The 115,343-nt window shown below is 54.4% G+C and carries 96 protein-coding genes and 3 tRNA genes (2 of these 99 running past the window's edge); 51 read left to right on the top strand and 48 right to left on the bottom strand.

All coding sequences use genetic code 11. The features are described from left to right. Nucleotides 1–39: the final stretch of a transcription elongation factor GreA gene (greA, locus tag EDF78_RS14600; protein ID WP_095923663.1), read on the top strand. Its footprint begins 438 nt before the window's first position; the window shows 39 of its 477 coding nt (coding positions 439–477); its start codon lies off the left edge, out of view; its stop codon occupies nucleotides 37–39. A 180-nt stretch (nucleotides 40–219) separates the two neighbouring features. Here greA and yhbY read toward each other — a convergent pair whose 3' ends face one another. Further along, on the bottom strand, nucleotides 220–516 hold the full coding sequence (yhbY, locus tag EDF78_RS14595; RefSeq protein ID WP_095923662.1) for a ribosome assembly RNA-binding protein YhbY: 297 nt from the start codon (nucleotides 514–516) through the stop codon (nucleotides 220–222). A gap of 182 nt (nucleotides 517–698) precedes the next feature. Here yhbY and rlmE point away from each other — a divergent pair, with 182 nt between their 5' ends. The 16 genes from rlmE (at nucleotide 699) to EDF78_RS14510 (ending at nucleotide 18,793) form a co-directional block, all read left to right on the top strand. Beyond that, on the top strand, nucleotides 699–1,328 hold the full coding sequence (gene rlmE, locus EDF78_RS14590; protein WP_095923661.1) for a 23S rRNA (uridine(2552)-2'-O)-methyltransferase RlmE: 630 nt from the start codon (nucleotides 699–701) through the stop codon (nucleotides 1,326–1,328). Between the two features lie 56 nt (nucleotides 1,329–1,384). After that, nucleotides 1,385–3,328 (top strand): ATP-dependent zinc metalloprotease FtsH, encoded by a 1,944-nt coding sequence (ftsH, locus tag EDF78_RS14585; RefSeq protein ID WP_095923660.1) that lies wholly within the window; start codon nucleotides 1,385–1,387, stop codon nucleotides 3,326–3,328. 125 nt (nucleotides 3,329–3,453) lie between these two features. Continuing rightward, a complete protein-coding gene (gene folP / locus EDF78_RS14580) occupies nucleotides 3,454–4,293 on the top strand; it encodes a dihydropteroate synthase (protein ID WP_095923659.1) in 840 nt (279 codons plus the stop codon). A gap of 2 nt (nucleotides 4,294–4,295) precedes the next feature. Further along, complete coding sequence (glmM, locus tag EDF78_RS14575) at nucleotides 4,296–5,636, top strand: phosphoglucosamine mutase (RefSeq protein ID WP_095923658.1); 1,341 nt, start codon at nucleotides 4,296–4,298, stop codon at nucleotides 5,634–5,636. A 235-nt stretch (nucleotides 5,637–5,871) separates the two neighbouring features. Next, nucleotides 5,872–6,207: a preprotein translocase subunit SecG gene (gene secG / locus EDF78_RS14570; RefSeq protein ID WP_095923657.1), complete on the top strand. Its 336-nt coding sequence runs from the start codon at nucleotides 5,872–5,874 to the stop codon at nucleotides 6,205–6,207. Between the two features lie 84 nt (nucleotides 6,208–6,291). Beyond that, a tRNA-Leu gene (locus EDF78_RS14565) sits at nucleotides 6,292–6,378 on the top strand. A 59-nt stretch (nucleotides 6,379–6,437) separates the two neighbouring features. Continuing rightward, nucleotides 6,438–6,514: transfer RNA gene (locus tag EDF78_RS14560), tRNA-Met, on the top strand. Between the two features lie 228 nt (nucleotides 6,515–6,742). Beyond that, nucleotides 6,743–7,195, top strand: coding sequence for a ribosome maturation factor RimP (gene rimP / locus EDF78_RS14555; RefSeq protein ID WP_147243271.1), 453 nt, complete (start codon nucleotides 6,743–6,745; stop codon nucleotides 7,193–7,195). Between the two features lie 23 nt (nucleotides 7,196–7,218). Then, nucleotides 7,219–8,727 carry a transcription termination factor NusA gene (nusA, locus tag EDF78_RS14550; protein ID WP_119823399.1) on the top strand — a complete coding sequence of 503 codons (1,509 nt, stop codon included), beginning with the start codon at nucleotides 7,219–7,221 and terminating at the stop codon, nucleotides 8,725–8,727. Nucleotides 8,728–8,751: 24 nt separating this feature from the next. Beyond that, nucleotides 8,752–11,445, top strand: coding sequence for a translation initiation factor IF-2 (infB, locus tag EDF78_RS14545; protein WP_095923655.1), 2,694 nt, complete (start codon nucleotides 8,752–8,754; stop codon nucleotides 11,443–11,445). 79 nt (nucleotides 11,446–11,524) lie between these two features. After that, the gene (gene rbfA / locus EDF78_RS14540; protein ID WP_095923654.1) at nucleotides 11,525–11,938 is read left to right on the top strand and encodes a 30S ribosome-binding factor RbfA; all 414 of its coding nucleotides are present in this window, start codon (nucleotides 11,525–11,527) and stop codon (nucleotides 11,936–11,938) included. Next, a complete protein-coding gene (gene truB / locus EDF78_RS14535; protein WP_133823349.1) occupies nucleotides 11,938–12,882 on the top strand; it encodes a tRNA pseudouridine(55) synthase TruB in 945 nt (314 codons plus the stop codon). The genes rbfA and truB overlap by 1 nt, the downstream gene beginning before the upstream one ends. A 122-nt stretch (nucleotides 12,883–13,004) precedes the next feature. Beyond that, on the top strand, nucleotides 13,005–13,274 hold the full coding sequence (gene rpsO, locus EDF78_RS14530) for a 30S ribosomal protein S15 (RefSeq protein WP_014333706.1): 270 nt from the start codon (nucleotides 13,005–13,007) through the stop codon (nucleotides 13,272–13,274). Nucleotides 13,275–13,547: 273 nt separating this feature from the next. Then, nucleotides 13,548–15,671, top strand: a complete 2,124-nt coding sequence (pnp, locus tag EDF78_RS14525) for a polyribonucleotide nucleotidyltransferase (RefSeq protein WP_133823348.1) — start codon at nucleotides 13,548–13,550, stop codon at nucleotides 15,669–15,671. A gap of 129 nt (nucleotides 15,672–15,800) precedes the next feature. Further along, on the top strand, nucleotides 15,801–16,685 hold the full coding sequence (gene nlpI, locus EDF78_RS14520; RefSeq protein ID WP_014333708.1) for a lipoprotein NlpI: 885 nt from the start codon (nucleotides 15,801–15,803) through the stop codon (nucleotides 16,683–16,685). Between the two features lie 185 nt (nucleotides 16,686–16,870). Then, entirely contained in the window at nucleotides 16,871–18,793 is a 1,923-nt protein-coding gene (locus EDF78_RS14510; protein WP_095923651.1) for a DEAD/DEAH family ATP-dependent RNA helicase, read from the top strand. 85 nt (nucleotides 18,794–18,878) lie between these two features. On the opposite strand, the gene EDF78_RS14505 is transcribed toward EDF78_RS14510, so the two are convergent. Continuing rightward, nucleotides 18,879–19,904 (bottom strand): luciferase-like monooxygenase, encoded by a 1,026-nt coding sequence (locus EDF78_RS14505; RefSeq protein WP_095923650.1) that lies wholly within the window; start codon nucleotides 19,902–19,904, stop codon nucleotides 18,879–18,881. Between the two features lie 244 nt (nucleotides 19,905–20,148). Here EDF78_RS14505 and EDF78_RS14500 point away from each other — a divergent pair, with 244 nt between their 5' ends. The 3 genes from EDF78_RS14500 to EDF78_RS14490 are packed head-to-tail and all read left to right on the top strand — an operon-like array spanning nucleotide 20,149 to nucleotide 23,452. Beyond that, nucleotides 20,149–21,123: an efflux RND transporter periplasmic adaptor subunit gene (locus EDF78_RS14500; protein ID WP_095925225.1), complete on the top strand. Its 975-nt coding sequence runs from the start codon at nucleotides 20,149–20,151 to the stop codon at nucleotides 21,121–21,123. Continuing rightward, nucleotides 21,108–22,292, top strand: coding sequence for an ABC transporter permease (locus EDF78_RS14495; RefSeq protein WP_195818098.1), 1,185 nt, complete (start codon nucleotides 21,108–21,110; stop codon nucleotides 22,290–22,292). Before EDF78_RS14500 ends, EDF78_RS14495 begins: the two co-directional genes overlap by 16 nt. After that, nucleotides 22,289–23,452: an ABC transporter permease gene (locus EDF78_RS14490; protein ID WP_095923649.1), complete on the top strand. Its 1,164-nt coding sequence runs from the start codon at nucleotides 22,289–22,291 to the stop codon at nucleotides 23,450–23,452. Before EDF78_RS14495 ends, EDF78_RS14490 begins: the two co-directional genes overlap by 4 nt. 54 nt (nucleotides 23,453–23,506) lie before the next feature. Here EDF78_RS14490 and EDF78_RS14485 read toward each other — a convergent pair whose 3' ends face one another. Together EDF78_RS14485 and EDF78_RS14480 are read right to left on the bottom strand one after the other, a co-directional pair. Beyond that, nucleotides 23,507–24,385 (bottom strand): U32 family peptidase, encoded by an 879-nt coding sequence (locus EDF78_RS14485; RefSeq protein ID WP_119823394.1) that lies wholly within the window; start codon nucleotides 24,383–24,385, stop codon nucleotides 23,507–23,509. A gap of 13 nt (nucleotides 24,386–24,398) precedes the next feature. Continuing rightward, nucleotides 24,399–25,394: a peptidase U32 family protein gene (locus EDF78_RS14480; RefSeq protein ID WP_119823392.1), complete on the bottom strand. Its 996-nt coding sequence runs from the start codon at nucleotides 25,392–25,394 to the stop codon at nucleotides 24,399–24,401. Between the two features lie 315 nt (nucleotides 25,395–25,709). Between EDF78_RS14480 and EDF78_RS14475 the strand changes: the two genes are divergently transcribed. Both EDF78_RS14475 and EDF78_RS14470 read left to right on the top strand, forming a co-directional pair. Beyond that, nucleotides 25,710–26,231, top strand: coding sequence for an SCP2 domain-containing protein (locus EDF78_RS14475; RefSeq protein WP_095923646.1), 522 nt, complete (start codon nucleotides 25,710–25,712; stop codon nucleotides 26,229–26,231). Beyond that, nucleotides 26,225–26,728: an N-acetyltransferase gene (locus EDF78_RS14470; RefSeq protein WP_119823390.1), complete on the top strand. Its 504-nt coding sequence runs from the start codon at nucleotides 26,225–26,227 to the stop codon at nucleotides 26,726–26,728. Before EDF78_RS14475 ends, EDF78_RS14470 begins: the two co-directional genes overlap by 7 nt. A gap of 40 nt (nucleotides 26,729–26,768) precedes the next feature. On the opposite strand, the gene EDF78_RS14465 is transcribed toward EDF78_RS14470, so the two are convergent. Next, nucleotides 26,769–27,071, bottom strand: coding sequence for a GIY-YIG nuclease family protein (locus tag EDF78_RS14465; RefSeq protein WP_095923644.1), 303 nt, complete (start codon nucleotides 27,069–27,071; stop codon nucleotides 26,769–26,771). A gap of 115 nt (nucleotides 27,072–27,186) precedes the next feature. Here EDF78_RS14465 and EDF78_RS14460 point away from each other — a divergent pair, with 115 nt between their 5' ends. Continuing rightward, nucleotides 27,187–27,627: a YhbP family protein gene (locus EDF78_RS14460; protein WP_119823388.1), complete on the top strand. Its 441-nt coding sequence runs from the start codon at nucleotides 27,187–27,189 to the stop codon at nucleotides 27,625–27,627. Nucleotides 27,628–27,655: 28 nt separating this feature from the next. Here the strand turns inward: EDF78_RS14460 and EDF78_RS14455 are convergent, their stop codons facing one another. Beyond that, complete coding sequence (locus EDF78_RS14455) at nucleotides 27,656–28,174, bottom strand: type 1 glutamine amidotransferase domain-containing protein (RefSeq protein ID WP_095923642.1); 519 nt, start codon at nucleotides 28,172–28,174, stop codon at nucleotides 27,656–27,658. A 186-nt stretch (nucleotides 28,175–28,360) separates the two neighbouring features. Here EDF78_RS14455 and EDF78_RS14450 point away from each other — a divergent pair, with 186 nt between their 5' ends. Further along, nucleotides 28,361–29,002: a hypothetical protein gene (locus EDF78_RS14450; RefSeq protein ID WP_095923641.1), complete on the top strand. Its 642-nt coding sequence runs from the start codon at nucleotides 28,361–28,363 to the stop codon at nucleotides 29,000–29,002. A gap of 75 nt (nucleotides 29,003–29,077) precedes the next feature. Here EDF78_RS14450 and EDF78_RS14445 read toward each other — a convergent pair whose 3' ends face one another. The 16 genes from EDF78_RS14445 to treR all read right to left on the bottom strand — a co-directional run bounded on the left by EDF78_RS14445 (nucleotide 29,078) and on the right by treR (nucleotide 45,519). Next, complete coding sequence (locus EDF78_RS14445; RefSeq protein ID WP_095923640.1) at nucleotides 29,078–29,716, bottom strand: acetyltransferase; 639 nt, start codon at nucleotides 29,714–29,716, stop codon at nucleotides 29,078–29,080. A gap of 8 nt (nucleotides 29,717–29,724) precedes the next feature. Beyond that, complete coding sequence (gene phnN, locus EDF78_RS14440; protein WP_095923639.1) at nucleotides 29,725–30,300, bottom strand: ribose 1,5-bisphosphokinase; 576 nt, start codon at nucleotides 30,298–30,300, stop codon at nucleotides 29,725–29,727. A gap of 243 nt (nucleotides 30,301–30,543) precedes the next feature. Beyond that, on the bottom strand, nucleotides 30,544–31,680 hold the full coding sequence (gene phnM, locus EDF78_RS14435) for an alpha-D-ribose 1-methylphosphonate 5-triphosphate diphosphatase (RefSeq protein ID WP_133823347.1): 1,137 nt from the start codon (nucleotides 31,678–31,680) through the stop codon (nucleotides 30,544–30,546). Continuing rightward, nucleotides 31,677–32,384, bottom strand: coding sequence for a phosphonate C-P lyase system protein PhnL (phnL, locus tag EDF78_RS14430; protein WP_131694256.1), 708 nt, complete (start codon nucleotides 32,382–32,384; stop codon nucleotides 31,677–31,679). Before phnL ends, phnM begins: the two co-directional genes overlap by 4 nt. Before the next feature lie 25 nt (nucleotides 32,385–32,409). Next, a complete protein-coding gene (gene phnK, locus EDF78_RS14425) occupies nucleotides 32,410–33,201 on the bottom strand; it encodes a phosphonate C-P lyase system protein PhnK (RefSeq protein ID WP_133823346.1) in 792 nt (263 codons plus the stop codon). Beyond that, nucleotides 33,201–34,076 (bottom strand): alpha-D-ribose 1-methylphosphonate 5-phosphate C-P-lyase PhnJ, encoded by an 876-nt coding sequence (locus tag EDF78_RS14420; RefSeq protein WP_095923635.1) that lies wholly within the window; start codon nucleotides 34,074–34,076, stop codon nucleotides 33,201–33,203. Before EDF78_RS14420 ends, phnK begins: the two co-directional genes overlap by 1 nt. Next, nucleotides 34,066–35,148 (bottom strand): carbon-phosphorus lyase complex subunit PhnI, encoded by a 1,083-nt coding sequence (locus EDF78_RS14415; protein WP_133823345.1) that lies wholly within the window; start codon nucleotides 35,146–35,148, stop codon nucleotides 34,066–34,068. The genes EDF78_RS14420 and EDF78_RS14415 overlap by 11 nt, the downstream gene beginning before the upstream one ends. Next, nucleotides 35,148–35,729, bottom strand: coding sequence for a phosphonate C-P lyase system protein PhnH (gene phnH, locus EDF78_RS14410; protein ID WP_095923633.1), 582 nt, complete (start codon nucleotides 35,727–35,729; stop codon nucleotides 35,148–35,150). Before phnH ends, EDF78_RS14415 begins: the two co-directional genes overlap by 1 nt. Nucleotides 35,730–35,732: 3 nt before the next feature. Then, entirely contained in the window at nucleotides 35,733–36,176 is a 444-nt protein-coding gene (phnG, locus tag EDF78_RS14405; protein ID WP_133823344.1) for a phosphonate C-P lyase system protein PhnG, read from the bottom strand. Next, on the bottom strand, nucleotides 36,177–36,902 hold the full coding sequence (phnF, locus tag EDF78_RS14400; RefSeq protein ID WP_133823343.1) for a phosphonate metabolism transcriptional regulator PhnF: 726 nt from the start codon (nucleotides 36,900–36,902) through the stop codon (nucleotides 36,177–36,179). It abuts the gene before it with no gap. Between the two features lie 229 nt (nucleotides 36,903–37,131). Continuing rightward, complete coding sequence (locus EDF78_RS14395; protein WP_133823342.1) at nucleotides 37,132–38,247, bottom strand: glycosyltransferase family 9 protein; 1,116 nt, start codon at nucleotides 38,245–38,247, stop codon at nucleotides 37,132–37,134. A gap of 129 nt (nucleotides 38,248–38,376) precedes the next feature. Beyond that, nucleotides 38,377–38,841 carry an anaerobic ribonucleoside-triphosphate reductase-activating protein gene (gene nrdG / locus EDF78_RS14390; RefSeq protein WP_133823341.1) on the bottom strand — a complete coding sequence of 155 codons (465 nt, stop codon included), beginning with the start codon at nucleotides 38,839–38,841 and terminating at the stop codon, nucleotides 38,377–38,379. Between the two features lie 4 nt (nucleotides 38,842–38,845). Continuing rightward, a complete protein-coding gene (gene nrdD / locus EDF78_RS14385; protein ID WP_133823380.1) occupies nucleotides 38,846–40,984 on the bottom strand; it encodes an anaerobic ribonucleoside-triphosphate reductase in 2,139 nt (712 codons plus the stop codon). Nucleotides 40,985–41,327: 343 nt separating this feature from the next. Further along, the gene (gene treC, locus EDF78_RS14380; protein ID WP_133823340.1) at nucleotides 41,328–42,971 is read right to left on the bottom strand and encodes an alpha,alpha-phosphotrehalase; all 1,644 of its coding nucleotides are present in this window, start codon (nucleotides 42,969–42,971) and stop codon (nucleotides 41,328–41,330) included. A 21-nt stretch (nucleotides 42,972–42,992) separates the two neighbouring features. Beyond that, a complete protein-coding gene (gene treB, locus EDF78_RS14375; protein WP_119823366.1) occupies nucleotides 42,993–44,411 on the bottom strand; it encodes a PTS trehalose transporter subunit IIBC in 1,419 nt (472 codons plus the stop codon). A 151-nt stretch (nucleotides 44,412–44,562) separates the two neighbouring features. Then, nucleotides 44,563–45,519, bottom strand: a complete 957-nt coding sequence (gene treR / locus EDF78_RS14370; RefSeq protein WP_131694246.1) for a trehalose operon repressor TreR — start codon at nucleotides 45,517–45,519, stop codon at nucleotides 44,563–44,565. Nucleotides 45,520–45,862: 343 nt separating this feature from the next. Here treR and mgtA point away from each other — a divergent pair, with 343 nt between their 5' ends. Continuing rightward, the gene (gene mgtA / locus EDF78_RS14365) at nucleotides 45,863–48,565 is read left to right on the top strand and encodes a magnesium-translocating P-type ATPase (RefSeq protein WP_133823339.1); all 2,703 of its coding nucleotides are present in this window, start codon (nucleotides 45,863–45,865) and stop codon (nucleotides 48,563–48,565) included. Between the two features lie 132 nt (nucleotides 48,566–48,697). After that, nucleotides 48,698–51,094, top strand: a complete 2,397-nt coding sequence (locus EDF78_RS14360) for a family 20 glycosylhydrolase (protein ID WP_133823338.1) — start codon at nucleotides 48,698–48,700, stop codon at nucleotides 51,092–51,094. A 42-nt stretch (nucleotides 51,095–51,136) separates the two neighbouring features. Here the strand turns inward: EDF78_RS14360 and sstT are convergent, their stop codons facing one another. The 5 genes from sstT to EDF78_RS14335 all read right to left on the bottom strand — a co-directional run bounded on the left by sstT (nucleotide 51,137) and on the right by EDF78_RS14335 (nucleotide 56,041). Next, nucleotides 51,137–52,348 (bottom strand): serine/threonine transporter SstT, encoded by a 1,212-nt coding sequence (gene sstT / locus EDF78_RS14355; RefSeq protein ID WP_095923622.1) that lies wholly within the window; start codon nucleotides 52,346–52,348, stop codon nucleotides 51,137–51,139. A 135-nt stretch (nucleotides 52,349–52,483) separates the two neighbouring features. Continuing rightward, the gene (locus EDF78_RS14350) at nucleotides 52,484–53,452 is read right to left on the bottom strand and encodes a TerC family protein (protein ID WP_133823379.1); all 969 of its coding nucleotides are present in this window, start codon (nucleotides 53,450–53,452) and stop codon (nucleotides 52,484–52,486) included. A 300-nt stretch (nucleotides 53,453–53,752) separates the two neighbouring features. Continuing rightward, entirely contained in the window at nucleotides 53,753–54,499 is a 747-nt protein-coding gene (locus EDF78_RS14345; protein WP_133823337.1) for a glutamine amidotransferase, read from the bottom strand. A gap of 23 nt (nucleotides 54,500–54,522) precedes the next feature. Then, complete coding sequence (locus EDF78_RS14340; protein WP_119823354.1) at nucleotides 54,523–55,512, bottom strand: Gfo/Idh/MocA family oxidoreductase; 990 nt, start codon at nucleotides 55,510–55,512, stop codon at nucleotides 54,523–54,525. A 22-nt stretch (nucleotides 55,513–55,534) separates the two neighbouring features. Continuing rightward, a complete protein-coding gene (locus tag EDF78_RS14335; protein ID WP_013573860.1) occupies nucleotides 55,535–56,041 on the bottom strand; it encodes a M48 family metallopeptidase in 507 nt (168 codons plus the stop codon). Nucleotides 56,042–56,211: 170 nt separating this feature from the next. Between EDF78_RS14335 and rlmG the strand changes: the two genes are divergently transcribed. After that, nucleotides 56,212–57,363 (top strand): 23S rRNA (guanine(1835)-N(2))-methyltransferase RlmG, encoded by a 1,152-nt coding sequence (rlmG, locus tag EDF78_RS14330; protein WP_095923619.1) that lies wholly within the window; start codon nucleotides 56,212–56,214, stop codon nucleotides 57,361–57,363. A gap of 71 nt (nucleotides 57,364–57,434) precedes the next feature. Here rlmG and EDF78_RS14325 read toward each other — a convergent pair whose 3' ends face one another. Continuing rightward, on the bottom strand, nucleotides 57,435–59,471 hold the full coding sequence (locus tag EDF78_RS14325; RefSeq protein WP_133823336.1) for an NADPH-dependent 2,4-dienoyl-CoA reductase: 2,037 nt from the start codon (nucleotides 59,469–59,471) through the stop codon (nucleotides 57,435–57,437). A 396-nt stretch (nucleotides 59,472–59,867) separates the two neighbouring features. On the opposite strand from EDF78_RS14325, the gene EDF78_RS14320 reads away from it, so the two are divergent. Further along, nucleotides 59,868–60,734 (top strand): crotonase/enoyl-CoA hydratase family protein, encoded by an 867-nt coding sequence (locus EDF78_RS14320; RefSeq protein ID WP_113877142.1) that lies wholly within the window; start codon nucleotides 59,868–59,870, stop codon nucleotides 60,732–60,734. A gap of 29 nt (nucleotides 60,735–60,763) precedes the next feature. Here EDF78_RS14320 and pdeR read toward each other — a convergent pair whose 3' ends face one another. The 4 genes from pdeR to malT all read right to left on the bottom strand — a co-directional run bounded on the left by pdeR (nucleotide 60,764) and on the right by malT (nucleotide 69,003). Beyond that, nucleotides 60,764–62,782, bottom strand: coding sequence for a cyclic di-GMP phosphodiesterase (gene pdeR, locus EDF78_RS14315; RefSeq protein ID WP_119823347.1), 2,019 nt, complete (start codon nucleotides 62,780–62,782; stop codon nucleotides 60,764–60,766). Between the two features lie 281 nt (nucleotides 62,783–63,063). Further along, a complete protein-coding gene (gene bglX / locus EDF78_RS14310; RefSeq protein ID WP_347876871.1) occupies nucleotides 63,064–65,346 on the bottom strand; it encodes a beta-glucosidase BglX in 2,283 nt (760 codons plus the stop codon). A gap of 394 nt (nucleotides 65,347–65,740) precedes the next feature. Next, nucleotides 65,741–66,025 (bottom strand): YjcB family protein, encoded by a 285-nt coding sequence (locus EDF78_RS14305; RefSeq protein ID WP_119823343.1) that lies wholly within the window; start codon nucleotides 66,023–66,025, stop codon nucleotides 65,741–65,743. A 251-nt stretch (nucleotides 66,026–66,276) separates the two neighbouring features. Next, on the bottom strand, nucleotides 66,277–69,003 hold the full coding sequence (gene malT / locus EDF78_RS14300) for an HTH-type transcriptional regulator MalT (RefSeq protein WP_133823335.1): 2,727 nt from the start codon (nucleotides 69,001–69,003) through the stop codon (nucleotides 66,277–66,279). A 322-nt stretch (nucleotides 69,004–69,325) separates the two neighbouring features. Here malT and malP point away from each other — a divergent pair, with 322 nt between their 5' ends. The 4 genes from malP (at nucleotide 69,326) to EDF78_RS14280 (ending at nucleotide 74,949) form a co-directional block, all read left to right on the top strand. After that, nucleotides 69,326–71,728 (top strand): maltodextrin phosphorylase, encoded by a 2,403-nt coding sequence (gene malP, locus EDF78_RS14295; RefSeq protein ID WP_133823334.1) that lies wholly within the window; start codon nucleotides 69,326–69,328, stop codon nucleotides 71,726–71,728. Between the two features lie 9 nt (nucleotides 71,729–71,737). Beyond that, nucleotides 71,738–73,825: a 4-alpha-glucanotransferase gene (malQ, locus tag EDF78_RS14290; RefSeq protein WP_133823333.1), complete on the top strand. Its 2,088-nt coding sequence runs from the start codon at nucleotides 71,738–71,740 to the stop codon at nucleotides 73,823–73,825. Between the two features lie 200 nt (nucleotides 73,826–74,025). Then, the gene (locus tag EDF78_RS14285; protein ID WP_095923610.1) at nucleotides 74,026–74,367 is read left to right on the top strand and encodes a helix-turn-helix transcriptional regulator; all 342 of its coding nucleotides are present in this window, start codon (nucleotides 74,026–74,028) and stop codon (nucleotides 74,365–74,367) included. 21 nt (nucleotides 74,368–74,388) lie between these two features. Next, nucleotides 74,389–74,949, top strand: coding sequence for a HipA domain-containing protein (locus tag EDF78_RS14280; protein ID WP_268247585.1), 561 nt, complete (start codon nucleotides 74,389–74,391; stop codon nucleotides 74,947–74,949). 121 nt (nucleotides 74,950–75,070) lie between these two features. Here the strand turns inward: EDF78_RS14280 and malG are convergent, their stop codons facing one another. The 3 genes from malG to malE form a co-directional block, all read right to left on the bottom strand. Next, complete coding sequence (gene malG, locus EDF78_RS14275; RefSeq protein WP_095923608.1) at nucleotides 75,071–75,961, bottom strand: maltose ABC transporter permease MalG; 891 nt, start codon at nucleotides 75,959–75,961, stop codon at nucleotides 75,071–75,073. A 13-nt stretch (nucleotides 75,962–75,974) separates the two neighbouring features. Next, nucleotides 75,975–77,534 (bottom strand): maltose ABC transporter permease MalF, encoded by a 1,560-nt coding sequence (gene malF, locus EDF78_RS14270; RefSeq protein ID WP_133823332.1) that lies wholly within the window; start codon nucleotides 77,532–77,534, stop codon nucleotides 75,975–75,977. A gap of 71 nt (nucleotides 77,535–77,605) precedes the next feature. Next, on the bottom strand, nucleotides 77,606–78,805 hold the full coding sequence (gene malE, locus EDF78_RS14265) for a maltose/maltodextrin ABC transporter substrate-binding protein MalE (protein WP_095923606.1): 1,200 nt from the start codon (nucleotides 78,803–78,805) through the stop codon (nucleotides 77,606–77,608). Nucleotides 78,806–79,182: 377 nt separating this feature from the next. Between malE and malK the strand changes: the two genes are divergently transcribed. From malK to gdhA, 7 genes are all read left to right on the top strand, one after another. After that, the gene (gene malK / locus EDF78_RS14260; protein ID WP_095923605.1) at nucleotides 79,183–80,292 is read left to right on the top strand and encodes a maltose/maltodextrin ABC transporter ATP-binding protein MalK; all 1,110 of its coding nucleotides are present in this window, start codon (nucleotides 79,183–79,185) and stop codon (nucleotides 80,290–80,292) included. A gap of 29 nt (nucleotides 80,293–80,321) precedes the next feature. After that, nucleotides 80,322–81,617 (top strand): maltoporin, encoded by a 1,296-nt coding sequence (locus EDF78_RS14255; protein WP_095923604.1) that lies wholly within the window; start codon nucleotides 80,322–80,324, stop codon nucleotides 81,615–81,617. 225 nt (nucleotides 81,618–81,842) lie between these two features. Continuing rightward, entirely contained in the window at nucleotides 81,843–82,739 is an 897-nt protein-coding gene (malM, locus tag EDF78_RS14250; RefSeq protein ID WP_095923603.1) for a maltose operon protein MalM, read from the top strand. A 239-nt stretch (nucleotides 82,740–82,978) separates the two neighbouring features. Next, nucleotides 82,979–83,818, top strand: coding sequence for an AraC family transcriptional regulator (locus tag EDF78_RS14245; protein ID WP_133823331.1), 840 nt, complete (start codon nucleotides 82,979–82,981; stop codon nucleotides 83,816–83,818). A gap of 51 nt (nucleotides 83,819–83,869) precedes the next feature. Then, complete coding sequence (locus tag EDF78_RS14240; RefSeq protein ID WP_119823325.1) at nucleotides 83,870–84,307, top strand: DUF2000 domain-containing protein; 438 nt, start codon at nucleotides 83,870–83,872, stop codon at nucleotides 84,305–84,307. A gap of 96 nt (nucleotides 84,308–84,403) precedes the next feature. Then, entirely contained in the window at nucleotides 84,404–84,889 is a 486-nt protein-coding gene (locus tag EDF78_RS14235; RefSeq protein WP_095923599.1) for a methylated-DNA--[protein]-cysteine S-methyltransferase, read from the top strand. A 113-nt stretch (nucleotides 84,890–85,002) separates the two neighbouring features. Continuing rightward, entirely contained in the window at nucleotides 85,003–86,346 is a 1,344-nt protein-coding gene (gene gdhA / locus EDF78_RS14230; protein WP_095923598.1) for an NADP-specific glutamate dehydrogenase, read from the top strand. A 67-nt stretch (nucleotides 86,347–86,413) separates the two neighbouring features. On the opposite strand, the gene EDF78_RS14225 is transcribed toward gdhA, so the two are convergent. Then, nucleotides 86,414–88,684 (bottom strand): TonB-dependent siderophore receptor, encoded by a 2,271-nt coding sequence (locus EDF78_RS14225; protein WP_119823468.1) that lies wholly within the window; start codon nucleotides 88,682–88,684, stop codon nucleotides 86,414–86,416. A 232-nt stretch (nucleotides 88,685–88,916) separates the two neighbouring features. On the opposite strand from EDF78_RS14225, the gene fes reads away from it, so the two are divergent. Then, on the top strand, nucleotides 88,917–90,257 hold the full coding sequence (fes, locus tag EDF78_RS14220; RefSeq protein ID WP_133823378.1) for an enterochelin esterase: 1,341 nt from the start codon (nucleotides 88,917–88,919) through the stop codon (nucleotides 90,255–90,257). Here the strand turns inward: fes and EDF78_RS14215 are convergent. The 5 genes from EDF78_RS14215 to EDF78_RS14195 form a co-directional block, all read right to left on the bottom strand. Further along, on the bottom strand, nucleotides 90,231–91,028 hold the full coding sequence (locus EDF78_RS14215) for an ATP-binding cassette domain-containing protein (RefSeq protein WP_095923579.1): 798 nt from the start codon (nucleotides 91,026–91,028) through the stop codon (nucleotides 90,231–90,233). The two genes, fes and EDF78_RS14215, sit on opposite strands and share 27 nt — an antisense overlap. Continuing rightward, nucleotides 91,025–92,053 (bottom strand): iron-enterobactin ABC transporter permease, encoded by a 1,029-nt coding sequence (fepG, locus tag EDF78_RS14210; protein ID WP_133823330.1) that lies wholly within the window; start codon nucleotides 92,051–92,053, stop codon nucleotides 91,025–91,027. The genes EDF78_RS14215 and fepG overlap by 4 nt, the downstream gene beginning before the upstream one ends. A gap of 2 nt (nucleotides 92,054–92,055) precedes the next feature. Beyond that, nucleotides 92,056–93,057: a Fe(3+)-siderophore ABC transporter permease gene (fepD, locus tag EDF78_RS14205; RefSeq protein WP_133823329.1), complete on the bottom strand. Its 1,002-nt coding sequence runs from the start codon at nucleotides 93,055–93,057 to the stop codon at nucleotides 92,056–92,058. Next, on the bottom strand, nucleotides 93,057–93,968 hold the full coding sequence (gene fepB / locus EDF78_RS14200) for a Fe2+-enterobactin ABC transporter substrate-binding protein (RefSeq protein ID WP_243839456.1): 912 nt from the start codon (nucleotides 93,966–93,968) through the stop codon (nucleotides 93,057–93,059). The genes fepD and fepB overlap by 1 nt, the downstream gene beginning before the upstream one ends. A gap of 179 nt (nucleotides 93,969–94,147) precedes the next feature. Continuing rightward, nucleotides 94,148–96,253, bottom strand: coding sequence for a TonB-dependent siderophore receptor (locus EDF78_RS14195; RefSeq protein WP_095925219.1), 2,106 nt, complete (start codon nucleotides 96,251–96,253; stop codon nucleotides 94,148–94,150). A 238-nt stretch (nucleotides 96,254–96,491) separates the two neighbouring features. Between EDF78_RS14195 and EDF78_RS14190 the strand changes: the two genes are divergently transcribed. Continuing rightward, a complete protein-coding gene (locus tag EDF78_RS14190) occupies nucleotides 96,492–98,009 on the top strand; it encodes an alpha/beta hydrolase-fold protein (RefSeq protein WP_165497953.1) in 1,518 nt (505 codons plus the stop codon). A 414-nt stretch (nucleotides 98,010–98,423) separates the two neighbouring features. After that, nucleotides 98,424–98,816 carry a hypothetical protein gene (locus EDF78_RS14185; RefSeq protein ID WP_133823327.1) on the top strand — a complete coding sequence of 131 codons (393 nt, stop codon included), beginning with the start codon at nucleotides 98,424–98,426 and terminating at the stop codon, nucleotides 98,814–98,816. 736 nt (nucleotides 98,817–99,552) lie between these two features. Here EDF78_RS14185 and EDF78_RS14180 read toward each other — a convergent pair. Beyond that, a tRNA-Ile gene (locus EDF78_RS14180) sits at nucleotides 99,553–99,629 on the bottom strand. A gap of 143 nt (nucleotides 99,630–99,772) precedes the next feature. Between EDF78_RS14180 and mug the strand changes: the two genes are divergently transcribed. From mug to EDF78_RS14160, 4 genes are all read left to right on the top strand, one after another. Next, on the top strand, nucleotides 99,773–100,276 hold the full coding sequence (gene mug / locus EDF78_RS14175; protein WP_095923573.1) for a G/U mismatch-specific DNA glycosylase: 504 nt from the start codon (nucleotides 99,773–99,775) through the stop codon (nucleotides 100,274–100,276). A gap of 277 nt (nucleotides 100,277–100,553) precedes the next feature. Next, nucleotides 100,554–101,045, top strand: coding sequence for a hypothetical protein (locus EDF78_RS14170; protein WP_133823326.1), 492 nt, complete (start codon nucleotides 100,554–100,556; stop codon nucleotides 101,043–101,045). Nucleotides 101,046–101,125: 80 nt separating this feature from the next. Continuing rightward, nucleotides 101,126–101,728, top strand: a complete 603-nt coding sequence (locus EDF78_RS14165) for a protein rhiA (protein WP_095923571.1) — start codon at nucleotides 101,126–101,128, stop codon at nucleotides 101,726–101,728. A 33-nt stretch (nucleotides 101,729–101,761) separates the two neighbouring features. Beyond that, the gene (locus EDF78_RS14160; protein ID WP_095923570.1) at nucleotides 101,762–102,229 is read left to right on the top strand and encodes a hypothetical protein; all 468 of its coding nucleotides are present in this window, start codon (nucleotides 101,762–101,764) and stop codon (nucleotides 102,227–102,229) included. A 102-nt stretch (nucleotides 102,230–102,331) separates the two neighbouring features. Here EDF78_RS14160 and rpoD read toward each other — a convergent pair whose 3' ends face one another. From rpoD to rpsU, 3 genes are all read right to left on the bottom strand, one after another. Next, nucleotides 102,332–104,170: an RNA polymerase sigma factor RpoD gene (gene rpoD, locus EDF78_RS14155; RefSeq protein ID WP_095923569.1), complete on the bottom strand. Its 1,839-nt coding sequence runs from the start codon at nucleotides 104,168–104,170 to the stop codon at nucleotides 102,332–102,334. Between the two features lie 247 nt (nucleotides 104,171–104,417). Next, nucleotides 104,418–106,166 carry a DNA primase gene (gene dnaG / locus EDF78_RS14150; protein WP_119823298.1) on the bottom strand — a complete coding sequence of 583 codons (1,749 nt, stop codon included), beginning with the start codon at nucleotides 106,164–106,166 and terminating at the stop codon, nucleotides 104,418–104,420. 135 nt (nucleotides 106,167–106,301) lie between these two features. Next, nucleotides 106,302–106,517 (bottom strand): 30S ribosomal protein S21, encoded by a 216-nt coding sequence (rpsU, locus tag EDF78_RS14145; protein ID WP_001144069.1) that lies wholly within the window; start codon nucleotides 106,515–106,517, stop codon nucleotides 106,302–106,304. A gap of 316 nt (nucleotides 106,518–106,833) precedes the next feature. Here rpsU and tsaD point away from each other — a divergent pair, with 316 nt between their 5' ends. After that, nucleotides 106,834–107,847 carry a tRNA (adenosine(37)-N6)-threonylcarbamoyltransferase complex transferase subunit TsaD gene (gene tsaD, locus EDF78_RS14140; protein ID WP_095923567.1) on the top strand — a complete coding sequence of 338 codons (1,014 nt, stop codon included), beginning with the start codon at nucleotides 106,834–106,836 and terminating at the stop codon, nucleotides 107,845–107,847. A 194-nt stretch (nucleotides 107,848–108,041) separates the two neighbouring features. Here tsaD and plsY read toward each other — a convergent pair whose 3' ends face one another. Next, nucleotides 108,042–108,671, bottom strand: a complete 630-nt coding sequence (gene plsY / locus EDF78_RS14135; RefSeq protein WP_112152105.1) for a glycerol-3-phosphate 1-O-acyltransferase PlsY — start codon at nucleotides 108,669–108,671, stop codon at nucleotides 108,042–108,044. Nucleotides 108,672–108,778: 107 nt separating this feature from the next. Between plsY and folB the strand changes: the two genes are divergently transcribed. Then, nucleotides 108,779–109,135, top strand: coding sequence for a bifunctional dihydroneopterin aldolase/7,8-dihydroneopterin epimerase (folB, locus tag EDF78_RS14130; protein ID WP_095923565.1), 357 nt, complete (start codon nucleotides 108,779–108,781; stop codon nucleotides 109,133–109,135). A 187-nt stretch (nucleotides 109,136–109,322) separates the two neighbouring features. Next, on the top strand, nucleotides 109,323–110,147 hold the full coding sequence (bacA, locus tag EDF78_RS14125) for an undecaprenyl-diphosphate phosphatase (RefSeq protein ID WP_133823377.1): 825 nt from the start codon (nucleotides 109,323–109,325) through the stop codon (nucleotides 110,145–110,147). A 79-nt stretch (nucleotides 110,148–110,226) separates the two neighbouring features. Here the strand turns inward: bacA and EDF78_RS14120 are convergent, their stop codons facing one another. After that, nucleotides 110,227–111,462 carry a multifunctional CCA addition/repair protein gene (locus tag EDF78_RS14120; RefSeq protein ID WP_133823325.1) on the bottom strand — a complete coding sequence of 412 codons (1,236 nt, stop codon included), beginning with the start codon at nucleotides 111,460–111,462 and terminating at the stop codon, nucleotides 110,227–110,229. Between the two features lie 129 nt (nucleotides 111,463–111,591). Beyond that, nucleotides 111,592–112,212 carry a TIGR04211 family SH3 domain-containing protein gene (locus tag EDF78_RS14115; RefSeq protein ID WP_095923563.1) on the bottom strand — a complete coding sequence of 207 codons (621 nt, stop codon included), beginning with the start codon at nucleotides 112,210–112,212 and terminating at the stop codon, nucleotides 111,592–111,594. A 279-nt stretch (nucleotides 112,213–112,491) separates the two neighbouring features. Here EDF78_RS14115 and EDF78_RS14110 point away from each other — a divergent pair, with 279 nt between their 5' ends. Both EDF78_RS14110 and glnE read left to right on the top strand, forming a co-directional pair. Continuing rightward, nucleotides 112,492–113,799 carry an inorganic triphosphatase gene (locus EDF78_RS14110; protein WP_133823324.1) on the top strand — a complete coding sequence of 436 codons (1,308 nt, stop codon included), beginning with the start codon at nucleotides 112,492–112,494 and terminating at the stop codon, nucleotides 113,797–113,799. Between the two features lie 57 nt (nucleotides 113,800–113,856). After that, nucleotides 113,857–115,343 carry the 5' portion of a bifunctional [glutamate--ammonia ligase]-adenylyl-L-tyrosine phosphorylase/[glutamate--ammonia-ligase] adenylyltransferase gene (glnE, locus tag EDF78_RS14105; protein ID WP_119823290.1) on the top strand. It continues 1,351 nt past the right edge of the window, so only the first 1,487 of its 2,838 coding nucleotides appear in the window; the start codon lies at nucleotides 113,857–113,859; the stop codon falls past the right edge of the window.

The raw sequence follows: 115,343 nt of genomic DNA, 5'->3' as shown, positions 1-115,343 counted from the left end.
GATGTCGAGTTTGAAGTATTAAAAGTCGAATACCTCTAAAATCTGCATTAAAAAGGGCGAAACGTGATGTTTCGCCCTGTAATTCGCACATTCATGCAGTGAATCACTTCACAGTAAATTGAAAACTAAAGTAAAAAGGCCTGTTCAGACCTTTCCATGAACGTGATTTCGTGGCACCTTTCCGAAAATCTACAGCGCTTTTCGTTAAACCTTAACGCATTAACGCGGTAAGATAATTTTGCGGTCTTCGGTGGAAGGGCGATAAAGTACCAGCATATTGCCGATGACTTGCACATTACACGCCTTGGTTTCACGCACGATTGCGTCTACGATCAAGGTCTTCGTTTCGCGTTCTTCTGCCGCGACTTTAACTTTGATCAGTTCGTGATGTTGCAGCGCCTGTTCAATTTCGGCCAGCACACCTTCAGTCAGGCCGTTGTTACCCAGCATGACAACCGGTTTCAGTGGATGTGCCAGACCTTTCAGGTACTGTTTTTGTTTATTGTTAAGATTCATCGTCTTTTTTGCTTAAGTTGGGATTGAAAACGGGTCATTCTACCGCCATCTCATGTATATCACCAACCCGGACTGCTTCGGGAAGGGATTTATACTGACTTAGCCATAGACGTCATGACGCTAACACCTTGTTCCAAAGGCTCTAACTCAGGGTAGTTGGAAAACTATATGGTTACTAAATAATGTCAAATAAGAAGCGTTCTGCAAGTTCCAGTCGCTGGTTGCAGGAACACTTTAGCGATAAATATGTGCTACAGGCACAGAAAAAAGGTCTGCGTTCCCGCGCCTGGTTTAAACTTGATGAAATACAGCAAAGCGATAAGCTGTTTAAACCGGGTATGACAGTCGTCGATTTAGGTGCGGCGCCGGGCGGTTGGTCACAGTTCGTGGCAACGCAAATCGGCAACAAGGGACGGATTATCGCCTGTGACCTTTTGCCTATGGATCCCATCGTTGGAGTCGATTTCCTTCAGGGGGATTTTCGTGATGAATTAGTTCTCAAAGCGCTGCTTGATCGCGTGGGAGAAAACAAAGTTCAGGTGGTCATGTCCGATATGGCCCCGAATATGAGCGGTACTCCGGCAGTCGATATTCCAAAATCGATGTATCTGGTTGAATTAGCGCTGGATATGTGTCGGGATGTATTAGCACCAGGCGGAAGTTTCCTGGTGAAGGTGTTTCAGGGAGATGGCTTTGATGAATACCTGCGGGAAATTCGCTCCCTGTTTACGAAGGTGAAGATTCGTAAGCCAGACGCTTCCCGAGCACGTTCGCGAGAAGTGTACATCGTAGCGACAGGGCGGAAACTGTAGTTCCCTAACGCTGTTTGTTAACACAGTTGTAATATGAGGTTAATCCCTTGAGTGACATGGCGAAGAACCTGATCCTCTGGTTGGTCATCGCAGTTGTATTGATGTCTGTATTTCAGAGTTTTGGGCCCAGCGAATCTAACGGCAGTAAAGTCGATTACACGACGTTTACGACCGAAGTGGCCCAAGACCAGGTTCGTGAAGTACGTATCAATGGACGTGCGATTGACGTTATCAAAAAAGACAGCAGCAAATACACAACCTATATCCCAGTCAATGACCCTAAATTGCTGGATACGCTGCTGAGTAAAAACGTGAAAGTTGTTGGAGAACCGCCTGAACAGCAGAGTTTCCTGGCGACTATCTTCATTTCCTGGTTCCCGATGCTGCTTCTGATTGGCGTCTGGATATTCTTTATGCGACAAATGCAGGGCGGCGGTGGCAAAGGGGCAATGTCCTTTGGTAAAAGCAAAGCCCGCATGTTGACGGAAGACCAAATCAAAACCACGTTTGCTGACGTTGCCGGGTGTGACGAAGCGAAGGAAGAGGTGAGCGAACTGGTAGATTACCTGCGCGAACCAAGCCGTTTCCAGAAACTGGGCGGTAAAATTCCTAAAGGCGTTCTGATGGTGGGTCCTCCGGGTACCGGTAAAACCTTGCTGGCGAAAGCCATTGCAGGTGAAGCGAAAGTGCCATTCTTTACGATTTCCGGTTCTGACTTCGTAGAAATGTTCGTCGGTGTGGGCGCATCCCGTGTGCGTGACATGTTCGAACAGGCGAAGAAAGCTGCTCCATGTATCATCTTCATCGATGAAATTGACGCCGTTGGCCGTCAGCGTGGTGCGGGTTTAGGTGGCGGTCACGATGAACGTGAACAGACACTGAACCAGATGTTGGTTGAGATGGATGGCTTCGAAGGTAACGAAGGTATCATCGTGATTGCTGCAACTAACCGTCCGGATGTTCTGGACCCGGCGTTGCTGCGTCCGGGCCGTTTCGACCGTCAGGTTGTGGTGGGCTTGCCAGATGTCCGTGGCCGTGAACAGATCCTGAAAGTTCACATGCGTCGCGTTCCGCTGGCTACCGATGTTGATGCTTCTGTGATCGCCCGTGGTACACCTGGCTTCTCAGGTGCTGATCTGGCTAACCTGGTCAACGAAGCGGCATTGTTCTCCGCACGCGGTAACAAACGTGTGGTGTCGATGGTTGAGTTCGAAAAAGCCAAAGACAAAATCATGATGGGTGCTGAACGTCGCTCCATGGTGATGACCGAATCGCAGAAAGAATCTACCGCGTATCACGAAGCGGGCCACGCCATCATTGGCCGCCTGGTTCCTGAACACGACCCTGTGCACAAAGTGACCATTATTCCTCGTGGCCGTGCATTAGGTGTGACCTTCTTCCTGCCTGAAGGCGATGCGATCAGTGCCAGCCGTCAGAAACTCGAAAGCCAGATCTCTACCCTTTATGGTGGTCGTCTTGCAGAAGAAATCATCTACGGTGTGGAAAAAGTCTCTACCGGTGCCTCGAATGACATCAAAGTGGCGACATCGATTGCGCGTAACATGGTGACGCAGTGGGGCTTCTCAGAGAAGTTAGGTCCGTTGCTGTATGCGGAAGAAGAAGGCGAAGTCTTCCTCGGCCGTTCAGTGGCGAAAGCCAAGCATATGTCTGATGAAACTGCCCGCATCATCGATCAGGAAGTGAAATCTCTGGTTGAACGTAACTATATTCGTGCGCGTACGCTGCTGATGGAAAACATGGATATCCTTCATTCGATGAAAGATGCCCTGATGAAGTATGAAACCATCGATGCTCCGCAAATTGATGACCTGATGAACCGTACAGAAGTTCGTCCGCCAGCTGGCTGGGATGATGCTAACGGTAAAAACGGTAACGGCAATTCTAACGACGGCGGTGCGCCAAAAGCGCCAACGCCTGTTGACGAACCTCGTACGCCGAACCCTGGAAACACGATGTTTGAGCAATTCAGCGGCAAATAAGCGGCTGACTGGAAAATAACGCTGTTAACACTCAACCCCGGGCTTGCCCGGGGTTTTTTATGCGTGCATTCTTTGCGCCAGAAACCGATACAGCCATGATTGATTCATCAGAAGGGACATGATTGATGCACCTTACAGCCAGAGAGTTCACGCTCGACCTTACTTTCCCCCAGGTTATGGGGATCCTGAATGTGACCCCCGATTCATTTTCCGACGGCGGGCGACATAACACCTTAGATCTGGCGCTCAGGCATGCGCAGGCGATGGTCGATGCCGGGGCAACCATTCTCGATATTGGCGGTGAATCAACGCGGCCCGGAGCTGCAGAAGTCAGCGAAGATGAGGAACTGGCCCGCGTGGTGCCGGTCGTGGAAGCTATCGCGCGTCGTTTTGATGTCTGGATCTCCGTCGATACGTCGAAGGCCTCCGTGATCCGCGAAGCGGCAAACGCAGGCATGCATCTGATCAACGATATCCGCTCTTTGCAGGAGCCCGGCGCCTTGCAGGCCGCCGCAGAAACCGGCTTGCCTGTTTGTCTGATGCATATGCAAGGCGATCCTAAAACGATGCAGCAATCCCCGCACTACGACAACGTCGTTGCGCAGGTGGATCAGTATTTTGTTGAGCAAATTGCGCGTTGTGTGAATGCCGGCATTCCGAAAAACAAATTGCTGCTCGACCCGGGCTTCGGTTTCGGTAAAAATTTAGAACATAACTATCAGTTACTCGCCCGGTTGGCTGAGTTCCATCATTTCGGCTTGCCGCTTCTGGTGGGAATGTCGAGGAAATCGATGGTGGGACAACTTCTGCATGTCTCCCCCGAGAAGCGGGTAACCGGCAGCGTTGCCTGCGCGGTCATTGCAGCCATGCAAGGTGCTCAGATAGTCCGTGTACATGATGTTAAAGAAACCGTTGAAGCGATGCGTATCGTGGAAGCGACACTTTCTGCAAGGGATAAAAATTAATTATGAGCAACCGTAAATACTTTGGGACAGATGGCATCCGCGGAAAAGTAGGCGATACGCCGATTACGCCTGATTTTGTTCTCAAACTGGGCTGGGCTGCGGGCAAAGTGTTAGCGCGCCACGGCTCAGGTAAAGTGATCATCGGCAAAGATACGCGTATCTCCGGCTACATGCTGGAATCGGCGCTGGAAGCGGGTCTTGCGGCTGCGGGGCTGTCGGCCTCTTTCACCGGGCCAATGCCGACACCGGCGGTGGCGTATCTGACCCGCACTTTCCGTGCGGAAGCGGGCATTGTCATTTCTGCCTCGCATAACCCTTTCTATGATAACGGCATCAAATTCTTCACCATCGATGGCACAAAATTGCCCGATGAAGTGGAAGAGGCCATTGAAGCCGAACTGGAAAAACCCCTGACCTGCGTGGAATCTTCCGAGCTGGGCAAAGCCAGCCGCATCGTCGATGCCGCGGGTCGTTACATCGAATTCTGCAAAGGCACGTTCCCGAGCGAACTCAGCCTGAATGGTCTGAAAATTGTCGTGGATTGCGCCAACGGGGCAACTTATCACATTGCGCCAAGCGTGCTGCGTGAACTGGGTGCCAAAGTCATCACCATCGGCTGTGAGCCTGACGGGATGAACATCAATGAAGAATGCGGCGCAACGGATGTCCGCCAGTTGCAGCAACGCGTTCTGGCAGAAAAAGCCCACGTCGGGCTGGCATTTGACGGTGACGGCGATCGCCTGATCATGGTCGATCACGAAGGCAATAAAGTGGATGGCGACCAGATCCTCTACATCATTGCCCGTGAAGGACTCCGTCAGGGGCAGCTGAAAGGCGGTGCTGTCGGTACACTGATGAGTAACATGGGGCTTGAACTGGCTCTGAAACAGCTGGGCATTCCCTTTACCCGTGCGAAAGTGGGCGACCGCTACGTACTGGAAAAAATGCAGGAAAAAGGCTGGCGGATCGGCGCTGAAAACTCCGGGCATATCATCCTGCTGGATAAAACGACCACGGGTGACGGTATTGTTGCCGGTTTGCAAGTGCTTACCGCGATGGTGCGTAACCATATGAGTCTGCACGACCTGTGCAGCGGCATGAAGTTACTTCCGCAGATCCTGATCAACGTCCGTTTTGCGGGGGAACATGATCCTCTGGAAGCAGAAGAAGTGAAGCAGGTGACGGCTGAGGTTGAAAAACAGCTGGCCGGACGGGGCCGCGTATTGCTGCGTAAGTCTGGCACCGAACCTCTGCTGAGGGTCATGGTGGAAGGGGAAGATGCGGAACTGGTGGAAAAACTGGCTAACCGCATTGCTGACGCCGTAAAAGCAGTGAAAGCGTAAGCTGATAAAAAACGGTAAATTTTCGGTGTATGCCTGGCGACTGAACATCCCTGTCGCCGGATTTATCCAGATTTGCCGTTTTTTTCCGCAAACAAACCGTTTGATGAAAATTGCCCTTGCACGGCAATACGGCTTTGGTTAGTATTCACACCCGCTTCAGTGGGTCCTTTGATGACCTGCTAAATGGTGAGAAGCAATTGGCATGCGGTGAACCCGCGAGGATACAGGTACTACTATGTACGACGCTCTTCTGGTGATTTTCCTTATCGTAGCAATCGGGCTTGTCGCTCTGGTTATGCTGCAGCAAGGTAAAGGCGCTGATATGGGAGCCTCTTTCGGAGCAGGTGCTTCTGGCACATTGTTCGGTTCGAGTGGTTCCGGTAACTTCATGACCCGTATGACCGGCATTTTGGCAGCATTGTTCTTTATCATTAGTTTGATTCTCGGGAACATGAGCACCAATAAAGGCCAAAAAGGCAGTGAGTGGGAAAATCTGAGTCAGCCAGTGAAAACTGAGCAGACAACTGCACCGGCAGCTCCAGCAGCGCCTAACAGTGATGTTCCTCACTAAGCAGTAAACTTCTTTTAGAAAGAAGACCAGTTTTCAAACAATGGCTTATGCTCGGACAGTATAAGCGATTGCGAAAAAAAGAGTGCCGAGGTGGTGGAATTGGTAGACACGCTACCTTGAGGTGGTAGTGCCCGAATGGGCTTACGGGTTCAAGTCCCGTCCTCGGTACCAATCTTTATGATAATTTGCTTTTTAGCGATTATCGGCGTAGTATTTGCCACGTTTTCGGACGCGGGGTGGAGCAGCCTGGTAGCTCGTCGGGCTCATAACCCGAAGGTCGTCGGTTCAAATCCGGCCCCCGCAACCACTTTCCCTAAGTGTTTATTTCAAATAGACTTTCGGTCTTCCTGTGATGTTCTGCAGTTCCCATTTGAAAGCTTCGATTTGAAATAAATACTTCGCGAAAGTTGTACCGAAGCCGCTTTGCGGCGAATAGGGTCCAGTTGCATAAAGCCCCGATTTATCGGGGTTTTTTGTTATTTGGCAACAGAATCACTGGGCTATTTAGCCCTTTTTTTATGTCTTGGGGGTGGGCTTGTCCACATTAGAACAAAAATTAACAGAGCTGATTACAGCACCAGTCGAGGCACTTGGCTTTGAGCTGGTGGGCATCGAGTTCGTTCGGGCTCGCCAATCGACGTTGCGCATCTATATTGATAGTGACGCCGGGATCAATGTTGATGATTGTGCTGATGTCAGCCACCAGGTGAGCGCTGTACTGGACGTTGAAGATCCAGTCACCGTCGCCTACAACCTGGAAGTTTCCTCTCCAGGCCTTGACCGTCCTATGTTCACCGCTGAACATTATCAACGTTTTCTCGGCGACGAAGTCAGCATTGTCCTGCGTATGGCCGTGCAGAACCGTCGTAAATGGCAGGGCATTATCAAAGCTGTCGAAGGCGAGATGATCACGGTGACGGTGGAAGGGAAAGATGAAGTGTTCGCACTGAGCAACATCCAGAAAGCGAACCTGGTACCCCACTTTTAAAGAGTTTGGAAGAGGCAACTAGGATGAACAAAGAGATTCTGGCTGTTGTAGAAGCAGTTTCTAATGAAAAATCCCTCCCGCGCGAGAAGATTTTTGAAGCGCTGGAAATTGCATTATCAACGGCGACCAAGAAAAAATACGAGCAGGAAATCGAAGTCCGCGTCAGCATTGACCGCAAAACCGGTGACTTTGATACCTTCCGTCGTTGGGTGGCAGTCGACGAAGTGACTCAGCCAACCCGCGAGATCACCCTTGAAGCTGCGCAATACGAAGATCCGTCAATCGAACTCGGCGGATATATCGAAGACCAAATCGAATCGGTCACTTTCGACCGTATTACCACACAGACCGCTAAACAAGTTATCGTACAAAAAGTACGTGAAGCTGAGCGCGCGATGGTGGTCGATCAGTTCCGTGAGCAGCAAGGTGAGATCGTCACTGGCGTCGTTAAGAAAGTTAACCGCGACAGCATCGCCCTGGATTTAGGCAGCAATGCTGAAGCCGTTATCCTGCGTGAAGACATGCTTCCTCGTGAAAACTTCCGCTCCGGCGACCGTATTCGTGGCGTGTTGTATGATGTTCGCCCAGAAGCACGTGGTGCTCAGCTGTTCGTCAGCCGTTCACGTAACGAGATGCTGATTGAACTGTTCCGCATTGAAGTGCCAGAAATCGGCGAAGAGCTGATCGAAATTAAAGCGGCAGCCCGTGATCCTGGCTCCCGTGCAAAAATTGCCGTGAAAACTAACGACAAACGTATCGACCCCGTCGGTGCTTGTGTCGGCATGCGTGGTGCACGCGTTCAGGCTGTTTCCAGTGAACTGGGCGGCGAACGTATCGATATCATCCTTTGGGATGACAACCCTGCGCAATTCGTTATCAACGCCATGGCCCCGGCAGATGTCGCGTCCATCGTGGTTGATGAAGACAAGTGCACCATGGATATCGCCGTTGAAGCCAGCAATCTGGCACAGGCGATTGGCCGTAATGGCCAGAACGTGCGTTTAGCCTCCCAACTGTTGAAACAGCATCGTGGTGATGACAAGTGGGAACTGAACGTGATGACAGCAGACGACCTGCAAGCCAAACATCAGGCTGAGGCACACGCTGCGATTGATACCTTCACCAAATATCTGGCCATCGATGAAGATTTCGCCACGGTTCTGGTTGAAGAAGGTTTCTCTACGCTTGAAGAACTGGCTTACGTGCCAGTCAACGAACTGCTTGAAATCGACGGCCTGGATGAAGACACCGTGGATGCGCTGCGCGAACGTGCGAAAGAAGCGCTGACCACACTGGCTTTAGCTCAGGAAGAAAGTCTCGGTGACAAAAAGCCTGCTGACGATCTGCTTAACCTGGCGGGTCTGGAACGCAGCATGGCATTTAAACTGGCTGCACAAGGGGTTTGTACGCTGGAAGATCTTGCCGAGCAGGGTGTCGACGATCTGGCTGATATTGAAGGTCTTACTGACGAGCAGGCTGGTGAACTTATCATGGCCGCGCGCAATATCTGCTGGTTTGGCGACAACGCGTAATAAACTGTAGCAGGAAGGAACAGCATGACAGATGTAACTGTAAAATCGCTGGCGGCAGAGATTCAGACTCCGGTAGATCGCCTGGTACAGCAATTTGCTGATGCAGGGATCTCAAAGTCCGAAGCTGACTCTGTGACCCAGCAAGAAAAAGAAACTTTATTGGCGCACCTGAATGGCGGAAATGCCGGTGCGACAAACAAACTGACGTTACAACGCAAAACGCGTAGTACACTGAATATTCCGAGCACCGGCGGGAAGAGTAAATCGGTGCAAATCGAGGTCCGCAAGAAACGCACTTATGTTAAACGTGATATGACCGAGGCAGAAGTTGCCCAGGCCGAAGCGGAAGAGCAGGCGAAGCGTGACGCGGAAGAACAGGCACAGCGTGCAGCAGCAGAGCAAGCCCAGCGCGAAGCTCAGGAAAAAGCCAAACGCGCCGCCGAAGAGCAAGCTAAACGTGAGGCCGCTGATAAAGCTAAGCGTGATGCAGCGGAAAAAGATAAAGTGACCAACCAAAATACCGATGAAGTAACTAAACCAGCTCAGGCAGAGAAAGCACGCCGTGAAGCTGAAGCCGCAGAGCTTAAACGCAAAACGGAAGAAGAAGCCCAGCGTAAGATCGAAGAAAACGCTAAACGCATCGCAGAAGAGGCCCGTAAAATGGCTGACTCGGGTGTCTGGACTGAAGCTACCGCACCAAGCGAATCAGAATCTGCTGACTATCATGTCACCACTTCTACCCATGCTCGTGCCGCTGAAGACGAAAATGACGCCAAAGTTGAAGGCGAACGTCGCAGCCGTACCCGCGGTGGTAAAGCAACCAAACAGAAAAAAGGCAACAAGCTGTCCGAATCTAAAGCGGATCGCGAAGAAGCCCGTGCTGTCGGCCGTAACGGCAAAGGCAAGCGCAAGCCAAGTACGCTGCAGCAGAGCTTTAACAAGCCTGTTGTTGCCGTAAACCGCGATGTTGTCGTGGGCGAAACCATTACTGTTGCTGAGCTGGCCAATAAAATGGCAGTGAAAGGTTCTCAGGTCATCAAAACCATGATGAAACTGGGCGCTATGGCAACCATCAACCAGGTGATTGATCAGGAAACTGCTCAGCTGGTTGCAGAAGAAATGGGCCACAAAGTTATCCTGCGTCGTGAGAACGAACTGGAAGAAGCGCTGATGAGCGATCGTGACACTGGTGCTTCCGCAGCCGCTGAGCCTCGTGCTCCGGTTGTGACCATCATGGGCCACGTTGACCACGGTAAAACCTCATTGCTCGACTACATTCGTTCAACGAAAGTGGCAGCAGGCGAGGCCGGTGGTATTACTCAGCACATCGGTGCTTACCACGTAGAAACCGAAAACGGCATGATCACCTTCCTGGATACACCAGGACACGCCGCGTTTACCTCTATGCGTGCTCGTGGTGCTCAGGCAACGGACATCGTCGTTCTGGTGGTTTCCGCCGATGACGGCGTGATGCCGCAAACTATCGAAGCGGTTCAGCATGCGAAAGCGGCTGGCGTGCCAATCGTTGTTGCGGTAAACAAAATCGATAAACCAGATGCTGATCCAGACCGCGTTCGTACCGAACTGTCTCAGTACGGCGTTATGCCGGAAGAGTGGGGCGGCGAATCTCAGTTCATCCATGTTTCTGCGAAAGTCGGTACCGGTATCGACGATCTGTTGCAGGCTATCTTGCTGCAGGCCGAAGTTCTGGAACTGAAAGCTGTTCGCACTGGCATGGCAAGCGGTGTTGTGATCGAATCCTTCCTGGATAAAGGTCGTGGCCCGGTTGCTACCGTACTGGTTCAGGAAGGTACGCTGAACAAAGGCGACATCATTCTGTGCGGCTTCGAATACGGCCGTGTCCGTGCGATGCGTGACGAAATGGGTCGTGATATTACGTCTGCGGGTCCTTCTATCCCTGTCGAAGTACTGGGTCTGTCCAGTGTACCGGCTGCGGGTGATGAAGTTACCGTTGTACGTGATGAGAAAAAAGCACGTGAAGTGGCTCTGTATCGTCAGGGTAAATTCCGTGAAGTTAAACTGGCTCGCCAGCAGAAATCTAAACTGGAAAACATGTTCGCGAACATGACCGAAGGTGAAGTTTCTGAACTGAACATCGTTCTGAAGTCAGACGTTCAGGGTTCTTGTGAAGCGATTTCCGATGCATTGCAAAGCCTGTCTACTGACGAAGTTAAAGTTAAGATCGTCGGTATGGGTGTCGGTGGTATCACCGAAACTGATGCGACACTGGCTGCGGCTTCCAACGCGATCATTCTGGGCTTCAACGTCCGTGCAGATGCGTCTGCCCGCCGTGTTGTAGAAAGCGAAAGCCTGGATCTGCGTTACTACTCCGTTATCTATAACCTGATTGACGAAGTCAAACAGGCGATGAGCGGTATGTTGGCGCCAGAATACAAACAGCAAATCATCGGCCTGGCTGAAGTTCGTGACGTGTTCAAGTCACCGAAATTCGGCGCTATTGCAGGTTGTATGGTGACTGAGGGTATGATCAAGCGTAACAACCCAATCCGTGTACTGCGTGAAAACGTGGTGATCTACGAAGGCGAACTGGAATCCCTGCGTCGCTTCAAAGATGACGTTGCTGAAGTTCGTAACGGCATGGAATGTGGTATCGGCGTTAAGAACTACAACGATGTGCGTACTGGTGATGTGATCGAAGTCTTCGAAATCATCGAGATCAAACGTACTATCGCTTAACGTTTGCGAAGTAGCTGATATCCAGATGGGGGGCCTTGCGCCCCCTTATTTGTCTGGAGCAAGTGAGGAGAAAAGCATCATGGCAAAAGAATTTAGCCGTACTCAGCGTGTCTCTCAGGAGATGCAAAAAGAAATCGCCATCATCTTACAGCGCGAAGTCAAAGACCCGCGCGTAGGCATGGCGACAGTGTCAGGCGTTGAAGTTTCACGTGATCTGGCTTACGCCAAAGTGTTCGTGACCTTCCTGGACGTGCTGACGACTGACAACCACGATCCTGATCGTGTTAAAAATGGCATCAAAGCCTTGCAGGACGCGTCAGGTTTCATCCGTACGTTGATCGGCAAAGCGATGCGTTTACGTGTCGTGCCAGAACTGACTTTCGCTTACGACAACTCTTTGGTTGAAGGTATGCGTATGTCCAATCTGGTTACCAACGTCGTGAAAAACGATGCTGAACGCCGTTCAGCTGCAGGCGATGACGAGGACGCATAATGAGTCGCCCACGTCGCCGCGGCCGTGATATACACGGCGTTCTGCTACTGGACAAATCTTTAGGCTTGTCTTCTAACGATGCCCTGCAAAAGGTTAAACGCCTGTATAACGCCAACCGCGCAGGACACACCGGTGCGCTCGATCCTTTAGCGACCGGCATGTTGCCGCTGTGCTTAGGCGAGGCGACCAAGTTTTCCCGGTTCCTGCTCGATTCTGACAAACGCTATCGCGTGATTGCCCGCATGGGACAACGCACAGATACGTCAGATGCTGAAGGCACCATCATTTCCGAACGTGAAATGACCTTCTCTCAGCAGCAACTGGATGACGCACTCGACAGTTTCCGTGGGGAAACCCAGCAAATTCCTTCCATGTATTCAGCACTGAAATATGAAGGGAAGAAATTGTATGAGTATGCCCGTCAGGGTATCGAAGTGCCGCGTGAATCGCGCAGTATTACCGTGTATGAACTGAAATTCATACGCTGGGAAGGCTTTGAAGTTGAGCTGGAAATCCATTGCTCAAAAGGCACTTACATCCGCACGATTGTGGATGATCTGGGCGAGAAGCTGGGCTGTGGCGCACACGTCACCTATCTGCGTCGTTTGCAGGTGGCAACGTATCCTTCAGAGCGGATGGTCACCATGGAAAAACTCCATGAAATGATCGCTCAGGCAGAAGAGCAGGGTATTGAACCGCGCTTACTGCTGGATCCATTGTTGTTGCCGATGGACAGCGCATGTGAAGACTTCCCGGAAGTGAATCTGCTGCCTGTGGTCGCCGGCTATGTCAAACAGGGTCAACCTGTGCAGGCATCGGGCGCGCCAGTCAGCGGCATGGTTCGCATCACCGAAGGCGAAGAACGTAAGTTTATTGGTGTAGGCGAAATCGATGATGATGGCCGCATTGCGCCGCGTCGTTTAGTGGTCGAATACACGGATTAAGCGCTTTCTGCTCACCTTGCGATCATATATAGCAAAGGGTAGAATAGCGCAGCTTATGCATTGGGTTGCTGAATTAGAGATCGGCACCCGTTTAATTATCTATAATATTTTGGAGTAAGATTATGTCTCTAAGCGTTGAAGCTAAGGCTCAGATCGTTTCCGACTTCGGTCGCGGCACTAACGACAGTGGTTCTACCGAAGTTCAGGTTGCTCTGCTGACTGCTCAAATTAACCATCTGCAAGGTCACTTTGCAGAGCACAAAAAAGATCACCACAGCCGTCGTGGTCTGCTGCGTATGGTTTCTCAGCGTCGTAAACTGCTGGACTACCTGAAGCGTAAAGATGTAGCACGTTACACCAGCCTGATCGAACGTCTGGGTCTGCGTCGCTAATCAAGCGAGTTTCAGTGTAAAGGGGCCAATAGGCCCCTTTATTCTAGGAAGCAAAGCCAAATCAGGGTACTGTATGGCTGCTGTTTCTACTGTTATTCTAAGAACATGAACTTCCGTTACAGATGTTTTCGCGCGGCTAATGAGAGACTTTATTGCCACTTTGTCAGGTAAATAAGGATTGTCATTAGTCGCGAGAATGTAGTGAGAAGCTCGGATATTTATCGGTGTGAACTGCTGTCATAACAGCTGCGCACCATACAAAAGGATATTACATTGCTTAATCCGACTATTCGTAAATTCCAATACGGCCAGCACACCGTTACGCTGGAAACCGGCATGATGGCTCGTCAGGCAACTGCCGCTGTTATGGTTAGCATGGACGACACCGCGGTATTCGTTACCGTTGTTGGCCAGAAAAAAGCCAAACCAGGTCAGAGCTTCTTCCCGCTGACGGTTAACTATCAGGAGCGTACTTACGCTGCTGGTCGTATCCCGGGTAGCTTCTTCCGTCGAGAAGGCCGTCCAAGCGAAGGCGAAACCCTGACTTCACGTCTGATTGACCGTCCGATTCGTCCTCTGTTCCCGGACTCCTTCCTGAATGAAGTTCAGGTTATCGCGACTGTGGTTTCCCTGAACCCACAAGTTAACCCTGACATCGTTGCGATGATCGGTGCGTCTGCTGCCCTGAGCCTGTCTGGTATTCCATTCAACGGCCCAATCGGTGCTGCACGCGTTGGTTACATCAACGACCAGTACGTTCTGAACCCAACCGCAGATGAGCTGAAAACAAGCCGTCTGGACCTGGTTGTTGCCGGTACTCAGGGCGCGGTTCTGATGGTTGAATCTGAAGCTGAAGTGCTGAGCGAAGATCAGATGCTGGGCGCGGTCGTATTCGGCCACGAACAACAACAAATCGTTATCGACAACATCAACTCACTGGTTGCTGAAGCCGGTAAGCCAAAATGGGACTGGCAGCCAGAAGTGGTTAACGCTGAGCTGCATGCCCGCGTTGCTGCACTGTCTGAATCCCGTCTGGGTGATGCGTATCTGATCACCGAGAAACAAGAGCGTTACAACCAGATCAACGCGATCAAGGCTGACGTTGTTCAGGCTCTGCAAGCTGAAGACGAATCCCTGGACGCTGGCGAAATCTCTGACATTCTGGGCAGCATCGAGAAGAACGTCGTGCGTAGCCGTGTGCTGCGTGGCGAACCGCGTATCGATGGCCGTGAAAAAGACATGATCCGTGGTCTGGACGTGCGTACTGGCGTTCTGCCACGTACCCATGGTTCTGCTCTGTTCACCCGTGGTGAAACTCAGGCGCTGGTAACTGCAACACTGGGTACTGCCCGTGATGCACAGAACCTGGATGAGCTGATGGGCGAGAAAACTGACAGCTTCCTGTTCCACTACAATTTCCCTCCATACTCTGTAGGTGAAACCGGGATGGTGGGTTCGCCAAAACGTCGTGAGATTGGCCATGGCCGTCTTGCTAAACGTGGCGTGCTGGCGATGATGCCAAAACCAGAAGACTTCCCGTACACCGTACGTGTGGTTTCTGAAATCACTGAATCTAACGGTTCATCTTCAATGGCTTCTGTTTGTGGCGCATCTCTGGCCCTGATGGATGCAGGCGTGCCGATTAAAGCCGCTGTTGCGGGTATCGCAATGGGTCTGGTTAAAGAAGGCGAAAGCTTTATCGTTCTGTCCGACATTCTGGGTGACGAAGATCACTTGGGCGACATGGACTTTAAAGTGGCCGGTAGCCGCGACGGTATCACCGCGCTGCAGATGGACATTAAAATCGAAGGTATCACCCGCGAAATCATGCAGGTGGCTCTGAACCAGGCTAAGGGTGCGCGTCTGCACATTCTGGGCGTGATGGAACAGGCTATCAGCACCCCACGTGGCGATATCTCTCAGTTTGCTCCACGCATCCACACCATCAAGATCAGCCCGGACAAAATCAAGGACGTGATCGGTAAAGGTGGTTCTGTGATCCGTGCGCTGACTGAAGAAACAGGCACCACGATCGAAATCGAAGATGACGGTACTGTGAAAATCGCAGCAACCGACGGCGAGAAAGCAAAATACGCTATCCGTCGTATCGAAGAGATCACTGCTGAAATCGAAGTTGGCCGTATCTATCAGGGTAAAGTGACCCGTATCGTAGACTTTGGCGCATTTGTTGCCATCGGCGGCGGTAAAGAAGGTCTGGTTCACATCTCTCAGATCGCTGACAAGCGTGTTGAGAAAGTGACTGATTACCTGCAGATGGGTCAGGAAGTGCCGGTTAAAGTTCTCGAAGTTGACCGTCAGGGTCGTGTGCGTCTGAGCATCAAAGAAGCTACCGCACCTTCTCAGGACGAAACAACTGAGCAACCTGCAGCAGAATAATCCGTAACAGAAGTTTTACAGCTCCTTTCCATCTGGAAGGGAGCTGTTCGTCTCACGGACGCAGGACGCGTTTGTGTTAAGCAAGCGGATGACAGGATGTTCATCCAATGTTTGTCTCCGGGAGTAGAAATGAAGCCTTTCTTGCGCTGGTGTTATGTTGCGACAGCACTTATGTTGGCAGGATGCAGCAACCATGATTGGCGTAAAAATGAAGTTCTGGCGATTCCGTTGCAGCCGACGTTGCAGCAGGAAGTCATCCTGGCACGCATGGAACAAATACTTGCCAGTCGGTCATTAACCGATGATGAGAGAGCACAGCTATTATATGAGCGCGGTGTGCTGTATGATAGTCTCGGGCTAAGAGCACTGGCGCGAAATGATTTTTCACAAGCGCTGTCTATTCGTCCTGATATGCCAGAAGTTTTTAACTACCTGGGGATTTACCTAACGCAGGCAGGCAATTTCGATGCTGCCTATGAAGCGTTTGATTCTGTACTAGAGCTTGATCCAACTTACAACTACGCGCGTTTGAACCGAGGTATCGCCCTGTATTACGGTGGCCGATTCTCGTTAGCGCAGGATGATCTGCAGGCGTTTTATCGAGACGATCCAAATGATCCCTTCCGTTCGTTATGGCTTTATCTTGCGGAGCGAGAAATCAATCCGAAGAATGCCGACGTAGCGCTGCAACAGCGTTATGACAAAGCGGACAGAGGGCAATGGGGATGGAATATCGTCGAATTCTACCTGGGCAAAATCAGCGAATCTACGCTGATGGAACGCCTCAAGGCAGAAGCAACGGATAACACTTCGCTCGCTGAGCATCTCAGTGAAACTGACTTCTATTTAGGTAAGCATTACCTAAGTCTGGGGGACAAGAACAGCGCTGCGGCACTGTTCAAACTGACGGTAGCTAACAACGTTCATAACTTTGTTGAGCACCGCTATGCATTGTTGGAATTGGCGCTTTTGGGCCATGAGCAAGACGACCTATCAGAATCGGACCAGCAATAGCTGACGACACCAATCAGCCTGATTAATCATGGTTTTTACCATTTTTAAGCGCCTTAACGGGCGAGGGTTGCTTTGTTCGTTTTATAATCTAATTTGAGCCGGTTCACACTTTTCAATGAAAATGACTGAAAATTTTCTCGACGAGTTATGTAGACTGGCTGCCATTATTAATGAGGCACGTGTACATGACTACTGAGCTTGAAACCTCTTTTGCTGACCTGGGGCTGTCTGCTCCGATCATTTCTGCCCTGACTGATTTGGGCTACGAAAAACCTTCACCAATCCAGGCTGAGTGTATTCCTCACCTGTTAAATGGCCGCGACGTTCTGGGTATGGCTCAGACTGGTTCCGGTAAAACAGCTGCATTCTCCTTACCGCTGCTGCACAACATTGATGCTTCACTGAAAGCACCACAAATTCTTGTTCTGGCACCGACCCGCGAACTGGCGGTTCAGGTTGCTGAAGCAATGACTGATTTCTCTAAACACATGCATGGCGTGAATGTGGTTGCCCTTTACGGCGGCCAGCGCTATGACGTCCAGTTGCGCGCACTGCGTCAGGGACCACAAGTTGTTGTGGGTACACCGGGCCGTCTGCTGGACCACCTGAAACGCGGCACCCTGAACCTCTCTAACCTGAGCGGTCTGGTGCTGGACGAAGCCGATGAAATGCTGCGTATGGGCTTCATCGAAGACGTCGAAACTATCATGGCGCAGATCCCGGCTGAACATCAGACCGCGTTGTTCTCTGCAACCATGCCAGAAGCTATCCGTCGCATTACCCGTCGCTTCATGAAAGAGCCTCAGGAAGTGCGCATCCAGTCAAGCGTGACAACCCGTCCTGACATCAGCCAGAGCTACTGGTCTGTGTACGGCCTGCGTAAAAACGAAGCACTGGTACGTTTCCTGGAAGCAGAAGATTTTGATGCGGCGATTATCTTCGTTCGTACCAAAAACGCGACCCTGGAAGTGGCTGAAGCCCTGGAACGTAGCGGCTACAGCAGCGCTGCACTGAACGGTGACATGAACCAGGCGCTGCGTGAGCAGACTCTGGAACGTCTGAAAGATGGCCGTCTGGACATTCTGATCGCAACCGACGTGGCAGCACGTGGTCTTGACGTAGAACGTATCAGCCTGGTTGTTAACTACGACATTCCGATGGACTCAGAATCTTACGTTCACCGTATCGGTCGTACCGGTCGTGCTGGCCGTGCAGGTCGCGCATTACTGTTCGTTGAGAACCGTGAACGTCGTCTGCTGCGTAACATTGAACGCACCATGAAGCTGACCATTCCGGAAGTTGAAATCCCAACTGCAGAAGTTCTGGGCGAACGTCGTCTGGCTAAGTTTGCAGCGAAAGTTCAGCAACAACTGGAAAGCAGCGATCTGGATCAGTACCGTGCGCTGCTGGCGAAACTGCAACCTGCAGAAGAGCTCGACGTGGAAACACTGGCTGCGGCACTGCTGAAAATGGCACAGGGCGAACGTCCTCTGATCGTTGCAGCGGATCCGGTCTTCAAAAGCCGTCCACCACGTCGTGAATTTGAAGACCGTGGCGACCGCGGTGATCGTGGCGATCGTCGTGACCGTCCGGCTCGCAGCAATGACCGTCCTGCACGTGATGGCGACAGCCCACGTCGTGAGCGTCGTGACGCTGGCGAAATGGAACTGTATCGCATCGAAGTGGGTCGTGATGATGGTGTTGAAGTTCGTCACATCGTTGGCGCTATCGCTAACGAAGGCGACATCAGCAGCCGTTACATCGGTAACATCAAGCTGTTCGGTACGCACTCTACTATCGAACTGCCGAAAGGTATGCCGGGCGAGATCCTGTCTCACTTCACCCGTACGCGTATCCTGAACAAACCGATGAACATGCAGCTGATCGGTGATGCGGTGCCACAAGCTCCACGTCGTGATCGTCCGGCCGGTGCTGGCGGTGAGCGTCGTGGTAACGGTGCTCCGCGTCCATTCAACGGTGAACGTCGTGAAGGTGGCCGTGGTAACGGTGCTCCACGTTCTTTCAGCGGTGATCGTCGTGAAGGTTCTTCAGCTGCTGGCGACCGTCGTCCGCCAAGCCGCGCACCACGTCGTACTTCTGACGCATAATCTGCATTCAGTTCGCTGAACGTCAGATAATAAAAAACCAGCCTTCACCGGCTGGTTTTTTTTCGTCCTGAATTCAGGAAAGCGATTAGCTGATGCGCTGTTCTTTGACCAGTTCACCCTGCAACTGCGAAACGATTTCAAAGGAATGCAGACGTGCCTGATGATCAAAAATCTGGCCGTTGATCATCAGTTCATCGGCTTCGGTTTCGCGCAGAATGTTTTGCAGACCCTGACGCACCGTCTCCTGATTACCGACCACCGACATGCGCAACGCATTATCCACACCAAAGCGTTCCTGAGCTGACCACAAGCTTTCGATGTTATCGACCGGTGCAGGCAGTTTGCCCGGCATTCCGCGACGCAGATTAATGAACTGCTGCTGGTTGGAGGTAAACATGCGGCGCGCTTCTTCATCTGTATCCGCGGCGATAGCATTGATACAGACCATCGCATGCGGTTTCTCAAGCTGTGCTGAAGGCTGGAATTTGCTGCGATAAATCGCCAGTGCCTGATAAAGCATGTCCGGCGCGAAGTGCGAGGCGAAGGCAAACGGCAACCCAAGCGCCGCCGCCAGCTGGGCGCTGTACAGGCTTGAACCCAGTAACCATATTGGCACATGTAAACCTTGTCCCGGCACCGCCTGAACGGCCTGCTGCGGCTGAACGTCGCCGAAATACAGCTGCAATTCCTGTACATCCTGCGGGAAATTATCGACCTCACCGGAAAGATGGCGGCGCAGTGCAATCATCGTACGCTGATCGGTGCCCGGCGCGCGGCCCAGCCCCAGATCCACACGGTTCGGATACAGCGTGGCGAGCGTGCCGAACTGTTCAGCAATCACCAGCGGTGAGTGGTTGGGCAGCATCACGCCGCCGGAACCGACGCGGATGGTTTTCGTGCCGCCCGCAATATAGCCCAGCAGCACGGAAGTGGCCGCGCTGGCAATGCCGGTCATGTTGTGATGCTCAGCCATCCAGTAACGTTGATAGCCCCATTTTTCCGCGTTCTGCGCCAGTTCCAGTGAACACTGGAAGGCGCGGGCAGGATCGGCACCTTGCGGAACGGGAGCCAGGTCGAGCACGGAAAGGGGAACGGTATTTTTATCAGACATAATCGCGGCTCACTCTTGATGGAGGTGAGGGGAGAAGCATTCACTCCGCTCATAATTAGAACGAGTATTACCCAATAATGGCGTATTGAATACGGCATTTGTGCCCTTACATGCCGTTTAAACATCCTAAAAACAGATTGAAATAACTTAAACTATCATTTCGGCCAATATGTTGTTTTGTGTTAAAAACTCTCTGTTCACCCCGTTATTATTGAATCTGGCGAACAAAAAGGATGTCGCACCGATGAGTAAACGAATTTTACTGACCCTGCTGCTGGTTGCAGTCGCGGTTTCTCTGGCGGTGCTGTTTCGTGCGCACAATCAGGATCTGTTGTTACAGGGCGAAGTTGACGCGCCGGAAGTGATTGTGGCGTCGAAAGCCAAAGGCCGTGTGATTGAACGCCATGTGGAGCGCGGCGACGATGTTAAAGCCGGACAGCTGTTGATCACCCTCGACAGCCCTGAGCTGATGGCGCAGTTACGCGCCGCCGAAGCTGCCCGCGATCAGGCAAAAGCTCAGCTTGATCTCTCCGTTAACGGCACCCGCGAAGAAAGTATCCGTAACCTGAAGGCGACGCTGGCGCAGTCTCAGGCGGAATACATCAATGCCCGTGACCTCTACAACCGTAACGCCAAAGTGGCCGCGAAAGGGTTTATTTCGGCTTCTGATTTAGAAGATTCCCGCCGTGCCCGTGACAGTGCCTATCAGCAGGTATTAGTCGCCAAAGCCAATCTGGACGAAGGCGTGAACGGCGACCGTGTCGAACAGCGCGAAAGCTATGCCGCGCAGTTGCGGCAGGCGGAAGAAGATCTGCTGGAAGTGAAAGCGCAAACCGATGATTTACAGGTCAAAGCGCCGGTTGATGGCGAGGTCGGGCCGATCCCGGTAGAAGTGGGCGAGCTGCAAAGCGCTTCCAGCCCGTTGCTGACCTTAGTCCGTCTGCCGGATGCCTATTTCGTGTTTAACCTGCGTGAAGATATTCTGGCAGGCGTGCGCAAGGGCGACAAAGTGCAGATGCGCGTTCCCGCGCTGAATAACCAGATGATTGAAGCTGAAGTGCGCTACATTGCGCCGCTTGGTGATTACGCCACCAAACGTGCCACGCGCGCGACCGGTGACTTCGATTTGAAAACCTTTGAAGTGCGTCTGTATCCCGCGAAGCCTGTGCCCGGCCTGCGTCAGGGCATGAGCGCGTTATGGCAATGGAAGGCGAAGTGAAGCCGGTTAAAGCGCCGCGCAGCGAAAGGATAAAAGCCGCATGGCGCTGTTTCAGTCGTGCTTTTACCCGCGAGACCCGACATGCTTTCCGCAAGCCGGTGATCCACTGGCTGTGCTGGATTTTTCCTTTGCTGTTGTTCGGCCTGATCAGCAGTAACTTCTCTGAAGGCACCTTGCTGGATTTGCCGGTCTCGGTGGTGGATAACGATCACAGCTCGCTGTCGAAAACGCTGACCCGCAAACTGGATGCCGGATCACACGCGCATGTGCAGGCCTTTGCGGGCGGATTACCGGAGGCGGAATACCGTCTGCGTACCGCGCAGGATTACGCCCTGTTGTATATTCCTGATGATTTTGAAGCGGACGTGCTGGCGGGAAAACAACCCAGCGCCGTGCTCTATTACAACGCCTTATTTTACGGTGCCGGCCTGTATTCCACTCAGGATTTCAGCGGGCTGATCACCGAACTTAACACCAGCTACCGTTCTATAATAGCGACGAAAATTGGCAAAACGCTGCCGTCGCTGGCCAGCGTCGACGTCTCTTACGGCAGCCTGTTCAATGCCAGCGGCAGTTACATTTATTATCAGCAATTTGCGGCGACCATCCATCTGCTGCAACTGTTCACCGTGACCTGCATGATTTACGTGATGGCGCGCAGTCAGGCGTTACTCAGTGCGCCGTCTTTCACCCTGGCGCTGCTCGGCAAACTCGCCCCCTACACCTTGTGTTTCACTACCTTACTGATGGTAGAAATCGCCATGCTGGTGGGCTTTTTCGATGCGCGAGTCAGCGGTAATCCGTTGTATATGCTGGTGATTGGTTTCTTCTATGTCATCGCCGCGCAAAGTCTCGGTTTACTGCTGTTCACTTTCACCAAAACCACCATCACGGCATACACCATGATGGGGATTTTCGTCAGTATCGCGCTGACGTTTTCCGGCATGGCGATCCCGGTCTTGTCGATGCCGCTGCCTGCGCGGATTATTTCCGGTATCGAACCGCTGAGTTACGCGCTGGCCGCCATGTTTGACGTCTTCCTGCGCGAAGTCTCGGTGCGCGGCATACTGATGGTGTGCTGCATACTGCTGATCTATCCGTTACTGACCAGCCTGCTGGTGCGCAAGCGCCTGTATATGCGGATGAAACAACAGGAGCCAGGCCAATGACCGGTCGCGAGTGGTGTAAAACCTGGTGGAAAACGTTCAGCAAAGTGCTGACCGGATTGCTCGATAAGCCGATGTGGATGATGCTGCTGCTTTCGCTGTGCGTGATGAGTCTGGTGTATGCCAACCGCACGGTATGGGATTTGCCGGTGGCCGTGATCGACCAGGATCACAGCACGGCCAGCCGTATGCTGGCGCGCCAGCTCGATGCGGGATCGAAAATCGCCACGGTGGCTTATGACAATCTGGCTGAGGCGGAACACGATCTGGCGCTGCGGAAACTGTTTGCGGTGATCATCATGCCGGTCGATCTGGAGAAGAAGATCCTCGCCGGGCAAAACATCGTGATCCCGGTGTATGGCGATGCCACCAACCGGCTGGCGAACGGCCAGATCCAGCAGGACGTGCTGTCGGCGTATCAGTCGATCCTCACGCAGTACAACACCGATCTGCTGCTCAGCAACGGTTTCAGCGAGCGACAGGCCAGCGTGGTGCTTTCACCGATCCTCGGCCAGTCTCTTGATGTGTTTAACCCCGGCATCAGCTTTGCGGCGATTATTTTCCCCGGCTTGCTGGTGATGTTATTGCAGCACTCCTTGCTGATCGCCAGCGTACGCGTCAGCATTGTGCTCAACAGCGGCCCGTCTGGGAAACCGGCGATCCCGGCGTTTCTGGGCGGCATTTCGGCGCTGATCCCGGTCTGGCTGTTTCTGTCGATCGTCTTATTTGTGCTGTGGCCTTGGGTGCTGGGCTACCGGCAGACCGCCAGTATTCCGGAGATCCTGCTGCTGACCTTCCCGTTCCTGCTGGCGGTGCTGGGGCTTGGAAAGCTGGTGACAGAATGTCTGCGCAGCGTGGAGCTGATCTACCTGACGCTGGCGTTTCTGACCACGCCGGTGTTCTACATTTCCGGCACCATCTGGCCGTTACAGGCGATGCCTGCGTGGGTCAGGGCGATCTCTTCGATGCTGCCTTCAACGTGGGCGACCAAGGCGATTGCTGGCGTGAATCAGATGGGATTGCCGTTCAAAGACGTCGGCGGCGACATTCTGATGCTGCTGATCCTTTGTGGCTTTTACACCTTTATTGGCATTGCGGTGGGCATGCTGCGCGATGGCGTCCGGTTGCGGGCGATGTTCAGGCCGAAACCTCCGCACGCATAAAAAAAGGGAGATGACCGCCAGGCCATCTCCCTTTTTCATGTTGTCTGCGTGCGCTTACTGACGTAATTCCAGCCCGGCCACACGCTGCCAGTAGCCGTTACAGTCGGCTTTATCGGTGAGGGTCAGAGGCTGTAAACCGCGTTCGTTGTTGCGGAAGGCTTCCAGTGTGGCGAGCGTGTCCGGGGTTTCCGGCGACAGACGCACGATATCCACCAGCCCCTGCATCGACGTCAGTTCATTGCCGAGGTTATAGCAATAACCGCTCTGGGTCTGAATGCCGTTAAGCACAAACACCTGCTGATTTTCCTGTGACAGCATTTTCCGGCCCTGCGGATAATGGATGCAGCAGGTTTCGCATTCATCCTTCGCCCGGTTTTCAGAACGTGCGGTAAAACAGCGCGCCGAATAGGCCAGCGGCAGATGGCCGTATGACAATACTTCCACTTCAAACTTATCGCGGATGCCCAGATCCTGACACTGGTTCAGCAGATTCACCAGCCAGTCGCGGGAAAGCTCGACCGGCATACACCAGCGCACCATGCCTTGTTTATGCAGCAATTTCAGCGTGACCGCGTTATAGCAGTTCAGCGCATGGCCGACGACAAACGGCAGGTTACGTTCCGCCGCCATGTTCACCGCGCCGAAATCATTGGCTTCCAGCAAAAACTCGCCGTTTTCCACATAACGTTTCAGTTCGTTGAGTTCGGACGGTGCCTGCAACAATGCCAGCGTGGAAATGACCACCTGCTTGCCGGTCGTGGCCAGCTGGCGGGCGATCTCCAGCCAGTCATTCACCTTCATCTCACGGCGTTTGCTGCACACATTTTCGCCGAGATAAATCACATCCGCGCTGCTGGCGGCGGCGGCCTGATAAAAGTCTTCAACCTGCGCTTTCGGCCAGTAATACAGGATGGCACCCAAAGAATATTTCATCATCGTCTCTTTATTACTGCCACTTGCGGTGATAAGCACCGAGCGTCGTTTGTGTGCCCTCAGACATGGCACCCAGCGTCTTCATCCAGGCTTCATCGGTTTTGAAGTGCTGCGGATCGGCCATACAGCGGTCAATCGCCGCACGCCAGACGCGCGCCACCTGGCTGACATAGGCCGGGCTGCGCTGACGCCCTTCAATTTTCACCGAGGCAATATTGGCGGCAAACAACTCCGGTAATAATTCCAGCGTATTCAGGCTGGTCGGCTCTTCCAGCGCATGGTATTTCGCGCCATCCACCAGATAACGGCCTTTACACAGCGTCGGATAACCGGCGTTTTCGCCTTCGTCATAACGGTCGATCAGCACATCATTCAGGCGTGATTCCATGCCCTGTGCGGTTTGCTGCCAGCGCACGAACCGTGCCGGTGAACAGGCACCGACGGTATTCGGTGATTCGCCGGTCAGATAGGACGACAGATAACAGCGACCTTCGGCCATAATGCACAGGCTGCCGAAGGCGAACACTTCCAGCGGCACCACGGTGGTACGGGAAAGCTGACGCACCTGATGCATGGAAAGCACGCGCGGCAACACCACGCGGGCGACATCAAAGTTACGTTTATAGAAACGGATCGCCTCATCGTTAGTGGCAGACGCCTGCACCGACACATGGCGCTCAACGTGGGGATATTTATTCGCGGCATAATCAAGCATCGCCAGATCCGCCAGAATCAGGGCATCTGCGCCGAGCTGCGCGGCCATATCAATGGCGCGTTCCCAGCGCTGATAACCGTCGGGGTGCGCAAACGTATTAATGGCGATATGCAGTTTGCGGCGGTGACGGTGGACGTAACTGGCGGCTTCCTGCAGCTTTTTCTCCGTGAAATTCAGACCGGCGAAATGGCGGGCGTTGGTGTCATCTTTCAGACCGATATAAACCGCATCCGCGCCATTGTCGATCGCCGCTTTCAGCGCAGGTAAATTCCCTGCCGGGCAAAGTAGCTCCATTCTCGTTCCTTACTGCAACCGGCCAGCCAGAGCTGAAGGGTTGGGGGTGATGAAAAGCCAGTTGCCGACGTCATTCATTCATCAGTCAGGGCTTTGATTGGCGAACTATTTTAGAGAAGCTATGGATGCAATATTTTGATTTGAGGCAGTTTCTGCGGCGTTGAAAGGCATACCATTGTCGGGGAGGTTGTACGTGGCGTTTTTCTGTTGCAGTATTTATTGATGTAGACCGCTGAACAATACCGACGTTATGGCAAAATAGGCCGTATAACTGCCTTAAAACTTGCCGAAAAGTTACCGAAAGGAGTAGTGCCAGTGTTGCAAAAACTACGTGCACGTATGGTCCGTCAGGGGCCATCCCTGTTGAGTGTGCCCTTGAAATTCACGCCGTTTGCGTTGCAGCGACAGGTTTTGCAACAGGTGCTGAGCTGGCAGCTTCGTCAGGCGCTGGCGGATGGTGAACTGGATTTCCTCGAGGACCGCTGGTTAAAAATTGAAGTCAGCGATCTGAATCTGAGCTGGCTGATGTCAGTGGAAGAAGGCAAGCTGGTGATCGCCGAACAGGGCGACGCCGATGTCAGTTTCAGCGGCACGGCGAATGATCTGATCCTGATCGCCGCCCGTAAAGAAGACCCGGATACGCTGTTCTTCCAGCGCCGTCTGCACATTGAAGGCGACACTGAGCTGGGTCTGTATGTGAAAAACCTGATGGATTCTATCGATCTCGATACCATGCCGCTGTTGTTGAAAAACGGTCTGCTGCGTCTGGCCGATTTCGTCGAAGCGGGACTGCAAGAGGACCGCGAGCCGCAAGCTCCGGTAGCTGAGCCATGTTAATCCGTACTGAAATTCCGGTCGATGCCGCGGGCATAGACCGCCTGTTGCGTGCCTCATTCCCCACCGGCGCAGAAGCCGATCTGGTGCAGGAATTACGCGAAGATGGCCTGCTGACGCTGGGCGTGGTTGCCACGGATGATGAAGGCGGCGTGGTCGGTTATGTGGCGTTTTGTCCGGTGGACATTCAGGGCGAAGACCGCAACTGGGTGGCGCTGGCGCCGCTGGCGGTGGAACAATCCCTGCGCGGTCAGGGGCTGGGCGAAAAACTGGTGTATGAAGGGTTAGATTCCCTGAATGAATTCGGTTACGCCGCTGTCGTGGTGCTTGGCGACCCTGCGTATTACAACCGTTTCGGTTTCAAACCTGCTGCCGCTCACGGCCTGCGCTGCCGCTGGATCGGCACCGAAGCCGCTTTCCAGCTGTTTACCCTGTCGGACGATGCACTGACTGACGCCAGCGGTGAAGTGGTCTTTCCGTCAGCGTTCAATCGTTTCTGAATCTTTTCAGAGACAGCAAAGGCCGGATCCCCGGCCTTTTTCATTTTCCGTCTTCCGTCAATCCCAGATAGTTTTCCAGACATGCCGGTGCGTTGCGGACCAGCAATTCTTTCTGCGCCTTACTCAGCTTTTTAACTTTCAGCTCCAGTCTGGACGCCAGCGAACGGTCACCGGCCTGGCAATGGAACGCCAGCTGCAATTCCCCTTTTCCGCGCAATGCCTTCGCGCCTTTTCCGCACTGATGCTGGCCGAGACGCCGTGTTACGTCGGTGGTGATGCCGGTATAAAGCATACCGGTCGGGGTTCTCAGCATATATAAAAACCAGTGAGCGGTGGCGGACATAAGCGCGGGTACCGGAAAGAAAAGGTTATGTAAGTTTACCCGAAAGGCACAACAGAGTGAGGCAAAACATTGGCATACAGCGTTAAACTGTCAGAAATGACAATAAGGACCGGCGATGAATAACCCTGATGACCTGAAACATATCCTGACGTTTCTAAAAAAAAATCATGTGCTGGCGCTGTGTGCCGCCGCTGACGGTGAGATGTGGAGCGCCAATTGTTTTTACGTCACCGACGCAGACCGCATGATGTTGTATTTCATGACCGAGCTGAAAACCCTGCACGGCACGCTGATGTCCCGCTCACCACAGATTGTCGGCACCATTGCGCCGCACCCGAAAACCATCGCGCTGATCAAAGGCATTCAGTACCGCGGTGAAGCCACCGTGCTGGCGGGGGAAGAAGAACGTCATGCCCGCCATCTATACTGCAAACATTTTCCGGTCGCCTTCGCCATGAAAGCACCGGTCTGGGCGCTGAAACTCCGTCACATCAAAATGACCGATAACGCGCTGGGATTTGGCAAGAAACTGCTGTGGGATCGGGAAGGGGAATAGCCCCTCTGCGCGGAGAGGGGCGTCGGGACTACGCGGCCAGAATCCTCAGGGATTCGCGGTTAAACGCAGGCAGATCGTCCGGTGTGCGGCTGGTGACCAGCGTATCCTGATCGACCACCACTTCTTTATCGTAAAACTCGGCACCGGCATTTTTCACATCCACCACCACCGGTTTCACCGTGGTGAGTTTACGGCCGCGCACGACATCGGCGTTGATCAGCAACTGCGGGCCGTGGCAGATGGCAAATATAGGTTTGCCGCTTTCGGCGAACGCCCGGGTGAATGCGACAAAACGGTCGTCGCCGCGCAGGGTATCCGGCGAATGTCCGCCCGGCAGCAACAGGGCGTCAAAGTCTGACACTTTCACTTCATCGATCGATTTATCAATGGTGACGGACGCTTTGCCCTGTTTCCCTTTGACGACGTTACCCGCTTTGTTCTCGATAGTGACGATCTGATGCCCCGCCTTGCGGTAAGCCTCGGCGGGCGAGGTGAATTCTGCATCTTCAAATTCATCAGTGATGAGTACCGCTATTTTCTTGCTCATGGTTCCTCCTGCTGAGAATGTGTTTTTCATCATGCACTCTTAAGCCTAGGACTCCGCCGTGGTCAGATCAAACTGGATTCGTCCGAGTTCGGGCAGGTAACAGGAACTGTCTTATAGCGTGATATTCACATTCGGGTAACACTTCAATTCTCTGCGATTGTGTGCCGTTATTTAAAAGGAAGTGATATGGCAAAAGTTCTTCTGCTGGGCGGAAGTGGTCTGATTGGGCGCGAGCTTTTACGCCTGTTACAGCTTGATCCGCGGGTCAGCCGCATTGTGGCACCGAGCCGCCATCCGCTGCCGCCGGGCAATAAATTAATCAACCCGCTGGGCAATAATCTGACGTCGCTGGTGGTGGCGCTGGATGAACCTGTCGATTTGCTGTTCTGCTGTCTGGGTACCACGCGTAAACAGGCGGGCAGTGCGCAGGCCTTCCGGGCGGTGGATTACGATCTGGTGGTCGACTGCGCCAAGGCCGCGCGGGAGCTGGGTGCGCGCCATTGTCTGGCGGTCAGTGCGCACGGCGCGGATGCACGCTCGCGTTTTCTGTATAACCGTACCAAAGGCGAAATGGAACTGGCGCTGATGCAGCAGGGATGGCCGTTGCTGACGCTGGTCCGTCCCTCATTGCTGGTGGGCAAACGTCATCCGCCGCGCCTGCTCGAGCAACTCAGCGCGCCGTTATTTAAAATGCTGCCGGGTAAATGGAAAGCCATCGATTCAGACATTGTGGCGAAAGCCTTGCAGGAGCAGGCATTTAACGCCGGTCTGGGCGGCATTACCGTGCTGGAATCCGATCAGATTGCGGCCAGTATCGAAGATCTTTAATTCGCGGGATCCGCTCAGCCGGATCCGTGTGATAAGGTATCAGGCAAAAAACGCGAATTTTCTGCCTGTCGGTCCTCACAAATACTTTTCCGCAAACACGGCCAGATCCCTGAAGTCCGGCATCCTTTCTTTCAGCGTGTCATGATCCCAGTCCCACCACTGACTTTTCTCGATCCGGGCGATCATCGTGTCGTCAAAGCGCATGCCGATCTTTTTGGCGGCGACACCGGCGACGATGGCATACGGCTCGACGTCTTTGGTCACCACCGCTGAGGTGCCGATCACTGCGCCATTGCCGACGCTGACGCCGGGCATCAGCACCGCGTTATGGCCAATCCACACATCATTTCCCACCGTGACGTGATGCTCACGCCGCCAGTTGAAGAAATCCTGATCGTCCTCCCCCAGTCCGTAGGCTGAACTGCGATAAGTAAAATGGTGCTGCGCCACACGCTGATAAGTCGGATGATTGCCGGGATTGATCCGCACATACGTGGCGATCGATACAAATTTGCCGATCGTGGCATAGAAGATCTGATTGTTTCCGGCGGTGTAAGAGTAATCGCCGATCTGCGTCTCTTCGATGATCGCGTTATCGGCAATATGCACGTACTGTCCGAGTTGCGAGCGGTTCAGTTCCACCTGCTGACCGATTTTAGCCCGTGCATAATCCTGATCATCTGCCGGTGAAAACGGAGAAATAATGTCGCTCATAATATCCTTCATGATGAAGTAACGGGATAAATGTAGGCATTCACCGGCAGCGAAAGGATCGCCAGTAAATGCTGTAACGTTTCCTGCAATGCGCCGTCGTTGTTCAGCAGATGACAGCCGGCAGGCAGCGCACTGGCGTACTCTCTGGCGCGCTGAAGACGGCCGGCAACCTGCGCCGCGTCTTCGCGTCCGCGCCGGGTCAGACGTTCCGCCAGCACGATTTCAGACACCTGCAGACACACCGGCACGAGCCGCTGACCATAACGCTGACGGGCTTTTTCCAGATGCGCCCGCGAGCCGTTGATCACCACGTGACAGCCCAGTTGCATCCAGTGGTCGATTTCAATGCCGACGCCGTACCGGCACTGGTGCGCATGCCAGTCCAGCGCGAACAATCCCTGCCGGTGACGCTGAATAAATTCGGCTTCGCTCAGGGCAATATGATTTTCAGAACCGGCATCGGCAGGGCGGGTGATATAACGATGCGCCACCGCGACATGGGCCGGTAAATGCTGGCGCAGGGCGTCGAGCAGACTGTCCTTTCCCGATCCCGAAGCGCCCATCAGATAAAGTAAACGACTCATTTTATCTCCTTACTGAGTAAGAATACGGCCAGCTCCCACCCCTTGGGGTATTAATGGCACCTGAGTGATTTGCTAAACCCCCTCCCGGCCTCCCCCTTCGCAGGGGGAGGAGCAGAAACTCAGGCACGGTTGCTGAGCCAGAATCTGGCCAGCTCCCTCCCCTGCGAAGGGGAGGGTTGGGGTGGGGTATTAATGGCATCTGAGTGGTTTGCAACCCCCTCCCGGCGCAAAACTCTCCTCCCCTCAGAACACCTGAATGCCCTGACGCCAGACGTTTTGCACGTAGTGATGTTCGCCATGCGCCCGCGCCAGCACCAGATCCGCGCGTTTGCCTTCGGCAATTTCTCCGCGATCCTGCAACCCGAGCGCGTTAGCCGGATTGCGCGTCACCAGCTTCACCGCCTGCGGCAGGCTGAATGCGTTGTTGTCATCGGTGGCAATGCGGAACACCGCGTCGAGCAGGCTGGCGGGGTAATAATCGGAAGAGAGAATATCCAGCAGCCCCAGAGACGCCAGATGGTGCGCCGCGACGTTGCCGGAATGCGAGCCGCCGCGCACGATATTGGGTGCGCCCATCAGCACCTGCAAACCGTTGGCGTGAGAGGCGCGCGCGGCTTCTTCCGTTGTCGGGAATTCGGCGATCACGCTGCCGAGCGCCAGGGATTCTTCGACGTGCGCGGCGGTGGCATCGTCATGGCTGGCCAGCGAAATATGGCGCTCGCGGCAGCGGGCGGCAATCGCTTCACGGTTTGGCTGCGCCCAGCGGCGCGACAGGGCGATTTGCTCTTCCTGATAGTCGTCCATCTGTTCGTCGTTGAGGTTGTACTTGCCCTGATAATATTCGCGGTACTTCTGCGGCGTGGCGAACTGGCGCTGACCCGGCGAGTGATCCATCAGCGACACCAGGGATAAAACCGGCGTATCCATCAGCTTCTCAAACAGCGGCAACGTGGTCTCATGCGGCAGCTCGCAGCGCAGATGCAGACGGTGCTCGGCGCGGTTCAGCCCGGCGTTCTGGCTGTTCACAATCGCGTCGATCATCTTTTGCAGATTTTCCAGACGATGGCCGCCGTCGCGCACGTCACCGACCGCCACGGCGTCCAGCACCGTGGTGATGCCGCTGGCGACCATCAGCGCATCGTGGCTGCTCATGGCGGAATGTGCAGGCCAGTCCACTTTCGGGCGGGGGGTGAAAAATTTATCCAGATTGTCGGTGTGCAGCTCAATTAAACCCGGCAATAACCAGCCGCCCTGCGCATCCAGCGCCTGTGGCAACTGACTGCGGCTGTCAGCGAAGGCGCTGATCACGCCGTTTTGCATCTCCAGCGACCCTTCAACCACCTGATCGTCGAGCACCAGTTTTACGTTATTAATGATCATGCGGACATCTCCGGCGCGGTTTCAGGGCTCATTTCATACAAACGATCGGCAACGCGTTCGCGGACATCTTCATCATGAAAAATCCCGACCACCGCCGCACCGCGCGCTTTGGCCTGTTCAATCAGCGTCACCACCGCCGCGCGATTGGTGGCATCCAGCGAGGCGGTCGGCTCATCGAGCAACAGCACCGGGTAATCCACCACAAAGCCTCGTGCGATATTCACGCGCTGCTGTTCGCCGCCGGAGAACGTCGACGGGGCAAGATGCCACAGACGTTCCGGCACGTTCAGATGGCGCAGCAGGGCGCTGGCGCGGGCTTCGCTCTGCGCTTTATCCACGCCCAGTTCCAGCAGCGGCTGCATCACCAGATTCAGGGCGCTGATACGCGGGATCACCCGCAGAAACTGGCTGACCCAGCCGACCGTATGTCGGCGCACCGCCAGAATCTCACGCGCTTCGGCGCTGACCATATCGATCTGCTGTCCCTGATGTTCCACCCAGATCTTGCCGCTGTCCGGCAGATAATTGCCGTACAGAGAGCGCAATAACGTGGATTTCCCGCTGCCGGAATGGCCGTGCAACACCACGCATTCCCCGGCACTGACCGTCAGACTGGCGTTGCTGAACACCGGCAATCTGGCGCTGTTCTGGTTATGCAGGACAAAGGTTTTACTGAGATTTTCGACCCTGAGCTTCGTCGTCATTTTGATCACTCATTGTATAAAAGGGTTAGGAAAGGACAGAGGAGACTAAAAGCTGCGTATACGGATGATGGGGATCGTCGAGCACGCGGTCGGTTAATCCACTTTCCACCACCTGACCTTGTTTCATCACCAGCAAACGGTGCGCCAGCAGGCGGGCGACGCCCAGATCATGGGTGACAATCACCACCGCCAGCTGCATTTCCACCACCAGCGTGCGCAGTAAATCCAGCAGACGCGCCTGCACGGACACGTCCAGCCCGCCGGTCGGTTCATCCATAAACACCAGCCGCGGATGCGTCACCAGATTGCGGGCGATTTGCAGACGTTGCTGCATCCCGCCGGAAAACGTAGTCGGCAGGTCATCAATGCGGGAAACCGGAATTTCGACATCTTCCAGCCACTGACCGGCTTTTTTGCGGATATCGCCGTAATGACGTTCACCGACCGCCATCAGACGCTCACCGATATTGCCCCCGGCCGAAACCTGGCGGCGTAAACCGTCCATCGGATGCTGATGCACCACGCCCCAGTCGGTGCGCAGCAAACGGCGGCGGTCACTTTCGGCCATGTCATACAACGACTGCGCGGGTGTCTGACCGTTGTTGTAAATCACATTGCCAAGCTGCGGCGCGAGGCGGGCGGAAATAGACTGCAACAGCGTGGTTTTGCCCGAGCCGGATTCGCCGACAATGCCCAGCACTTCGCCGGGATACAGACTGAACGACACATCGCTGAAACCTTTGCCCGGCGCATAAAGATGGGTCAGGTTATTCACCGACAGCAGGGGTTCAGCGGCCAGATTTAACGGAGTGTTCATCAGCGGTTACCCTCGTTGGAAGCCTGTTGCTCAAGCTGCTGAGCGCAAAAATCGGTGTCGGAGCACACGAACATGCGGTTGCCCTGATCATCGAGCACCACTTCATCGAGATAGCTGTGGTGTGAACCGCAGAGCGCGCAGGGTTCATCCCATTGCTGGACGGTGAAAGGATGATCGTCGAAATCCAGACTTTCGACTTTGGTGAACGGCGGCAGGGCGTAAATACGTTTTTCACGTCCGGCACCGAACAGCTGTAACGCGGGCATCATGTTCATTTTCGGGTTATCAAATTTCGGGATCGGCGACGGATCCATCACGTAGCGGTCATTCACTTTCACCGGATAGGCGTAAGTGGTGGCGATATGCCCGAAGCGCGCGATGTCTTCATACAGTTTCACCTGCATCACGCCGTACTCTTCCAGCGCGTGCATTTTGCGGGTTTCCGTTTCACGCGGTTCAATAAAGCGCAGCGGCTCAGGGATCGGCACCTGAAAAATCAGGATCTGATCTTCCTGCAACGGCGTTTCCGGAATGCGGTGGCGGGTCTGGATCAGGCTGGCTTCCACGGTTTTGCCGGTGGTTTTCACGCCGGCGACGCTCTGGAAGAATTTGCGGATCGACACGGCGTTGGTGGTGTCATCCGCACCCTGATCAATCACTTTCAGCACGTCGTTTTCGCCAATCACGCTGGCGGTCAGCTGGATCCCGCCGGTGCCCCAGCCGTAAGGCATCGGCATCTCGCGACCGGCGAACGGCACCTGATAACCGGGGATCGCCACCGCTTTGAGGATCGCGCGGCGGATCATGCGTTTGGTCTGCTCGTCGAGATAACCGTGGTTGTAACCGGTGATCGTGTGGGCGGCATTATTGTTCATGGGCGGGATCCTGTTGTTTCGCGGCGCGCAGGCGTTTTAATAACTCCAATTCGGCCTGAAAATCGACGTAATGCGGCAGCTTGAGGTGCGAGACAAAACCGGCGGCTTCGACGTTATCGGCGTGGGACAAGACGAATTCCTCGTCCTGTGCCGGGCTGCTGATTTGTTCGTGGTATTCGCGGGTTTGCAGGGCGCGATCAACCAGTGACATCGACATCGCCTTGCGCTCGGCGCGGCCAAACACCAGCCCGTAGCCCCGTGTGAAATGCGGTGGCTTGTCTTCCGGCGCGACAAAACCGTTCACCATTTCGCATTCGGTCAGCAGGATCTCGCCGATATCAATCGCAAAACCCAGTTCTTCCGGCACGATTTCCACGGTCAGCCAGCCGGTACGGATTTCACCGGCAAACGGATGGGTACGGCCATATCCGCGCTGGGTGGAATAACTCAGTGACAGCAGAAAACCTTCGTCGCCGCGTACCAGTTGTTGCAGACGCGCCGCGCGTGACGCCGGATACACCGGGGGCGTGCGGGTGATATCTTCCGGCTCACTGCCGTCGTCTTCCTCCTGCACCGCCAGTTGTTGTTGCGTCAGCAAATCAAACACATGGCCGCACTCTTCGGGCTGTGGTTCATCGGCCACCGGTGTGAAAGGCGCTTCGCCTTCCGCCAGCAGGGCAAAATCCAGCAGGCGGTGGGTGTAATCGTAGGTCGGGCCGAGTACCTGACCGCCGGGCAAATCTTTATAAATGGCGGAAATACGGCGTTCCAGGCGCATCGACCGGGTGTTCAGCGGTTCGCTGGTCGCCAGACGCGGCAAGGTGGTGCGGTAAGCGCGCAGCAGGAAAATGGCTTCCACCAGATCACCGCCGGATTGCTTAATCGCCAGCGCCGCCAGTTCGCGGTCGTAAATTCCGCCTTCACTCATGACGCGATCTACCGCCAGACCCAGTTGCTGTTCGATCTGGTCACAGCCCAGTTCACTGACCCCGGTGTCGCCACGGCGCTCGTGCGCCAGCAACTGATGAGCGGCGGCAATCGCCTTCTCACCTCCTTTCACGGCGACGTACATCAGCACACCTCCACGCGCGTGGTGCGCGGCACGGCAATCAGGTCTTCGCCGCAGGTGAACATAAAGTCCAGACCCAGCGGGAAACGGTGAGGGCGGTTGAGCAGATAATCGCGGACACAATCAGGCAACTGCGGGGAAATCATGCGGCTGCTTTCAATGCCCGGCCCGCGCAGACGCAGCGGTGTGCCGCCGGTCAGGCTTTCCAGCTGAACAATCACGCTGGTCGCCAGTTCCGGCGACATCTCATCGCCACACGGGAAAGCCAGCAGGGTGGCGCTGTCGAGCGCCGGATCGGCCAGCGCAAAACTGACAGAGGACGGATCATCGGTGAGCAGCGCGCCGGTATGAAAGCGCAGGTTCTTACGCAGAATTTCATCGTTAAGCGATGCGCTCAGCCACAGCGGCGTGTCCTGATCGATAAGTGTCAGCAGCACGCAGGCGCTGGCGGAACCTAAGGCACCAAAACCGGGCATGGCAGGCAACGGCACGCTGACACCCGGCTCACTTAACGCCTTGAGAATACGACGGAAACTGTACTGTGCATCGGCAACCGGATGTTGAAAACTGGCAACTAGTGACATGCGTTATTCTCCGCGAACCAGGGTAAAGAAATCGACGCGGCTGGAAGCCACTTCACGGGCGCGTTGCTGGCGGCGTTCCTGTTGCAGCGCGGCCAGCGGGGCAATCACGCGTTTGTGCAGCAATTCGTCCATTCCCTGCATTTGCAGCAGCGCATCAATCACTGCACACAGTTCGGCGTGCGGTTTATGACGCCCGCTGATGTAGCTGTAGCCGTAGACGCCGCCGTCTAACTGAATGACGGCGCGGGTGACGGTCATATCGCCCATCACAAAACGTTTGCCGGTAGCGCCCATGCGGCCCTGAAGCTGGGTCAGTCCGGTTTCAGGGGCACGAATACGTTCGAATTGCGGTGATAAATTCAGCGGCTGCCAGTGCGCAAGCAGTTCATCGGGGCGGCTGTGAGCCAGCACCGACATCCAGCGCTGGCGGGTTTGCAGGTGATCCATTCAGTGCTCCATGGTCAGTTCGATCATGTCGGCGCGCGTCAGGCTGACGGAATATTCCGCCACCGCATCGCTGCCTTCACAGATGTTCAGGGTGCGGACACACAGCAGCGGTGCCTGCGGGACGATTTCGAGTAATTTGCTTTCTTTCGCCAGCGCGCGGCGGGCATTGATACGGGTGGTACGGCGGCTGAGCTTTTGCTTAATTTCCTCACGGATAAAATCGTGCAAGGAGCCGCTGTGGAAATTTTGCAGCGCAGGCCACCAGTCGAGATCCGGCAGGTAGTGATCAATCACGCAGACCGGCACGCCGTTGACGCGGCGCAGCGTGCGCATGTGGATCACCGTATCGCCCTCCTGACGTGACAGCGCCGCGGCAACGTGATCGGTGGCCGGACGCAGTACCGCCAGCAGACGTTCGCTGGTCGGGTGACTGCCCTGATCCAGCAGGTTCTGGCTGAAACGTGCCTGCGAATGCAGCGGATAATCATAAGGCCGCATCAGCACCAGCGTGCCAATGCCCTGACGGCGTTGCAGCCAGCCGCGATCGACCAGCTCATCCACCGCACGGCGCAGCGTATGGCGGTTCACCTGAAAACGTTCGGCAAGCTGTTGTTCCGGCGGCAGATAATCGCCGCAGCGGTAACCGTTACGCAGTTCCTGTTCCAGTTCAGCAGCGATTTGCTGATATACCGTTGTATGACTGGTCGGATGTCTAGATAAGTTCATTACAATGAATACCTCGCACGGGAAAAACGGGCAATGGCAGGGGAAAGTTGAAAACGTTCTGAAAGGGTCATGATGCAAACCTCAGTGTGGCGTTGGCATCATCTTGGCCGTGCTAAGTGACAATTGGGTGAAGGTCTGGTTGCAGGAAAATGAAGAGTTGGAAGGGAGTCAACGGTGTGGGCATTTTCAGGGTGAAAATCATAAATGCCCGATACAATTTACAGCGTGTTTAACGCGCAGATAATTCGTTTTTTTCTGAGAGTGATGACAAAATATTTTTGAATATAATTTCTGCTGGAATAAATTCGAGAGGTTTGGGAAAGGTTCTGTCAAACGCTAATTCGTTATAATCGGAAGCATAAATGACGTTATGCAGATGTGGATCTTGTTGAGGTTCACAACCGTTTTCTTTACGCGTAACAAATAAACTAACGGTTTTTATTTCCAGCGAAGTTGCGATATGCAAAGTCCCTGTGTCTGGCGTGATAAGGATATCAATCGCATTCAAGGTATGCGCTAAGCCTTGCAGTGTAGTTTTCCCAATGTGATTAACCACCTTGTGACTTGTCTCCTCCGTAAGGCCTTTGACAAAGGTATCACCCAATGGCTTTTCAGAAGGTGCTCCAAATAAATGAAACTCACACAATGGGGAATGGAGTGAGAGCATCTCTGTCAGTTGTTGCAGTGTTGTTTCTGGCAGATAACGATTAGGTTTTGATGCACCAAGCTGATAGCCGATGATCAATGGAGATGTACTGTCTTTCATGATTTTTGGCACTTCGGCAGGAAAAAACATTTTTTTCCCCTGGGTGTCACAACCCAACTTACTGATCAGTGCAAGATGATTGAGTACCGGTGGCGTACATGGATCTAAAACAAAATGATCGCATACATTGAAAAGTTTTTTTATATCATTATTAAAGTAGTGTTTGATAATGAAATTAGATCTGGAAAAAACAGAAAGTATTAAATCATAAGGTGTGCGGGAATGAAATATTACGGAAATCTCTGGTTTGAATTTTCTGATTTCAGGTAACGCTTTAAGGACATCTGTAAGCGTGCTATCCATATAAACGACCTTATTTATAAAGTTGTTCTCCCCAATAATGCCTTTATTTTTATGGCTGATAACAGCAAGTATCTCAGCGTGGGGGTATTTTTCCTTTAAAGCGCGGATAGCAGGCGTGCAAAATAAAAAATCACCCAATAATTTGTTTGAGATGATCATTATTCTTTTAAAGTTTTGATGTTCAAAAGAGAGGTTGTTGCTGTTTTTTTTAGTGAAGTGACGGTATTTTCTTAGCACGAAAGAAATAAACTTCATCCGAAGATCTGAATAAGACATTTTCAACCTCTTTTATATTATGGGGTTATCTTATCCCAGCGTAAAAGGATATTCAAATGTCAGATGTCAATATCTGGATTAAAAATTTGCAGTGATGCGATGTATCACTGCTATCTCATCCTCAGATCTCTATCTTAAATAATGAATCACCTGATTGCCGCTGCCGCGCCAGATAAGCGACGGGTCTTTCAGTTCCTGCACGAATTTCCCGTCGACCAGCACATTAATCAGCGCCACCACGTCCTGCTGTTCCGCCGTCAGTTCGCCGAGTGTATAACCGGTCCACATCCACACATCTTTGCCCGGACATTCCGCCTGTACGCGTAACAACAGCTGGCGCACCGCCGACAGATTTTGCGGATGCAGGGGATCGCCGCCGGACAGCGTCAGACCCTGACGCGGGATCACGGTATTTTGCAGATCGGCGATAATGCGGTCTTCGTCTGCCTGCGTAAATGGCTTGCCGGAGTCCGGCCGCCAGGTGCTTTTGTTGTAGCACCCGCGGCATTCGTGGACGCAGCCGGAAACGAACAGTACGCAGCGTGTTCCCGGCCCGTTCACGACATCAATCGGGTAATACTGATGGAAGTTCAAAGCATTAACCCAGCTGGCCGTTACCCAGATGCTTAATCCGGCGTTTCACTTCTTCCTGCTTACCGGCATTAAACGGACGGGCATCCGGGCTGCCGAGATAACCACACACGCGGCGGGTGACCGACACGCGGGAAGGTTCGTGATTGCCGCATTTCGGGCAGGTGAAACCTTTGCTGGTACACTCGAATTCGCCGGTATAACCGCAGTCGTAGCACTCATCGATCGGCGTGTTGGTACCGTAATAAGGCACACGGCTGTAGCTGTAATCCCACACATCTTCCAGCGCTTTCAGGTTGTGTTGCAGGTTCGGGTATTCACCGTAACAGATGAAACCGCCATTGCTCAGCGGCGGATATGGCGCTTCGAAATCGAGTTTTTCATACGGATTGACCTTCTTCTCGACGTCCAGATGGAAGCTGTTGGTGTAATACCCTTTGTCGGTGACACCGGCCACCAGGCCGAATTCGGCTTTGTCCAGACGGCAGAAACGGTCGCACAGGTTTTCGCTGGGTGTGCTGTACAGACTGAAGCCGTAGCCGGTTTCGTCTTTCCAGCTGTCGGTGGCGGCTTTCAGACGAGCCACAATCGCCTCGGCTTTTTCGCGCAACTGGCTGGCGTCGAACACGTGGGTCTGGTCGCCGAACAGCGCGTTAATGGTTTCATGCACGCCAATGTAACCCAGTGAAATCGAGGCGCGGCCATTTTTGAAGATGCCGGAAATATCGTCGTCGGCTTTCAGACGAACGCCGCAGGCACCTTCCATGTACAGGATCGGTGCGACGCGGGCCTTGATGCCTTCGAGGCGCGCAATGCGGGTCATCAGGGCTTTCTTCGCCAGCAATAAACGTTCGTCGAGCAGTGCCCAGAACGCCGCTTCATCGCGTTTCGCTTCCAGCGCGATGCGCGGCAGGTTCAGGCTGATCACGCCGATATTGTTGCGGCCTTCGTGGATCATCTCGCCGTTTTCTTCGTAAACGCCCAGGAAACTGCGGCAGCCCATCGGCGTTTTGAAGGAACCGGTGACTTTCACCACCTGATCGTAATTGAGAATGTCCGGGTACATGCGTTTGCTGGCGCATTCCAGTGCCAGTTGCTTGATGTCGTAATTGGCGTCACCGGCTTTATGATTCAGGCCGTCGCGGATGGCGAACACCAGTTTCGGGAACACCGCGGTTTTGCGGTTTTTGCCCAGTCCGGCAATGCGGTTACGCAGGATTGACTGCTGGATCAGACGGGATTCCCATGACGTGCCCAGACCGAAACCAAAGGTGACAAACGGCGTCTGGCCGTTGGCGGTGTGCAGCGTATTAACCTCATATTCCAGCGACTGGAAGGCGTCATAACACTCTTTTTCGGTACGGCTGTGAGCAAAGCCATCCGCATCTGCAATCTGCCACTCTTCGGCAGTCTGGCGATGTTTATTGAAGCTGGCGGTGACGAACGGCGCCAGTACTTCGTCGATGCGGTTAATGGTCGTGCCGCCGTAAATATGGCTGGCGACCTGCGCGATAATCTGCGCGGTGACGGCCGTTGCGGTGGAAATAGACTTTGGCGTGTCAATTTCCGCATTACCCATTTTGAAACCGTGATTCAACATGCCTTTAAGGTCGATCAGCATGCAGTTAAACATCGGGAAGAACGGGGAGTAATCAAGGTCATGATAATGGATTTCGCCACGCTCATGCGCCAGCACGACATCACGCGGTAAAATATGCTGTTTGGCGTAATGCTTGGCGACAATACCCGCCAGAAGGTCACGCTGGGTCGGGATCACTTTGCTGTCTTTGTTGGCATTCTCGTTGAGCAGCGCCATATTGCTTTGTTCAACCAGACCGCGGATTTCCTGATTCAGACGGCCACGCATTTCACGTTTCACATCGCGGTCATGGCGGTATTCGATATATGCGCGTGCCAGCTTTTTATGCGGACCTGCCATCAGCTGATTTTCGACCGCATCCTGAATATCGTGGATATCTACACGAGCCTGGTCTTGCAGACTTTCCGCCACCACGCGGGCAACCTGAGCGCAATAATCCACGCTGTCGATACCGGCAGCCGCCGCCGCGCGTTGCACGGCTTGTTTAATCAGAACTTCATCGAAAGGGACCTGACAACCATCCCGCTTGATCACGATGGGCTGCATTGTTGTGGATTTTGCGGGTACGGTTTCCAGTCTGTCTGCCTTCACAATGACACTCCTATTGGGCGGATCCCGCGCCCCACAAGGCTTACAGGCCGGTTGTGTGGCTTTTGCGGAAAATCGCTATATATTGGGTTGGGTGTGTACTATACACACTACATGTAGCATTCACGCGAGTGATAATTCTCTTTTTATTGACCTGAAACAAAGAATTTTTTTGGCGGAAGAATTGATGACCAACTGTAAGTTCTGGCCTGAATTTTGCGTGTTGTTTTATAAGGAGATGCATAAAAAACAAACGGGCCAGACACGAGTGTGACTGACCCGGCAGAACAGAAATTTCAGATTATTCGGTGAGTTGCCAGAGGCATTCGTACGGACGAAGCATTCCGGAAACCGCAGGGGATGCGTAATTACTCAGCAGCGTGCTGCCGGGGAATTCCGGCAATGTGAAGGTCTGATCCTGTGCGCTCAGGTTTGCCATCACCCGCAGGGTTTTGCCGTCTGCCGTGCGGGTATAGCACCAGAGTTGCGGATGCTCTGGCAGCAAATCCTGATAATCGCCACCGGTCAGTACCGGCAATGTTTTGCGCAGGCGGATCAGTTGCTGATACAGATAAAACACCGAGTCTTTATCGGCCAGCGCCTGTTCGGTATTGATGTCTCTGGCATTGTGGCTGACGGAAATCCACGGTGTGCCGGTGGTAAATCCGGCCTGATCTCCGGCGTTCCATTGCATCGGCGTACGCGCGTTGTCCCGCGATTTCTTCGCCAGAATGCGCAGCAGTTCTGCGGTGTCGCGGCCATCCGTTTTCAGTTCGGCAAACATGTTCAGGCTTTCCACATCGCGGTATTGCTCGAGATGTCTGAAGCCCGGATTGGTCATGCCGATTTCCTCGCCCTGATAAATGTACGGCGTGCCCTGCAGACCGTGCAGCACCATCGCCAGCATTTTAGCCGACGTGGTGCGCAGTGCGCCTTCATCACCAAAACGCGACACGATGCGCGGCTGATCGTGATTACACCAGAACAGCGCGTTCCAGGCGTGACCGTGCATGCCCTGCTGCCAGTCGCGGAAAATCTGCTTAAGCTGGATAAAATCCGGTGGCGCGTCAGTCCATTTTTCGCCGTTCGGATAATCCACTTTCAGGTGATGAAAGTTAAAGGTCATCGACAGTTCGCTGCCGTCGTTGGCGGCGTAACGGCGGCAGTGCTCCAGTTGGGTGGAAGACATTTCGCCGACGGTCATCAGCCCGAGGGGTTTGAACACGTCGCGGCTGAATTCCTGCAGGAACTCATGAATGCGCGGGCCGTCGGTGTAAAAACGGCGGCCATCACCGGCGTCGTCAGACGGGAAATCCTGCTGCTTGGACACCAGATTGATCACGTCCAGACGCAGCCCGTCGACGCCTTTGTCCGCCCAGAACTGGCAGACTTTTTTCAGCGCCTCGCGCACCGGCGGGTATTCCCAGTTGAGATCGGCCTGTTCGGTGGCGAACAGATGCAGATAATACTGACCGCTGGTTTCATGCCACTGCCAGGCGCCGCCACCGAATTTTGAACGCCAGTTATTCGGCGGCCCGCCTCCGTCCGCGCCGTCACGCCAGATATAAAACGGACGGAACGGACTGCCCGGATCCTGCGACTGGCGGAACCATTCGTGATGGGTAGAAGAGTGATTAAACACCATGTCCATCACGATGCGGATCCCGCGCTGATGCGCCTCTGCGGTCAGCCGTTCGAAATCTTCCAGCGTGCCGTAAGCCGGGTCAATCTCGCAGTAATCCGCCACGTCATAGCCATTATCAATCTGCGGCGACAGGTACATCGGCGTCAGCCACAGCGCATCGACGCCGAGCGTTTTCAGGTAATCCAGACGCTGCGTGATGCCGTTGATATCCCCCGTACCGCTGCCGGTGGTGTCCTGAAAACTCTTTGGGTAAATCTGGTAAATCACGCCGTTTTTCCACCACGGCAATTCGCTGCTCATTCCATTTTCCTTTTGAATGTCTTACGCCACGGCCAGTTCGCCACGGCGCGCTTTACGCTGATACACCACGACGGTCAGGATCACTGGCACCACAATCGCCACCAGCATGGCCAGTGCGTAAATGCTCCAGAACTGCGGTTTGATGGACAGAATGCCCGGCAAGCCGCCGACGCCGATGCCGTTGGCTGTCACGTGGAACAGGCCGCAAATCAGACCGGCACAGGCGGAGCCAATCATGGCGCACAGCATCGGGAAGCGGTATTTCAGGTTGATCCCGTACATGGCCGGTTCGGTGACGCCGAGGAAGGCGGAGATGGCGGCAGGGACGGAAATCTCACGTTCGTTGTGTTTACGGCTGACGATAATCACCCCGACCACGGCAGAGGCCTGCGCAATGTTGGAGAGGGCGATCAGCGGCCAGACCGGGGTGCCGCCGGTGCTTTGCACCATCTGCATATCGATGGCGAGTGTGGTCTGATGCACGCCGGTAATCACCAGTGGCGCGTAGAGGAAGCCAAAGAGTGCCGCACCGACCGGCGCAAGGCTGCCGGTCATGATGAATTTCACGGCGAAGGCCACACCGTCGCCGACCATACGACCAAACGGCCCGATCAGCGTATGCGCCAGGAAGACGGCAATCAGCAGTGAGCTGACCGGCACAATCACCAGATACAGGTAATTGGGCACGATGCGTTTGAGGCCATTTTCAATCATCGCCAGCGCCATCCCGGCAAGCACGGAAGGAATGACCTGCGCCTGATAACCGACTTTTTCGATGGTGAACCAGCCGAAATTCCACACTTCGGGAATTTGCTGACCGAGGTTGTAGGAGTTCATCAGCTGTGGCGACACCAGCGTGATACCCAGCACGATGCCGAGGATTTCGGTGCCACCCATTTTTCTGACCGTTGACCAGCAGACCGCCACCGGCAGGAACATAAACACCGCTTCGCCGAGCAGCCACAGGAAGTCGTAAATCGACTGCCACAGCGGATGCATCTGCGCCAGCGTCTGGCCGTCGCTCATCGGGATTTCACCGATGACGTTGCGGAAACCGAGAATTAAACCGCCGCTGATCAGCGCCGGGAGCAGCGGGAAGAAGATTTCCGCAAAGTGCGAAATGCTGCGTTCAAACCAGCTCATATTCTGGCGGGCGGCGATTTTTGCCTGCTCTTTTCCCGCCTGGCTTTTACCGGTGCTGGCGAGCAAAACTTTATAGTAATCGTCCACTTCCGGCCCGATCACTACCTGAAATTGCCCGGCATTGGTGAAGCAGCCTTTGACCATCGGCAGGGCTTCGAGACCTTTCGGATCGGCTTTAGACGGATCATTGAGGACGAAACGAAGACGCGTAATGCAGTGAGTCACCATCGCGATATTGTCGCTGCCGCCGACAAGGGCGATCAGCTGATCAACATCCTGTTGCTTAACTTTGCTCATGGGAAGTGGCCTGTGATGTAGCGTGAGTGTGTAGGGTACGGTTTAAGCATAGCGAAGGCGGCGGGAACTTGTCCGGGAACGTTCCCGGTTTTGCCGGGACGATCACAAAGTTTCTGCTTTTAAGAAAGGTACAGGTCAGAAAGACAGGGGATCAGAAAGCCAGCTTTCCGGGGATAATCAGCTGTTGTACGGGCGCAGAACCGCTGAGCTGCGTCAGCAATTGTCGGGCTGCCGCTTCGCCGCCTGCGCCATAACCGAGTTCCACCGAGTACGATTCCGGGAACAGGAAATGCAGCAGCGGGTTATTGCCGATACCGCAGACCTGAATATCGCGGATTTGCTGCTGTTGCAGGTATTTCTGCGCGCCGATAGCGATGGTATCTGAGGCGCAAATCACCGCCTGAATGTCGTTTTCCAGCAAGCGCGGGATCAGGTCAAAACCGCTCTGATAGGTGAGTTCGCCAAGCGCCATGTGCGGCGTCAGCCCCTGCGCCTGACACAACGCCTGATAAGCTTCACTGCGTCGCTGACCGGTGGTGGTGTCCCGTGGCGAAACGCCGATAAACCCGATGCGGCGGATATCCTGTGCCAGCAACTTGTTCATCAGCAGTTGTACCGCACCGGCATCGTCATAACACACCGAAGACAGCCCCGGCATATCGCGCGCCAGCATCACCAGTTTGTCCTGCCACGGCGTCAGCATTTGCGCCGATAAACCGGTAAAACCAAACAACACCACGCCGTCGATATTGCGCTGCTTCAGCACCTGTAAATGCTCTTTAACGCGTTCGGCGCTGAACTGGCTTTCCAGCACAATCGGGTCGTAACCCTGCTGATAAAACAGCGGCAGCATGGCGCGCACCGCCTGATTTTCTGACGGAGAATCCAGGCGCGACACAATGATCGCCACAATTTTATCGCTGAAACCACGCATCGCCCGCGCGGATTTTGACGGGCTGAAATGTTGCTGCTCAATCACCTGTAACACCCGTTCGCGGGTTTGCGGGCTGACGTTGCCTTCGTTATTTAAAACGCGGGAAACCGTGGATTTTCCGACACCGCTCAGGCGGGCAATATCATTAATGGTCAGGCGATTTTGTAGGGTCATGTTTTCAGGTGAATGAGGGTCAGGTTTAAATTTGGTTGTAGTTAACCGGCGTATACTGCGCTCGCCGGAGATGCTGTGTGCGTCGTCCGTGCCGTTACCCTAACGGATTTTTATACCCGATGCGTATGAATTTCCCAACCGTTCCTTACCGGAGGTGAAAACCCATGGAACCCGACCCCAACTCTGTAGGTCCGTTGTGATCCGGTAAGCACCCGCATTTTTGCTGCTGCTTGCCGTGACGTTACCTGGTAAGCAGTGGCGATCGTCTTTTTCGTTCGCCCTGTTTTTATAACCCTTTTGCCATGCTCACGGCGGCTTTGCCGTGGGCGCAACAAAGGTGCGAATGATGTTCAAAAATTTCACTTCCCGGCTGCTCACTGCGCTCAGCCGTAACTTACCGCGTCGTTTAGTCCGCCGCGACCCGATGCTTGAAAACGTGCCAGCCCGTGCTGCGCAGGCGATCCCTGCCGCGATGTCGGCGCATTGTCAGGCCTGTGCCCGTGCCACGGAAGACCAGCTGTATCTGCAATTTGCCAGCCATCCTGAAGGGCTGACGGCGCACGAAGCCGACGCGATCCGCGAGGTGTCCGGCCTCAATCAGACCGGCGACCAGCAACCGGCACCGTGGTGGCTGCATTTATGGCACTGCTACCGCAATCCGTTCAACCTGCTGCTGACCGTGCTCGGGCTGGTGTCCTACGCCACCGACGATCTGACTGCCGCGCTGGTGATTGGCGCGATGGTGCTGATCTCCACGTTTATGCATTTTATTCAGGAAGCGCGCTCCAACAAAGCGGCGGATGCGCTGAAAGCCATGGTCAGCAATACCGCCACGGTGCTGCGCAGTGACGCCCAAACCGGGCGCAGCGAAACGGTGGAAATCCCGATCAGCCAGCTGGTGCCGGGTGATCTGATCAAACTGTCGGCAGGCGATATGATCCCGGCGGATCTGCGCATTCTGTCTGCCAAAGATCTGTTCATCAGCCAGGCGGCGCTGACCGGTGAATCCCTGCCGGTGGAAAAACATGCCTGCGAGAAAAAACCGGTGGCGGTGGATCCGCTTGAGCTGACCACGCTGTGCTTTATGGGCACCAACGTGGTGAGCGGCACGGCGATCGCCATGGTGATTGCCACCGGCGGCAAAACCTGGTTCGGCCAGCTCGCCGAACGTGTGGTGCAGGAAGATACCCAGCCGAATGCCTTCCAGGCCGGGATCAGCAAAGTCAGCTGGCTGCTGATCCGCTTTATGATGGTGATGACGCCGGTCGTGCTGGTGATCAACGGCTACACCAAAGGCGACTGGTGGGAAGCGGCGTTGTTCGCGCTCTCCGTGGCGGTCGGGCTGACACCGGAAATGCTGCCGATGATTGTCACCTCGACGCTGGCGAAAGGCGCGGTCAAACTGTCCCGCCAGAAAGTGATCGTTAAACGTCTGGACGCCATCCAGAACTTCGGCGCGATGGACATCCTCTGCACCGATAAGACCGGCACGCTGACGCAGGATAAAATCGTGCTCGAGCGCCACACCGACGTGCTCGGTGAAACCAACGACGACGTGCTGCATCTGGCGTGGCTGAACAGCCATTATCAGACCGGCCTGAAAAATCTGCTGGATGTCGCGGTGCTGGAATGCGGTGATGCCAGCAAGGCGCATCACTCGCTGAAAGTCGATGAAATTCCGTTCGATTTCGACCGCCGCCGTATGTCTGTGGTGGTGGCCGAAAATGATCAGAACCATCGTCTGATCTGCAAAGGCGCGCTGGAAGAAATGCTGTCGATTTGTACGCTGGTGCAGCTCAACGGTGAGATTGTGCCGCTGACCGATGTGTTGCTGGCGCGTATCCGCCGCATTACCGACGATCTCAATCAGCAGGGGCTGCGCGTGGTGGCAGTGGCGCATAAAGTGATGCCATCGCGCACGCAGGGTTATGGCGTGACCGATGAATCCAGCCTGATCCTTGCCGGTTACATCGCGTTTCTCGATCCGCCAAAAGAGAGCACTGCACCGGCGCTGGACGCGCTGCAACGCAAGGGTGTGACGGTGAAAATCCTCACCGGCGATAATCCGCTGGTGGCGCGCAAAGTCTGCAAAGATGTGGGATTACAGGCCGATAACGTGCTGATCGGCAGCGATATTGATGCCATGGATGACAGTCAGTTGCTGCGGGTCGCCCGCGACACCACGGTGTTCGCCAAACTTACGCCGATGCACAAAGAGCGCATTGTGCGCGTGTTGCGTGGCGAAGGGCATGTGGTCGGGTTTATGGGCGACGGCATTAACGACGCCCCGGCGCTGCGTGCGGCAGACATTGGTATTTCGGTGGATTCGGCGGTGGATATCGCCAAAGAAGCGGCGGATATCATTCTGCTGGAAAAAAGCCTGATGGTGCTGGAGCAGGGCGTGACAGAAGGGCGCAGAACCTTCGCCAACATGCTGAAATACATAAAAATGACCGCCAGTTCTAACTTCGGTAACGTGTTCAGCGTGCTGGTCGCCAGCGCCTTCCTGCCGTTCCTGCCGATGTTGCCGCTGCATCTGCTGATTCAGAACCTGATTTACGATGTGTCTCAGGTGGCGATCCCGTTTGATAACGTGGATGAAGAGCAACTGGCAAAACCGCAGCGCTGGAACGCGGGTGACATTGGCCGCTTTATGGTGTTCTTCGGGCCGATCAGTTCCGTGTTCGATATCATGACCTTTGGCCTGATGTGGTGGGTGTTCCAGGCCAATACGGTGGAGGCGCAGACGCTGTTCCAGTCCGGCTGGTTCATTGAAGGATTGCTGTCGCAGACGCTGATCGTGCACATGATCCGCACCCGCAAAGTGCCGTTTATTCAGAGCCGCGCCTCCTGGCCGCTGTGCATCATGACGCTGCTGGTGGTGGTGACCGGCATCTCCCTGATTTACTCGCCCGTTGCCAGTTTCCTGCAATTGCAGCCGCTGCCGCTGAGCTACTTCCCGTGGCTGGTGGCGATCCTGGCCGGTTACATGGTGCTGACGCAGTGCGTGAAAGGCTGGTTCGTGCGCCGTTACGGCTGGCAATAAGGGTTTCACATTAATCATAAAGGCGGTGATTGTTAACTCAGTCACCGCCTTTATTTTATCCAGCGACTATAGTTATTCCTTTAGATTCAGCGGGCTAAGATGGCGCGCTTTTTACTCTGAGGAATTTCACCGATGTTAATGCCTTTCCGTCGTACCCTTCTGGCTTCATCCCTGTTTCTCACCTTTTCCGCCTTTGCCGCGCCAGCCGGGAATTTACCGCTGATGCCGTGGCCGCAGCAGGTGGATGTCACTTCGCCTGCCGGTAAATTTGTCCTCAGTGAGGCGCTACAGATCCAGGTGAAAGGCGATGCGCTGATGCCTGAGGTTAACCGCTGGCGCGAACGTCTGGCGCAGCAAACCGGCTGGTATCTGTTGCCGCAAAATAGCGAAACGGTCAGCGGTCAGGCGGCCATCACGATCATCATTCAGAAGAAAGTCGCGGCGCAGCCGATGCCGGACAGTGATGAAAGCTACCGGCTGGAGGTCACGCCGCAAGGCGCAACGCTGACTGCCAGCAGCCGTTTCGGCGCGATGCGCGGCATGGAAACGTTGTTACAGCTGGTGCAGAACGACGGCGAAAACACCTTTATCCCGCTGGTCAGCATTCACGATCAGCCGCGTTTCGCGTGGCGCGGCGTGCTGCTCGATTCTGCCCGCCATTTTCTGCCGTTGCCGGATATCAAACGTCAGCTCGATGGCATGGCGGCGGCGAAACTCAACGTGCTGCACTGGCATCTCAGCGACGATCAGGGCTGGCGTTTCGAATCGCAGAAGTATCCCAAACTGCAGCAACTGGCGAGCGACGGGCAGTTTTACACCGTGACGCAGATGAAAGAGGTGGTGGCCTACGCCACGGCGCGGGGGATCCGCGTGGTGCCGGAAATCGATATGCCGGGCCATGCCTCCGCGATTGCGGTCGCCTATCCCGAACTGCTCAGCGCGCCGGGGCCGTACAAAATGGAACGATCCTGGGGCGTACACGAACCGACGCTGGATCCGACCAGTGAACAAGTCTATGCCTTTGCGGATGCCATCGTCGGCGAACTGACGCAGATCTTCCCTGATCCGTATCTGCACATCGGCGGGGACGAAGTGGACGCCACCCAGTGGAAAACCTCGAAACCGATCCAGGCGTTCATGAAAGAAAAGGGCATCGCTGACACTCACGCTTTGCAGGCCTATTTCAACACCCGTCTGCAGAAGATCCTGCAACAACACCAGCGAAAAATGGTCGGCTGGGACGAAATTTTCCACCCGGATCTGCCGCATGACATCGTGATCCAGTCATGGCAGGGGCCAGATTCACTGGGTGCCAGCGCGCAGAAGGGCTATCAGGGCATTCTCTCCACCGGTTTCTATCTCGATCAGCCGCACAGCGCGGCCTATCACTATCGCAATGAGATTTTGCCGCAGCCGCTGGGTGTGGATCCTAACGTGGCCGAAGGGGAAAAAGCGCAAAGCTGGACGTTCAACATGCCGCGCCTGAAAGGCAAACCGGTGGACGGCAGCTTTACGCTGATAGAGGGCAAAGATGGCTGGCGCGGGTTTATTGATTTCACGGGCAAAACGCGACGCGCAGTGCGCGATATCGTCTGGCACCACGACGGTCGCGTCAGTTTCGCCGTCGATACCTGGATGGGCGACACGCGGCCGGTGCTGAGCCTGAAAGACGGCCAATTCGCTGGCTATTTCATTATCGGCAATGCGCGTTATCCGGTGACCGGCAGCCCGCTCAGCGCGGTGCCGGACGGTCTGCCGCCGGTGGTGCCGGATGCGGCGGGGATGAAAAATATCCTCGGTGGCGAAGCGGCGCTGTGGCAGGAAAATATCACCTCGCAAATTCTGGATCTGAAACTCTGGCCGCGCGGTTTTGTTGTCGCGGAACGGCTTTGGTCGGCGCAGGACGTGAAAGACACCGGCAATATGTATCAGCGGCTGGCGAAAATCGACGCCTGGTCGGTGGTATCAGCCGGGCTGCAACAGCATGTGGAAACGACGCGGCTGATGACGCGGCTGGCTGACAGCACGGATATTGCGCCGCTGCTCAGCTTCTCGACGGCGCTGGAACCGGCACAGTATTACACCCGTCAGCACCTCAAATTCCAGGCCGGACATTACACCCAGTCCGAGCCGCTGAACCGTCTGGCCGATGCGTTACCGGCAGAAAGCAACGCCGTACGTGAGTTTGCTGCGCAGATGAATACGCTGGTACAGGATCCGAAAAATGCGCAGGCGGCGCAATCTGTGCGTGAGCAACTGGAAAGCTGGCAGCGTAGCGCGGAGCAGGTGAAACCAGTGCTGGCGCAAAACTATGTGCTGAAACCGTTGCAGCCGGTGGCGGAACAGCTTGGCGGGTTATCTGCGTTAGGGCTGACGTGGCTGGATAAACTGCAAAAAGGTGGATCCCTGACAGCGCAGGAACGCCGGCAGGCGCAGGCTCAGCTGGATGATGCGGCTGCGATCCATGACGAACTGGTGATCGCGATGGTGTACCCGCTGGAGGTGTTGCTGAACGGCGTGAAGCCGTAAGGCAATGCACCGGGCGGCAGGGGCTGCCCGGTGCAGGAAGGATCAGTGTTTCTGACAGGCTGCGGCGGTAAACAACACATCTGTGGAAGAGTTCAGCGCAGTTTCCGCTGAATCCTGCAAAATACCGATGATGAAGCCGACAGCCACCACCTGCATGGCGATGTCATTGGGAATGCCAAACAGGCTGCATGCCATCGGGATCAGCAGCAGCGAACCGCCCGCCACCCCTGACGCGCCACAGGCGCACACCGCCGCCATCACGCTCAGCAACAGCGCCGTCAGAATATCCACTTCAATACCCAGCGTCGTGACCGCCGCCAGCGTCAGCACCGTAATGGTGATCGCCGCGCCCGCCATATTGATGGTGGCACCCAGCGGGATCGACACGGAATAGGTGTCTTCATCCAGCCCCAGTTTGCGGCAAAGGTTCATGTTGACCGGAATATTGGCGGCAGAACTGCGGGTGAAGAAGGCGGTGACGCCACTTTCACGCAGGCAGGCAAAGACCAGTGGGTAAGGATTGCGACGGGTTTTCACCAGCACGATCAGCGGGTTAAATACCAGCGCCACCAGCAACATACACCCGATCAGCACGGCAAGCAGATGGGCGTAATCGTAGAGTGCGCCAAATCCGCTGGTGGCCAGTGTTTCGGCGACCAGACCGAAAATCCCCAGTGGCGCAAAGCGGATCACCACACGGACAATTTTGGTGACGGCCACCGAGACATCCGTGACCAGATTTTTCGTCGTATCAGCAGCCTGACGCAGCGCCAGCCCAAGGCCAATCGCCCAGGCCAGAATGCCGATATAATTCGCATCGATCAGGGCGCGGAACGGGTTAGACACAATGCTCATAATCAGCCCTTTCAGCACCTCCGCAATGCCTCCCGGCGGCGTGATTTCGACGTTAGCGACTTTCAGATCCAGCGTCGAGGGGAACATAAAACTGACCACGACGGCAATCAGCGCCGCTGAAAACGTCCCGAAGAGATACAGAAACAGGATCGGGCCGAGCGCGGTTTTCCTGCCTTTGGGATGATTGGTAATGGAGGCGGTCACCAGCACTAACACCAGCAACGGCGCGACGGCTTTCAGCGCGCCGACAAACAGGCTGCCGAGCAGACCTGCTGTTTTTGCCACTTCCGGCGCCAGTGCCGCGAGGATGATACCGGCGATTAAGCCGACCAGAATTTGCATCACCAGACTGCTGTCGGTGAAGCGTTTTACAAATGACGGAGAGGATGGTGTTTGCATGATTTTCCCTTTTTTATTCGTTATCACCGTTCGTGTCCTGAACGGCGAAGCAGGAGACTAGCAGAATCTAGCTCAAAAAATAACGGGCGCTTGTTAGCGCCCGCCTGATGACAGTATTTTGCGATCGATGCCCGCTTATTTTTTGGATTTTGCGAGGTCAGCCCGACGGTTCACCCAGGTGTTAATCAGCAAGGTGATGATCAGAATCGACGCGATCACGCCCAGCGATATTCCCACCGGAATGTGGAACACATCGAGCAGCAGCATCTTGATACCGATGAAAATCAGGATCACCGCCAGACCGTATTTCAGCATCGAGAACCGCTCTGCCACGCCCGCCAGCAGGAAGTACATCGCACGCAGGCCGAGGATCGCAAACAGGTTAGACGTCAGCACGATGAACGGGTCGGTGGTCACCGCGAAAATAGCCGGGATACTGTCAACCGCGAAAATCACGTCACTCAGTTCGACCATGATCAGCACCAGCAGCAGCGGTGTGGCGAACAGAATACCGTTACGGCGCACGAAGAATTTCTCGCCCTGCAATTCGTCGGTCATACGCATTTTACTGCGCAGCCAGCGGATCATCGGCTTTTCGCCCACTTCGCCGTCATCTTCCTTCGCCAGCGCCATCTTGATACCGGTGAACAGCAGGAACGCGCCGAACACATATAAAATCCAGCTGAATTGCCCCACCAGCCAGCTGCCGGCGAAAATCATACCGGTACGCAAGACGATGGCACCGAGCACGCCGTACACCAGTACGCGGCGTTGCAGGTTGGCCGGAATGGAGAAGTAACTGAACAGGATCAGCCAGACGAAGACGTTATCCACCGCCAGCGCTTTTTCCAGCAAATAGCCGGTCAGGAACATGGTGGCCTTGGCATCGGCCACTTCACTGCCAAACTCGCCGTTGAGATACCACCAGAAGCCGAAGTTGAACAGCAACGACAGGCCTATCCACACCAGCGACCACATCGCGGCACTTTTCATACTCATGGTTTGCGCGCCTTTGCGGCCCTGCAACAGCAGGTCGAACGCGAGCATAATTATCACTACCACGGCAAAGGAGCCCCACAACATCGGGTTGCCTACGGAGTTCATCATTGCGATATCCTCGAAAAAACATCAAAAAAAAACGGCCAGCGTCGGAAGACGTTAGCCGCTCATTTTTTGAGCTGTGAGCAACCTCGCCTTCCGGCAAGGTCTCACTTACAAAGATAAGTATTCATCTTATGAATGCTTATCTTTGCCCCGGTAACCGGGTGGCTGAGACGGCGCTGCGTGAGCGCGGGTCCAGACACCGTAATGACGATTATCCGACGAAGAAGTTACTCCCCTTTGCAGTTCGCAAATTAATGCAAAATGTGTCTGGTGTCAAACATTCAGAAACATTTTAGCGCATTAACCCGCCAGCGCCTGACGTTTGCCGAGTGCGCCGACAAAGGCCAGCAGCAGGCCGCGGCTGAGCGGTGTTTCGCTAAGTTGCTGAGCCTGTTGTGCAAAATCCACCGTATCGTCTTCGGCGAGGGATCCCAGCCACGAGAGATAAGTTTTCATCACCGCCAGACTGAATTCGGGATGGAACTGCGTGCTGATAGCATTCGGGCCGTAGCGCAGGATCTGATGCGGATCGTGCACTGTTTTCGCCAGCACCGTCGCGGTCGCAGGCGGCGTAATGACGGTTTGCAGGTGGATCAGATTGGCCGCGAACTGCGCCGGAAGCTGTGACACCAGCGGATCCAGATGCCCGGCTGGCGTCAGCATGACCTCGTGTGTACCCACTTCAATGCCCTGCGGATGGTAATTCACTTCGCCGCCCAGCGCATACGCCATCAGCTGATGACCGTAGCAGGCACCGAACATCGGTAATTCCTGCAACATGCCCAGCCGTACCCAGTCCGCCGCGTCTTCGCTCCACGCCAGATGCTCGGTGACCATGCTGCGCGAACCGGTAATGATCGCCCCGCAATAATTTTCCGGCGGCAACGGGCGCTCACCCGCCTGTAAATCGACAATCACCACCTGCTGCGCATCGATATCGCCCTGACGGATAAACATCTGCGGAAAGTTATCGTGCGCCCGACGGATAGGTTCCGGCGCGTGGCCGGTCTGTAAAATCAACAGCGGTTTCTGGCTGGGTGCAATCATCTGTTACTCCCGAATGGAATGAATCATGAGGGCTGCTGGTCTGCCGGGAACACCACGCCGGTCTGACGGCGGATTTCCGTCAGCACTTTGGCAGTGATGCGCGAGACTTCCAGCCCCGGGTGCGCGACAAACTGGCTGTCGACCAGAATCGCAAAAGTTTCTGCTTCGTACAGCATGGTGTTGATGTGCTGAGGCTGGGTCAGATCCAGCTTCTGGCTGCCGCGTGGCGTCAGGCTGAGCGTCTGGCATTCAGACAGTTTTTCCATCTGCAAGGTGCCGTCCTCGCCCTGAATTTCACTGGGCAGCAGGGAGTCGCTGATTTTGGAGTGGTTGATCACCACTTCGAAATCACCGGCATACGACAAAATCACCGTCCCCTGACCATCAACGCCGCTTTCCAGCAAGGTCGCGGTGGCTTTGACCGACTCCGGTTCGCCAAACAGCGAAATGGCGCTGGCCAGACAGTAATAGCCGATATCCATGATTGAGCCGTTGGAAAACGCCGGATTAAAGGTGTTCGGGTTTTCACCGGCCAGATAGCGCGGATAACGTGAGGAATACTGGCAGTAATTCAGAATGGCCTTGCGCAATTTACCGATGCGGTTCAGCGCGCCTTTCATGTGCAGGAAATTCGGCAGATACGCGGTTTTGAAGGCTTCGAACAGCACCACGTTGTTCTCTTTCGCACAGGCAATCAGGCTTTCGGCTTCACGCAGGTTGGAGACCAGCGGCTTTTCGCAAATCACATGTTTTTTATGACGGAGGAACAACAGCGACTGCGGATAATGCAGGGAATTCGGGCTGGCAATATACACCGCATCAATCAGATCGGAGGCGGCCATCTCTTCGAGGGAATCAAAGTAATGCTCAACCGGATAATCCTCGCCGAGCTTTTTCGCGCCATCCAGCGTGCGGGAATAAATCGCGGTCAGCTTCATCTTACCGCTCTCGTGTGCGGCATCAATAAAACGCTGGGTGATCCAGTTAGTGCCGACGACTGCGAAGCGAATCATGTGAAATCCCTATAGTGAATTATTATTGGTACAACTTACCGAATATTTCCAGATGCGTCAGGTACATGCGCGTGTCGAATTCTAACTGATGATAGTCAGGCGTCATATGACAGCACAGGCTGTAGAAGGCTTTGTTGTGTTCTTTTTCTTTCAGGTGCGCGAGTTCATGCACCACGATCATTTTCAGAAACGCTTCCGGCGCGCTTTTAAACACCGTCGCCACGCGGATTTCCGCTTTGGCTTTCAGCTTGCCGCCCTGAATGCGGGATATCGCGGTATGCAGCCCCAGCGCGTGTTTCATCACGTGGATTTTATTGTCGTACGCCACTTTGCTTAACGGCGATGAACTGCGCAAAAACTGGTTTTTCAGGTCGAGCGTATACTGATAGAGCGACTTGTCGGTGGTCAGTTCGTGCGGCTCGGGATAGCGCGTCAGCAAGACTTTACCTAAACGTTCCTGGTCGATTAACTGTCGCACCTGAGCCTGAAGCGACTCCGGATAGCCTTGCAGATAGGTCAATTCAGGCATAACTGTTTGCTTTGTCTCTTATTGCCGGGGAAAAGATGCTGTACCGGTCAGCGCCATTTTTGTCACGATCGCGCGGATCCGGCAGATAAACCCCTTTTTAACTGAAAAAACGTTTTACTGATAGACCAAATTAAGGGATAAACAGCGCAAATTGAATATGAGGAGGGCCAATGAGCCAATTTGAAACCGAAACCGGTGGTCAGTTATTGCAACTGCGTCTGGAACGTTATCCGCTGGAAGAAGCGGCAACACAGTTGCAGGCATGGGAAGCGGCCGATGAATATCTGCTGCAAAACCTGAACACTGAGGCGCTCAACGGCCGTCCGCTGCTTATTTTCAACGATGCCTTTGGCACGCTGGCCTGCGCATTGCAGCCGCACAATCCGACCAGCATCAATGACTCCTTCATGAGTCAGCTGGCGATGCGCCATAACCTGCGCCTTAACGGGTTTGACGAAGACAGCGTGGCGGCGCAAAGCAGCCTGGTGCCGTTGCCAATCAATCCGGGTCTGGTGATCATCAAAGTGCCAAAAACGCTGGCGCTGCTGGAACAACAATTGCTGGCGCTGCGTGAAGTGGTGACGCCGGACACCCAGATTATCGCCGGCGCAAAAGCCCGTGATATTCATACCTCTACGCTGCAATTGTTCGAGAAAATCCTCGGGCCGACCAAAACCAGTCTGGCGTGGAAAAAAGCCCGTCTGATCCATTGTGAAGCCACTTTGCCTGCGCAAACCGCCGGGCCGGTGATTGCAGAATGGGCGCTGGATGACAGTGAATTCCGTATCTCCAACCACGCCAACGTGTTCTCACGCGGCGGTCTGGATATCGGCGCTCGCTTCTTTATGCAGCATCTGCCGGAAGGTATCGAAGGGCGTATGGCGGATCTGGGCTGCGGTAACGGCGTGATCGGCATGACCGCGCTGGCGCTGAACCCGGATGCGGAAATGCTGTTCGTCGATGAATCGTATATGGCGGTAGAGTCGAGCCGTCTAAACGTCGAAAACAATTTGCCGCAGGATCTCAGCCGCTGTCATTTTGACGTGAACAACATGCTGGCCGGTGTTGAGCGCGAAACGCTGCACGCCGTGCTGTGTAACCCGCCGTTCCATCAGGGCACGGTGATCAGTGATGACACCGCGTGGCGCATGTTCTGCGACGCCAAACGTTGCCTGCAAACCGGCGGCGAACTGCGCATCGTCGGTAACCGCCATCTGGATTACTACCAGAAATTACGTCGCCTGTTCGGCAACTGCACCACCATCGCCACCAACCAGAAATTTGTGATCCTGCGTGCCGTGAAAACCGCTGCGCATCACTGATCGCTGAATCGCTGACATGAAAAAGCCGCTTATCGCGGCTTTTTTTCGGCTGGAGTTTCTGATGCCGTTTTCTAAATCTTCAGCGCCAGCCGGGTGCCCTGGTCGATAGCACGACGCGCATCCAGTTCGACGGCCACGTCGGCGCCGCCGATCAGATGCACGTTTTTTCCGGCTTCCTGCAATGGCTGATACAGCGCACGCTGCGGTTCCTGTCCGGCGCAGATAATCACGTTATCCACTGCCAGACACACCGGTTCGCCGTTCATGATCAGATGCAGACCCGCGTCATCGATACGTTCGTAACTGACGCCGCTTTGCATTTTCACACCACGCTGCAACAGGCTGGCGCGGTGGATCCAGCCGGTGGTTTTCCCCAGCCCTGCGCCGACTTTGGTGGTTTTGCGTTGCAGCAGCACGATGTCCCGTGCGGCGGGTTCAGGCTGTGGCCCGGTGGGTGCCAGACCGCCGCGATGCGTCAGGCTCTGGTCAATTCCCCATTCCTGACTGAAAGCCTGCGTGCTGAGGCTCGATGACGGGCCGTTGTGGATCAGGTATTCGGCGGTATCGAAACCGATGCCGCCCGCGCCGATAATCGCCACGCGCTGGCCGACCGGTTTTTTCTCGCGCAGCACCTCGAGATAGGTCAGCACGCACGGATGATCAATGCCCGCAATATCCGGCAGGCGCGGAGAAATACCACAGGCGAGGATCACGTCGTCATAGCCCGTTAACTGACTGGCGTTGACGGCTTCGCCCAGACGCAGCGTCACGCCCAGCAAAGTCAGCTGACGCGAGTAATAACGCAGCGTCTGATAAAACTCTTCTTTACCGGGGATCTGTTTGGCGACATTAAATTGCCCGCCGATTTCATTGTGTGCATCGAACAGTGTGACGTGATGTCCGCGGCTGGCGGCCGTGGTGGCAAAGGCCAGTCCGGCCGGGCCAGCGCCGACCACCGCCAGACGTTTGGTGATGTCCGCGCGGGTCACCGGTAACTGCGTTTCCCGGCAGGCGCGCGGGTTCACCAGACAGGAAGTGACTTCACCGGCAAATATCTGATCCAGACAGGCCTGATTACAGCCGATGCAGGTATTGATCTCATCAGCACGCCCCTGCGCGGCTTTTTCGACAAAGGCCGGATCGGCAAGGAACGGGCGCGCCATTGACACCATATCCGCACAGCCTTCGGCGAGGATTTTCTCCGCCACGTCAGGATCGTTAATGCGGTTAGTGGTGATCAGCGGAATGCCCACTTTGCCCATCAGTTTTTGCGTCACCCAGCTGAAGGCGGCGCGGGGCACCATAGTGGCGATGGTCGGAATGCGCGCTTCATGCCAGCCAATCCCGGTGTTGATAATGCTCGCCCCCGCCTGTTCGATGCGTTGCGCCAGCATTTCGACTTCCTGCCAGTCCGAGCCTTCTTCGACCAGATCCAGCATGGATAAACGATAAATGATGATGAATTCCCGGCCACAGGTTTCACGTACGCGGCGTACGGCCTCGGTGGCGAAGCGCATGCGGTTATCCGCTGAACCGCCCCAGCGGTCGGTGCGCTGGTTGGTGCGTGCGGTGAGAAACTGGTTAATCAGATAACCTTCGGAACCCATGATTTCCACGCCGTCGTAACCCGACTCTTTGGCAAGCTGCGCGCAGCGGGCGAAATCCGCCAGTGTGGAGTCGATTTCCTCTTCAGTCAGCGCGTGTGGCGTAAAACGGTTGATCGGTGCCTGCAGGGCAGAGGGCGCGACGGGGTGGGGCTGATAGCTGTAACGCCCTGCGTGAAGGATCTGCAAGGCGATTTTGCCGCCCGCGGCATGTACCGCGTCAGTCACCACGCGATGATGAGTGATGTGCTCCTGTTCGGCGAGGATTGACCCGCCCTGATACACCACGCCCTGCGCGTTCGGTGAAATGCCTCCCGTGACAATCAGCCCGACGCCCGCAGCGGCGCGTTCGGCATAGAAGGCCGCCAGACGTTCAGGCCCGTCCTCGCGTTCCTCAAGACCGGTGTGCATTGATCCCATCAGCACGCGGTTTTTCAGTTGGGTAAAACCTAAATCCAGCGGCGCCAGCAGGTGCGGATAAAACAGCGAAGCGCGATCAGTCATGGAATTCTCTTAAGTGGTCGGAGGAGATGAATTCAATTTAGCCGCTGGCAGGACAATTGGAAAGTCAGCGTGCAATGACTGTGATATGTATCACTCCGCGCCGATCGCTGAGGGTTAATTAACTATTCCGCATATTATTAATCAGAGTTATTTAATTAAATCGGGTTATTTTTGCGGGGTTCAAACGGCACAACATAGCAGATAAAAACATTATTTCTTTGTTTTTACACAATATTGATTGTTCGCAGGTTGTTTATTTTTAACAATTTTTTACCGGACAGTGCCGGTTAGGATTATTTTTATAAAAGCATATCGAATCGATTCAGTTCGGGTTAGAGCTGGACTAGGCTGGAGCTGCTTCACCCTAAAAATTCATTCCTAACCTGGATATATACTATGAATCTTATTGACCATACAGCCTGCCGCCCGTTTACCGAAGCCGGGCATTTGTCCCAAATTGCAGCCTATTATGAAGAAGGGCGTAATGTCATGTGGATGATGCTCAGGTCTTATCCACGTCCGTGTTTCAATCAGGAACTTATCGAAGACATTATGACGCTGACCTATGCCGCCAAAGCCTCCGGATTGCGTTTTGACTTTTGGGTCACCGGCTCCCTGGTGCCCAATATGTACAATGTCGGCGGGGATTTGAGTTTCTTCGTGGACTCTATCGTCAACAACAAACGCGAGGCGTTACGTGCTTACGCCAGAGCCTGTGTGGACTGCGTTCACGCCGCCGCACGCGGGTTTGATGTGGGCGCGATCAGTTTGTCGATGATTGAAGGTACGGCGCTCGGTGGCGGGTTTGAGGCGGCTCTGGCGCACCATTATGTGCTGGCGCAAAACACCGCGCGGATGGGATTCCCTGAAATCGCCTTTAACCTGTTCCCCGGTATGGGCGGGTATTCGCTGGTTTCCCGCAAGGCGGGCATGAAGCTGGCGGAGGAACTGATCTCTACCGGCGAGTCACACACGGCGGAATGGTTTGAAAGCCGCGGGCTGGTGGATGTGCTGTTCCAGCCGGGGGAAGCGTTCAACGCGACCCGTACCTTTATGGATGTCCTGCGGCCCAAACTCAACGGCATCCGGGCGATGATCCGCGCACGTCAGCGTGTGCTGCAACTGTCACGTTCAGAACTGATGGATATTACGGAGGACTGGGTGGATGCGGCGTTTACGCTGGAGGAGAAAGATCTGAGTTATATGGAGCGTCTGGTCATGCTGCAAAACCGGCATACGGCATCATTGCGTAAAACCGGCTAGCAGCAGGCAGAAACAGCCCGTCACTGGCGCTATTTCTGTTTTGCTTTATGTTTAAACACATTGGGTGAAGCAACACTTTTTTCCTCAAGCCAGTGCTCCAGCTCAGCCGCGGGCATTGGCTTGGCGTAAAGAAATCCCTGTTTGCTGTCCACACCAATTTCGTCAATCAGTTTCTCTTCTTCCGCCGTTTCCACCCCTTCCGCCACCACGGTCAGTTGCAGGGTTTTTGCCACGGCCACGATCGCCCGCACCAGCGCCTGAGACACCGGATTGTCATTGATGCCGCGAATAAAACTTTGATCCAGCTTGATGCAGTCGAGGGGGATGCGCGCCAGTTGCGACAACGAGGAATAACCGGTGCCGAAATCATCCAGATGCACCTGCGCGCCAAGTTTATGCAGCTGATTGATCATGCTGACTGCGGAACCTTCATCTTCCACCAGACAACTTTCCGTCAGCTCAAAATCCAGCAAACAGCCTTTCATTCCGGCTTTTTTCATCGCTTCCGACAGCGTGGTGATAAAGGATCCGTTATTGAGCTGCCGCCCGGAAAGATTCACTGCAACACGCAGGTTCAGCCCTTTCTTCTGCCATTCCGTTGCCTGACGGGTGGCGGTTTCAATCACCCATTTGCCGATCGGCGTGATCAGACCGGATTCTTCCGCATAGGGAATAAAACTTTGTGGCTGAATGAGGCCGCGTTCCGGCGAATTCCAGCGCAGCAATGCTTCGACACTTTGCACTGTGCCGTACAGCGAGACTTTCGGCTGATAGTGCAACACCAGCTGATCTTTCTCCACCAGCGCCTTACGCAGATGGGTATCTAACCACATGTATTCCGAGGCTTTCTCGTTCATGCCCGGCGAAAAAACGCAGTGGGCGTTTTTGCCTTTTTCCTTTGCCACATACATGGCGGTATCGGCATTCTGCAACAGCGTATCGCCGTCGGTGCCGTGTTCCGGGCAAATGGCGATACCGCCGGAACAGCCGGTATAGACTTCAATCAGTCCGATACGAAACGGCAGGCTCAGCCTGCGCAGCACCCGCCGGCTGAGTTCTTCCAGCGTGCTGAGATCAGCGTGGAGGCTAAGAATAATGAATTCATCGCCGCCCAGTCGCGCCAGTTTATCGTTCGGCGACAGACAATCCTGAATGGCATCGGAGACTGCGCGCAGCAGGTGATCGCCAAACATATGGCCGTAGGCGTCGTTCACCTTTTTGAAGTTATCCAGATCGAGATAGATCAGGCCGACCTGGCTTTCGCCGCGTTCAAGTAAGGCTTTCGCCAGCGATTCCTGTAAGGCATTACGGTTAGCAAAACCGGTGACCAGATCGGTGTTCGCCAGTACGCGTAAACGTTCCTGCGCCTTGCGCTCGTCGGTAATATCAGAGCCTGAGCAGATCAGGTATTTTTGCTGTTTTCCGCTGCCGCTGTGCACGAATTTATTGCGGAACAGAAACAGCCGCTGGCCTTTGACGGTGTTGATCCAACGCTCAACTTCATAAGATTGCTGATGCTGAAAAAAACCATTGATGTTCTGACGCGAGGCCAGCCCTTCTTCCATCGACATGAATAAGTCATAGGCGCTGCGCCCGATGACATCTTCTTCACGCAGGCCGGTATATTCTTCGCTCAGGCGGTTGAAACGGTGGATTTTGCCTTCCTGATCGATAATGACGATCACGGAATTGGCTTCGGAAACTACCTGTTCCGCGAAGGTCAGGCCGACTTCAAGATCGTGCGCGACCGATTCCGTATCCTGATACGCAGAAGCGGTACCCGCCCAGGCTTTGCTGTCGATTTTTCGCCCGACAAGGTACAGGCGAACGGGGGAACCGAATAAGGTGATATCCAGGGTAAAACTGGAGGTAATGCCGGTCAGTTGGCGGATTTTCCCGGCCTGCCACTGCGTCAGGGGGATAGCAACATTGACGACGCCTTTCTCTGCGGATAACTCCAGGGCATTGCTGTCTGAACCCAGTCGCCAATAAGGGCGGGGTGTACCAAAATGCAGGTACAAGATGGAGGCATCTTGAGAGTCGACCATGAATGTTTCTCCGCAAAGAACGCTATACGCCGCCAGTGTGGCGACATGGCGACAGTCAGCACAGACGGAGCTTACTCTGTTCAGCACACCCGCACCGCTCCGCAAGCGCGGATCAGGTCAGGAGGGCGTAACACATTGAATTTAAGGTTAGCAACTGTCGGTTATATATCCAGTCGCCAGACAGAAATTACTGCTCAGAACAGGCGGGCACCGTTGCCGGATGTCCGCCTGCGAGAGAAGGTTTTTGACTGTGTTCCTGGCCTGATTTCAGGCCCGGTGTATTATTTCAGCAGGAAGCTGCTTTGTTTCACATCCTGAGAATCTAACCCTACGAATACATTGAACTTTCCAGGTTCAGACGCCCATTTCAACTTGTCGTTGTAAAAACGTAAATCTTTTTCATTGATGGCAAATGTAACGATTTTCTCTTCGCCCGGTTGCAGATTGATTTTTTCGAAGTTCTTCAGCTCTTTCACCGGACGGCTGATCGAGGCGGTCACATCCTGCAGGTACATCTGCACGATAGTGGCACCGCTGACTTTACCGGTGTTTTTCACCGTTACGCTGGCGGTCAGCGGATGTTTCGCATCCATGGTGGAAGAGGACACGCTCACGTCAGAGACGCTGAAGCTGGTGTAGCTCAGGCCATAGCCAAACGGGAACAGCGGACCGTTGGTGATATCGAAATAACGGGTGGTGTATTTATCCGGATGCTGCGCATTAAACGGACGACCGGTATTGAGCACGCTGTTATACAGCGGGATTTGCCCGACAGAGCGCGGGAAGGTCATCGGCAGTTTGCCGGACGGGTTGTAATCGCCAAACAGGACATCGGCAATGGCATGGCCGCCTTCGGTGCCGCTGAACCAGGTTTCCAGCATGGCATCAGAGATCTCATTCTCCCACGTCAGCGTCAGCGGACGGCCATTCATCAGCACGATCACCAGCGGTTTACCGGTGGCTTTCAGGGCTTTCAGCAGGTCACGCTGGCTCTGAGGAATGTTGATGTCAGAACGGCTGGAGGCTTCGTGTGCCATGCCCTGCGCTTCGCCCACTACCGCGACCACGACGTCAGATTTTTCCGCCGTTTTCACCGCTTCGTCGATCATTTCCTGCGGTTTACGCGGATCGTTGATCACTTGTTTGTCGTAAGAGTTGAGGAAATCCACCATTCCCTGATCGTTGGTGACGTTCGCGCCACGCGCATACAGGATAGTGCCCTGATCGCCGAGCACGTCTTTCATGCCCTGCAACACGGTCACGGCCTGTGCCGCTTTACCGGCTGCCGACCAGCTCCCCATCACGTCGCGTTTGCTGTCAGCCAGCGCGCCGATCACGGCAATGGTGCCTTTTTTCTGTAACGGCAATGTCTGGTTGCTATTTTTCAGCAGCACCAGCGAGGTCCGCGCCACTTCGCGGGCTTCCTGACGATGCAGACGGCTTTCAGCGTTGGTGTCTGCCGGGTCACTCGACTGCGGGCCTAAATGGCGATATTCATCGACAAACAGCCCCATGTCCCATTTCGCGGCCAGGACGTCACGCACGGCACGGTCAATGTCTTGCTGGCTGACCAGACCGTCGGCGAGTAAACCTTTCAGGTACTTACCGTACATATTGTCGGCCATGTCCATATCGACACCGGCTTTCAGCGCCATGGCGGCCGCCTGACGATCGTCTTCGGCCACGCCGTGTTTGACCAGCCCGCCGATGGCGCCGTGGTCGCTGACGGTCAGGCCTTTGAACTGCCAGTCGTCGCGCAGGATATCTTTCAGCAGCCAGGTGTTTGAGGTGGCAGGAATGCCGTTCACGCTGTTCAGCGCCACCATCACCCCACCGGCACCGGCATCGACTGCTGCTTTATAAGGCGGCATGTAATCGTTGAACATGCGGGTCAGGCTCATGTCCACGGTGTTGTATTCGCGGCCACCTTCGACGGCACCGTACAGCGCATAGTGTTTGACGTTAGCCATCACGGCGTCCGGCGCAGACGGGTCTTTGCCCTGATAACCGGTAACGATTTCATGAGCGAGACGCGAGGTCAGGTAGGTGTCTTCGCCAAAGCCTTCGGACACACGGCCCCAGCGCGGATCACGGGTGATATCCACCATCGGCGAGAAGGTCATGTTCAGACCATCGGCGGCGGTTTCCAGCGCAGAAATACGGGCGCTGGTGGCGACGGCCTGCATATCCCAGCTGGCGGCAAGGCCAAGGCTGATCGGGAAAATCGTGCGCTGGCCGTGGACCACGTCATAGGCATAGAAAGGAGGGATTTTCAGGCGGCTGTATTTCACTTCGTCCTGAAGACGACGGATATCGGGTTTGGTCACCGTGTTAAACACACCGCCGACTTTACCGGCGCGGATATCGGCCATGATGGCTTCTTTCGGATAATCCGTCCCCACAGTCACCAGATTCAGCTGACCGATTTTTTCATCAAGGGTCATTTTTTTCATCAGGTCGGCAATGAACGCGTTGCGCTCTTTTACCTGATCCTGAGGGATACCCGTTGTTTCAACGGCAAATGTAGAAGCAGAACTTACCAGTAACACGAACGCGCCAAGCATGTGATGCGTATTCATCGGAATTCCTTCAGCCATAAGCAGGGGAGCCAAATCAGAGAAAATTCAGCAGCCTGAAGCAAACAAAGCAATGATCATTCTAAGAAAAACATAATGTGAGAATCTAATACGACCGTTCAACTATTAGCAATGAATAGTTTATGGCCTGCGCACAATATCTTTTTATCCTTCGGGACAGCCTGCAATTTACAGGTAATCCGCATGACAGATACAAGAAGACAGTCGATATGCCACGCAAATTTTTAAATTTAGGATTAGGTGATATACCGCTGAACAAATAAACATCAATGCGGCGGCAGGGAAAAGGACAGGCAATAAAAAAGGCAGAACGCATTGTTCTGCCCGGGCATAATTCGCAATAACCGTTCAGGTCATCGGATTAATAGTAGTAAGACATATCGGTCGGGGTTTTGCTCATCACGTCAAAGAAGACGTCTTTGGTGTTTACCCAGAATTGCGCCACGGCGGCGGCATCGTAGCTCATGCCCATCAGGCTCATGACGAAGAAGCAGGTCACGGTCAGACCGACACCACTGCAAACGAAAGCCATGGTATTCCGGCTGGACTGGCGACACACAATATTCAGCTGGCTGGTGCAGAACATCAAAAAGGCGCTCAGCAGTTCCCAGCGCATCATTAAAATCCCGGCAGTTAATGTACCCATCGATAAAATCCTTACTCACTACAGCCGCTTGCGCGAAGCCACAATCAGCCGGAAGGCTGCGACAACGGGTTGGCACCGGGCTTTACTGAAGAAATGGTGAATTACAAAAATGTGATGATGGTCACATTATATCACCGGATTTTATTTTTGAGCGAAAAATGTTCGCTAATGAAAAATAGGCATAACACATCAACTTATTTCGCTGATGTGTTATGAAAAGTAGAAATATCACCGGGATTGTTGAAGGGAATTTACGCGCCGTACCCCATGACCTGTAACAGATGCTGCGCCTGCTGCACCGCTTCCTGACGGTGTGCGACGCCCAGTTTCTGATACAGATTTCGGATGTGCGTTTTGATGGTGGTGGAGGCCACGTCCAGCTCACCGGCAATCTGGTCATTGCTGTAACCGGAGTAGATCAGCCCCAGAACCTGCCATTCGCGCTGAGTCAGCGGGCTGGTGCGGATCAGTTCCGGCACCTGCGGATGGGTCAGCAGTTTGTTCACGAAGCCTTCGTCGAAATGGGCAAACTTATGGCGATGATGCTGGTTAATTTCGCGCAGAATTTGCTGGGCGCGACGCTGTTCCAGTTCCGGCAGCAGATTGAGCTGGATCATCTGACGCAGCTGTTGCGCCATCATTTCGCCTTCAATGACGAAATGGCTGACAAAACCGGTGCGGTTCGCCAGCGTCAGGGCTTCAATCAGCACCCGCTGGGCATCACTTTTGCGGCCGGTATGCCAGTACAGCAAATTGCTCAGCAGCAGGTTACGGTTGAGATCACTGGTCAGGCGCAACTGGCGGGCGTTCTGATTCAGTTCATCAAGCACCACTTCGGCTTCATCAAACTTCTCCAGCAAAATCTGCACGCGGGCAATATTGCGCCACTGGCCTTGCTGGAAATGGTTGTCGGCCATGTCGGGTTTGCGCGCCTGTTGCAGCCACTGCCGCGCCGCGGTTTTATCGCCGATCATCTGCCAGTAAATCACCCGCGGCTTGTCGGTATTGGTCAGCCAGTCGATATGATACTGACCGGTTTTCAGCAACGTTTCGCAGCGTTGCAGATGATGATGGGCATTGTCGAGCTGACCACGCGCCAGCGAGCATTTCGCCAGCATCGCCAGACACTGCAACTGTTGTTGCGGCTGGAAGTTAGTCAGCACGCTCAGACCCTGACGGGCGGCTTCTTCGGCGTCATCAAGGCGCGACCACGACCACAGCAGTTGTGAACGAAGACGCAGTAAAAATTCGTGCATCGGCAACTGCTCAAGATGCTGTTCGCGCACCAGTTCAAAGGCGCGATCCTGCATCTCGAACGCGGCCTGCAAAAAGCCCTGTGCAATCAGGATTTCACTCTGCTGCAACAGCGCCCAGAGGGCGTAATGATAGGCCTCGTGTCGGCGGGCAATCTGTTCGGTTTGTTGCATCAGCGGCAGGGCGCGGGTCAGATCGCCTTTGCAGTGCTGGATTTCGCCGGTGACCGACGTCGCCACAATGCGGCTGTAATAACTTTCATACGGCAGATAACGCAGGGCGTCGGCGGCCAGTTTTTCCGCCTCATCCTGACGGCCATCGTTGATCGCCACCTGCGCGCGCAGGGCATCAAATTCCGCCGCCAGTTCCTGTTCCATGACGATATTGCGCTGCTGCATTTCGCTTTCCGCGCGCACCAGCAAGGCTTCCACTTCGGCATAACGGTGCTGACTTTGCGCCAGCCACGCCTGTAACAACACCAGTTTCGGGTTCTGGATCAGCCGGTCGTAAGGCAGCGCCGCCAGACACTCTTCCAGCAACGCCAGTTCGCTCTGATTGAACAACGACCAGGCATGTTGCAGCAGAATATCGCGCAGCATATTGGTGTCTTCCGCCCCCAGCGCGTGATGAATGGCTTCGGCGGGGAAGCCTTGCGCCAGCCAGCCTTCTGCCGCCGCGCGGTGAATGGCGGGCAGTTCGGTCGCCAGTTCCCACTGACAACGCTGGCGCAGGAAAGTGGCAAACAGCGGGTGGAAGTTAAACCATTCGCCGCTGTCATCCATCCGGTTGATGAATAATCCCTGACGCTCCAGTTCTTCCAGACGCTGCTGACCATTTTCGCTGCCGGTCAGGCGCACGATCAGCGCATCATTCATTGAGCGCAGCAGCGAGCAGCGCAGTAAAAAGTCACGGGTCGGCGCGTCAACGCGATTCAGCACTTCATCCACCAGATATTCCGACAGATGACTGGCATTGAGTCCGGCCAGTTTGCGCGCGGATTGCTGGGTTGAATGCTGTGAAGAGTGGGAGGACTGGCGTGCCGACAGGGCGATCAGCTGGAGCGCGGTGGCCCAGCCTGCGACTTCATCACAAAGGCGTCCGCTGTCTGCCTGATCAATCGGGTCTTTCAGCCGGTTATCGAAAAACTGCTGGGTTTCGGGATGAGTAAACGCCAGATGCGAGGCGTTGAGTTCCAGCAGTTGATCCCGCACACGCATATTGGCGATGCCCAGCGGCGGCAGGGTGCGCGAGAGCACCACCAGCGACAGATTCTCCGGCTGGTGACGCAGGAAAAAACGCATGCCTTCATGAATGGCGTCATTGGAAATCAGATGATAATCGTCAATGACCAGCAACAGCGGGCTATGCCAGTCGGAAAGCTCGACAAAAAGCTGGGCAAACAGCGCCGGTAAACTGGCGTACTGATGTTTGAGGCTCAGCGCCTCGCTTTTCACGCAATGTCCGCCGCACGCCTGCTGTACCGCCGCAATCAGATAGCTGGCAAACCGCTCCGGCTGGTTGTCGCTTTCATCAAGAGAATACCAGCCGAGATCGCTTTTACCTGCTGCCCAGTGCGCCACCAGTGTCGTTTTACCATAGCCCGCCGGACTGGCGACCAGGGTCAGACGATAATTGGGCGCAGTCGAGAGCCTGGTCAGAAGACGCTCGCGAACCACTGTATTTTGCTGCCGCACCGGGCGGCTCAATTTTGACGGGATCAGCATTTTTTTCGATTCTTTTGACAGAAAGACAGAAGGGGCGTTATTTATTTCACAGCGTGTAATTAATCACTTTTTCTAAAGTCCTCCTTTGAAACATTGATTGCAAGAATGTTACGTTTTTACATGCCGTTAAGTTGCTCTGCATCACACTTCTTAATACAAATTTTCGGGCATTCGCCCTGATGCCCCGTCTCCTCCGGCTACGCCCCGTTTCTCCTCCCTGCCTAATCTTTGGCGGGATGATGCTGCTCACCGACACACGCGTCAGCATAGTGATAATCAACATCAGACTTTCCCAACAAATTTCCGGATAAAGAGGCATGTGATGCAGGTGACTTTGGATAAGACACAGTTTTTAGCCGCGCTGAAACGCCAGTGGCAGGGGTTCGGTTTGCAACAGGCACAGGATATGACTCCGCATCAGTGGTGGCAGGCCACCAGTGCCGCATTATCCGAACAACTGAGCGCGCAGCCCGCGCCAGAAGCCACGAAACAGCCGCAGCGCCACGTTAACTATATTTCGATGGAATTCCTGATCGGGCGCCTGACCGCGAATAACCTGATTAATCTCGGCTGGTATGACACGGTCAGTCAGGCGCTGAAAGAACAGGGCGTCGAGCTGGCTGACGTGCTGGAGCAGGAAACCGATCCGGCGCTGGGGAATGGCGGATTAGGCCGTCTGGCGGCCTGTTTCCTCGATTCGATGGCTACCGTCGGGCAACCGGCGACGGGCTACGGCCTGAATTATCAGTACGGTTTATTCCGTCAGTCCTTCAGCGAAGGCAAACAGCAGGAAGCGCCGGATAACTGGCACCGCGAAAGCTATCCGTGGTTCCGCCACAACAGCTCGCTGTCCGTCGATGTCGCCTTTGGCGGCAAGCTGACGAAAAACGAAAAGGGCGCAGAACAGTGGCATCCGGCGTTCACCCTGCGCGGTGAAGCCTGGGATCTGCCGGTGGTCGGTTACCAAAACGGGGTCACCCAGCCGCTGCGTCTGTGGCAGGCCACCGACGTGCATCCGTTTGACCTGACGCTGTTTAACGACGGCGAATTCCTCAAAGCGGAGCAGAAAGGCATTGATGCCGCGAAGCTCACCAAAGTGCTGTATCCGAACGACAATCATGACGCCGGTAAACGCCTGCGCCTGATGCAGCAGTATTTCCAGTGCGCCTGTTCCGTCGGCGATATCCTGCGCCGTCATCATTTCCTCGGCCGCAAAATTGAAGATTTACCGAAATTCGAAGTCATCCAGCTCAACGACACGCACCCGACCATCGCCATTCCTGAACTGCTGCGTATTTTGCTCGACGAACACCAGCTGGAATGGGACGCCGCCTGGGCGATCACCAGCCAGACGTTTGCCTACACCAACCACACGCTGATGCCGGAAGCGCTGGAGTGCTGGGATGAAAAACTGGTGCGCAGCCTGCTGCCGCGCCATTTCTCGCTGATCAAAGCCATCAACGCCCGCTTCAAAAAAGTGGTCGAAAAACAGTGGCCGGGCGACAAAGCGGTGTGGGAGAAACTGTCAGTTCACCAGAACAAACAGGTACGCATGGCCAATCTGTGCGTGGTCAGCGGCTTTGCGGTGAACGGTGTCGCGGCGCTGCATTCCGAGCTGGTGGTGAAAGATCTGTTCCCGGAATATCACCAGTTGTGGCCGAACAAATTCCATAACGTCACCAACGGCATCACGCCACGCCGCTGGCTGAAACAGTGCAACCCGGCGTTGTCTGCGCTGATTGACGACACGCTGAAAACCGAATGGGTGAACAATCTCGATGCGCTGAAAGGGCTGGAAAGTTCTGCGGAGAATAAAAAATTCCGTCAGCGTTATCAGGCGATTAAGCGCCAGAACAAAATCAAACTGGCCGGTTACGTCAAAAACGTCATGGGGCTGACGCTCAACCCGGACGCGATTTTCGATGTGCAGATCAAACGCCTGCACGAATACAAACGTCAGCATCTCAATCTGCTGCACATTTTGTCGCTGTACCGCCAGTTGCGCGATAACCCGGACATGGACATGGTGCCGCGCGTCTTCCTGTTCGGCGCGAAAGCCGCACCGGGTTATTACCTGGCGAAAAACATCATTTACGCCATCAACAAGGTGGCGGAAAAAGTGAATAACGATCCGCGGGTCCGCGACCGCATCAAAGTGGTGTTTATCCCGGATTACCGCGTGTCCGTGGCTGAACTGATGATCCCGGCGGCTGACGTGTCCGAGCAGATTTCGACTGCCGGTAAAGAAGCGTCCGGCACCGGCAACATGAAGCTGGCGCTGAACGGCGCGCTGACCGTCGGCACGCTCGACGGCGCGAACGTCGAGATCGCCGAAGAGGTCGGGGAAGACAACATCTTCATCTTCGGCAATACCGTCGATCAGGTAAAAGCCTTGCAGGCCAAAGGCTACGATCCGCTGAAAATCCGTAAGAAAGACAAGCATCTGGATAAGATCCTTAAAGAACTGGAAAATGGCTTCTTCAGCGATGGTGACAAGCAGGCGTTCAGCCTGATGCTCGACAGCCTGCTGGGCGGCGGCGATCCGTATCTGGTGCTGGCGGACTTTGCGGATTACTGCGCGGCGCAGCAGAAAGTGGACGTGCTGTATCGCGATCAGGATGAGTGGACGCGTAAAACAATCCTCAACACGGCCCGCGTAGGGATGTTCAGTTCCGACCGTTCGATCCGCGATTATCAGCAGCGGATCTGGCAGGCGAAGCGATAAGGAGTCCGCATGGAGAACAAAGCACTGGAACAGGCGGCCAGAGAGGCGGGGATTGCCTCAGGCTTCATTAACGCGCATGGCAAGCAGCAGGCGATTGCCCCTGAAACCAAGCGTGAACTGTTGTCGGCGATGGGCTGGGTGGCCGGTAAACGCCCGGCGACCACGCCGGTCCCAGCGGTCAAAGTGTTCGTCACCGGCAGCCGTCTGGCATTGCCGGTCGGCGGGGAAGGCGAGTATGCCTGGACACTGAAACTGGAAAGCGGCACAACGCAGAGCGGGCGCATCAGCGGCAAAATGACGCTGGCGCTGCCGGGCAAAATCCCAACCGGTTATCACCAGCTGACGCTGAAGCAGGATGCACAGCAGTGGGATTGCCGGGTGATTGTCGCGCCGAAACGCTGTTACGAACCGGACGCCCTGCTGGCCGGTAAAAAACTGTGGGGCGCCTGCGTGCAGCTTTATACGCTGCGCTCGGAGAACAACTGGGGCATCGGCGATTTCGGCGATCTGAATCTGATGCTGAAAAACGTCGCCGAACGCGGTGGTGCGTTTGTCGGGCTGAACCCGATACACGCGCTGTATCCGGCCAATCCGGTGGCGGCCAGCCCGTACAGTCCGTCGTCCCGCCGCTGGCTGAACGTGATTTATATCGACGTCAGCGCGGTGGAGGATTTTCGTCTCAGCGACGCGGCGCAACAGTGGTGGCATCAGCCGGTGACGCAACAGCGTTTGCAGGCCGTCCGCGCCAACGACTGGGTGGATTACGCCAGCGTCATGCCGCTGAAATTAGAAGGTCTGCGTCTGGCTTACGCGCATTTCCAGAGCCGTAAGGCGCAGGATCCGCAGGTGAAATCCCTGCGCCATTTCGTCAAACAGGGCGGTGAAAGCCTGTATTTACAGGCGGCGTTTGATGCGCTGTACGAGCATCTGGCGCAGGAGAGCGATGTGGCGCTGGGCTGGAACCGCTGGCCGGAAAAATACCATGACGCCCGCGGCCCGGCCGTGCGCGCTTTCTGCGAACAACATGCGCAGGACGTGGAGTTTTACCTGTGGCTGCAATGGCTGGCGGAAACCCAGTTTACGCAGTGCTATCACACCAGCCAGCAACACGAGATGCCGATGGGGCTGTATCGTGATCTGGCGGTTGGCGTGGTGCAGGGCGGGTCTGAAACCTGGGGCGACGGCGAACTCTATTGCCTGAAAGCCTCCGTTGGCGCACCGCCGGACATTCTCGGTCCGCTCGGCCAGAACTGGGATCTGCGTCCGATGGATCCGCACGTGATGGTCAGACGCGGCTATCAGCCGTTTATCGATCTTCTGCGTTCCAACATGACCAGTTGCGGGGCGTTGCGTATCGATCATGTGATGACCCTGCTGCGCCTGTGGTGGATCCCGGCCGGTGAAACGGCGGATAAAGGCGCCTATGTGCAATATCCGGTGGACGATCTGCTGGCGATCCTGGCGCTGGAAAGTCAGCGTCACCGCTGCATGGTGATCGGCGAGGATCTGGGCACCGTGCCGGTGGAAATCGTCAGTAAGCTGCGCGAAGGCGGCGTGTATTCCTATAAGGTGCTGTATTTCGAGCGCGATGAGGAAAACAACTTTCGTGCGCCGCAGTCGTATCCGGTGCAGGCGATGGCAACCATCACCACGCATGACCTGCCGACGCTGCGCGGTTACTGGCAAAGCGACGATCTGGCGCTGGGTAAAACGCTCGGTTTATACCGTGACGAAGCCGTTTTGCAGGAGCTGTACGCCGACCGCGCCCGTGCGCGTCAGGGGCTGCTCGACGGTTTACATCATTACGACTGCATCCCGAAGAAAACCGGACGCAAAGCGGCACTGATGGAAATGACCCCGGTACTGAACCGTGGCCTGCAACGTTACGTCGCCGACAGCGCCTGTGCCTTGCTCGGCCTGCAACCGGAAGACTGGCTGGACATGGACGCACCGGTCAACGTGCCCGGCACCAGCGACGAATACCCGAACTGGCGCCGTAAGTTGTCCCACACGCTCGAAGAGATGTTCGCTGACGAGCATGTGAATAAGCTGATTAAAGACCTCGATAAACGCCGCCGGAAAGTGTCGGTAAGCTGAGGTTTAAAAAAGAAGTGAAAAAGGGAGTGCTGCCGTGAGGGAGTGCTCCTTTTTTATTTGTGCTTATAAATCAACCAATAACAAAACCCGGATAAAGACTGCGGTCAGGCTTTCCGCAGCACTCCAAACTTTATCTTGCTTAGTTTTCATTGCACCTTAAAGTAATCACTAATGACATAATGTTTATTTTAAGGTGCAATATGAAACGTTCTCAATCTTTGCTGGTATCGGAAAATCTTTTGCAGCAACTCCGCGAAATGGGACGCTTGCTCGCTGAAAGCCGGATTGCACGAAAGATGACGCAATCCGAAGCAGCGGTGCGAGCCAACCTTGGCAGAAATACTGTCAGCAGGATTGAGAATGGAGATACAAGTGTCGCAATAGGACAAATTCTGCGTTATCTCGATGCCATTCGTCCGGGAGTAACTTTGGCCGACCTCTTATCAGGGGAAGACAACGTCGTACAGTCGATGAATGAGAAAATCAGACCTCAGCGCGCCCGTGCATTATCCGAGAGGGAACTTAAAGATTATGACTTCTGAAAGCACTTTTTTAATTCCGCGCTGACATTCATGGACTTACATGAGATGGACTCACCGAAAAGCAGTTATGCGGATATGGCTGATGCCATGAGAATGCATCTGAACGCAAAGTTTCTTCAGCAGGATTTAACTGAGCTGTTTAAACGAATGATATTTAATATTTTAATTAACAACGACGATGATCATTTAAGAAATCATGGTTTTATTCTGATGGATGATCCCGCTCAGTTGGCAGTTTCTGCGTGTCAGGAACCCCCGCAATCTGTTTCTCTGGCATGGCGTCTCAGCCCTTTATATGACGTTGTTCCGCGCCCAAGTGGCACTTATTCTCGTCTTCTGCATTTAGGTGTGGGCCAGTTTGGCCGGGAAGCAACATTGATTAATGCGGTTTCCTGGTCTGAGCGTTTTGGCCTCAGCCGCCAGCTGGCGATCAATGAAATTGATTCAGTGTGGAAAGCGGTTCGCGAATGGCGTAATTGTTTCGAGGAATTTGCGGTAGGCGGGCAGGATATTGATTCGGTAAAAAGTGCCTTCAGGCATATTCGTGAAATCGGAGGAAAAGAGCTTGGGCTTTGCGATTAAGTCTTATAAATGATTGAGTTCATTATTAGAATTCAGAGGATGTAATAAAAAAAGGCGGCTTATTCAGCCGCCCAAGACACAGGGAATTGATCAAGTATTACAAAGCGCATTAGCCTTACCGTTAACCTTTCACACCGCCTGCCGTTAAGCCGCCGACCAGCCAGCGTTGAGCAATCAGGAACACTGCCGTAATCGGGATAGCGGACAATATGGCGGCTGCCGCGAAATCGCCCCACAGGTAGTTTTGCGGGTTCAGATATTGCTGCATACCCACTGCCAGGGTGTAGCTGTTCACATCACGCAGCAGTAAAGACGCCACCGGCACTTCGGTGATGGCCGCGATAAACGACAGAATAAATACCACCGCCAGAATCGGCACGGACAGCGGCAGCAGCACCAGCCGGAACGCCTGCCACGGGCTGGCACCGTCCAGCGCGGCGGCTTCTTCCAGCGAACCGTCGATGGTTTCGAAATAGCCTTTGATGGTCCAGACGTGCAGGGCGATGCCGCCCATATACGCGAAGATCACGCCGCCGTGGGTGTTCAGCCCGAGGAACGGCACGTACATGCCGAGGCGGTCGAACAGGGCGTATAACGCCACCAGCGACAGCACCGCCGGGAACATCTGGAAAATCAGCATCCCCTTGAGCAGCGAACTTTTGCCGCGGAATTTCATGCGGGCAAAGGCGTAGGCGCAGGTAGTGGACAGCGCCACGATCCCGACCGCAGTGATCCCGGCGATCTTGATCGAGTTCCACAGCCACAACATGACCGGGAACGGCGGCGGCGTGATGCTGCCGTCGCTGTTGGTGACCGCGATGCCGAGCGCCAGTTTCCAGTGATCCCACGACACCTGATCGGGGATCAGGCTGCCGGTGGCGAAGTTACCGGGGCGCAGCGAGATGGCGAAGACCATCAGCAGCGGGAACAGGATCAGCGCCAGAAAACACAGCAGTAAAAGATGCGTGACCAGCAATCTGACTTTCTGCGACTTAGGTTTAACCATGGGCATTGTCTGTTTCTCCTTAGTCGAATTTCATGCGTGAGGCTTTCAGGTTCACGACAGCCAGCGCACCCACCAGCAGGAAGATCAGCGTGGCGATTGCCGCCGCCAGCCCGAAGTCCTGTCCGCCGCCGCCTTCGAAGGCGATGCGGTAGGTGTAGCTGACCAGCAAATCGGTATGACCCGCAGGCGTGGTGGTGCCGAGCATGTCCGGGCCGCCGTTGGTCAGCAGCTGGATCAGCACGAAGTTATTAAAGTTAAACGCAAAGCTGGCGATCATCAGCGGGGTCAGCGGTTTGATCAATAGCGGCAGCGTGATGCGGAAGAAGTTCTGCATCGGCGTCGCGCCGTCCATGGCTGACGCTTCGTAAAGGTCGTCAGGAATGGCTTTCAGCAGGCCCATGCACAGGATCATCATGTACGGATAACCGAGCCAGGTGTTGACGATGATGATCATGCTTTTGGCAGTCCACGGGTCGCTGAACCACGCCGGTTTGATGCCAAACAGGGCGCTGAGCATCAGGTTGATCTCACCAAAGCTCTGGTTGAATAACCCTTTGAAAATCAGAATCGAAATGAACGCGGGAACGGCATACGGCAGGATCAGCAGGATGCGGTACGCCGCCTTGCCTTTCAGCTCCTCCCACTGCACGACGCAGGCCAGCACCATGCCGACGGCGACGGTGAGCACCACGGTCAGCAGCGCAAACACCACGGTCCAGACGAAAATCGACAGGAAGGGTTTCTGGATCCCTTCGTCATGCAATACGCGCAGGAAGTTGCCCCAGCCGATGCCGACGGTAAAGCCGGGGCTGAGTTTTTCAGCCTGCCATTCGCCCTGCGCATTCACGGCCTGATAAAAACCGCTGTCCATGTTCGGGCGGTAAAGGGTGCCGGTTTGTACGTTGGTCAGCTGTTTTTCATCTTCGCCGAGTTTGTACAGTGGCTGGGTGCCGGAGAACTGGCGCAGGGAACTCATGCGCAACGTTTCGCCGTCGGGTAATTTTGCAGAGATCTGACCGAGCGCCAGACGGTTTTGTGTCACCACCCGCAGCCCGGCTTTTTCAGCTGACGGCGCGGTTTGCGGCAGCATTTCCAGCGTTTGCGGTGCCTGAGCATCGAAAGCAAAAGGCGGAGAAACCAGCGTTTCGCTGTTATCCGGCGACGTCAGCGCCAGTTGCCACTTATCACCGGCAGACTTTTCACCAGCAGGGAAGAGCGCAAAATTCAGCGCCTTGCCGCCCTGGAATTCACGCCCCATCAGGACGGACTGTGCGCGCTCGAAAGTCAGCTGGTTGGTGCTGCTGTAATTAGTAAAGGCAATCGCGATGGTGCAGACCAGCGGGAACAGCACGAACAACGACATCCCGGCCAGACCGGGGTAGACGTAGCGCCACGAATAGGCGCGGCGGTTGCCATAAATGTATAAGCCGACGCCGGAAAGGATCAGGGTCAGAACGGCAAAGAGGTATTCACCCTGCGCATACATCAGCACGATCAGATAACCGGTCAGGCAGGCGAGCAGGGCGATGATCAGCCACTTAAACGCATTGCTGAACGGCCGTTTTTTGGCTATTGGCATAGGGACAATCCTTGTAGTGGCGGTACGGAGCAGGTCGGCTCCGTACCGTTCATTGAGCTAAAACGCTGGCATTACTTGGTAATGCGGGTTTCTACATCTTTCAGCGCCTGCGGCACCGTCTGACGGCCATTCACTGCGTTGATGATGGCGCTGCGTTCTGCGTACCAGAAGGCGCTCATCTGCGGGATGTTTGGCATGATTTCGCCGTTTTTCGAGTTCGCCATGGTTGCAGCGATACGCGGATCTTTTTCCAGCTGTTCCTGATAGGTTTTCAGCGCCACGGCACCCAGTGGTTTGTCCTTATTCACTACCGCCAGACCTTCGTCGGTGATCAGGTAGTTTTCCAGGAACTCTTTCGCCAGTTCTTTGTTCGGGCTGGCGGCGTTGATCCCGGCAGTCAGCACGCCGACGAACGGTTTAGACGGCTTGCCGTGGAAGCTTGGCAGCAGCGTTACGCCATAGTTGATTTTGCTCTTGTCGAGGTTTGACCACGCCCACGGACCGTCGATGGTCATGGCGGTCTGGCCTTTGTTGAAGGCGGCTTCGGCGATGGAATAATCGGTGTCGGCGTTAATGTGTTTGTTTTTCACCAGATCGATGATGAATTGCAGGCCAGCCTGTGAACCTGCGTTATTGACGCCGGTGTCTTTGATGTTGTATTTGCCGTTTTCATATTTGAAGGCATAACCGCCGTCAGCGGCAATGATTGGCCAGGTGAAGTACGGTTCCTGCAAGTTCCACATGATGGCGCTCTTGCCTTTGGCGCGCAGCTCTTTGTCCAGCGCCGGGATTTCTTCCCAGGTTTTTGGCGCTTCTTTAATGATGTCTTTGTTGTAAATCAGTGACAGCGCCTCAACCGCGACCGGATAGCCGATCAGCTTGCCGTTGAAGGTGACCGCATCCCAGGTGAACGGGAACAGTTTGTCTTTGAAAGTCTGATCCGGGCTGATTTCAGCCAGCAGGCCGGATTGTGCGTAGCCGCCAAAACGGTCATGCGCCCAGAAGATAATGTCAGGGCCGCCGCCGGTGGCTGCCACTTGCGGGTATTTTTCTTCCAGCTTGTCCGGATGTTCTACCGTGACTTTAATGCCGGTGTCTTTTTCGAATTTCTTACCGACTTCCGCCAGGCCGTTATAGCCCTTGTCACCGTTGATCCAGATGACCAGCTTACCTTCTTCTATTTTGGCAAAAGCGGAAGATGACAACACCAGCGTAGCCAGCGCCGAGAGTGCCAGTGTGTGTTTAACCATTTTCTTAATGCTGAGGGTCATAATCCAATCCTTTTATTTCCTGTGAGGAGTCGGTTTTTCTGCCGTCTGAGACGGAAAAGACAGGGTACGATGCCAGTGTGGATTCAACCCGCCGGTGCTTCATCATCCCCCCCTCTACGCCCCCGCCTCTCAGAATGTGATCCCGCCGACAGTCTCAGGCGTTATGTGGCTCATCACTCAAAAATATGCTTCGTTTTTTGCCATTCAGATCACGAATTTGATTTTTGGTCTGAACTTTCATCCGGTTGCGTGAAACCGTCATCCTCCCTGCTCCTCCCCCATGAAAAACTTTGTTACGGATGATTACGCTTAACCGCTAATCCTTCACTCTTCGTTGCATTGAGTTTTCTCGCTGGCAGCAAGTACAGGAGTTCAGGATGGCGAGCGTTTCCCTTAACAGCGTGTACAAAGCCTTTGGCGATACCGTGATTTCCAGCGACATCAATCTGGAAATAGAAGAAGGCGAGTTTGTGGTGTTTGTCGGTCCGTCCGGCTGCGGTAAATCCACTTTGCTGCGCATGATTGCCGGTCTGGAGGACATCACGTCCGGCGAGCTGAAGATTGGCGATAAACGCATGAACGAAGTGCCACCGGCCGATCGCGGCATCGGCATGGTGTTCCAGTCTTATGCGCTGTATCCGCATCTTTCTGTCGCAGAAAACATGTCGTTTGGCCTGAAGCTGGCCGGGGCGAAAAAAGCTGAAATCAGCCAGCGGGTCAATCAGGTTTCCGAAGTGCTGCAACTGGCGCACCTGCTCGACCGCCGCCCGAAAGCCCTGTCCGGCGGACAACGTCAGCGCGTGGCGATTGGCCGTACGCTGGTGGCCGAACCGACGGTGTTCCTGCTCGATGAACCGCTTTCTAACTTAGATGCCGCGCTGCGTGTGCAGATGCGCATTGAGATTTCACGCCTGCATAAGCGCCTGAAACGCACCATGATTTACGTGACCCACGATCAGGTCGAAGCGATGACGCTGGCCGATAAAATCGTGGTGCTCGATGCCGGACATATCGCCCAGGTCGGGAAGCCGCTCGAGCTGTATCACTATCCTGCCAACCGTTTTGTCGCCGGGTTTATCGGCTCACCAAAAATGAATTTCCTGCCGGTGAAAGTCACCGGTGCTGAACCTGCGCGTGTGCAGGTCGAGTTGCCAAACCGCCAGCAAGTCTGGCTGCCGGTGGAAGGTACTGACGTGAAAGTCGGCAGCAACCTGTCACTGGGTATTCGCCCTGAACACCTTCTGCCCAGCGACGTCGCGGAAGTGACGCTGTCCGGTGAAGTGCAGGTCGTCGAGCAACTGGGTAACGAAACACAGATCCACATCCAAATTCCGGCAATTCGTCAGAACCTGGTGTACCGCCAGAACGACGTGGTGCTGGTAGAAGAAGGTGCAACATTCGCCATCGGTTTGCCGCCACACCGCTGCCATCTGTTCCGTGAAGACGGAACCGCATGTCGCCGGTTACACCCCGAACCTGGTGTTTGAAAGCACGCGATCCCCTACAGGAGAAAATGATGATCACAATGCGTAGTTCTTCCCTGGCGCTGGCAGTGGCTGCTGGCATCCTTTCTACACAAGCAATGGCGGTGGATTTCACAGGTTATGCCCGTTCGGGTATTGGCTGGACCGGCAGCGGCGGCGAACAGCAATGTTTCAAAGCAACGGGCGCAGATAGCAAATACCGTCTCGGTAACGAATGTGAGACCTATGCAGAGTTGAAACTGGGTCAGGAAGTGTGGAAAGAAGGGGATAAGAGCTTCTACTTCGACACCAACGTGGCGTATTCCGTCTCACAACAGAACGACTGGGAGTCAACCGATCCGGCTTTCCGCGAAGCAAACGTGAAGGGTAAAAACCTGATCGAATGGCTGCCGGGTTCCACCATCTGGGCCGGTAAGCGTTTCTACCAACGTCATGATGTTCACATGATCGACTTCTACTACTGGGATATTTCAGGTCCTGGTGCCGGTCTGGAAGATATCGATCTGGGCTTCGGTAAGCTGTCTCTGGCGGCAACCCGTAACACCGAAAGTGGCGGTTCATACGGTTACATCGCCGATCAGCGTGACGAAGTGCCAACCTCCAATGACGTGTTCGACGTGCGTCTGGCAGGTCTGCAAACGAACCCGGGCGGCGTGCTGGAGTTAGGTGTGGATTACGGTCGTGCCAATGCGCGTGACGGTTACACACTGGCTGACGACGCGACCAAAGACGGTTTCCTGGTCACCGCAGAACATACGCAAAGCATCTATAACGGCTACAACAAATTCGTACTGCAATACGCGTCTGATTCCATGACCGATCCGGGTCAGGGCGCAGCGAACGGCCACTCCAACGGTGCGGCTATCAACAACAATGGCAGCATGGTTCGTGTGCTCGACCACGGTGCGATCGACTTCAACGACACCTGGAGCCTGATGTACGTGGCGATGTATCAGGACGTTGACCGCGATAACAACAATGGCACCACCTGGTACACCGTCGGTGTCCGTCCGATGTACAAATGGACCCCGATCATGAGCACCTTGCTGGAAGTCGGTTACGACAACGTGAAATCCCAGCGTACCGGCGACAAAAACGGACAGTACAAAGTCACCCTGGCGCAACAATGGCAGGCGGGCGACAGCATCTGGTCACGTCCGGCCATCCGTGTGTTCGCAACCTATGCGAACTGGGATGAGAAATGGGGCTACGACACTGACAGCGGCGCAAGCAATGGCTTAGCAATGAACGACACCAGCACCCGTACCTTCAGCCGTGGTAATGACGACGAAGTAACCTTCGGCGCCCAGATGGAAATCTGGTGGTAATCCTCTTCGTCCTTTGAGCCGCAGATGCGTTGGCTGCCTTCACTCACCCCGGTCACATACTTGTGTATGCTCCCGGGGATGAGTTCAGTTGCCGCCTTCCTGCAACTCAAATGACTTTGAGGCCTGTGCCAGTTTTCAAAAGTACAAGCAGTAAAGAAGATGTGCTGGCTGGCGGATTATCGCTGATGACCGCCAGCCTTCATGGTGATTTCAAAGGAAACAATAATGAAAAAGAATCTGCTGTCACTGTGTCTGTCGCTGAGCCTGTTGGCTGCTGCCCCTGCGGTGGTGAATGCTGCGCAAAATGATGCGAATACGGCACCGGCTATTTCCAGCCAGACCTTACGCAACCTTTCATGGACGCCGCTGGTTCCGCCAGTGACGCAGGATGTGACGCTGGGGACGTCCAGTGTTGAAATCAATCAGGGTGAGATTCAGGGCGCCGTCGGGGCTTTCGCGTTGCCAGCCGATCGGGGTTCGCTTGAAATTACACTGACCAGTATCGCGACCGGTAAAACCGTGTATGCGCCAAATGTTCTGGTACTGGATGAGCAGATGCGTCCGGCCGCGTTTTACCCTTCCAGCTATTTCCCGTATCAGAAACCGGGCATCGTCTCGAGCGACCGTCTGGAAGGCACACTGAAACTGACACCGGCACTGGGTCAGAAACAAATTTATCTGCTGGTGTACACCACCCGTCAGGATCTGGCAGAGACCACGCAGATGGTCAACCCGGCGAAAGCTTTCGCTGCGGGCGTGGGTAACGCCGTACCGGATATCCCGGATCCGATTGCCCGTCATACCCCGACCGGCACGCTGAGCCTGAAAGTCACCGCCGAGCAGAAAACCGGTAACGTGATGATTGGTCAGATCTTCCCGTCTTCCGCACCAGCCGCCGCTGCACCGGTCGTCGTCGGCAGCACACAAGCGCCTGCGCCTGCCGCAGCACCGGCAAAACCGAGCGAGCCAATGCTCAGCGATTCAGAAACCTACTTCAATGACGCGATTAAGAAAGCAGTGAAAGCAGGGGACGTCGATAAGGCCCTGAAACTGCTGGACGAAGCCGAACGTCTGGGTTCCAAAACCGCCCGTAAAACCTTTATCGAAAGCGTGAAGCACTAACTTCCTACCCTGCAAGTGCAGGAGATAAAGCAGACGGTTTTTAGCTCCTCCCCCTGCGAAGGGGGAGGCAGGGAGGGGGTTTAGCAAACCATAAAATAGTCGATGTTTACGCATTGCGATCTGTCCTTAATACCCCACCCCAGCCCTCCCCTTCGCAGGGGAGGGAGTTTTAAACCCACCGAGTTTTATTCACTCCGCCTATTTGTTACCCTGTTGTTAATTCATTCAGCGGGGGATGTATGGCGTCTGCAAACTGGGTCGACTTATCGAAAGATAAAGACAGCGGGATCGAAACGATCCACGCCCATTTCGAAGGCCACGCGTACGATCCTCACTGGCATGACAGCTATCTGGTCGGCGTTACCCAGTACGGTTTGCAGCAGTTCAGTTGCCGCCGCCAGAAGCACCAGAGTTTGCCGGGCAAAGTCTTTATGCTCGAGCCGGGTGAAATTCATGACGGCGATGCCGTGCAGCCTGGCGGTTTTACCTATCACATGCTGTATCTCGATCCGCAGTGGCTGAGCCGTGAACTGGCGGCGCGGCGCGATTCGCTGTCTTCTGCCGGTGACCCGAGTTTCGAAAATACCTTAGCGCAGGATCCGCAACTGGCGCAGGCGACCTCGCGGGCGTTTCAGGCGCTGCACGGTAAAGAGCTGCGCATTGTGCGCCAGACTGCGCTCGACGGCTTGCTCAGTGCGCTGGGCGGGCATCTCACCTGGCAACCGCCGCGGCTTCTGGGGGATGCGCCCTGGTCGCGGGTGGCGCATCAGGCGCGGGAATATCTGCATGCGCATCTGCATGAAGACGTCGGCCTCGAACAACTGGCGGCGGCAACCGGTGAAAGCCGTTTTGTGGTCAGCCGTGCGTTTAAAGCCGAATTCGGATTGCCGCCGCACGCCTATCTTATTCAGCTGAAACTGACCCGCGCCCGCGAAGGGCTGGCGCTCGGGCGTACGCCGGCTGCCGTGGCCGCCGATTTAGGGTTTGCCGATCAGAGCCATCTCGGGCGCTGGTTCCGCCGTGCGTATCAGCTCACGCCAGCGCATTACCGGCGTCTGTGCACAAATCTTCCAGATTAAGAAAAAGTGACGGGTTAAGCTCAGATTTCAACTGAACCGGAGCCTGTCATCATGAATACCCCTGCAACCCTTCTTCCCTCATCCCCTGAACGCTGCGTGATTGTGATCAATCAGCAACTTGCCGCAGGACATGCCGCCAATGCCGCCGCCGTACTGGCGCTGACGCTCGGACAGCGCCATCCCGCACTGGTGGGCGAGCCGCTGATAGATGCCGATAACCGCGCCCATCCGGGGCTGATCCCGATTGGTATCAGCGTTCTGGTTGCCGACAGCGAACAACTCACGCAACTTCATCAGCACCTGCTTAATGATGAGGAAATGGACGGCATTATTTTCCCGGTCGAAGGCCAGCAAACCACCGATTACGCCGCTTTTCGCGAGGCCGTGTCGGTTGTGCCGACGGACAATCTGCAACTGCTGGGCATCGCGCTGGCGGGCAAAAAGAAAGTGGTGCGCAAACTGACCGGTAAGCTGGGATTGCTGGGCTGATGACTGTCATTTAACCCGATAAGCCTGAAATAATTTTCGTCGGTTCCTGCCTTTCCGGTAAAGTGTGGAGCGTAAAACTCGCAGAGGAAGGGACTGATGGAATACAGATTCAAGCGCATGGCATCACCGGTCGGGCTGCTGACACTGGCAGCGAAAGGCGACAAACTGACGGCGATTTTGTGGGAATGTGAAATCGACGGTCGTGTGCCGTTAGGCGAGATGCTTGAAGACCCGGCGTTTCCAATCCTGCTGAAAACCGAGCAACAGCTGAACGAATATTTTGCGGGCGAACGTACCTGTTTTGAACTGGAACTCGATTTCACCGGCACCGCATTCCAGAAGGAAGTCTGGGCGGCGTTGCTGGAAATTCCTTTTGGTGAAACGCGCAGTTATAGCGATATCGCCCGCCGGATCGGCCGCCCGAAAGCCGTTCGCGCAGTCGGTGCCGCCAATGGCCGTAACCCGATTTCCATTGTCGCACCGTGTCACCGTGTGATTGGCGCTTCCGGTAAGTTAACCGGCTTTGCCGGGGGGCTGGATAACAAGGCATTGCTGCTGAAGCTGGAAGGTCGCAAATCGTAGGGTCTTTATTGAGGAAATAAATTTCTTGATGTCCGCTTGTCAGTCGATGCATAGTCAAAAAATAAGCAGTAAATAAAAAAGACAACATCACTTACAGACGGAGTTTTACCTTAATGGATCAGATTCAATCCCTCGAACAGTTCTTATCCTCAGTGCAACAACGCGACCCGCATCAGGTCGAATTCTCTCAGGCCGTACGTGAAGTTATGACCACGCTATGGCCTTTCCTCGAACAACATCCGCAATACCGCCGTTCTGCGTTACTCGAGCGTCTGGTGGAGCCGGAGCGTGTCATTCAGTTCCGCATCGCGTGGGTGGATGACAAAAATCAGGTGCAGGTGAACCGTGGCTGGCGCGTGCAGTTCAGCTCGGCCATCGGCCCGTATAAAGGCGGGATGCGTTTCCATCCGTCGGTCAATTTATCGATTCTTAAATTCCTCGGTTTCGAACAAACCTTCAAAAATGCGCTGACCACGTTGCCGATGGGCGGCGGGAAGGGCGGCAGTGATTTCAATCCGAAGGGCAAAAGCGAAGGCGAGATCATGCGTTTCTGTCAGGCGCTGATGCTGGAACTTTACCGCCATCTCGGGCCGGATACCGATGTGCCTGCGGGCGATATCGGTGTCGGCGGGCGTGAAGTCGGCTATATGGCGGGGATGATGAAAAAGCTCTCCAACAACACCGCCAGCGTATTCACCGGCAAAGGGCTGTCGTTCGGCGGCAGCCTGATCCGTCCGGAAGCCACCGGTTATGGTCTGATCTATTTCACTGAATCGATGCTGAAACGTCATGGTCTGGATTTCGAAGGCATGCGCGTGGCGGTTTCCGGATCCGGTAACGTCGCGCAATACGCGATTGAAAAAGCCATGTCACTGGGCGCACGGGTCATTACTGCCTCAGATTCCAACGGGACCGTGGTGGATGAAGCCGGTTTTACGACAGAAAAACTGGCGCTGCTGACCGAAATCAAAGCCAGCCGCGATGGCCGCGTAGCCGATTATGCCCAAAAACTCGGCCTGACCTATCTCGAAGGCCAGCAGCCGTGGAACGTGCCGGTTGATATCGCGCTGCCCTGTGCGACACAAAATGAACTGGATGCCTCTGCGGCACGCGTGCTGATCGCCAACGGTGTGAAAGCGGTGGCGGAAGGCGCAAACATGCCGACCACGATTGAAGCAACCGATCTGTTTACCGACGCAGGCGTGTTGTTCGCGCCGGGTAAAGCGGCGAATGCCGGTGGCGTGGCCACGTCCGGCCTGGAGATGGCGCAGAACGCTGCACGTCTGAGCTGGAAAGCCGACGAAGTGGATGCGCGTCTGCGTCACATCATGCTGGATATCCACCATTCCTGCGTGGAGTTTGGGGGTGAAGGCAAACAGACCCAGTATGTGCGCGGGGCCAATATCGCCGGTTTCGTGAAAGTCGCCGATGCCATGCTGGCGCAGGGCGTGTTGTAATCCGGATTCAGGTTTCAGAAACAACAAAGCCACCTTTGCAGGTGGCTTTTTTATGCGATCAGCATACTCAGAAGTGCGTATTCAGGCTCATGTAGAACGTGCGGCCCGGTTCGTTGTAGGTGGCTGCGCCTGCGCCATACATATAGGCGCCGGTGGTGGCGTTACCCACAGTCTGGGCGTTACCTGCACGGAACTGGCGTTTGTCGAAGACGTTATCGATACCCGCCGTGACGCTGACATTTTTGGTCGCGGTGTAGGTGCCGCTCATGCCGACCACGGAATACGGGCTGACTTCATTCTTCTCGCTGCCGGTAACGGCTTCACCCTTGTAGTTGTATTTCTTCGGCTTCTGACGGCCATACCAGGTCAGGGTGGATTGCAGGGAGAGATCTTCCGTTGCCTGCCAGCTCAGCGTTGAGTTGATGGTAAATTCAGGGATGATCGACAGGTAATCGCCGGTCTCTTTGTTTTTACTTTCAATCATGTAGGTGCCGTTGTTATTCCAGGAAACGGTGCTGCTGACCGGAATGTTGAGCGTGCCTTCCAGGCCCTGTACCACGGCTTTCGGCACGTTTTCCCATTTATACACGTCGGTGGTGCCGGTGGAAGAAGTGCCGGCCGGCAGGTAGCCGGATTCGATTTTGTTACGGTAATCGTTGCGGAAATAGGTCACGCCCGCCTGATAACCGTTACGGTGGAATTCCAGCCCGATCTCCTTGTTGATGCTGGTTTCGGCATCCAGATCTTTATTCCCCACCAGATAGCAGCCGCCGCCGCTGGCCGCACAACCCTGACCTTTACTGTACAGCACGTAGTTCGGGTTGGTCTGATACAGGCTCGGCGCTTTATAGGCGCGGGCGATGCCCATTTTCAGGGTGAAATCGTCACCCAGTTCCTGCGACAGGTTGAGGGACGGACTCCAGTTATTGCCGACAATGGAGTGGTGATCGAAACGCAGTCCCGGCACCAGCATGGTGCTGTCGGTCAGCTCAATGTTGTCTTCAGCAAACAGCGAGAAAATCTCCGCCTGCGAATACGGGCTGCGGTCGGTGCTGTCGATACCGTCAATCGCGCCGCCGAGCATGGCCTGCGTATTAGAAGACGGATCTTTCATCTTCTGCTGGTTCCATTCGGTACCGAATGTGGCGGTTTGCGGCACGCCGAGTTCGAACGGTACGCTGACTTCGCTGTGCGCGAGAATATCGCCCAGCGCGATGGTGTTGAAGTCTTCGTCTGAGAAGATGCCTTCGGTACCGCCCGCCAGCCCTTCATCCATGCGCGAGTTACGGGTTTTCTCATACTGCACATAGTTGTTGGTGGTCACGCCGTTATCCCACGCGCCTTTGTAGGTCACCGAGTAAGACTGGCGGTAAATGCGGTTGGTTTCCTTGCCGTACATGCTTTTCACCAGCGCACTGGTGTTGGTGTTTTGCGTGTCGCCCGCATACAGGTTGCCCTGACGGCTGTTGGACACTTCAAATTCCAGCGACTGCATTCGGGCGAAATCCCAGTGCAGCAGGGCATCGATGTTTTTATCGATCACACCTTCACGGCCTGCCGGTACGGTGTCGGCATAGGTGCCGGTACGTTCGGACTGATGACCGTCGTTGATGTACTGCGCGTCGGCCTGCGTTTTGCTGTAGCCACCGAACAGACGGAAACTGAACTGATCGTTGAGCGGGCCGGAGAGGCTGAAGTCGGTACGTTTGGTCGAGCCTTCGTCTTTATGCTGCGGCGCGTTCAGGTAGGTATTCCAGGAACCGTGCCACTCCTGCGTGTCTTTTTTGGTGATGATGTTCACCACGCCACCTGCTGCGCCGTTGCCGTAACGGGCGGCTGCCGGGCCACGGATCACTTCGATGCGCTCGATCATATCCGGCGGAACCCAGCTGGTGTCGCCACGGGTATCGCGCTCGCCACGCCAGCCCTGACGCACCGAGTTGCGGCTGTTTACCGGCTTACCGTCGATCAGCACCAGGGTGTTTTCCGGGCCCATGCCACGGATGTCGATCTGGCGGTTATTACCGCGCTGGCCGCTGGTGGAGTTGCCGGTCAGGTTGACGCCGGGCATGGTGCGGATCAGTTCGTTGATGTCGCGTGCCGGAGGGCGTTTCTGGATTTCGTCGGAAGTGATGGTCGATACACCGGGAGCCTGAAGGTTTTGTTGTGCGGCGGTGATTACCAGCGTATCGCCGGTGTCTTTCGTGGCGTCTTCGGTGGTCTGGCTGGCTTCTGCTGTGTCGGTTGCGGAAGTTTCAGCTGCGCTGGCGGGTAAAGTGAGCGCCGATCCCAGCCCGATTAAGGTTGCCAGAGAATAGTGTGGTAGCCTGCTTTTCATATTGGATTCTGCCCTGAAATCCATCCTTTCCTGCAATATCGTCTTAATGAACAGGAGGATGGCCTGTTGTATGTGTATTTTTTATCGTCCCGTTTTACGGGCGGTTACACACTATTGCAATTGAAAATAATTATCAATACGATTCCCATTCCTTATTTGTTGGGATTGTGTAAAGGCTCCGACAGGGAGTGTCTGTTCTTCACGATGTAAAAGGCGGCAAAGCGAAAAAATGATGAAATCCTCGTCTGCGGAAAAACCGACCGCACAGACCCTCTTATCCGCCGGTGATGCGGGCAGCGCGGCGTGGTGGAATGAAATTAACACGCAGGGATCGCCGTGGATCGAACGGCCGGTCGATGGCCTGTGCAACGTGACGTTCTTCTGGCGGGATCCGCAAGGCAGTGAGGCGACATCGGATTTCCAGCGCGTGTGGATCAACATCAACGGCATCACCGATCATCATCAGCCGAAGCCGCCGCAGAGTTTGCAACGGCTGGCGGGCACTGACGTCTGGTTCCTGCATATCGCGTTGCGTTCCGGCTGGCGCGGCAGCTACAGCCTGATCCCACGGACGGAAACGGGGGGCGAGTTCCCGCAGGATCCTGATGCGTATACCGCTATGCTGGCGGCACGCGACTGGTGGAAGGATATGTTCGCCCATGCGATCCACGATCCGCTCAATCTGAATCATCCGTGGCCGGGAGCAAAATCTCACGCGCTGTCGCCTTTGCATATGCCCGATGCCATGCCGCAACCCGCCTGGCGCGAGTTTGATCTGCACGGCGCTCAACCGCCGCAGGCACCGGCAAAACTGCAAATCTATCAGTGGAACAGCGCGCGTCTGGGAAACCGGCGCAAGGTCTGGATTTACACCACCGGTGACAGTCAGGATCTGGCGTCGCGCCCGCTGGCATTACTGCTCGACGGCCAGTTCTGGGCGCAGCAGATGCCGGTCTGGCAGCCGCTGATGCAACTGACGCAGGAGGGCAGCCTGCCGCAGGCGGTCTACGTTCTGATCGACGTGATTGATACGCAAACCCGCAGCCGCGAACTGACCTGTAATGCGGATTTCTGGCAGGCGATACAGGAGGAATTATTGCCCGCCGTGGCCGCGCTCGCGCCGCACAGTGACAGCGCGGACAAAACGGTGGTGGCAGGGCAGAGTTTCGGCGGGCTTTCGTCGCTGTATGCCGGTTTACACTGGCCGCAGCAGTTCGGTTGCGTGCTCAGTCAGTCCGGCTCTTTCTGGTGGCCGCGGCGCAATAAAGCGCAGCAGGAGGAACATCCTGACGACGCCGATCTGTTATTGCGTGAGGTGAGCAACGGGCTGGGCGCGGCCAGCCATCTGAAAATTTTCATGGAGGCGGGCAGCAATGAGCGGCTGATTTATCAGGTGAATAACCAGATGGAGGAGCTGCTGGGTCGCACCGGAAACAGCGTGCGTTATCGGGTGGTGGATGCCGGTCATGACGCGCTTAGCTGGCGCGGCGGTTTACTCGATGGCCTTCAATGTCTGTGGAATGAAGCGCCATCGGGCGCCGGAGTTTCAGCCGTTACCCAGCGGGATGATTAACGGCGTATGCGAAACCGGGCAGTCGATAATGGCGCAGCGCAGCCCGAAAACCTGTTCGATCAGCGCCGGTGTGACGATATCCGCCGGTGCGCCCTCCGCCAGTATTTTGCCATCGCGCATTGCAATCAGGTGCCCGGCGTAACGGCACGCCTGATTCAGGTCGTGTAACACCACCACCAGCGTGCGGCCATTTTCCTGATTCAGACGACACATCAGTTCCATCAAATCAATCTGATGAGCAATATCCAGCCAGGTCGTCGGCTCATCCAGCAGCAGCAGCGGCGTTTGTTGTGCCAGCACCATGGCGATCCATACCCGCTGGCGCTGGCCGCCGGAAAGCGAGTTAACGGTGCTTTCCGCCAGTTCGGCGACGCCGGTGGCGCGCATGGCCTCGCTGACCGCCAGCGTATCCTGTGCCGTCCAGCGGCGGAACAGGCTCTGATGCGGGTAACGCCCGCGAGCCACCAGATCCGCCACGCTGATATCGCCCGGTGCCGTTGAGCTTTGCGGCAGCAGGCCGAGGCGTTTCGCCACGTCCCGGGTGCCGTAATCGCCAATCAGCTTACCGTCGAGAAATACCGCGCCGGATTGCGGCTGCATCAGGCGGCTGAGCGTGCGTAATAGCGTGGATTTGCCGCAGGCATTCGGCCCGATAATCACCGTCAGCTTGCCCTGCGGAATGGACACAGAGAGGTCGCGGGCGACGATTTTTTTATCGTAGCCCAGCGTCAGATCTTCCGCGTACAACGGTGAAGCGTGTTCAGTATTCATGAGCGTCGTGACTCCCGGATGAGCAACCCAATCAGATAAATGCCGCCGAGACTGACGGTCAGCACGCCCACAGGTAACTGATAGGGCAGGAACAGCCGTTGTGCGGTGACATCGGCGGCCAGCAACAGCAGGGCGCCGGTCAGTGCGGCGAAGAACAACGCATGTTGCTGGCTGGCGCACAGGCGGCGTGAAATCTGCGGTGAGACCAGCGCTATAAAGGAGATCGGCCCGGCCAGCGCGGTGGCAGCGGCGGTCAGCGCCACGCCCGCCAGCATCAGCAGCAGGCGGGAACGCTCAACCGGAACGCCCAGCGCACAGGCGGCATCATCGCCCATTTCCAGCAGCCGCATCGGCGCGGATAAGCAACGCGCCAGAATGCAGGCGGCGACGATCATCCCCGCCACCGGCAGGCTTTTCTCCCATGTGATGCCGTTAAGCGAACCGGCATTCCACAAGCCAGCCGTCAGTGCCGACTCCAGCGAGGCGTGAATAATCAGCCAGGTATTGGCTGCAATCAGCAACGCGCGTACGCCGATACCGACAATAATCAGGCGGAAGGTTTCGACGCCCTGACGCCATGCCAGCGCGTAAACCACCAGCGCGGTCAGTACGCCACCCGCCATCGCGCCGGACACGGTTTCGCCTGCGCCGCCGTTAAACAACACGATGACCAGCAGAACACCGGTATACGCGCCGGTGTTAAAACCGATAACGTCCGGGCTGCCCAGCGGATTGCGCAGCAGCGACTGGAAAATCGCGCCGCTGACACCGAGCGCGGCACCGAGCACCATCGCCATCACCACGCGTGGCAGACGCCATTGGGTGACAATAATGCTCAGGTTTTTCGGCCCGTCGCCGAGCAGGGCAGAGATTACCTGCGACGGAGTCAGCGCGAGTGTGCCGCTCCCCAGCGCGTAAATCGCCAGTAAAATCAGGCACAACACCAGCCCGCAGGCGGTCAGAAACGAGCGCGACAACAGCACAGGTTTTTTCAGCGGGCGAGGTGTTGTCAGGGTCTGACTCATGATTAACCTCTGCGTAATCCGCCGGGGCGGCGTACCAGGAAAATAAGCACCGGCGCGCCGATAAAGGCCACCACCACGGAAACCCGTAATTCGCCGGTCACCAGAAAACGTCCGGCGATATCCGCCGCCAGCAGCAATGTCGGCGTTAACACCAGCGTCCACAGCAGCATCCAGCGTGGATCCGCGCGACAGATCCAGCGCGCTATGTGCGGCACCATCAGGCCGACAAAGGCGATCGGCCCCACGGCGGCCGTCGCACTGCCGCACAATAGGGTAATCGCCAGTAATCCCAGCAACTGCGTGGTGGCGATTTTGGTACCCAGCGCCGTCGCCAGTTCGCTGCCCATCGACAGATTATTCAGCGCGCGGGTCATCAGTAAGCTCAGAACAACAGCAAAAATCACCGGCGGCGTGACGGTGTTGATCACCGCGATGTTACGGATATCCAGCGAGCCGGCCTGCCAGAATCGCAACTGGTCGTAGACGGTCGGGTTGAGCAGGGAAATCCCTGAAGACATGCCTTCCAGCACCGCGCCGAGCGCGACGCCCGCGAGGGTCAGGCGTACCGGATCCAGTTTTCCGCGCCCCAGCGCCCCGATCATGGCGACCAGTAATGTCGCCAGCAGGGCACCGGCAAAAGCGAACCACAGATAATGGCTGACATCCGTTGCGCCAAAGAAGGCTATCCCGATAACCACCGCGAAGGCGGCACCGGCGTTGACGCCGAGAATGCCGGGATCGGCCAGCGGATTGCGGGTGAGGATCTGCATCAGCGCGCCCGATAGTCCGAGCGCCATGCCGGCCAGTAAACCGGCCAGCGTGCGCGGTACACGGGCATCCGTGACGATCATGCAATCCGCGCCCGTACACTGACCGTGCAGCGCGGAGATGACGGTGCTGAGCGGCAGTGACTTTTCCCCCAGCACCAGACTCAGCGCGATCATCAGGCAGAGCAGCAACAGCGCAAAACACAGCGTCGTAAGATTTTTTATTGAGCGGGGCATCAGTGCGTAACGAACAATTTTTCAAGCTGATTCAGCATATTGCTGGCGCTGTAATAATCGAGCCTGAAGGTGTCTTCGCCCATCGCATACACCCGCCCGGCCTGCACGGCGGGTAACGTCGCCAGAAAGGGATTGGTCAGCAGACGCTGTGCATCGGCCTGATTCGCGGAGAATAACAGCAGCGTCTGACCGTTCATCGCCTCCGGCATTTTTTCACCGGCAAGCTGGATGATGTCATGGCGTTTACCCTGACTGTAGCTGGCGGCAAGATTCAGCGGAACCGGCGCAAGGGTAAACCCCAGTTGCTGGAGGAGCTGACCTTGTGGCGAAACCGGCGTCCAGAGATTGGCACTTTTACCATCAGATCCGTATACCAGCGCGGAGACCGGCTGCGGCGGCAGCGTTATGGCCTTTTTCACCTGCGCTTCACGTTGTGAAAACTGTGCAATGACGCTGGCGGCATCGGCTTCTTTACCTGTCGCCTGACCTAATTCGGTGGCGAGTTCCTGCCAGCTTTTATCGTCGTAATTGACCACCATGACCGGCGCAATGGCCGACAGCTGATCATAGAGTTTCAGGGCTGAATCGCCGCCGGTGGCCGCGATAATAATGAGATCAGGTGCCTCACCGGCAATGGCTTCGGCATTGGGTTCACCGATATAGAGCCGCTGCACGCCGCGCTGTTTCGCAATATCACCCCACTGGCGGAAAAAGCCCTGCGCGTCGGAAACATGATTATTTGGTGCGGTGGCTCCGCTGGCGATGACCGGCGCATGAATCGCCAGCAATGTCCCGGTGACGGTCACGCTGGTTGAGACAATACGCTGAGGCGGTTGTTGTAACGTGATGCTGCCCTTCGGGGTCATGATCGTACGCGGCCAGCCTTCTGCGAAAACCTGCGTGGTGAACATCAGTGATAAAAGCAGTGCCACTGTCCCTGAAAAACGACGAAAACCGGCCCTTGTCATTGGATCCATTCCTGAACTTTTAATGTTAATGGTTATCATTATTATATCTGGCGGGGGTAAGGTCAATCGCAGAGGGACGGCAAAATGTTGCCCGGACACTGGCCGGGCAACGTTTTGCGGGATCAGAAACTGTAATTGAAGGTGGCGGACGCAGTGCGGCCGATGCCATAGAAGCAGGCAGAGGTCGATGCACAGGACGCGACGTATTTTTTATCAAACACGTTGTTCACGTTAACCTGCACGGACGCGCCGTTCAGGCTGTGACTTACCTGACCTAAATCGTAGCTGACCATCGCATCGTATAAATCGACGGAAGGCACTTTGTAAGTGTTTTGCGCATCGCCCCAGCTGGTGCCGATATAACGGGCGCCGACGCCGATGGTCAGGCTTTGTAACACGCCGTGATTAAAGGTGTAGCTTCCCCACAGTGATGCCATATGTTCAGGAATACGTGCCGGTGTTTTCCCTTTGGTGTTCGCCACGGTGGTTTCTTTGGTTTCCGCATCGGTATAGGTATAAGACGCGATCAGATTGATGGATTCGGTCAGCGCGGAATGCAACTCAGTTTCAATACCGCGTGACTGAATATCACCGGCCGATTCGTACCAGCCTTCCGCGCTGTTATAGGTCGCGACGTTATCCTGACGCAACTGATAAGCCGCAACGGTCAGCAGCGTCTGCGAACCCACCGGCTGATATTTCACGCCGATTTCGGTTTGTTTGCCGTTGGTCGGCGCAAATGGGGCAACGCCCGGCGCACGGTTGGTTTGCAGGTTCGGTTCGAACGACGTGCTGTAACTGATATACGGCGAAATTCCGCTGTCGAAGGCATACAACAGCGCCGCACGACCGGTAAATTTGCTGTCATTCTGTTGCGTCTGCTCGCTGGCCTGGAAGTCATCGGTGCGCACTTCTGTCCAGTCATAACGCCCTGCCAGCAACAGATTCCACTGATTCCATTCCATCTGATCCTGCACATACAGGCCCAGCTGATCGAGCGTTTGCTGCTCATCGGTAGAATGGGTCATGGTGGATTCATCCACCGTCACGCCGCGAACCGGGTTGCGCCAGTCGATATCGTAACCGTCGGATGAGCCGCGCCACAGGTTCTGGCGATCCTTACTGGTTTTATAATCCATGCCTCCGAGGATTGTGTGCGCGACCTGCGCAGTATCAAACTGCGCCTGCAACTGGTTGTCGATCACGAACTCATTGGTGTCGCGGGTTTCACGCTGCGGGCGGCGTCCGAGGACGTAATCGCTTTTAGACGTGGTATACACCAGATATTTGTATTTCTGCTCGATCTCGCTGTAACGGGCATTCTGGCGGAAGGTGAACATTTCATTGAAGATATGCTCAAATTCGTAGCCGATGCTTTTCTGCTCACGCCATGACTGATTGTAATTGCGGTCACTGACATTGAAATCCCACGGGATCTGGCCTGCATCGGTATCTGTCACGGTGCCTGTTGCTGGCAGGAAGTTACGGTAACCGGCGTCCGGGTCTTTCTGGAAACTGGTGAGTAACGTGAACCGTGTGTTGTCGTTTGGCAGCCAGGTAATGGCTGGCGCGATGGCATAACGCGTTTCTTTATTATCCTGCACCTGACTGTTCTGATAGCGTCCGATGCCATTCAGACGATACAGCACGCGCCCGTCATCGGTCAGCACGCCACCTAAATCGAACGCACCTTCAGCCAGTTTATGGTTGCCCGCTTTGATCTGGATTTTATGGATGTCTTCCGCCACCGGACGTTTGCTGGTCATGGCGATCAGACCGCCGGGGTTAACCTGACCATAAAGGACAGAAGCCGGACCACGGATGATTTCAACGCGCTCCAGAAGCCACGGATCCAGACTGCCGGTTTGCGACGATGCGGTGGCGCCATAGCTCAGGCCATCAAGAAACTTCGGTACGTAGCTAAAACCGCGAACAAAAACCTCATCATTACGGTTCGAACTGCCGCGATATTCGGTAAAAACACCGGAAGAATAGCGTAACGCCTGCGATACGGAGGAGGCATCCTGCGCATCCATTTGATCGCGGGTGACCACGGAGACCGATTGCGGCGTCTTCAGGATTTCAGTCGGCGTTTTGGTCGCTGAAAGTGATTTCGTTGCCACCATACCTTTCACCGGCAGGGTAGGGTCTTCACTCACCTGCGTGTTACCACTGACGACCAGAGTTTCCTCGGTACTTGTCGCAGCATACGTTGCCCCCAGCGGCATCAACACAGCAGACCCCAGAAGAGTCAGCCCCTTCAACGTGATTTTTTTCATACTGGCCATAAAAGTTATCATCCTGTTACAGATTTGAGTTTTTAACTATTGAAATGGAACGTTTTTTATTTTTCGAAACATTAGCATACATTTTTATGCAATTGCTAATCATTCGTATTTACATTAGCATTTGTGGGGTTTGAGCAATATTTCTGAGGCGGGAATGGGCGTAAAGGAGTGGGGGACAATGGCAACTTTACTGATCGGAATGTCATCTCAGGCGGGTGCTTTTTCCGCTGAAGACCTGCATGGGGTATTTGATGGGCAGGGCAATGCCTTCCTGACATTGCACATCGTGGCGGGGCATTATTTCACCGGTGAAATCACGGGTGTACAGGTCCTCAGGATGCGGGATAAAAACGGCCAGCACTGGCGGACATTGCTCAATGACGCGCCCGTCGATGGCCCGCAGATGCTGCGGAGCACAGTGCCGTCCGGCGATATCCAGCACGTCACTCTTCAGGGACCGGCACGGCAAAACTGGCATCTGCGTTATCAGCAAAAGCCGCTGAACCCGCTGGATAAAGATCAGGCGCTGATCCCGCTCAGCCCGACGTTACAGGCAGTGACTCCCGCGAACCTCGCTGACTTCTGGCTGCGGACTAGCCGCGAAGGCACGCCGCTGATTGAGCCGTTTGACACGCATCATAAGCGCGTGACATTTCTGTGGCGCGGCGCGAAGAAAAACGTATTTCTGATGGGATCGCCGGAAGGAGATCATGATCCGTTATTTCATCTGGCGGGCACAGATATCTGGTTTCGCAGCTATGTCGTGCCTGACGATACGCTGATGCAGTATCAGCTTGCGCCGGATATCCCGCAGGTACCGGAAGGCGGACGCGAACAGCGTCTGGCGTTACTGGTGACAGCTCAGGCCGATCCCTTAAATAAACAGGTAGCTTTAACGGACGCCGATGATGTTTTTACCCGTTCTTCCCTGCTGAATCTACAACATAAAACTCATTGTCTGTTGCCACCTGAAGGCCGTGAACCGCTGAAAGGCAGCCTGCGCAGCGTGCAATTTAACAGTGCCATTCTGGGCAATCTGCGGGAAATCACCCTTTATCAGTCGCCGGATGCCACACCGGACAGCACGTTATTGCTGGTTTTTGACGGTAAAACCTACCAGAAAAAATACCGGCTACATGAAGCCTTTGAGCGACTGACTGCCAGAGGCGACATCGCACCCCTGCGCATTGTGTTTATCGACAGCCTTGATGGTGAACGCCGCGGGCGCGAGCTTCCGCCCAATCCGGCGTTCAGCGATTTTATGGCGTACGAACTGATACCGTGGCTTCAACAGCAGGGCTTCACTTCGGTGGCGAACCACACCGTCATTGCGGGTTCCAGCTATGGCGGACTGGCGTCGGCATGGGTGGCAATGCGTTATCCGAAGATCTTTGGCAATGTGCTCAGCCTGTCAGGCTCTTACTGGTGGGCTCCGGAAGGCGAAAAACCGGAATGGTTAATTCGTGAGTATTCTGCCCGGCATACATTGCCGCTCAGGTTTTATCTGCAGGCGGGCCTGTTTGAAAACAAAGGGGAAGAAGGGGGTATTTTGGGTAATAACATCCATCTGCGAGACGCGTTGCGTGAAAAGGGTTATGAAGTGGTATTCCGCCCCTATGCCAGCGGTCACGACTATGCCGCCTGGTGCGAAGCGATGATCGACGGGGTCAGGCATTTGCAGAGGGGGATAAATTAATATAGCTGTCCAGATAACTATTCCACGCCGCTTATTTACCCTGTTAACTTAGATTTAGCATTTTCATTATGAATTAATAACGTGAATGTTAATACTCCTCAGGGGATCCGGTTTTTATTAAAATGTATTTTCCAGAGAACGGTGATGACCCTGTAAGTTATGAGATATTTCAATTGTTGCAGTTTGTGTCAGCCACTAAATAAGTATGGTTTTTCTACATTATCGGCAGATAATTGATATTGCGAGGTTCAGGGAGAGTAAAAAAAGGAGGGTGTTATGAATATAAGGATGAAGTAAGAGGGGCGTCTGGATGCCCAGTGGAGAAGTTATTCTCATAGCCAGGGTCGCTTTAGCCGGGGTTCTCAACAGGCGTAATTGTGAACTTAATATTTATAACAATGGTGTATAGGCAAGATGGTAGCGAGGATTTTTATTATTGTCATGATGTTAATGCCAGCTTTTTCGAGGGCAAGCGATAACCCTGAGGATTTAGAGTTAAATGGAAGTAAGTTTATTGTCTATGTAAAAGCTCTCTGTCCTTTAAATGATGAACAATGTGATGAGTTTGAGTATCACTCTATTAATAAGAAAAATAATTCTGAGTTAAGGTTGAAAGGGACAGGGTGGTATAGCCCTACCGGGCGGTATTTAGGGTATATATTTAAGAATAAAACTTATACATACACCCTCACACAGTTGCCTTCTGATGGAGATGACATAAATTCAAAATGTGGAGTTCCCGTCAGATTAGAAGTTTTCCATAATGATAAATTTTTAACAGAAGATAAGTCTGTTTGCGATGAGTGAGATAACGCCATCGATTTCTATTATATCGATGGCGTCATTTATCAATAAGATCTTTCATCACAAACACTATAACCTGTTGTACCTGCAATATTATGGGGGCTCGTCATTTATGGTTGCGCATGTAAGTTGAACGGTAAAGTGTTTTTTTTGGCATGCAACTGCTGGATGTAATTTGTTTTTCGTTAGTCATTTTCATGTGTTCATTATTAGATATCCCAATCATCAATAAAGGCGTGGATCTATCATTGGGTTTAATTATTGTAATTGGATGATATTTTATATCATTCATTTCCCCTATGAAGATGGTTTACTTTTAAAACAAGCGTGCGAGTGGAAAACATACTCCTGTGAAAGGTTTTATACAATCAAATTATGGTTGAAAATAAGTATTTATATACTTCCCGAATAATTAATAAATTATCGAAATAATTGGCCTTATATGTATTTTAAAAATTAATTTATTTTAAAATGATAAAGACGCTGAATTATCAGTGCTGATAAAACTCTTTGTCCGTCCATGTAGCGGTTTGATGTGTGGTTGCCGATATTTTCAATAAGGAAGTCACCAGGAAAGGCTATACGATCGTTTGTTGCGGAACAGCGTCCCTGATACCGGGAAGGGCAGAAAAAACCTGATAAAAGGCTCTTGATGAGACAAAAAAGGGGCCGCTGACTGACCAACAAAAAAGCCACTTCTTGCGAAGTGGCTTAATCGTTTGAATCTGAAGCTAAAATTTGGTGGCCCTTGCTGGACTTGAACCAGCGACCAAGCGATTATGAGTCGCGTGCTCTAACCAACTGAGCTAAAGGGCCGAGGTGCGGGATTATACGGTAAACCCGGCTTACAGGTCTATATGTGTTCGGTTTGTATGCGCGTTTTGTGCACAGTTGTAGTCTGTTGTGTTCGCAGCATTTTTTTACCGATAAGTCCGGTAAATACATCTCAGGATAGAATAATGATTACAGATATTATTGCCGACGATCTTTTAGTTGTGTTCTGCGGCATCAATCCCGGTCTTTCGTCAGCCCACAAGGGCTATCCTTTTGCCAATGGCAGCAACCGTTTCTGGAAGGTTATCCATCAGGCTGGATTTACCGGCCGTCAGTTAATGCCGGAACAGTGGCAGCAGTTAAAGGATTTTGGTTGCGGTATCACGGCGCTGGTGGCGCGTCCGACGGTGGCAGCCAGTGAGTTAATGCGCGATGAATTGCGCGAAGGCGGCGAAGTGTTAAAAGAGAAGATCCTGCGCCATCAGCCACGGGCGTTAGCCATTTTAGGTAAGCAGGCATTCAGCCAGGCTTTTGGTATCAGCAAAGTGAGCTGGGGCCGTCAGCCGCTGAAAATGGGTCGCACTGAGGTCTGGGTGCTGCCGAATACCAGCGGACTGAACCGGGCGACACTGGATGAGCTGGTATCGGCATACCGTGAGCTATGCTTATCATTACAACGCGACTCATAATCCCGCTACGTCGTTCTGATGTTGGTTTAGATATAAAACCCTGACAAAGCGATCCTTTTCAAAGGATCGTTTTGCTTTTATGGTGTAAGTCAATTCATTCCACTTTTAAATCCGCTCCCCAGCCCCTGAAATCCCCACCCATACATTTGTATATTTAATGTAAGAGGAATGCTTCCCCCGTGTGAATGCCTCCAACTAAGCTAAAACTTATTCCATCACTTCATTCGGGGTGAGCAGCAGAGCAGTCGGGCAATGTGATTCTTCAGGAGCAGGAGATATGGCTAATGTTGAAACAGAAGAAAGGCAGGAGAATCTGGAGGAATGGTTCGAATTATTTTCAGGGCTACCGCTCCGGCATTCGGAAAGAGAAACAAGGTTAATCAGCTTTTGTGAAAAAAACCGTGTCAGCATTATGTCGGTGATGCCCTGGATCGCATCAGAGTTTGCTGAACACGGAGGGTTCTCCGGATTATTTCATTTTATTCATCTCCACGGAGGGCGGAAAATATACATGCCCAAAGAGGCAGGGAAGTTTTATCAGATTTACGGGATTAATATTCCGCAAAATAAATATAACAGAATTTATAAAAAAATTGATTCTTCAGGATATCTGGATACGCCATCCAACTGGGGTGTGTTTATCGCCATTCGCCGCGCAGCAATGCAAGTGGCGATGAAAGAAGATATTCCGGCAAAGCTACTCACACAAACTTTTGGTATCACGATGAGAAGTATCCGGCTTATTAAATCACGCAACGCGTGTCTGTAAAGGAGGTAGAGGAAGTTAAGAGAAGGCAAAGACTACACACACTTATTTTCTCATTCATTTAAATATAAAAGGTAAATATTATGACTCAATATTCTGTCACTGTAGCAAACAACTCTGTAAATACCGGCGCAATCTGTATTTATCAAACGTCTCCGGATATCAGCGATCCTCGGGTGATGTCGCTGGCATGGTTCTCCAAAGTGGCGCACCCAAAAACCAAAGTGCAGTTTGACTGGGGCATTGATTACAGTTTTGTTTGGGATGAAACCGGTGTGCTGATCCCCGGTGTGACATTCGATGCCTCTCAGACCCTTCCTGCCAGCCTGACGAGCAATAATCAGGTGACGCTGAGCTATTCCGCGGGGGCGTTTGAGTTCGAACAACAGACCACCGGCGGTAAGAATGGCACGTTGTATATCACCAATGACAGCAGTCTGCCGCTCAATCAGGCCTCGGTCGGGGTGGGTATGTCGGGTGCCGGTACCTTTGTGGTACAGGCGCAGCCGAACATCAACCTGACCTTTACACCGCATCCAACGTACTGGATCACTTTTGGTAACTATACGCCGGGCCAGGTGCTGGATGTTGGGCAGATCACCAATAAGCAACAGCTTGAGTTTGCGCCGAACACTTACAGCCTGAACGTTCAGCTGAAAAGTGATAATACCTGGAGCGTTGGCTGAGCCATTAATTTCATTTAAAGATGGGGTAGAATTATGATACTTATCGTATGTACTGATGATCCGGAACTGGAACATGTAGCGAGAGAAACATTGCGTCGTTATCCTGGTATCTATGGCGCAACCTATAAGATATTTCACTCTCAGCTAAGGGAACTGAGAAAAGATGAGGATTTATTTATTATTTCTCATGGTGCATTCCAGGGGGATAATGACCGGCCAGTGATCGGTGATAAAGAAAAAGCATTTTATTTAAATGGTGATGCACTTTATCTGAACATCAAAGAGATTATTCCTGAGAATTATAAAGGGAATGTTTATATTGATGCCTGTGAGTCCGCAGACAGTACTGAAGACCTGCTTAGCTTCGCCGAAACATTTTATCTGGATTTTCATGCTGATCATCAGGCATCGAAAGTTCTGGGTATTACCGGCGTGAGTAATGGGCTTATTCCATTACCTGACGACTCGAAATGGATTAATGTCGATCTGGAAAACAGCTAGCAGCAAATAGCAGCCATGATGGACTGTGTCAGTTACCTGTAATAAAAAAGCCCCGGCGTTTCTGCCGGGGCTTTCTGTTTGCGACTGGCAATCTGAAAACGATTAATCGTCCAGGAAGCTGCGCAGTACTTCGGAGCGGCTCGGGTGGCGCAGTTTACGCAACGCTTTCGCTTCGATCTGACGGATACGCTCACGGGTCACGTCGAACTGTTTGCCCACTTCTTCCAGCGTGTGGTCAGTGTTCATATCGATACCGAAACGCATACGCAGAACTTTCGCTTCACGTGCAGTCAGGCCAGCCAGAACGTCATGCGTTGCAGAACGCAGGCTTTCAGACGTCGCAGAATCCAGTGGCAGCTCGAGGGTGGTATCCTCGATGAAATCGCCCAGATGCGAATCTTCATCGTCGCCGATTGGCGTTTCCATGGAGATTGGCTCTTTGGCAATTTTCAGCACTTTGCGGATTTTGTCTTCCGGCATCAACATACGCTCAGCCAGCTCTTCCGGTGTCGGTTCGCGGCCCATCTCTTGCAGCATCTGACGGGAGATACGGTTGAGTTTGTTGATCGTCTCAATCATATGTACCGGGATACGGATGGTACGCGCCTGGTCGGCGATGGAGCGGGTGATAGCCTGACGGATCCACCAGGTCGCATAAGTTGAGAACTTATAACCACGGCGATATTCAAACTTATCAACGGCTTTCATCAGGCCGATGTTACCTTCCTGGATCAGGTCAAGGAACTGCAGACCACGGTTGGTGTATTTCTTGGCGATAGAAATAACCAGACGTAAGTTTGCTTCAACCATCTCTTTCTTCGCGCGACGGGCTTTCGCTTCGCCGATCGACATGCGACGGTTGATGTCTTTAACCTGTTCGATAGTCAGGCCGGTTTCTTCTTCGATCTGACGCAGTTTCATCAGGCCGCGTTGCACGTCTTCGGTGACTTCTTTCAGCTTCTCAGACCATGGTTTACCCATTGCCAGAGCGGCATCAAACCAGGTATCGCTGGTTTCGTTACCGGCGAACAGATTGACGAAGTTTTTCTTCGGCATTTTGCACTGTTCAACGCACACTTTCATGATCAGACGTTCCTGAGCACGAACGCGATCCATCATGGAACGCATGCTGTTAACCAGGAAATCGAACTGTTTTGGCACCAGACGGAACTGTTTGAACACATCGGACAGCTTCAGGATTTCTTCTGCTGCGCTCTTGTGACTACGGCCGTTTTTCTTGATGACCAGACGCGTCGCTTCATGCTGTTCACGCAGTTCGGTGAACTTCTGGCGAGCCAGTTCCGGATCGATGCTGTTGTCGTCTTCAGCGTCGTCGTCTTCATCTTCGTCTTCGTCGTCATCATTCTGCTCTTCAGTGGTCAGTTCAGAACCCACGTGAGTCGCAGTTGGTGCGATTTCTTCTTCGGCGTTCGGGTCAACAAAACCGGTGATCAGGTCAGACAGACGTACTTCGCCTGCTTCCACACGGTCATATTGCTCTAACAAATAAGTGATAGCTTCAGGATATTCAGCAACGGAGCACTGGACCTGATTGATACCGTCTTCGATACGTTTGGCGATGTCGATTTCGCCTTCACGGGTCAGCAACTCAACGGTACCCATCTCGCGCATATACATACGCACAGGGTCGGTGGTACGGCCAATTTCGGATTCAACGCTGGAAAGCACCTGCGCCGCGGCTTCTGCAGCGTCTTCATCGGTATCAGGGCGGTTTTCGGCCAGCATCAAATCATCGGCGTCCGGTGCTTCTTCAAGTACCTGGATGCCCATGTCGTTAATCATCTGGATGATGTCTTCGATCTGGTCGGAATCGACGATATCTTCCGGCAGATGGTCATTGACCTCAGCATAGGTCAGATAGCCTTGCTCCTTACCACGGGTGACAAGTAGCTTAAGCTGTGACTGCGGGTTTTGCTCCATAAGACGGTATCCACACTTCAGAGTATTTGGGTTGGTGTCGGTCGGGTAACATCGCCAACAATAACGTTAGGGGCGTTTATTGTGCCGCGGCCCACCAGGGCGGCTCTGCGCAGGGCCGTGCCCCGCTTTTTATCGGCACTTAAGCCGTGTTTTCTGTTTTACCCGTCATACTTCGAGCCGTAGATGCGTTGGCCGCCTTCCTGCAACTCGAATCATTTGGGATAAATTATGTTCTTGTTATGAAATTTTAACTTTTTCTCGCTAACACCTGATTCAGGGAACTGACTTCGGTTCGTTCCTCGGGACTCAGGCCGTGCGTCCTGGCTTTGGCAATCAAGGTTTCTAGCCGCTGCTCTAAAATAGAGTCATACAGGCTGGCTAACGTGGCACGAAATTCCTCTTCGACCATGTCCTCTACGATCATGTGGTTCCATGTCGCCAGAGTTTCAAGCTGTTGGTAGAACTTATTGTCGCGATACAGCTCCAGTAACTGGCCTGTGGTCAGCCCCGGCTGGGCTAAGCAAGTGGTCACTAACTCGCTGAACAGATCCAATCCTGGTTGCTTCGCTTGCTCCAAACCTTGCAGCGAGGGTATAAGTGTAGCCAGTTGTGGATTTTGCACCAGTAACCCTATAAGTATACGCATGGTTGTGCGTTTTAGCTGGGGCGCCTGATAGACATTGCTACTTTCTGCCTGTTTAGGCATCAGCTTTTCCAACTGGCTGTCATCTAAAATGCCGAGCTTATTCCCTAACTGTTGACGCAAATACATCCGTAACGTTTCACCGGGAACCTGGCGGATCAGCGGCAATGCCAGCATGCTCAATTTGGTGCGCCCGTCAGGGCTGCTCAAATCAACCTGCGGCATCAGCGAATCAAACAGGAAAGTGGACAGCGGCATCGCCTGTTCCATCCGTTGTTCGAATGCTTCTTTGCCTTCTTTACGTACCAGCGTGTCCGGATCTTCGCCGTCGGGTAAAAACATAAATCGCAGCTGACGGCCATCATTGAGATACGGCAAGGCCGTTTCCAGTGCGCGCCATGCGGCTTCACGTCCCGCGCGGTCGCCGTCGTAACAACACACGACGTTATCCGTACTGCGGAACATCAGCTGAATATGATCGGCTGTCGTGGACGTGCCCAGTGAGGCAACGGCGTAATCAATGCCGAACTGCGCCAGAGCGACAACATCCATATACCCTTCAACCACCAGCAAACGCGCCGGTGTCGGGTGCTTTAACTGTGCTTCATACAGGCCATACAACTGGCGGCCTTTATGGAAAATTTCGGTTTCCGGTGAGTTGAGGTATTTCGGCGTACCGTCACCCAACACCCTGCCGCCAAAGGCAATTACGCGGCCACGTTTATCGCGGATCGGGAACATTACCCGTTCGCGGAAACGATCGTAGCTGCGGCCATTGTCATTGGTGACCAACATACCGGCATCGATCAGGGACGCTTTATCATCGGCATTTTTACCGAAACGCTTTAATGCGTTGTCCCAACCCGGTGGGGCGAAACCGATAGCGAAGTGATTGATGACGTCTTCACTCAAACCACGCCGGGCAAGATAATCCCGTGCGGGGGCACCTGCAGGCTGTTTAAGTGATTGCTGATAGAACTCGCTGAGCGGTGCCATCAACTGGTAGAGGCTTTGACGCTGATGACGCTCCATCTGGCTTGGACCGGTGCCTGCTTCATACGGCACTTCCAGACCCTGCATTGTCGCCAGTTCCTCAATGCTTTCGACAAACTCAAGTCTGTCATAGTTCATCAGGAAATCGACGGCATTGCCGTGGGCACCACAGCCGAAACAGTGATAAAACTGCTTATCGCCATTTACGGTAAATGAGGGTGTTTTCTCATGGTGGAAAGGGCAGCACGCGTGATAGTTTTTACCCTGTTTCTTGAGCTTTACCCGGGCGTCGATCAGATCGACGATATCGATGCGAGCCAGCAAGTCATTGATAAATACGCGCGGAATTCTCCCAGCCATAAGCCCCTTACTCACTAGCCTATAAACGAGAACAAGCCGCGCATTCCTTTCGGAAAGCACGGCCTTCGTATGCTACTACGCAGTCTGCGCGTTCTTAATATTGCAAATCACGCGATTTGGGGTTGCCCCCGAAGATTAATACAGACGAGTGCGGCGTGCGTTTTCGCGAGCCAGTTTCTTGGCGTGGCGTTTTACTGCAGATGCTTTAGCGCGTTTACGTTCGGTAGTCGGTTTTTCATAGAATTCACGACGACGAACTTCTGCCAGAACACCTGCTTTTTCGCAGGAACGCTTGAAGCGACGCAGAGCTACGTCGAACGGCTCGTTTTCACGTACTTTAATTACAGGCATGTGCCTCTCACCTCGATAAAATCGGTTTGTTTGCTGATGTTGTACCAGCACATTTCAAAATGGTGCGGAATTTTACTCCAATTCGCGTCGTCTTGTAAAGCATAACGGCAAATTGAAACAGGCGCTATCTGCAACCCTTCTGCAACATTGTGCGCTCGCTTTTGCGTCGGGCGGCGATTATATACCAATCAATCGAAATTGCTCGACATTAATTGGCCCGGGAAGCAAGGAATTCCCACTCCGGTGCAGCACGCGCCGAGGCTTGTGTGCTAAACTGCGCGCCGCGAGTTAGCGCGAAAACATGATGGATAGAGTGATGCGAGTACTGGGTATTGAAACGTCCTGCGATGAAACCGGAATTGCAGTTTATGACAGCGAAGCCGGTTTATTAGCCAACCAACTGTATAGTCAGGTAAAACTGCATGCAGATTACGGCGGTGTGGTGCCTGAACTGGCATCGCGTGATCACGTGCGTAAAACAGTACCCTTGATTCAGGCCGCGCTGAAAGAAGCCGGGCTGACCGCTCAGGACATCGATGGCGTGGCGTATACCGCCGGTCCCGGTCTGGTTGGCGCATTGCTGGTGGGCGCAACCATCGGCCGGTCGTTAGCTTTTGCCTGGGATGTGCCTGCGGTGCCGGTGCATCATATGGAAGGCCATTTACTGGCTCCGATGCTGGAAGATAATCCGCCAGATTTCCCGTTTGTCGCGCTGCTGGTCTCCGGTGGGCATACGCAGTTAATCAGCGTTACCGGCATTGGTGAATACACCTTGCTTGGGGAGTCGATTGATGACGCCGCTGGTGAAGCCTTTGATAAGACAGCGAAATTATTGGGTCTGGATTATCCCGGTGGTCCGTTGCTGTCAAAAATGGCCGCTCAGGGCGTAGCAGGACGTTTTACCTTCCCGCGTCCGATGACAGACCGTCCGGGGCTGGATTTTAGTTTCTCCGGCCTTAAAACGTTTGCAGCCAATACCATTCGTGGCAATGACAGCGACCCGCAGACGCATGCCGACATTGCCCGCGCTTTTGAAGATGCGGTGGTGGATACGCTGGCGATTAAATGCAAACGCGCACTGGATCAGACGGGTTTTAAACAGCTGGTGATGGCCGGTGGCGTCAGCGCCAATCGCACATTACGCGCCAAACTGGCGGAAGTGATGGCGAAACGCGGCGGTCAGGTATTTTATGCGCGTCCTGAATTTTGTACCGATAACGGCGCGATGATCGCCTATGCGGGCATGGTGCGGTTGAAAAGTGGTGGCACCCCTGAACTGGGTGTGACAGTACGTCCGCGCTGGCCTCTTGCGGAGCTTCCGCCAGTTTGAGTCAGGCTTCCGCCAGTCTGAGCGGGGCTGCGACTGCGTTGCTGCGTCGACCCGAAATGCTCACATACTTGAGTATGCTGCGCTTTCAGGTCTCCTGACGCCTTGTCTCGCTCCCGCTCAGCCAGGCTGGCTGAGTTAAAAAAAACAATAAAAAAACGACCCATATGAGGTCGTTTTTTGTCTGAATGTACCGGTTATTCGGTCTTATCTTCTTTCGCCGCTTTACGTTTCTTCTTCAGTTTGTCCCAGATTTTTCCTTCCTGCCCACGCCACAGACGCTGAATATTGTCGTGATGGCGTAACAGGATCAGACAGGAAAGCATGGCGACCGGGAAGGTGAACTCCGGTTTGAACCACCAGACATAAAATGGCGCAATCAGCGCGCTGACAATCGCGCCCAGAGAAGAGTAACCGCTGAGCAGCACGGTCAGCAGCCATGTACCGGTCATCAGGCCGGTTAAGTCCCAGCCGATAGGGGCGATGGCACCGAAGGCTGTGGCAACGCCTTTGCCGCCTTTAAAGCGGAAAAAGACCGGATAGATGTGACCGAGACACGCCGCGATGGCTGTCAGGCCAAGGTACATCGGCGGGATGTTCAGGCGATACGCCAGCCAGACCGGCAGCATACCTTTGAGCACATCGAAAATCAGAACGGCCGCTGCGGCCAGCCGGCCACCCAGACGCAAAACGTTAGTGGCACCAGGATTACCGGACCCCGCGGTGCGCGGATCAGGTAAGCGGGCTACCCGGCAGACCAGAATCGCACTGGAAATCGAGCCGCAAAGGTAGGCGAAAATAATCATTCCAAGCGCGGTAGCACTCATAAAGCCGTTCCGTCTAATAAGGGTCGTTTTAATCGCAACATCCATGGATAATACGCATTTTCTGCTGGAAGTGGTATCCGGCTGGGCCAAAAACAGAGAATCGCGTGATGGATATCGTATTTATTGAGCAACTAAATGTAATCACCACCATTGGCGCTTACGAGTGGGAACAGACCATTAAACAGAAACTGGTATTCGATATCGAAATGGCCTGGGATAACCGTAAGTCCGCTGCCAGCGACGATGTGAATGACTGTTTAAGCTATGCTGACGTCAGTGATGCAGTGATTGAACACGTCGCCTCACAGAACTTCGCGCTGGTGGAACGCGTCGCTGAAGAGGTCGCCACGCTGCTTCTGAGCCGCTTTAATTCGCCATGGGTACGCATCAAACTCAGCAAACCGGGCGCTGTGGCGCAGGCGGCAAATGTGGGTGTGATCATCGAGCGTGGAAAACGTTTTTAATCCTGTGATGGATACAATTTAGAAAATGCTTGTCTATTTAATGTCATAAAGAAGCGTTAAAAAGGAAAGTCCGGATTTTCGGCCTTTCTTTAACGGAGCGGCTATGTGGGATGCCGCTTTTTTGTTGTCTTTATTTTGAGCATGTTTTCCCATCAGCGGATATTTAACAGGGTAGGGTGCGGTAATGATTGTTGAAAGTCATTCTTTACTTGTTGCGGCTATTTTAGGGGTGGTTGAGGGGCTGACAGAGTTTTTGCCAGTCTCTTCTACGGGGCATCTGATCATTGCGGGCAATCTCCTGGGCTTCACCGGAGATACCTCAAAATCATTTGAAGTGGTCATTCAGTTAGGATCGATTCTGGCTGTGGTGGTGATGTTCTGGCGTCGTCTGTTCAGCATGATTGGCCTGCATTTTGGCAAGCCGCCGGTGCATGAAGGAACAGGTTCCCGCCGGTTGAATTTACTGCATATTATTCTGGGAATGATCCCGGCCACCGTCATCGGCTTGCTGTTTCATTCGCAAATTAAGTCGTTGTTTGAACCAAAGTTTGTGATGTATTCGCTGGTGGTCGGCGGGGTGTTACTGATTGCCGCTGAGCTGCTGAAGCCGAAGAAACCGCGTGCCGAGGGGCTGGATGATATCAGCTACCTGCAGGCGTTTATGATCGGTGTGTTCCAGTGTCTGGCGCTCTGGCCGGGATTTTCCCGTTCAGGTGCCACCATCAGTGGCGGGATGTTAATGGGGATCAGCCGTTTTGCCGCGTCTGAATTCTCCTTCCTGCTGGCCGTGCCGATGATGATGGGTGCCACAGCGCTGGACTTATACAAGAGCTACAGCTTCCTGACGCTGGCTGATTTGCCGATGTTCGCCACCGGTTTTATCAGCGCATTTATCGTTGCCCTAATTGCTATCAAAACCTTCCTGGCGGTGATTAAACGCATTTCGTTTATCCCGTTTGCGATTTACCGCTTCTTCGTGGCGATCGCCGTCTATGTGGTGTTTATCGCCTGACAGGTGTTTCCTGATGCGATAAAAAAGCCCCGCCGGCGAATGACCGTGCGGGGCTTTTTTGATCAGGCAAACGTCAGCGTTAAATCGCCACGTCCTGTTTCTGTTTCCAGTCGGCGAGTGCCTGAATGCGGCGTTTCTTCAGTTCATCGCGGATAGCGATGCCCTGGAAACCGTCATCCAGCACTTCTTTATTGCCAATGCTGTTCGCTACCTCAAAGGCTTCCCGCAGATAATCGCCCTGCGGATAGGGATTATTTTCAAAGGTGGTGCGCCCGCGCGCATCGGCTTCGCTGGTCATGATCATCTGTTCAAGGCGCTGCGGTTTGCGCCAGACATCAATGGTATCAAACAGCTTTAACAGGGTTTCCGGACGTAGTTTATTGACGGTGTGGATCAGGTCATGGAACTCCGCCACCAGTTTCGCTAAATCGCGGATATGCGTCGGTACTTTCAGACGCTGGCAGATATTTTCCACCAGTTTTACGCCCGCCGGGCCGTGGCCGTGATGGGCAGGCCAGAATTGCGGCGGCGTCAGCGCCTTACCCAAATCATGACAAAGCGCCGAAAAACGCACATCCACATCGGGCGTCAGCGTACTGGCAATTTTCAGCGTCATCAGCGTATGGATACCGGTATCAATTTCCGGATGCCATTTCTCCGGCGCAGGCACGCCAAATAATGCATCGATTTCAGGGAACAAGACTTTCAGGGCACCGCAGTCGCGCAGCACCTGGAAAAAGACCTGAGGATCCTGCGTCTGCAACGCCTTCTCGGTTTCTTTCCATACGCGCTCCGGCGTCAGGGCTTCGAGTTCACCGCTTTCCGCCATCTGCTGCATCAGCGTCCGGGTTTCCGGCGCGACCGTGAAACCTAAATGTGCGAAGCGGGCAGCAAAACGGGCAACGCGCAGCACGCGCAGGGGATCTTCGCCGAACGCATCGGAAACGTGACGTAACAGGCGTTGTTCGATATCGCGCTGTCCGTGATACGGGTCGACAAGTTCGCCGTCTTTGCTGCGGGCGATGGCATTGATGGTCAGATCACGGCGCATCAGATCTTGTTCCAGCGTGACATCCGGCGCGGCGTAACAGGTAAAACCGTTGTAACCGGAACCTGATTTGCGCTCGGTACGCGCCAGGGCATATTCATCGCGGGTACGGGGATGCAGGAAAACCGGGAAATCTTTGCCGACCTGCTGATAGCCGTTTTCCAGCATGTATTCAGGCGTCGCGCCCACCACCACCCAATCGTGTTCAGACACAGGCAGGTTTAATAAACTGTCTCGGACTGCGCCGCCGACCAGGTAAATCTCCACGCGATAACTCCTGAAATTAGCCAAGGGACTCTGTTTTCATCATAGCAAAGTTGCGCTGAAGATTTCCCGATTGATGGAAACACGAAAAGGCACCGAAGTGCCTTAGGGTATGATTCAGGAGGGTGAACTTCAGCTCATCCAGCGATCTTTTTTCCTGCGACGCGGAACCAGATGTGGCAATAGCAGACCCAGAACCAGACCGACGCCTGCCACACCGCCACCATACATAAACCATTGCAAAATAATGGTTCTTTGCTTGTCATCAAGCTGAACGTTCACGGCGTCGACTTTCTTTTTGGCCACGATCAGCTGGTTTTTCAGGTCCTGATTTTCTTTTTTCAGGCCGTTGATGATGCCGTCACTGGAAGAGACTTTGCCCTGCATTTCTGCCGTGCGCTGGTTCCAGCTGGAATCGATATTGGTCAGCTTGTCGGTCAGCGTTTTCACCTGTTGTTCCAGATCCGGAACGCGGGTACGCAGGCTCGGCACATTGCTTAACTGATCAAGCGGGATCCAGGCGGTTTTCCCTTTTGAATCAATGATTTCACCGTATTTCGTGCTGTCGTTAACACTGCGCAGGGTCACTTCTTCACCGGCATTCAGGGTGCCAACAATACGATACTGATTACCCGGACCGCTGTGGATATAGGTGATCAAATCGTCGGAGATATAGCGCTTCTCATCAGCGTGAGCGCCCCATGTGATGCTTAAACCAAGCAAAGCGAAACCAATTAGGCGTAATTTCTGCATTATTTCATCGTTTCTTTGTGAATGAGGGAACGTGAAGTGTGGATCCGTTTTATCAGGATACGTCTTCTGGCAACCGCCTCTGTCCGGCCATTGCACTCATATAGGTACTAAAAGTTCGGAGACCGATAGTAAGGGCAACAGTGTGACGACGCAATGTATAAACCGGAATGAGAACTATCTTACAATCCCGCAACATGCGGCTTGCGCGCTGTGCTTATGATAGAATTGCAGCGACGCGTTAATCCCTTTTGGCAGCAAAGAATCGGTGTGAAGACTCATATGACCGTAGAAATAGAATTAAAATTTATCGCCACCCCGGCGGCAATCGCCGAATTACCTTCGCAACTCGCTGGATTTAACAGCGAGCACACCGCGCCTTCGAAACTGACCAACATCTATTTTGAGACTGCGGATAACTATTTACGTTCCCACGACATCGGTCTGCGTATCCGTGGTTTTGACGATCAATATGAAATGACCATCAAAACCGGCGGCAAAGTGGTGGGTGGCCTGCATCAGCGTCCGGAATATAACGTTGAGCTGAAAAAGCCGGTGCTGAAACTCAGCGCGTTCCCGAAAGATATCTGGCCGGAAGGTTGCAAGCCTGCCGCGTTACAGAAAGAACTCGCACCGCTGTTCCGCACGGATTTCACCCGCGAGAAGTGGGTGATCACTTACGGTGAAAGCGAGATTGAACTGGGGTTAGATCAGGGCGAAGTGGTCGCCGGTGAACTGACCGAAGCGCTGGCCGAAATCGAGCTTGAGCTGAAAAAAGGCAACACCGCCGATTTGCTGGCGCTGGCGGCTGAAATAGGTGTTCATGGTGGTTTGCGTCAGGGCGGATTCAGCAAAGCGGCCCGCGGCTATCATCTGGCGAAGGGCAATCCTGCGCGCGAAATTAAACCGCTGCCGGTGTTTAAAGCGCAGCCAAAAGCCACGGTTGAACAGGCCATGTCTGCGATGTTCGAACTGGCATTGGATCACTGGCAATATCATGAAGAATTGTGGGTGCGCGGCGATAAAACGGCGCGTCTGACGGTGTTGCAGGCGGTAGAAACCGTGCGTCAGGTTCTGGTGCTGTTCGGCGGACTGGTGCCGCGTAAAGCGTCTTCTGAACTGCGTACCTTGCTGACCGATCTGGTGCCGGTGCTGGAACAGAAATCTGCGGATGCGCAGGAAATTTGTTACAGCGCGGCGTATCTGAAATGCAAGTTAGTGCTTACTTCATGGCTGGCAACGTCAGGCTGGACGCCGTTCATTGACGACAAATCGGCGAAAAAACTGGAAGGTTCCTTCAAGCGTTTCGCTGACATCATGCTGGGCCGTACTGCCGCTGATCTGAAAGATGCCTTCGCGCAGCCGCTGACCGAAGAAGGTTATCGTGACCAACTGGCACGCCTGAAACGTCAGATCATTACCTTCCATCTGCTGGCCGGTGCTTATCCGGACAAAGATGTCGCGACCTATATCGCGGGCTGGGTCGATCTGCAGCAGGCTATCGTCCAGCAGCAGCACGCCTGGGAGGATTCGGCCCGTTCTCACGCCGTGATGATGGACGCCTTCTGGTTAAACGGACAACCTCGTTAATTGACTGATAAGCCTGGGCAAATTGCCCGGGCTTTTTTTTGCAAGGAATCTGACTTCATGTTGCCACTTTCTCCTGTTTTGCAAAGCCATGCGCAGAGTTTGTCTGAACGCTGGCGTGAACATCCTGAAAACCTGCCCCTGCCCGACGACAGCCAACTGGCGGTGCTGAGCAGCAGTGAATTCGTGACGGACAGTGTGCTGGCGTTCCCGCAGTGGTGGCATGAAATCGACCAAAATCCTCCTCAGGCGCAGGAGTGGCAACTTTACCGTCAGTGGCTGGATGAATCGCTGTCACAAGTGACCGACGAAGCCGGGCTGATGAAGGCGCTGCGTCTGTTCCGCCGCCGTATTCTGACCCGCATTGCCTGGTCGCAGTCGGCGCAAACCAGCGAAGCCAAAGACACCTTGCACCAGCTGAGTGAACTGGCGGAATTGCTGATCGTCAGCGCCCGCGACTGGCTGTATGCCGCCTGCTGTCGCGAGTTCGGCACGCCGGTGAATGCGGCGGGCGAAGAGCAGAGAATGCTGATCCTCGGGATGGGCAAACTGGGCGGCGGCGAACTGAATTTCTCTTCCGATATCGACCTGATTTTTGCCTATCCGGAAAATGGCCAGACCCGTGGCGGGCGTCGTGAACTCGACAATGCCCAGTTTTTCACCCGTCTTGGCCAGCGGCTGATCAAAGCGCTGGATCAGCCGACAATTGACGGATTTGTCTATCGCGTGGACATGCGTTTGCGTCCGTTTGGCGACAGCGGTCCGCTGGTGATGAGTTTCCCGGCGCTGGAAGATTATTATCAGGAGCAGGGACGCGACTGGGAGCGTTACGCGATGGTGAAGGCGCGGCTGATGGGCGGCGCGGAAGATCCCGCCAGTCAGGAACTGCGCAAAATGCTGAAGCCTTTTGTTTTCCGTCGCTATATCGATTTCAGCGTGATCCAGTCCCTGCGCAACATGAAAGGCATGATCGCCCGTGAGGTGCGCCGCCGTGGTCTGAAGGACAACATCAAACTCGGCGCGGGCGGTATCCGCGAAATCGAATTTATCGTGCAGGTATTCCAGCTGATCCGGGGTGGCCGTGAACCGGCATTGCAGCAACGCGCTTTATTGCCGACGTTGCAGGCGCTGGAAAATCTGGGGTTGTTGCCGGTTGAACAGGTGTTGCAGCTGCGCACCAGTTATCTGTTCCTGCGTCGTCTGGAAAATCTGTTGCAGGCCATCGCAGACGAACAAACCCAAACCTTGCCCTCTGATGAACTCAATCAGGCGCGGCTGGCGTGGGGAATGAATTATGACGACTGGCCGCAGCTGCTGGATGCCGTCAATGCGCATATGCAGGCGGTGCGTGCGGTGTTTAACGATCTGATTGGTGATGACACGCCGGACGCCGAAGACGATGTGCAGCTTTCCCAGTTCAGCAGTCTCTGGATTGATGCACTGGAACCTGCCGAGCTGGCACCGCTGGTGCCGCAACTGGATGAAAATGCGCTGCGGCATGTTTTACAGCAGATTGCCGATTTCCGTCGTGATGTGGATAAACGCAC

Source organism: Rahnella sp. BIGb0236 (assembly GCF_004364755.1).
GTDB classification, from domain to species: domain Bacteria; phylum Pseudomonadota; class Gammaproteobacteria; order Enterobacterales; family Enterobacteriaceae; genus Rahnella; species Rahnella victoriana.
This window is presented reverse-complemented; position numbering and strand designations above follow the sequence as displayed.

Bases quoted from the DNA above. Each gene is read 5' to 3' on its own strand.
- malT (WP_133823335.1), bottom strand. From the start codon at position 69,003: ATGCTGATCCCGTCAAAATTGAGCCGCCCGGTGCGGCAGCAAAATACA.
- EDF78_RS14160 (WP_095923570.1), top strand. From the start codon at position 101,762: ATGATACTTATCGTATGTACTGATGATCCGGAACTGGAACATGTAGCG.
- rpoD (WP_095923569.1), bottom strand. From the start codon at position 104,170: ATGGAGCAAAACCCGCAGTCACAGCTTAAGCTACTTGTCACCCGTGGT.
- fepB (WP_243839456.1), bottom strand. From the start codon at position 93,968: ATGTTCACCACGCAGGTTTTCGCAGAAGGCTGGCCGCGTACGATCATG.
- EDF78_RS14215 (WP_095923579.1), bottom strand. From the start codon at position 91,028: ATGAATACTGAACACGCTTCACCGTTGTACGCGGAAGATCTGACGCTG.
- tsaD (WP_095923567.1), top strand. From the start codon at position 106,834: ATGCGAGTACTGGGTATTGAAACGTCCTGCGATGAAACCGGAATTGCA.
- sstT (WP_095923622.1), bottom strand. From the start codon at position 52,348: ATGCAAACACCATCCTCTCCGTCATTTGTAAAACGCTTCACCGACAGC.
- EDF78_RS14235 (WP_095923599.1), top strand. From the start codon at position 84,404: ATGGAATACAGATTCAAGCGCATGGCATCACCGGTCGGGCTGCTGACA.
- nrdD (WP_133823380.1), bottom strand. From the start codon at position 40,984: ATGCAGCCCATCGTGATCAAGCGGGATGGTTGTCAGGTCCCTTTCGAT.
- phnK (WP_133823346.1), bottom strand. From the start codon at position 33,201: ATGAACACTCCGTTAAATCTGGCCGCTGAACCCCTGCTGTCGGTGAAT.
- EDF78_RS14470 (WP_119823390.1), top strand. From the start codon at position 26,225: ATGTTAATCCGTACTGAAATTCCGGTCGATGCCGCGGGCATAGACCGC.
- EDF78_RS14415 (WP_133823345.1), bottom strand. From the start codon at position 35,148: ATGTACGTCGCCGTGAAAGGAGGTGAGAAGGCGATTGCCGCCGCTCAT.
- dnaG (WP_119823298.1), bottom strand. From the start codon at position 106,166: ATGGCTGGGAGAATTCCGCGCGTATTTATCAATGACTTGCTGGCTCGC.
- infB (WP_095923655.1), top strand. From the start codon at position 8,752: ATGACAGATGTAACTGTAAAATCGCTGGCGGCAGAGATTCAGACTCCG.
- pdeR (WP_119823347.1), bottom strand. From the start codon at position 62,782: ATGGTCGACTCTCAAGATGCCTCCATCTTGTACCTGCATTTTGGTACA.
- malM (WP_095923603.1), top strand. From the start codon at position 81,843: ATGAAAAAGAATCTGCTGTCACTGTGTCTGTCGCTGAGCCTGTTGGCT.
- rlmG (WP_095923619.1), top strand. From the start codon at position 56,212: ATGAGCCAATTTGAAACCGAAACCGGTGGTCAGTTATTGCAACTGCGT.
- EDF78_RS14165 (WP_095923571.1), top strand. From the start codon at position 101,126: ATGACTCAATATTCTGTCACTGTAGCAAACAACTCTGTAAATACCGGC.
- EDF78_RS14340 (WP_119823354.1), bottom strand. From the start codon at position 55,512: ATGATTCGCTTCGCAGTCGTCGGCACTAACTGGATCACCCAGCGTTTT.
- malP (WP_133823334.1), top strand. From the start codon at position 69,326: ATGCAGGTGACTTTGGATAAGACACAGTTTTTAGCCGCGCTGAAACGC.
- EDF78_RS14325 (WP_133823336.1), bottom strand. From the start codon at position 59,471: ATGACTGATCGCGCTTCGCTGTTTTATCCGCACCTGCTGGCGCCGCTG.
- EDF78_RS14245 (WP_133823331.1), top strand. From the start codon at position 82,979: ATGGCGTCTGCAAACTGGGTCGACTTATCGAAAGATAAAGACAGCGGG.
- malF (WP_133823332.1), bottom strand. From the start codon at position 77,534: ATGCCAATAGCCAAAAAACGGCCGTTCAGCAATGCGTTTAAGTGGCTG.
- EDF78_RS14110 (WP_133823324.1), top strand. From the start codon at position 112,492: ATGACCGTAGAAATAGAATTAAAATTTATCGCCACCCCGGCGGCAATC.
- glmM (WP_095923658.1), top strand. From the start codon at position 4,296: ATGAGCAACCGTAAATACTTTGGGACAGATGGCATCCGCGGAAAAGTA.
- EDF78_RS14505 (WP_095923650.1), bottom strand. From the start codon at position 19,904: ATGTCTGATAAAAATACCGTTCCCCTTTCCGTGCTCGACCTGGCTCCC.
- EDF78_RS14185 (WP_133823327.1), top strand. From the start codon at position 98,424: ATGGTAGCGAGGATTTTTATTATTGTCATGATGTTAATGCCAGCTTTT.
- EDF78_RS14240 (WP_119823325.1), top strand. From the start codon at position 83,870: ATGAATACCCCTGCAACCCTTCTTCCCTCATCCCCTGAACGCTGCGTG.
- EDF78_RS14450 (WP_095923641.1), top strand. From the start codon at position 28,361: ATGGCAAAAGTTCTTCTGCTGGGCGGAAGTGGTCTGATTGGGCGCGAG.
- EDF78_RS14500 (WP_095925225.1), top strand. From the start codon at position 20,149: ATGAGTAAACGAATTTTACTGACCCTGCTGCTGGTTGCAGTCGCGGTT.
- EDF78_RS14445 (WP_095923640.1), bottom strand. From the start codon at position 29,716: ATGAGCGACATTATTTCTCCGTTTTCACCGGCAGATGATCAGGATTAT.
- EDF78_RS14480 (WP_119823392.1), bottom strand. From the start codon at position 25,394: ATGGAGCTACTTTGCCCGGCAGGGAATTTACCTGCGCTGAAAGCGGCG.
- phnN (WP_095923639.1), bottom strand. From the start codon at position 30,300: ATGAGTCGTTTACTTTATCTGATGGGCGCTTCGGGATCGGGAAAGGAC.
- EDF78_RS14395 (WP_133823342.1), bottom strand. From the start codon at position 38,247: ATGTCTTATTCAGATCTTCGGATGAAGTTTATTTCTTTCGTGCTAAGA.
- treC (WP_133823340.1), bottom strand. From the start codon at position 42,971: ATGAGCAGCGAATTGCCGTGGTGGAAAAACGGCGTGATTTACCAGATT.
- rbfA (WP_095923654.1), top strand. From the start codon at position 11,525: ATGGCAAAAGAATTTAGCCGTACTCAGCGTGTCTCTCAGGAGATGCAA.
- EDF78_RS14420 (WP_095923635.1), bottom strand. From the start codon at position 34,076: ATGAACAATAATGCCGCCCACACGATCACCGGTTACAACCACGGTTAT.
- EDF78_RS14485 (WP_119823394.1), bottom strand. From the start codon at position 24,385: ATGAAATATTCTTTGGGTGCCATCCTGTATTACTGGCCGAAAGCGCAG.
- EDF78_RS14305 (WP_119823343.1), bottom strand. From the start codon at position 66,025: ATGGGTACATTAACTGCCGGGATTTTAATGATGCGCTGGGAACTGCTG.
- EDF78_RS14285 (WP_095923610.1), top strand. From the start codon at position 74,026: ATGAAACGTTCTCAATCTTTGCTGGTATCGGAAAATCTTTTGCAGCAA.
- treB (WP_119823366.1), bottom strand. From the start codon at position 44,411: ATGAGCAAAGTTAAGCAACAGGATGTTGATCAGCTGATCGCCCTTGTC.
- EDF78_RS14255 (WP_095923604.1), top strand. From the start codon at position 80,322: ATGATCACAATGCGTAGTTCTTCCCTGGCGCTGGCAGTGGCTGCTGGC.
- nusA (WP_119823399.1), top strand. From the start codon at position 7,219: ATGAACAAAGAGATTCTGGCTGTTGTAGAAGCAGTTTCTAATGAAAAA.
- phnG (WP_133823344.1), bottom strand. From the start codon at position 36,176: ATGGATCACCTGCAAACCCGCCAGCGCTGGATGTCGGTGCTGGCTCAC.
- EDF78_RS14495 (WP_195818098.1), top strand. From the start codon at position 21,108: ATGGAAGGCGAAGTGAAGCCGGTTAAAGCGCCGCGCAGCGAAAGGATA.
- treR (WP_131694246.1), bottom strand. From the start codon at position 45,519: ATGACCCTACAAAATCGCCTGACCATTAATGATATTGCCCGCCTGAGC.
- phnM (WP_133823347.1), bottom strand. From the start codon at position 31,680: ATGATCATTAATAACGTAAAACTGGTGCTCGACGATCAGGTGGTTGAA.
- gdhA (WP_095923598.1), top strand. From the start codon at position 85,003: ATGGATCAGATTCAATCCCTCGAACAGTTCTTATCCTCAGTGCAACAA.
- EDF78_RS14465 (WP_095923644.1), bottom strand. From the start codon at position 27,071: ATGTCCGCCACCGCTCACTGGTTTTTATATATGCTGAGAACCCCGACC.
- yhbY (WP_095923662.1), bottom strand. From the start codon at position 516: ATGAATCTTAACAATAAACAAAAACAGTACCTGAAAGGTCTGGCACAT.
- malK (WP_095923605.1), top strand. From the start codon at position 79,183: ATGGCGAGCGTTTCCCTTAACAGCGTGTACAAAGCCTTTGGCGATACC.
- EDF78_RS14190 (WP_165497953.1), top strand. From the start codon at position 96,492: ATGGCAACTTTACTGATCGGAATGTCATCTCAGGCGGGTGCTTTTTCC.
- rlmE (WP_095923661.1), top strand. From the start codon at position 699: ATGTCAAATAAGAAGCGTTCTGCAAGTTCCAGTCGCTGGTTGCAGGAA.
- EDF78_RS14460 (WP_119823388.1), top strand. From the start codon at position 27,187: ATGAATAACCCTGATGACCTGAAACATATCCTGACGTTTCTAAAAAAA.
- phnH (WP_095923633.1), bottom strand. From the start codon at position 35,729: ATGTCACTAGTTGCCAGTTTTCAACATCCGGTTGCCGATGCACAGTAC.
- malE (WP_095923606.1), bottom strand. From the start codon at position 78,805: ATGACCCTCAGCATTAAGAAAATGGTTAAACACACACTGGCACTCTCG.
- EDF78_RS14490 (WP_095923649.1), top strand. From the start codon at position 22,289: ATGACCGGTCGCGAGTGGTGTAAAACCTGGTGGAAAACGTTCAGCAAA.
- truB (WP_133823349.1), top strand. From the start codon at position 11,938: ATGAGTCGCCCACGTCGCCGCGGCCGTGATATACACGGCGTTCTGCTA.
- plsY (WP_112152105.1), bottom strand. From the start codon at position 108,671: ATGAGTGCTACCGCGCTTGGAATGATTATTTTCGCCTACCTTTGCGGC.
- rpsU (WP_001144069.1), bottom strand. From the start codon at position 106,517: ATGCCTGTAATTAAAGTACGTGAAAACGAGCCGTTCGACGTAGCTCTG.
- EDF78_RS14115 (WP_095923563.1), bottom strand. From the start codon at position 112,212: ATGCAGAAATTACGCCTAATTGGTTTCGCTTTGCTTGGTTTAAGCATC.
- phnL (WP_131694256.1), bottom strand. From the start codon at position 32,384: ATGACGACGAAGCTCAGGGTCGAAAATCTCAGTAAAACCTTTGTCCTG.
- ftsH (WP_095923660.1), top strand. From the start codon at position 1,385: ATGGCGAAGAACCTGATCCTCTGGTTGGTCATCGCAGTTGTATTGATG.
- bglX (WP_347876871.1), bottom strand. From the start codon at position 65,346: ATGCTTGGCGCGTTCGTGTTACTGGTAAGTTCTGCTTCTACATTTGCC.
- mug (WP_095923573.1), top strand. From the start codon at position 99,773: ATGATTACAGATATTATTGCCGACGATCTTTTAGTTGTGTTCTGCGGC.
- EDF78_RS14455 (WP_095923642.1), bottom strand. From the start codon at position 28,174: ATGAGCAAGAAAATAGCGGTACTCATCACTGATGAATTTGAAGATGCA.
- EDF78_RS14195 (WP_095925219.1), bottom strand. From the start codon at position 96,253: ATGCCGCTGGGGGCAACGTATGCTGCGACAAGTACCGAGGAAACTCTG.
- phnF (WP_133823343.1), bottom strand. From the start codon at position 36,902: ATGAACTTATCTAGACATCCGACCAGTCATACAACGGTATATCAGCAA.
- secG (WP_095923657.1), top strand. From the start codon at position 5,872: ATGTACGACGCTCTTCTGGTGATTTTCCTTATCGTAGCAATCGGGCTT.
- mgtA (WP_133823339.1), top strand. From the start codon at position 45,863: ATGATGTTCAAAAATTTCACTTCCCGGCTGCTCACTGCGCTCAGCCGT.
- fepG (WP_133823330.1), bottom strand. From the start codon at position 92,053: ATGAGTCAGACCCTGACAACACCTCGCCCGCTGAAAAAACCTGTGCTG.
- malQ (WP_133823333.1), top strand. From the start codon at position 71,738: ATGGAGAACAAAGCACTGGAACAGGCGGCCAGAGAGGCGGGGATTGCC.
- malG (WP_095923608.1), bottom strand. From the start codon at position 75,961: ATGCCCATGGTTAAACCTAAGTCGCAGAAAGTCAGATTGCTGGTCACG.
- EDF78_RS14345 (WP_133823337.1), bottom strand. From the start codon at position 54,499: ATGATTGCACCCAGCCAGAAACCGCTGTTGATTTTACAGACCGGCCAC.
- nlpI (WP_014333708.1), top strand. From the start codon at position 15,801: ATGAAGCCTTTCTTGCGCTGGTGTTATGTTGCGACAGCACTTATGTTG.
- EDF78_RS14510 (WP_095923651.1), top strand. From the start codon at position 16,871: ATGACTACTGAGCTTGAAACCTCTTTTGCTGACCTGGGGCTGTCTGCT.
- fes (WP_133823378.1), top strand. From the start codon at position 88,917: ATGAAATCCTCGTCTGCGGAAAAACCGACCGCACAGACCCTCTTATCC.
- EDF78_RS14360 (WP_133823338.1), top strand. From the start codon at position 48,698: ATGTTAATGCCTTTCCGTCGTACCCTTCTGGCTTCATCCCTGTTTCTC.
- EDF78_RS14225 (WP_119823468.1), bottom strand. From the start codon at position 88,684: ATGAAAAGCAGGCTACCACACTATTCTCTGGCAACCTTAATCGGGCTG.
- EDF78_RS14170 (WP_133823326.1), top strand. From the start codon at position 100,554: ATGGCTAATGTTGAAACAGAAGAAAGGCAGGAGAATCTGGAGGAATGG.
- EDF78_RS14350 (WP_133823379.1), bottom strand. From the start codon at position 53,452: ATGAACTCCGTAGGCAACCCGATGTTGTGGGGCTCCTTTGCCGTGGTA.
- EDF78_RS14335 (WP_013573860.1), bottom strand. From the start codon at position 56,041: ATGCCTGAATTGACCTATCTGCAAGGCTATCCGGAGTCGCTTCAGGCT.
- folP (WP_095923659.1), top strand. From the start codon at position 3,454: ATGCACCTTACAGCCAGAGAGTTCACGCTCGACCTTACTTTCCCCCAG.
- rpsO (WP_014333706.1), top strand. From the start codon at position 13,005: ATGTCTCTAAGCGTTGAAGCTAAGGCTCAGATCGTTTCCGACTTCGGT.
- fepD (WP_133823329.1), bottom strand. From the start codon at position 93,057: ATGCCCCGCTCAATAAAAAATCTTACGACGCTGTGTTTTGCGCTGTTG.
- folB (WP_095923565.1), top strand. From the start codon at position 108,779: ATGGATATCGTATTTATTGAGCAACTAAATGTAATCACCACCATTGGC.
- EDF78_RS14320 (WP_113877142.1), top strand. From the start codon at position 59,868: ATGAATCTTATTGACCATACAGCCTGCCGCCCGTTTACCGAAGCCGGG.